The organism is Salipiger sp. PrR003 (genome assembly GCF_010500785.1).
GTDB classification, from domain to species: Bacteria; Pseudomonadota; Alphaproteobacteria; order Rhodobacterales; family Rhodobacteraceae; genus Salipiger; species Salipiger pacificus_A.
In genome coordinates this window covers 53,954-165,203 of the sequence record NZ_JAAGOV010000065.1, presented here as the reverse complement: position 1 = coordinate 165,203, position 111,250 = coordinate 53,954, and the positions used below count along the sequence as shown (strand labels likewise).

General features: G+C 66.8%; 108 protein-coding genes and 1 other RNA gene (2 of these 109 cut by a window edge). 45 read left to right on the top strand and 64 right to left on the bottom strand.

Annotated elements, in window-relative coordinates; genetic code table 11:
* Nucleotides 1–835 carry the 3' portion of a type I glyceraldehyde-3-phosphate dehydrogenase gene (gap, locus tag G0D83_RS23260; RefSeq protein ID WP_164196985.1) on the top strand. Its footprint begins 167 nt before the window's first position, so only the last 835 of its 1,002 coding nucleotides appear in the window; its start codon lies off the left edge, out of view; it ends in the stop codon at nt 833–835.
* Nucleotides 836–945: 110 nt separating this feature from the next.
* On the opposite strand, the gene G0D83_RS23255 is transcribed toward gap, so the two are convergent.
* The gene (locus tag G0D83_RS23255; protein WP_164196984.1) at nt 946–1,188 is read right to left on the bottom strand and encodes a hypothetical protein; all 243 of its coding nucleotides are present in this window, start codon (nt 1,186–1,188) and stop codon (nt 946–948) included.
* A 316-nt stretch (nt 1,189–1,504) separates the two neighbouring features.
* Between G0D83_RS23255 and G0D83_RS23250 the strand changes: the two genes are divergently transcribed.
* Complete coding sequence (locus G0D83_RS23250) at nt 1,505–1,666, top strand: glyceraldehyde-3-phosphate dehydrogenase (protein ID WP_108965682.1); 162 nt, start codon at nt 1,505–1,507, stop codon at nt 1,664–1,666.
* A 10-nt stretch (nt 1,667–1,676) separates the two neighbouring features.
* Here the strand turns inward: G0D83_RS23250 and coaD are convergent, their stop codons facing one another.
* The 3 genes from coaD to G0D83_RS23235 form a co-directional block, all read right to left on the bottom strand.
* On the bottom strand, nt 1,677–2,174 hold the full coding sequence (gene coaD, locus G0D83_RS23245; RefSeq protein ID WP_108965684.1) for a pantetheine-phosphate adenylyltransferase: 498 nt from the start codon (nt 2,172–2,174) through the stop codon (nt 1,677–1,679).
* 103 nt (nt 2,175–2,277) lie between these two features.
* Complete coding sequence (locus G0D83_RS23240; protein ID WP_108965686.1) at nt 2,278–2,712, bottom strand: CBS domain-containing protein; 435 nt, start codon at nt 2,710–2,712, stop codon at nt 2,278–2,280.
* 124 nt (nt 2,713–2,836) lie between these two features.
* Complete coding sequence (locus G0D83_RS23235; RefSeq protein ID WP_164196983.1) at nt 2,837–3,733, bottom strand: LysR family transcriptional regulator; 897 nt, start codon at nt 3,731–3,733, stop codon at nt 2,837–2,839.
* Nucleotides 3,734–3,830: 97 nt separating this feature from the next.
* Here G0D83_RS23235 and G0D83_RS23230 point away from each other — a divergent pair, with 97 nt between their 5' ends.
* From G0D83_RS23230 to G0D83_RS23160, 15 genes are all read left to right on the top strand, one after another.
* A complete protein-coding gene (locus G0D83_RS23230; RefSeq protein WP_164196982.1) occupies nt 3,831–5,330 on the top strand; it encodes a CoA-acylating methylmalonate-semialdehyde dehydrogenase in 1,500 nt (499 codons plus the stop codon).
* Between the two features lie 260 nt (nt 5,331–5,590).
* Nucleotides 5,591–5,941: a hypothetical protein gene (locus G0D83_RS23225; protein WP_235939434.1), complete on the top strand. Its 351-nt coding sequence runs from the start codon at nt 5,591–5,593 to the stop codon at nt 5,939–5,941.
* Between the two features lie 127 nt (nt 5,942–6,068).
* Nucleotides 6,069–6,485 carry a hypothetical protein gene (locus G0D83_RS23220; RefSeq protein WP_164196980.1) on the top strand — a complete coding sequence of 139 codons (417 nt, stop codon included), beginning with the start codon at nt 6,069–6,071 and terminating at the stop codon, nt 6,483–6,485.
* 50 nt (nt 6,486–6,535) lie between these two features.
* Nucleotides 6,536–6,885: a transfer-messenger RNA gene (gene ssrA / locus G0D83_RS23215) on the top strand.
* A gap of 84 nt (nt 6,886–6,969) precedes the next feature.
* Nucleotides 6,970–7,635 (top strand): DUF1194 domain-containing protein, encoded by a 666-nt coding sequence (locus G0D83_RS23210; RefSeq protein WP_164196979.1) that lies wholly within the window; start codon nt 6,970–6,972, stop codon nt 7,633–7,635.
* Between the two features lie 7 nt (nt 7,636–7,642).
* Complete coding sequence (gene chrA, locus G0D83_RS23205; RefSeq protein ID WP_235939436.1) at nt 7,643–8,929, top strand: chromate efflux transporter; 1,287 nt, start codon at nt 7,643–7,645, stop codon at nt 8,927–8,929.
* Nucleotides 8,930–9,036: 107 nt separating this feature from the next.
* Nucleotides 9,037–9,507, top strand: a complete 471-nt coding sequence (locus G0D83_RS23200; RefSeq protein WP_095883724.1) for an SspB family protein — start codon at nt 9,037–9,039, stop codon at nt 9,505–9,507.
* 226 nt (nt 9,508–9,733) lie between these two features.
* Nucleotides 9,734–11,128 carry a class II fumarate hydratase gene (gene fumC / locus G0D83_RS23195; RefSeq protein ID WP_164196978.1) on the top strand — a complete coding sequence of 465 codons (1,395 nt, stop codon included), beginning with the start codon at nt 9,734–9,736 and terminating at the stop codon, nt 11,126–11,128.
* Between the two features lie 136 nt (nt 11,129–11,264).
* Complete coding sequence (locus G0D83_RS23190) at nt 11,265–11,465, top strand: DUF4169 family protein (protein ID WP_164196977.1); 201 nt, start codon at nt 11,265–11,267, stop codon at nt 11,463–11,465.
* Entirely contained in the window at nt 11,462–11,695 is a 234-nt protein-coding gene (locus G0D83_RS23185) for a ribbon-helix-helix domain-containing protein (RefSeq protein ID WP_108965703.1), read from the top strand. Before G0D83_RS23190 ends, G0D83_RS23185 begins: the two co-directional genes overlap by 4 nt.
* A gap of 223 nt (nt 11,696–11,918) precedes the next feature.
* Nucleotides 11,919–13,226 carry an adenylosuccinate lyase gene (gene purB / locus G0D83_RS23180; protein WP_164196976.1) on the top strand — a complete coding sequence of 436 codons (1,308 nt, stop codon included), beginning with the start codon at nt 11,919–11,921 and terminating at the stop codon, nt 13,224–13,226.
* Nucleotides 13,227–13,394: 168 nt separating this feature from the next.
* The gene (locus G0D83_RS23175) at nt 13,395–13,550 is read left to right on the top strand and encodes an adenylosuccinate lyase (RefSeq protein WP_164196975.1); all 156 of its coding nucleotides are present in this window, start codon (nt 13,395–13,397) and stop codon (nt 13,548–13,550) included.
* A 131-nt stretch (nt 13,551–13,681) separates the two neighbouring features.
* A complete protein-coding gene (locus G0D83_RS23170; protein WP_164196974.1) occupies nt 13,682–14,731 on the top strand; it encodes a flagellar motor switch protein FliG in 1,050 nt (349 codons plus the stop codon).
* A gap of 145 nt (nt 14,732–14,876) precedes the next feature.
* Nucleotides 14,877–15,776, top strand: a complete 900-nt coding sequence (locus G0D83_RS23165) for a lysophospholipid acyltransferase family protein (protein ID WP_164197051.1) — start codon at nt 14,877–14,879, stop codon at nt 15,774–15,776.
* Nucleotides 15,777–15,863: 87 nt separating this feature from the next.
* Complete coding sequence (locus G0D83_RS23160) at nt 15,864–16,211, top strand: hypothetical protein (RefSeq protein WP_108965712.1); 348 nt, start codon at nt 15,864–15,866, stop codon at nt 16,209–16,211.
* A 30-nt stretch (nt 16,212–16,241) separates the two neighbouring features.
* Here G0D83_RS23160 and G0D83_RS23155 read toward each other — a convergent pair whose 3' ends face one another.
* Nucleotides 16,242–16,949, bottom strand: coding sequence for a thioredoxin family protein (locus G0D83_RS23155; protein WP_164196973.1), 708 nt, complete (start codon nt 16,947–16,949; stop codon nt 16,242–16,244).
* Between the two features lie 217 nt (nt 16,950–17,166).
* Here G0D83_RS23155 and acnA point away from each other — a divergent pair, with 217 nt between their 5' ends.
* Nucleotides 17,167–19,938 carry an aconitate hydratase AcnA gene (gene acnA, locus G0D83_RS23150; RefSeq protein WP_164196972.1) on the top strand — a complete coding sequence of 924 codons (2,772 nt, stop codon included), beginning with the start codon at nt 17,167–17,169 and terminating at the stop codon, nt 19,936–19,938.
* 312 nt (nt 19,939–20,250) lie between these two features.
* Nucleotides 20,251–20,391: a hypothetical protein gene (locus G0D83_RS23145; protein ID WP_164196971.1), complete on the top strand. Its 141-nt coding sequence runs from the start codon at nt 20,251–20,253 to the stop codon at nt 20,389–20,391.
* Nucleotides 20,392–20,506: 115 nt separating this feature from the next.
* Here the strand turns inward: G0D83_RS23145 and G0D83_RS23140 are convergent, their stop codons facing one another.
* From G0D83_RS23140 to G0D83_RS23125, 4 genes are all read right to left on the bottom strand, one after another.
* Entirely contained in the window at nt 20,507–20,941 is a 435-nt protein-coding gene (locus G0D83_RS23140) for a PACE efflux transporter (RefSeq protein WP_164196970.1), read from the bottom strand.
* A 169-nt stretch (nt 20,942–21,110) separates the two neighbouring features.
* Nucleotides 21,111–22,139: an LLM class flavin-dependent oxidoreductase gene (locus tag G0D83_RS23135; protein WP_164196969.1), complete on the bottom strand. Its 1,029-nt coding sequence runs from the start codon at nt 22,137–22,139 to the stop codon at nt 21,111–21,113.
* Nucleotides 22,140–22,230: 91 nt separating this feature from the next.
* Nucleotides 22,231–23,559 carry an ATP-binding protein gene (locus G0D83_RS23130; protein WP_164196968.1) on the bottom strand — a complete coding sequence of 443 codons (1,329 nt, stop codon included), beginning with the start codon at nt 23,557–23,559 and terminating at the stop codon, nt 22,231–22,233.
* 5 nt (nt 23,560–23,564) lie between these two features.
* Nucleotides 23,565–24,227: a response regulator transcription factor gene (locus tag G0D83_RS23125; RefSeq protein WP_164196967.1), complete on the bottom strand. Its 663-nt coding sequence runs from the start codon at nt 24,225–24,227 to the stop codon at nt 23,565–23,567.
* 286 nt (nt 24,228–24,513) lie between these two features.
* Between G0D83_RS23125 and G0D83_RS23120 the strand changes: the two genes are divergently transcribed.
* Together G0D83_RS23120 and G0D83_RS23115 are read left to right on the top strand one after the other, a co-directional pair.
* The gene (locus G0D83_RS23120) at nt 24,514–25,269 is read left to right on the top strand and encodes a L,D-transpeptidase (protein WP_164196966.1); all 756 of its coding nucleotides are present in this window, start codon (nt 24,514–24,516) and stop codon (nt 25,267–25,269) included.
* 139 nt (nt 25,270–25,408) lie between these two features.
* Nucleotides 25,409–25,966: a L,D-transpeptidase gene (locus G0D83_RS23115; RefSeq protein ID WP_108965725.1), complete on the top strand. Its 558-nt coding sequence runs from the start codon at nt 25,409–25,411 to the stop codon at nt 25,964–25,966.
* A 94-nt stretch (nt 25,967–26,060) separates the two neighbouring features.
* Here the strand turns inward: G0D83_RS23115 and xylB are convergent, their stop codons facing one another.
* The 13 genes from xylB to G0D83_RS23050 all read right to left on the bottom strand — a co-directional run bounded on the left by xylB (nt 26,061) and on the right by G0D83_RS23050 (nt 38,593).
* Nucleotides 26,061–27,509, bottom strand: coding sequence for a xylulokinase (xylB, locus tag G0D83_RS23110; protein WP_164196965.1), 1,449 nt, complete (start codon nt 27,507–27,509; stop codon nt 26,061–26,063).
* Between the two features lie 4 nt (nt 27,510–27,513).
* Nucleotides 27,514–28,980 carry a mannitol dehydrogenase family protein gene (locus tag G0D83_RS23105; RefSeq protein WP_164196964.1) on the bottom strand — a complete coding sequence of 489 codons (1,467 nt, stop codon included), beginning with the start codon at nt 28,978–28,980 and terminating at the stop codon, nt 27,514–27,516.
* An 11-nt stretch (nt 28,981–28,991) separates the two neighbouring features.
* Complete coding sequence (locus G0D83_RS23100; RefSeq protein WP_164196963.1) at nt 28,992–29,768, bottom strand: L-iditol 2-dehydrogenase; 777 nt, start codon at nt 29,766–29,768, stop codon at nt 28,992–28,994.
* A complete protein-coding gene (locus G0D83_RS23095) occupies nt 29,765–30,769 on the bottom strand; it encodes an ABC transporter ATP-binding protein (protein ID WP_164196962.1) in 1,005 nt (334 codons plus the stop codon). The genes G0D83_RS23100 and G0D83_RS23095 overlap by 4 nt, the downstream gene beginning before the upstream one ends.
* A 14-nt stretch (nt 30,770–30,783) precedes the next feature.
* Entirely contained in the window at nt 30,784–31,614 is an 831-nt protein-coding gene (locus tag G0D83_RS23090) for a carbohydrate ABC transporter permease (protein WP_164196961.1), read from the bottom strand.
* Nucleotides 31,615–31,699: 85 nt separating this feature from the next.
* A complete protein-coding gene (locus tag G0D83_RS23085; RefSeq protein ID WP_108965735.1) occupies nt 31,700–32,572 on the bottom strand; it encodes a carbohydrate ABC transporter permease in 873 nt (290 codons plus the stop codon).
* Between the two features lie 287 nt (nt 32,573–32,859).
* The gene (locus G0D83_RS23080) at nt 32,860–34,176 is read right to left on the bottom strand and encodes a sugar ABC transporter substrate-binding protein (protein ID WP_164196960.1); all 1,317 of its coding nucleotides are present in this window, start codon (nt 34,174–34,176) and stop codon (nt 32,860–32,862) included.
* A gap of 130 nt (nt 34,177–34,306) precedes the next feature.
* A complete protein-coding gene (locus G0D83_RS23075; RefSeq protein WP_164196959.1) occupies nt 34,307–35,269 on the bottom strand; it encodes a sugar-binding transcriptional regulator in 963 nt (320 codons plus the stop codon).
* A gap of 2 nt (nt 35,270–35,271) precedes the next feature.
* On the bottom strand, nt 35,272–35,955 hold the full coding sequence (locus G0D83_RS23070) for an HAD family phosphatase (protein WP_164196958.1): 684 nt from the start codon (nt 35,953–35,955) through the stop codon (nt 35,272–35,274).
* A 173-nt stretch (nt 35,956–36,128) separates the two neighbouring features.
* Nucleotides 36,129–36,926 (bottom strand): ATP-binding protein, encoded by a 798-nt coding sequence (locus tag G0D83_RS23065; RefSeq protein ID WP_108967637.1) that lies wholly within the window; start codon nt 36,924–36,926, stop codon nt 36,129–36,131.
* 41 nt (nt 36,927–36,967) lie between these two features.
* Nucleotides 36,968–37,894 carry a twin-arginine translocase subunit TatC gene (locus tag G0D83_RS23060; RefSeq protein WP_164196957.1) on the bottom strand — a complete coding sequence of 309 codons (927 nt, stop codon included), beginning with the start codon at nt 37,892–37,894 and terminating at the stop codon, nt 36,968–36,970.
* The gene (gene tatB / locus G0D83_RS23055; RefSeq protein WP_164196956.1) at nt 37,891–38,373 is read right to left on the bottom strand and encodes a Sec-independent protein translocase protein TatB; all 483 of its coding nucleotides are present in this window, start codon (nt 38,371–38,373) and stop codon (nt 37,891–37,893) included. Before tatB ends, G0D83_RS23060 begins: the two co-directional genes overlap by 4 nt.
* A gap of 4 nt (nt 38,374–38,377) precedes the next feature.
* Nucleotides 38,378–38,593: a twin-arginine translocase TatA/TatE family subunit gene (locus G0D83_RS23050; RefSeq protein ID WP_108965744.1), complete on the bottom strand. Its 216-nt coding sequence runs from the start codon at nt 38,591–38,593 to the stop codon at nt 38,378–38,380.
* A 263-nt stretch (nt 38,594–38,856) separates the two neighbouring features.
* Between G0D83_RS23050 and G0D83_RS23045 the strand changes: the two genes are divergently transcribed.
* Complete coding sequence (locus G0D83_RS23045) at nt 38,857–39,519, top strand: YafY family protein (RefSeq protein ID WP_164196955.1); 663 nt, start codon at nt 38,857–38,859, stop codon at nt 39,517–39,519.
* A 6-nt stretch (nt 39,520–39,525) separates the two neighbouring features.
* On the opposite strand, the gene G0D83_RS23040 is transcribed toward G0D83_RS23045, so the two are convergent.
* The 3 genes from G0D83_RS23040 to G0D83_RS23030 all read right to left on the bottom strand — a co-directional run bounded on the left by G0D83_RS23040 (nt 39,526) and on the right by G0D83_RS23030 (nt 41,339).
* Nucleotides 39,526–39,993 carry an SRPBCC family protein gene (locus G0D83_RS23040; RefSeq protein WP_164196954.1) on the bottom strand — a complete coding sequence of 156 codons (468 nt, stop codon included), beginning with the start codon at nt 39,991–39,993 and terminating at the stop codon, nt 39,526–39,528.
* Between the two features lie 249 nt (nt 39,994–40,242).
* On the bottom strand, nt 40,243–40,815 hold the full coding sequence (locus G0D83_RS23035; RefSeq protein ID WP_108967640.1) for a YceI family protein: 573 nt from the start codon (nt 40,813–40,815) through the stop codon (nt 40,243–40,245).
* A gap of 305 nt (nt 40,816–41,120) precedes the next feature.
* The gene (locus G0D83_RS23030) at nt 41,121–41,339 is read right to left on the bottom strand and encodes a hypothetical protein (protein ID WP_108965750.1); all 219 of its coding nucleotides are present in this window, start codon (nt 41,337–41,339) and stop codon (nt 41,121–41,123) included.
* A gap of 305 nt (nt 41,340–41,644) precedes the next feature.
* Here G0D83_RS23030 and rpsF point away from each other — a divergent pair, with 305 nt between their 5' ends.
* Genes rpsF through rplI form a run of 3 tightly spaced genes read left to right on the top strand, consistent with a single transcriptional unit; the run spans nt 41,645 to nt 42,876 of the window.
* Nucleotides 41,645–42,007, top strand: a complete 363-nt coding sequence (rpsF, locus tag G0D83_RS23025) for a 30S ribosomal protein S6 (protein WP_108965751.1) — start codon at nt 41,645–41,647, stop codon at nt 42,005–42,007.
* Nucleotides 42,008–42,030: 23 nt separating this feature from the next.
* Nucleotides 42,031–42,258 (top strand): 30S ribosomal protein S18, encoded by a 228-nt coding sequence (gene rpsR / locus G0D83_RS23020; RefSeq protein WP_089844216.1) that lies wholly within the window; start codon nt 42,031–42,033, stop codon nt 42,256–42,258.
* Between the two features lie 12 nt (nt 42,259–42,270).
* Entirely contained in the window at nt 42,271–42,876 is a 606-nt protein-coding gene (gene rplI, locus G0D83_RS23015) for a 50S ribosomal protein L9 (RefSeq protein WP_108965753.1), read from the top strand.
* Nucleotides 42,877–42,960: 84 nt separating this feature from the next.
* On the opposite strand, the gene G0D83_RS23010 is transcribed toward rplI, so the two are convergent.
* From G0D83_RS23010 to G0D83_RS22990, 5 genes are all read right to left on the bottom strand, one after another.
* On the bottom strand, nt 42,961–43,644 hold the full coding sequence (locus tag G0D83_RS23010; RefSeq protein WP_164196953.1) for a DUF2270 domain-containing protein: 684 nt from the start codon (nt 43,642–43,644) through the stop codon (nt 42,961–42,963).
* Nucleotides 43,645–43,799: 155 nt separating this feature from the next.
* On the bottom strand, nt 43,800–45,131 hold the full coding sequence (gene tig, locus G0D83_RS23005) for a trigger factor (RefSeq protein WP_164196952.1): 1,332 nt from the start codon (nt 45,129–45,131) through the stop codon (nt 43,800–43,802).
* A gap of 268 nt (nt 45,132–45,399) precedes the next feature.
* Nucleotides 45,400–46,833: an NAD(P)(+) transhydrogenase (Re/Si-specific) subunit beta gene (locus G0D83_RS23000; RefSeq protein ID WP_164196951.1), complete on the bottom strand. Its 1,434-nt coding sequence runs from the start codon at nt 46,831–46,833 to the stop codon at nt 45,400–45,402.
* Nucleotides 46,834–46,848: 15 nt separating this feature from the next.
* Nucleotides 46,849–48,426: a Re/Si-specific NAD(P)(+) transhydrogenase subunit alpha gene (locus G0D83_RS22995; protein ID WP_164196950.1), complete on the bottom strand. Its 1,578-nt coding sequence runs from the start codon at nt 48,424–48,426 to the stop codon at nt 46,849–46,851.
* Between the two features lie 136 nt (nt 48,427–48,562).
* On the bottom strand, nt 48,563–49,015 hold the full coding sequence (locus tag G0D83_RS22990; RefSeq protein ID WP_164196949.1) for an isoprenylcysteine carboxylmethyltransferase family protein: 453 nt from the start codon (nt 49,013–49,015) through the stop codon (nt 48,563–48,565).
* A 253-nt stretch (nt 49,016–49,268) separates the two neighbouring features.
* Between G0D83_RS22990 and kynU the strand changes: the two genes are divergently transcribed.
* The gene (kynU, locus tag G0D83_RS22985; protein ID WP_255455519.1) at nt 49,269–50,477 is read left to right on the top strand and encodes a kynureninase; all 1,209 of its coding nucleotides are present in this window, start codon (nt 49,269–49,271) and stop codon (nt 50,475–50,477) included.
* Here kynU and G0D83_RS22980 read toward each other — a convergent pair whose 3' ends face one another.
* From G0D83_RS22980 to G0D83_RS22960, 5 genes are all read right to left on the bottom strand, one after another.
* Entirely contained in the window at nt 50,478–51,263 is a 786-nt protein-coding gene (locus G0D83_RS22980; RefSeq protein WP_164196948.1) for a gamma-glutamyl-gamma-aminobutyrate hydrolase family protein, read from the bottom strand.
* Nucleotides 51,264–51,328: 65 nt separating this feature from the next.
* Nucleotides 51,329–51,757, bottom strand: coding sequence for a heme-binding protein (locus tag G0D83_RS22975; RefSeq protein ID WP_108965765.1), 429 nt, complete (start codon nt 51,755–51,757; stop codon nt 51,329–51,331).
* Nucleotides 51,758–51,887: 130 nt separating this feature from the next.
* A complete protein-coding gene (locus G0D83_RS22970; protein WP_164196947.1) occupies nt 51,888–54,041 on the bottom strand; it encodes a malate synthase G in 2,154 nt (717 codons plus the stop codon).
* A 290-nt stretch (nt 54,042–54,331) separates the two neighbouring features.
* Nucleotides 54,332–56,143, bottom strand: a complete 1,812-nt coding sequence (locus G0D83_RS22965) for an ABC transporter ATP-binding protein/permease (RefSeq protein WP_164196946.1) — start codon at nt 56,141–56,143, stop codon at nt 54,332–54,334.
* Between the two features lie 177 nt (nt 56,144–56,320).
* On the bottom strand, nt 56,321–57,631 hold the full coding sequence (locus G0D83_RS22960) for a LysM peptidoglycan-binding domain-containing protein (protein ID WP_164196945.1): 1,311 nt from the start codon (nt 57,629–57,631) through the stop codon (nt 56,321–56,323).
* Nucleotides 57,632–57,737: 106 nt separating this feature from the next.
* Between G0D83_RS22960 and G0D83_RS22955 the strand changes: the two genes are divergently transcribed.
* Entirely contained in the window at nt 57,738–58,289 is a 552-nt protein-coding gene (locus G0D83_RS22955) for a TIGR00730 family Rossman fold protein (RefSeq protein WP_164196944.1), read from the top strand.
* A 92-nt stretch (nt 58,290–58,381) separates the two neighbouring features.
* Here the strand turns inward: G0D83_RS22955 and G0D83_RS22950 are convergent, their stop codons facing one another.
* The 7 genes from G0D83_RS22950 to G0D83_RS22920 all read right to left on the bottom strand — a co-directional run bounded on the left by G0D83_RS22950 (nt 58,382) and on the right by G0D83_RS22920 (nt 66,784).
* Nucleotides 58,382–58,837 carry a host attachment protein gene (locus G0D83_RS22950; protein ID WP_164196943.1) on the bottom strand — a complete coding sequence of 152 codons (456 nt, stop codon included), beginning with the start codon at nt 58,835–58,837 and terminating at the stop codon, nt 58,382–58,384.
* A 23-nt stretch (nt 58,838–58,860) separates the two neighbouring features.
* The gene (locus G0D83_RS22945; protein WP_164196942.1) at nt 58,861–59,088 is read right to left on the bottom strand and encodes a hypothetical protein; all 228 of its coding nucleotides are present in this window, start codon (nt 59,086–59,088) and stop codon (nt 58,861–58,863) included.
* A 183-nt stretch (nt 59,089–59,271) separates the two neighbouring features.
* Complete coding sequence (locus tag G0D83_RS22940) at nt 59,272–60,177, bottom strand: fructose bisphosphate aldolase (RefSeq protein WP_164196941.1); 906 nt, start codon at nt 60,175–60,177, stop codon at nt 59,272–59,274.
* A 102-nt stretch (nt 60,178–60,279) separates the two neighbouring features.
* A complete protein-coding gene (locus G0D83_RS22935) occupies nt 60,280–61,638 on the bottom strand; it encodes a cytochrome P450 (protein WP_164196940.1) in 1,359 nt (452 codons plus the stop codon).
* Nucleotides 61,635–62,885, bottom strand: a complete 1,251-nt coding sequence (locus G0D83_RS22930) for a hypothetical protein (protein ID WP_164196939.1) — start codon at nt 62,883–62,885, stop codon at nt 61,635–61,637. Before G0D83_RS22930 ends, G0D83_RS22935 begins: the two co-directional genes overlap by 4 nt.
* A gap of 94 nt (nt 62,886–62,979) precedes the next feature.
* On the bottom strand, nt 62,980–63,732 hold the full coding sequence (locus tag G0D83_RS22925) for a cytochrome c biogenesis CcdA family protein (protein ID WP_164196938.1): 753 nt from the start codon (nt 63,730–63,732) through the stop codon (nt 62,980–62,982).
* Nucleotides 63,733–63,919: 187 nt separating this feature from the next.
* Complete coding sequence (locus G0D83_RS22920) at nt 63,920–66,784, bottom strand: ribonuclease E/G (protein WP_164196937.1); 2,865 nt, start codon at nt 66,782–66,784, stop codon at nt 63,920–63,922.
* Nucleotides 66,785–67,388: 604 nt separating this feature from the next.
* Here G0D83_RS22920 and G0D83_RS22915 point away from each other — a divergent pair.
* Nucleotides 67,389–68,207: an HpcH/HpaI aldolase/citrate lyase family protein gene (locus G0D83_RS22915; RefSeq protein ID WP_164196936.1), complete on the top strand. Its 819-nt coding sequence runs from the start codon at nt 67,389–67,391 to the stop codon at nt 68,205–68,207.
* 3 nt (nt 68,208–68,210) lie between these two features.
* Here G0D83_RS22915 and G0D83_RS22910 read toward each other — a convergent pair whose 3' ends face one another.
* Nucleotides 68,211–69,083, bottom strand: coding sequence for an NAD(P)-dependent oxidoreductase (locus tag G0D83_RS22910; RefSeq protein ID WP_164196935.1), 873 nt, complete (start codon nt 69,081–69,083; stop codon nt 68,211–68,213).
* Between the two features lie 128 nt (nt 69,084–69,211).
* Here G0D83_RS22910 and G0D83_RS22905 point away from each other — a divergent pair, with 128 nt between their 5' ends.
* The gene (locus G0D83_RS22905; RefSeq protein WP_164196934.1) at nt 69,212–71,677 is read left to right on the top strand and encodes a penicillin acylase family protein; all 2,466 of its coding nucleotides are present in this window, start codon (nt 69,212–69,214) and stop codon (nt 71,675–71,677) included.
* Nucleotides 71,674–72,612, top strand: a complete 939-nt coding sequence (locus G0D83_RS22900; RefSeq protein WP_164196933.1) for a phosphotransferase — start codon at nt 71,674–71,676, stop codon at nt 72,610–72,612. The genes G0D83_RS22905 and G0D83_RS22900 overlap by 4 nt, the downstream gene beginning before the upstream one ends.
* Before the next feature lie 27 nt (nt 72,613–72,639).
* Here G0D83_RS22900 and hflX read toward each other — a convergent pair whose 3' ends face one another.
* The 9 genes from hflX to dusB all read right to left on the bottom strand — a co-directional run bounded on the left by hflX (nt 72,640) and on the right by dusB (nt 84,610).
* Entirely contained in the window at nt 72,640–73,893 is a 1,254-nt protein-coding gene (gene hflX / locus G0D83_RS22895; protein ID WP_164197049.1) for a GTPase HflX, read from the bottom strand.
* 17 nt (nt 73,894–73,910) lie between these two features.
* A complete protein-coding gene (hfq, locus tag G0D83_RS22890; RefSeq protein ID WP_092420842.1) occupies nt 73,911–74,150 on the bottom strand; it encodes an RNA chaperone Hfq in 240 nt (79 codons plus the stop codon).
* Between the two features lie 152 nt (nt 74,151–74,302).
* Complete coding sequence (locus G0D83_RS22885; protein WP_164196932.1) at nt 74,303–75,817, bottom strand: TrkH family potassium uptake protein; 1,515 nt, start codon at nt 75,815–75,817, stop codon at nt 74,303–74,305.
* 3 nt (nt 75,818–75,820) lie between these two features.
* On the bottom strand, nt 75,821–77,197 hold the full coding sequence (gene trkA, locus G0D83_RS22880; protein WP_108965798.1) for a Trk system potassium transporter TrkA: 1,377 nt from the start codon (nt 77,195–77,197) through the stop codon (nt 75,821–75,823).
* 154 nt (nt 77,198–77,351) lie between these two features.
* Nucleotides 77,352–78,770, bottom strand: a complete 1,419-nt coding sequence (locus G0D83_RS22875) for a sigma-54 dependent transcriptional regulator (protein ID WP_164196931.1) — start codon at nt 78,768–78,770, stop codon at nt 77,352–77,354.
* The gene (locus G0D83_RS22870; protein WP_164196930.1) at nt 78,767–81,016 is read right to left on the bottom strand and encodes a PAS domain-containing sensor histidine kinase; all 2,250 of its coding nucleotides are present in this window, start codon (nt 81,014–81,016) and stop codon (nt 78,767–78,769) included. The genes G0D83_RS22875 and G0D83_RS22870 overlap by 4 nt, the downstream gene beginning before the upstream one ends.
* Nucleotides 81,017–81,164: 148 nt before the next feature.
* The gene (locus G0D83_RS22865; protein WP_108965804.1) at nt 81,165–82,538 is read right to left on the bottom strand and encodes a sigma-54 dependent transcriptional regulator; all 1,374 of its coding nucleotides are present in this window, start codon (nt 82,536–82,538) and stop codon (nt 81,165–81,167) included.
* Nucleotides 82,539–83,630 carry a nitrogen regulation protein NR(II) gene (locus G0D83_RS22860; protein ID WP_108965806.1) on the bottom strand — a complete coding sequence of 364 codons (1,092 nt, stop codon included), beginning with the start codon at nt 83,628–83,630 and terminating at the stop codon, nt 82,539–82,541. It lies immediately after the preceding gene.
* On the bottom strand, nt 83,627–84,610 hold the full coding sequence (gene dusB / locus G0D83_RS22855) for a tRNA dihydrouridine synthase DusB (protein ID WP_108965808.1): 984 nt from the start codon (nt 84,608–84,610) through the stop codon (nt 83,627–83,629). The genes G0D83_RS22860 and dusB overlap by 4 nt, the downstream gene beginning before the upstream one ends.
* 175 nt (nt 84,611–84,785) lie before the next feature.
* On the opposite strand from dusB, the gene G0D83_RS22850 reads away from it, so the two are divergent.
* The 3 genes from G0D83_RS22850 to G0D83_RS22840 are packed head-to-tail and all read left to right on the top strand — an operon-like array spanning nt 84,786 to nt 86,907.
* On the top strand, nt 84,786–85,943 hold the full coding sequence (locus G0D83_RS22850; RefSeq protein WP_164196929.1) for a bifunctional 2-C-methyl-D-erythritol 4-phosphate cytidylyltransferase/2-C-methyl-D-erythritol 2,4-cyclodiphosphate synthase: 1,158 nt from the start codon (nt 84,786–84,788) through the stop codon (nt 85,941–85,943).
* The gene (locus tag G0D83_RS22845; protein ID WP_164196928.1) at nt 85,940–86,425 is read left to right on the top strand and encodes a phosphatidylglycerophosphatase A; all 486 of its coding nucleotides are present in this window, start codon (nt 85,940–85,942) and stop codon (nt 86,423–86,425) included. Before G0D83_RS22850 ends, G0D83_RS22845 begins: the two co-directional genes overlap by 4 nt.
* An 8-nt stretch (nt 86,426–86,433) precedes the next feature.
* Nucleotides 86,434–86,907 carry a CinA family protein gene (locus G0D83_RS22840; RefSeq protein WP_164196927.1) on the top strand — a complete coding sequence of 158 codons (474 nt, stop codon included), beginning with the start codon at nt 86,434–86,436 and terminating at the stop codon, nt 86,905–86,907.
* Nucleotides 86,908–86,930: 23 nt separating this feature from the next.
* Here G0D83_RS22840 and G0D83_RS22835 read toward each other — a convergent pair whose 3' ends face one another.
* Complete coding sequence (locus tag G0D83_RS22835) at nt 86,931–87,377, bottom strand: type II toxin-antitoxin system RatA family toxin (protein ID WP_108965815.1); 447 nt, start codon at nt 87,375–87,377, stop codon at nt 86,931–86,933.
* Nucleotides 87,378–87,447: 70 nt separating this feature from the next.
* On the opposite strand from G0D83_RS22835, the gene hpt reads away from it, so the two are divergent.
* From hpt to gluQRS, 6 genes are all read left to right on the top strand, one after another.
* Nucleotides 87,448–88,002 (top strand): hypoxanthine phosphoribosyltransferase, encoded by a 555-nt coding sequence (gene hpt, locus G0D83_RS22830; protein ID WP_164196926.1) that lies wholly within the window; start codon nt 87,448–87,450, stop codon nt 88,000–88,002.
* Nucleotides 88,003–88,380: 378 nt separating this feature from the next.
* Nucleotides 88,381–88,842: a cytochrome c gene (locus G0D83_RS22825; protein WP_164196925.1), complete on the top strand. Its 462-nt coding sequence runs from the start codon at nt 88,381–88,383 to the stop codon at nt 88,840–88,842.
* Between the two features lie 3 nt (nt 88,843–88,845).
* Nucleotides 88,846–89,739, top strand: coding sequence for a cytochrome c (locus G0D83_RS22820; protein WP_164196924.1), 894 nt, complete (start codon nt 88,846–88,848; stop codon nt 89,737–89,739).
* A gap of 195 nt (nt 89,740–89,934) precedes the next feature.
* Nucleotides 89,935–91,287 carry a methylenetetrahydrofolate--tRNA-(uracil(54)-C(5))-methyltransferase (FADH(2)-oxidizing) TrmFO gene (trmFO, locus tag G0D83_RS22815; RefSeq protein WP_164196923.1) on the top strand — a complete coding sequence of 451 codons (1,353 nt, stop codon included), beginning with the start codon at nt 89,935–89,937 and terminating at the stop codon, nt 91,285–91,287.
* On the top strand, nt 91,284–91,505 hold the full coding sequence (locus G0D83_RS22810) for a hypothetical protein (protein ID WP_092420792.1): 222 nt from the start codon (nt 91,284–91,286) through the stop codon (nt 91,503–91,505). Before trmFO ends, G0D83_RS22810 begins: the two co-directional genes overlap by 4 nt.
* Nucleotide 91,506: 1 nt before the next feature.
* Nucleotides 91,507–92,382: a tRNA glutamyl-Q(34) synthetase GluQRS gene (gluQRS, locus tag G0D83_RS22805; protein ID WP_164196922.1), complete on the top strand. Its 876-nt coding sequence runs from the start codon at nt 91,507–91,509 to the stop codon at nt 92,380–92,382.
* Between the two features lie 74 nt (nt 92,383–92,456).
* On the opposite strand, the gene hisI is transcribed toward gluQRS, so the two are convergent.
* A complete protein-coding gene (hisI, locus tag G0D83_RS22800; RefSeq protein WP_164196921.1) occupies nt 92,457–92,819 on the bottom strand; it encodes a phosphoribosyl-AMP cyclohydrolase in 363 nt (120 codons plus the stop codon).
* Between the two features lie 69 nt (nt 92,820–92,888).
* Between hisI and G0D83_RS22795 the strand changes: the two genes are divergently transcribed.
* A complete protein-coding gene (locus tag G0D83_RS22795; RefSeq protein WP_164196920.1) occupies nt 92,889–93,353 on the top strand; it encodes an iron-sulfur cluster assembly scaffold protein in 465 nt (154 codons plus the stop codon).
* A 223-nt stretch (nt 93,354–93,576) separates the two neighbouring features.
* Here G0D83_RS22795 and G0D83_RS32565 read toward each other — a convergent pair whose 3' ends face one another.
* From G0D83_RS32565 to G0D83_RS22775, 5 genes are all read right to left on the bottom strand, one after another.
* Nucleotides 93,577–93,699: a hypothetical protein gene (locus tag G0D83_RS32565; RefSeq protein WP_255455521.1), complete on the bottom strand. Its 123-nt coding sequence runs from the start codon at nt 93,697–93,699 to the stop codon at nt 93,577–93,579.
* A 207-nt stretch (nt 93,700–93,906) separates the two neighbouring features.
* A complete protein-coding gene (recG, locus tag G0D83_RS22790; RefSeq protein WP_164196919.1) occupies nt 93,907–95,997 on the bottom strand; it encodes an ATP-dependent DNA helicase RecG in 2,091 nt (696 codons plus the stop codon).
* 7 nt (nt 95,998–96,004) lie between these two features.
* Nucleotides 96,005–98,278 carry an NAD-dependent DNA ligase LigA gene (gene ligA, locus G0D83_RS22785; RefSeq protein ID WP_164196918.1) on the bottom strand — a complete coding sequence of 758 codons (2,274 nt, stop codon included), beginning with the start codon at nt 98,276–98,278 and terminating at the stop codon, nt 96,005–96,007.
* A 65-nt stretch (nt 98,279–98,343) separates the two neighbouring features.
* On the bottom strand, nt 98,344–99,051 hold the full coding sequence (gene ctrA / locus G0D83_RS22780; protein WP_108965835.1) for a response regulator transcription factor CtrA: 708 nt from the start codon (nt 99,049–99,051) through the stop codon (nt 98,344–98,346).
* A 282-nt stretch (nt 99,052–99,333) separates the two neighbouring features.
* A complete protein-coding gene (locus tag G0D83_RS22775; protein ID WP_164196917.1) occupies nt 99,334–99,606 on the bottom strand; it encodes a DUF1153 domain-containing protein in 273 nt (90 codons plus the stop codon).
* A 455-nt stretch (nt 99,607–100,061) separates the two neighbouring features.
* On the opposite strand from G0D83_RS22775, the gene mnmA reads away from it, so the two are divergent.
* The gene (gene mnmA, locus G0D83_RS22770; protein ID WP_164196916.1) at nt 100,062–101,204 is read left to right on the top strand and encodes a tRNA 2-thiouridine(34) synthase MnmA; all 1,143 of its coding nucleotides are present in this window, start codon (nt 100,062–100,064) and stop codon (nt 101,202–101,204) included.
* A gap of 68 nt (nt 101,205–101,272) precedes the next feature.
* Nucleotides 101,273–101,605 carry a DUF1992 domain-containing protein gene (locus G0D83_RS22765; RefSeq protein ID WP_108965840.1) on the top strand — a complete coding sequence of 111 codons (333 nt, stop codon included), beginning with the start codon at nt 101,273–101,275 and terminating at the stop codon, nt 101,603–101,605.
* On the opposite strand, the gene G0D83_RS22760 is transcribed toward G0D83_RS22765, so the two are convergent.
* The 5 genes from G0D83_RS22760 to G0D83_RS22740 all read right to left on the bottom strand — a co-directional run bounded on the left by G0D83_RS22760 (nt 101,602) and on the right by G0D83_RS22740 (nt 108,679).
* Complete coding sequence (locus G0D83_RS22760; protein WP_164196915.1) at nt 101,602–103,440, bottom strand: bifunctional diguanylate cyclase/phosphodiesterase; 1,839 nt, start codon at nt 103,438–103,440, stop codon at nt 101,602–101,604. The genes G0D83_RS22765 and G0D83_RS22760 overlap by 4 nt on opposite strands.
* Nucleotides 103,441–103,707: 267 nt before the next feature.
* The gene (locus G0D83_RS22755) at nt 103,708–105,042 is read right to left on the bottom strand and encodes a sigma-54 dependent transcriptional regulator (RefSeq protein WP_095883317.1); all 1,335 of its coding nucleotides are present in this window, start codon (nt 105,040–105,042) and stop codon (nt 103,708–103,710) included.
* Between the two features lie 72 nt (nt 105,043–105,114).
* Nucleotides 105,115–106,878 (bottom strand): ATP-binding protein, encoded by a 1,764-nt coding sequence (locus G0D83_RS22750; RefSeq protein ID WP_108965844.1) that lies wholly within the window; start codon nt 106,876–106,878, stop codon nt 105,115–105,117.
* Between the two features lie 46 nt (nt 106,879–106,924).
* Complete coding sequence (gene purQ, locus G0D83_RS22745) at nt 106,925–107,593, bottom strand: phosphoribosylformylglycinamidine synthase subunit PurQ (protein ID WP_108965846.1); 669 nt, start codon at nt 107,591–107,593, stop codon at nt 106,925–106,927.
* 48 nt (nt 107,594–107,641) lie between these two features.
* Nucleotides 107,642–108,679 carry a zinc-binding dehydrogenase gene (locus G0D83_RS22740; protein WP_164196914.1) on the bottom strand — a complete coding sequence of 346 codons (1,038 nt, stop codon included), beginning with the start codon at nt 108,677–108,679 and terminating at the stop codon, nt 107,642–107,644.
* 278 nt (nt 108,680–108,957) lie between these two features.
* Between G0D83_RS22740 and metA the strand changes: the two genes are divergently transcribed.
* The 3 genes in view from metA to ppk2 are tightly spaced (at most 54 nt apart) and all read left to right on the top strand, a layout consistent with a single transcriptional unit that may run on beyond the window.
* Nucleotides 108,958–109,917 carry a homoserine O-succinyltransferase gene (metA, locus tag G0D83_RS22735; RefSeq protein ID WP_108965851.1) on the top strand — a complete coding sequence of 320 codons (960 nt, stop codon included), beginning with the start codon at nt 108,958–108,960 and terminating at the stop codon, nt 109,915–109,917.
* Between the two features lie 3 nt (nt 109,918–109,920).
* Nucleotides 109,921–110,865, top strand: coding sequence for an alpha/beta fold hydrolase (locus G0D83_RS22730; RefSeq protein WP_164196913.1), 945 nt, complete (start codon nt 109,921–109,923; stop codon nt 110,863–110,865).
* Nucleotides 110,866–110,919: 54 nt separating this feature from the next.
* A protein-coding gene (gene ppk2, locus G0D83_RS22725) for a polyphosphate kinase 2 (protein WP_164196912.1) crosses the window boundary here: on the top strand, nt 110,920–111,250 show its 5' end (the start). The gene runs 539 nt beyond the window's last position; only the first 331 of its 870 coding nucleotides appear in the window; it begins with the start codon at nt 110,920–110,922; its stop codon lies beyond the right edge, outside the window.

The window sequence follows — 111,250 nt, the reverse complement described above, 5'->3', positions numbered from 1 at the left end:
CCCGCACCCGGTCAGCGTCTCCGGCGACACGATCGACGTTGGCCGCGGCCCGATCAAGGTGAGCGCCGAGCGCAACCCCGCCGACCTGCCCTGGGCGCATGTGGACGTGGTGATGGAATGCACCGGCATCTTCACCGACCGCGAGAAGGCCGCCGCGCACCTCGCGAACGGCGCCAGCCGCGTGCTGGTCTCTGCCCCCTCGGCCGGGGCCGACAAGACCATCGTCTACGGGGTGAACGATGACACGCTGACCAAGGATGACCTCGTCGTCTCGAACGCGTCCTGCACCACCAACTGCCTGTCGCCCGTCGCCAAGGTTCTGAACGACACCGTTGGCATCAAGAAGGGCTTCATGACCACGATCCACAGCTACACCGGCGACCAGCCGACGCTGGACACGATGCACAAGGATCTCTACCGCGCGCGCGCCGCGGCCATGTCGATGATCCCGACCTCGACCGGCGCGGCCAAGGCCGTGGGGCTGGTTCTGCCCGAGCTCAACGGCAAGCTCGACGGCGTGGCGATCCGCGTGCCGACGCCCAATGTCTCGGTTGTCGATCTGGTGTTCGAAGCCGAGCGCGAGACCACCGTCGAAGAGATCAACGACGCGATCCGCGTCGCCGCCAATGGCAAGCTCAGCGGTATCCTGGGATACACCGACAAGAAGAACGTCTCGATCGACTTCAACCACGACCCGCACAGCTCGATCTTCCACACCGATCAGACCAAGGTCATGGAGGGCACGATGGTGCGCATCCTGTCGTGGTACGACAACGAATGGGGTTTCTCGAACCGCATGTCCGACACTGCCGTGGCGATGGGCAAGCTCATCTGACCACGCGACGCGGCCCGGAGCCGACAGAAATATCCCAGACTGCAGGGCGGGGCTTTCGGGCCCCGCCCTTTTGCTTGCGCAGCGGTGGCGCGCCGACGCGCCGGTGGACGTCATTCCCGGACGATTCCCAACGCCGCGCCGTATCCGCGTTCCGCAAGCAGCCCCGCCGGCCGGCCGCGGGGCCGGACCTCAGACAGCATCGAGAGCGGCAACACCTGCGTGGTCACCGGGACCGGCGGCGGCAGCGGGCGGTGCGCCGCCGCCGCCGAGCCGGTCGAGGGCGCGGCCCGTGCGGAGGATTTTCTTGGAAAATTGGGCCGGGCATAGCCGGCGCTGTCACGCGGGATTTCCATCGCCTGTTTCCCTTCTGGCACAGCTTGCGCCGGGCTTTTCCAGCGCTGCGTCGGGGCGCGGCACGCCCCTTTCATCTGGGGGTAAGGTTAATCGGCAATCCTTTACAAAGGCTTGCCCTGCACCTTCCGTGGCGCTGCATGTCGCCATGCACAAAGCGCAAGGCGGGTGTGGGAAACCGACAATTGTTCTGCAGCGCGGCAAGACCTAGGTTAGCGCCAACGCAGACGGAAACGTCCGCCAGAGTTTTCAACCAGTGCCAACCGCAAACGCAGCGCCTTCCCGATGGAGGTGCCCCCGATGAGATGGAACAGAGCCATGACCAAAGCCATCAATGCCGTCCGTGACAGCTTCGCCCGCCGCTTCGCCTATCGCCGCACCCATCAGGCGCTGATGTCGCTGCCGATGCGCACCCGCATCGACTGTGACCTGCTCGGCCGCGAAGAAGAAACCGCACGCGCCGCCGTCTACGGCCGCTGATCCGCCCGGATCAGCCCTTCGCGAAGCGCATCTTAAGCGCTTCGTTGACGGTGGGCGTGACGAATTTGCTCACGTCACCGTCAAGCCGCGCGATCTCCTTCACCAACTTGGAAGCAATCGCCTGGTGCTTGGCCTCGGCCATCAGGAAGACCGTCTCGATGCTGGTGTCGAGCGCGCGGTTCATTCCCACCATCTGGAACTCGTATTCGAAATCCGCCACGGCGCGCAGCCCGCGGATGATGATCTGAGCCCCCACGTCGCGGGCGCAATCGATCAGCAGGTTCTCGAAAGGATGCGGGACGATTTCGGTCCCCGTCTCCTTCGAGAGTTCCGCGCATTCCATCTCGATCATCGCCACGCGCTCTTCGAGGGTGAAGAGCGGCCCCTTGTCGCGGTTGATCGCGACCCCGATCACCAGCCTGTCGACCAAGGCCGCTGCGCGGCGAATGATGTCCATATGGCCCAGCGTGATCGGATCAAAGGTGCCGGGATAAAGGCCGATGCGCATGAGGGTCCTCCAGGAGTGCCAGCCGGGGCGGTCCGGCGCACGCAACGATATTGCGTGCCGGAATGCAACCCCGAAACCGGCAGTTCCCGAGCGCAGCCCCCGCTCAGAACCCCATGATCATGCCCTGCAGGGCGTCCTTCTCCATGGCGAGTTCGGCGATCTGCGCCTTGACCACGTCGCCGATCGAAATGATGCCGACCAGCATGCCATCTTCAACCACGGGCATGTGGCGGAACCGGCCCTCGGTCATCCGGGCGAGCACGACGTTGGTATCCTCGTCGCGGGTGCAGACCTGCAGCTTGCGGGTCATCAGATCCTCGCAGGTCAGCGACAGAACGCTTGCGCCCTGCGCGGCCAGCGCGCGCACGATGTCGCGCTCTGAAAGGATCCCCAGCGGAGTTTGCCCGTCTTCCGAGATCACCACCCCGCCGATCCGGCGTTCGGCCAGCACCTGCGCGGCGTCACCAACGCTGCTGCCGGGGGTGACGGTGACCACGCCGTCGTCGGACTTGTCCTTGAGAATCTGTTGTACCTGCATGCGGCTTTCCTCCTAAGCGCTGCTCACATTCCCTAGCGTCCGCCCCGCGCGAACTTCTGTCAACACCGACATCCGGTCGATCCCGCACCCCGCCGTTTGACGCCCAACCGAAGACTGCCCGGCATCAGGCCGCCGCTTCGAGCGCCGCGAGTTCGCGCCGGACAGAGTCGGCGAGAAGCGCTGCGAGTCCGTTAAGCCGCGCGTGACGCCGGTCGTCGGCATGGCGTACCAGGTAGAAACTGCGGGTGAGCGAGACCTCTTCGGGCAGCACCCGGCACAGGCCCCGCGCCGCGGGCAACGCGAAATCGTGCACGATCCCCAGCCCCGCGCCGAGCCGCAGCCAGTGGAACTGCACGGCCACCGAGTTAGAGGCGAGACGCACACGGTCGAGGCCGAGATCGGCAAGATAGTCGAGCTCGCGGTCGAAAATCATGTCGGGGATGTAGCCGACGATGCGGTGCCGCTGCAGGTCAGCGCGGGAGCGGATCGGCGGGTGCTGCGCGAGATACTGCTCCGAGGCCGCGAGATGCAGACGGTAGTCCGAGATCTTCTGCACCACCAGCCGCCCCGCCGTGGGCGCCGAAACGGCGATCGCCATGTCCGCCTCGCGCCGCGACAGGTTCACCACGCGCGGCAGCGAGACGATCTGCAGGTCGAGCCCGGGGTTGGCCTCGGCGATCTTGGCGCAGACCTGTGGCAGCAGGAAGTTGGCGCAGCCGTCGGGCGCACCAATACGAATCTGCCCGGCAAACCCCTCGGACGAGCCCATGAGCGCCTGCGCGCCCTGCCCCAGCGCCTGCTCGGCGCTCTCGGCGTGGACCAGCAGCCGAGCGCCTGCCTCGGAGAGCGTGTAGCCCTGCGGCGACTTGGCGAAGAGCGGATGCCCCAGCGCCTGCTCGAGCCGTGCGACGCGCCGCCCGACCGTGGCCGGGTCCATGCGCAGCACCCGCCCCGCCGCCGAGAGGCTCTCGCCCCGCGCCACGGCAAGAAAAATCCGCAGGTCGTCCCAGTTCTCGCGCATCGCGCACCTATATTTTTGCAAAACCTCTTTGTTGAATTACCCCTGTCGCCTGCATTTCCGCAAGGCTACTGTGCTGCTCAACATATAGGAGGCTGCAATGCAGGAACTGACCCATTTCATCAACGGCACGCATGTGAAGGGCACCTCGGGCCGCTTCACCGACATCTTCAACCCCGCCACCGGCGAGGTTCAGGCCAAGGTGCCGCTGGCGACCGTCGAAGAGCTGAACGCCGCGGTGGCCAAGGCCGCCGAGGCGCAGAAGGCCTGGGGCGCGACCAACCCGCAGCGCCGCGCCCGCGTCATGATGAAGTTCGGCCAGCTGATCAACGAGCACATGGACGAGCTCGCCGAGCTGGTTTCGCGCGAACACGGCAAGACCCTGCCCGACGGGCGCGGCGACGTGCAGCGCGGTCTCGAGGTGGTCGAGGTCTGCATGGGCGCGCCGCACATGCTCAAGGGTGAGTTCACCGATGATGGTGGCCCGGGCATCGACCTCTACTCCATGCGCCAGCCGCTCGGCGTGGTCGCGGGCATCACCCCGTTCAACTTCCCGGCGATGATCCCGCTGTGGAAGATGGCCCCGGCGTTGGCCTCCGGCAACGCGATGATCCTCAAGCCCTCCGAGCGCTGCCCTTCGACCTCGCTGCGTCTGGCCGAGCTGATCACCGAGGCCGGCCTGCCCGAGGGCGTGCTGCAGGTGATCAACGGCGACAAGGAAGTGGTCGACGCAATCCTCGACAACGAGACCGTGCAGGCCGTGGGCTTTGTCGGCTCGACCCCGATCGCACAGTACATCTACGGCCGCGCCGCCACCAACGGCAAGCGCGCGCAGTGCTTCGGCGGCGCAAAGAACCACATGATCATCATGCCCGACGCCGACCTCGACAAGGCCGCCGACGCGCTGGTGGGTGCCGGTTACGGCGCCGCGGGCGAGCGCTGCATGGCGATCTCGGTGGCCGTGCCGGTCGGCGCGGAAACCGCCGATGCGCTGATCGAGAAGCTGGTGCCGCGCGTGGAGAAACTGAAGGTCGGCCCCTACACCGCCGGCGAAGACGTGGACTACGGCCCGGTCATCACCGCCGCCGCGAAGGAGCGGATCAACGGCCTCGTGACGTCGGGTGTCGAACAGGGCGCCAAGCTAGTCATCGACGGCCGCGACTTCTCGCTGCAGGGATACGAGGACGGTTTCTTCGTCGGCCCGTCGCTCTTTGACAACGTCACGCCCGACATGGACATCTATCGCGAAGAGATCTTCGGCCCGGTGCTGAGCACGGTCCGCGCGGACTCCTACGAGGAAGCGCTCGAGCTGGTGATCGACAACCCCTATGGCAACGGCACGGCGATCTACACCGCCGATGGTGACACCGCGCGCGACTTCGCGCACCGGGTCAACGTCGGCATGGTCGGCATCAACTTCCCGATCCCGGTGCCGCTGAGCTACCACACCTTCGGCGGCTGGAAGAAATCGGCCTTCGGCGATCTCAACCAGTACGGCCCCGACGCCTTCCGCTTCTACACCAAGACCAAGACCGTCACGGCGCGCTGGTTCTCGGGCATCAAGGAAGGCGGCGAGTTCAACTTCAAGGCCATGGACTGACCCCGGCGCCTGGTCCGGCCTAAAAGAGCGAGACCTTTGGTTGAAACGCGGGCCGTCCGGACTCTTCCGGGCGGCCCATCTGCACGCGCGGGCGGAGGGTTCACCGCTAAAATATACATTCAAAATTTACCATTGACGTTAACGAAACCTCACCGCAACCATCCCCCAAGCCTCATGTCTATCGGTGGGAAATGTCCGTCAGCTTCCGCATTCTTAGGACTCACGGTCTTGTCTATGTGCGATATGAAGGTCGCGCCAGCTTGACCGACACGACCCGGGCTCTCGGAGACTACCTGTCGCATCCCGATTACCGCCGCGGACAAAAGCAGCTCGTGGACCTGTCCCGGCTGACCGGCTGGGACAGCGACTATCTCGAGCTGATGAAAGTGCAAGCCCTGAAGGCCGAGGCATTCTTTGGAGGCGAGAATGCCACGCTCCTGCTCTATTTCGCCCCCACTCCGCTGAGTTTCCAACTCAGCAAGCTGGCCATCAATTCGTGGGACGGGCTCGACAGCGTCGTGGCGCGGGTGCAGCAGAGCGAAATCGGCTGCCTGACGCTTTTGGGCCTGGCCGAACGCAGCTTCGCTCAATTGCTGGAAAACACGGAGTGATTCCGCTTCCGTTGGGTCATGCTGCCGCAAGTGTCGCATAGGCGACATACCATTTGACACCGGCTTCCGGACATAGGAAACGACTCAAAGGCTCACCCCCTTTTTCCTCGTCTTCGGGAGAGACAATATGCCAGGACATTTCAAGGTTTATGCCGAGCACCGCTTGGCATTTTTGAAATTTTCCGGCGCCGCCCACATCGACGACTGCTTCGAAATAGTATCGGCGCTCATTGCTTCGCCCGAGTGGTGCTCCGAATATGCGATACTCGTCGACAATTCCGGGGTCACGACCTACACGGGCGATTTCGAGGACCTGCAGCGCTTTAGCGGTTACCTCTCGGAAACCGGCGCCTTCGAGAACCCGCGCATGGATATCGTGTACTACGCCCCCTCCGATCTCTCCTTCGGCATCGCCCGGATGGCCCAGCAGGTGCTCGGCCCGCGCTTTCCCTTCCGGATCCATGTCTATCGCGATGCGGGCCCGGCGCTGGCCAAGCTCGGCCTAGAAGGGACGGACCTCGCCAAGTGTTCCACCTTCGCCTGACCCGGCCCCTGCGCCCGCCGGAGCCAACCTAGGCACCGCTGCGCAGATCCCCCATTGAAAGCCGCGCGGCCCCGTCCTATATCAGTCTTGTTCCGCAAGGGACTATGGGCATAAACGCGCATGTAATAAACGGATCGGACCCGGGGGCGGTACCCGGCGGCTCCACCAATAAACCCTTGTTGGGGGTTCATGGGGCCGAAATAGGATCGACGAACGCGTAAAGATGTAGCTTTGTCCCGGTGAGATACCACCGTTATCGGTTCATAAAGCATAGTTGCCAACAACAATCGTGCTCCGGTTGCTCTGGCTGCGTAAGCAGTCCGAAAAACCGAAAATTAAGCCCTTGGGCCTAGCAGCTTAAGGCGGGGTTCGCAGGTACCTGGCAACAGAAACCTGCACTTCTCTCCCCCCTCTATCCGCGACATTCGGCCAGCGCATTTCGGCGTGATTGACCGAAGGGTGACCGCCTGTCAGCATGACCGGCATGGCCCCGGTGTCCGTTGTCAGTATCGCCCTGCTCGCAGCGCTTTGCGCGCCGAGGCTCCACGCCTGCGAGACCGCGCTGCTGCTGGCCATGGATGTCTCCAACTCCATCGATCCTTCCGAATACGCCATCCAGACCGAGGGTCTTGCCCTTGCCCTGGCCGACCCAGAGATCGCCGCGATCATGGTCGAGGACCGCGTCGCCCTCGCCGTCCTGCAATGGTCCGGCCCCGGCGACCAGGCGCTCATGCTGGGCTGGACCGAGATTGCCGAGCCCGCCGATCTTGCGGGATTCGCCGCTGCCGCCGGCGCCATGGAGCGCGCTTTTGTCTTGTCGGACACCGCGCCCGGCGCGGCCCTCGGCGCGGCGCTCGACGCCATCGAGCGCGCCCCGCCCTGCAAGCGGCGGGTGATCGACGTGTCGGGCGACGGCACTCCGAATTCCGGCCCCCCGGCGTCGGCGGCGCGGGTGCGGGCCGAGCGCATGGGGGTGACGATCAACGGGCTGGCCATCGAGGGTCCGGGCAGCGGCCTGCCAGTCAGCAACTACTACCGGCAAGTGCTGATCACCCGCGACGGCTTCGTGATGACCGCGCGCAGCCACCGCGCATATGCCGAGACCCTGCGCCGAAAAATCCTGCGCGAGATCGCGCAGATCCTCGGCTGAGCGCGTCATGAAAACGTCACGGGTGCCGGTGCACATGCCTGCTATGGCAACTTTTTCCCAGATATTCATGACCTTCCTGCGGATCGGGCTGCTCAGCTTCGGCGGCCCCGCCGCGCAGATCGCCCTGCTGCACCGCGAAATCGTCGAGGAGCGTCAGTGGCTCAACGAGCGGCAATACCTGCAGGCCCTCTCGTTCTGCATGCTGCTGCCCGGCCCCGAGGCCATGCAGCTTGCCACCTGGATCGGCTGGCGGCTGCGCGGCACCCTCGGCGGGCTGATGGCGGGCGGGCTCTTCGTGCTGCCCGGCGCGGTGCTGATCGCGGTTCTGGCGCTGGCCTATTCCAGCTACGGCACCCGCCCCGAGGTCGCCGGGCTGATGCTCGGCGTCAAGGCCACGGTGATCGCGCTTGTCGCACAGGCGCTGCTCAAGCTCGGGCGCAAGGTGCTGCGGCGTCGCGGCGCGCTGCTGATCTCGCTCGCCGCCTTTGCTGCGCTCTACGTGCTGCACCTGCCCTTTCCGGTGGTGATCGCCTGCGCCGCGCTGACAGGCTGGTTCGGCCAGCCCGCCGGACCGGCCCTAGAGGTGCAGCCCGTTCCCGCCCCGGTGACCGACCGGCTCTGGGTCTGGCCGCTCTGGGTGACGCTCTGGTTCGCGCCGATGATCGCCGCGGCGCTGGCCGGGCAGACGCTCCTCTATGACATCGGCATGCTCTTTTCCAAGCTGGCGGTCTTCTCTTTCGGCGGCGCCTACGCGGTGCTGGCTTGGCTGGCGCAGGAGGCGGTGACCGCCCGCGGCTGGCTCGAGGCCGCGCAGATGGCCGATGCGCTGGGTCTGGCCGAGACCACCCCCGGTCCGCTGATCCTGGTGACGCAGTTCGTCGGCATGATCACCGGCTTCGCCGCGGGGGGCTGGCCCATGGCACTGGCGGCGGGCGGCATGGTGCTTTGGGTCACCTTCATCCCCTGCTTCCTGTGGATCTTCGCCTTTGCCCCGCATCTCGAGCGGCTGCTCGCACGCCCCCGGCTCCAGGCGGCGCTTGAGGCGATCACCGCCGCGGTGCTCGGCGTGGTGGCGAATCTGGCGCTGTGGTTCGCGCTGCACGTGCTCTTTGCCGAGACCCGGATCCCGCACCTCGGCCCGCTCGCCCCGGAGCTGCCCGTGCTGCAAAGCCTGCAACCCGCCGCGCTCGGCCTGACGCTTCTGGCGGCGCTGCTGCTAGGCCCGCTGCGCCGCTCGGTGCCGCTGACCCTTGCCCTCACGGCAACCGCATCCTACGCGCTAACCAATTATTAAAATTACAATTTTCATGAAATAGCGCACCCATGGTATTTTTCCATCATGTCCCCTTTTCCTCGCCGCCAAATCTAATATGGTGAAAAGAAAGCGACGAGGAGCAGCCAATGCCCGGCGGCATCGACTATGGCAATCTCATGCACCGCGCCATGCGCGGGCTCATCAACGACGTGCTCGCAGGGGTCCAGGAGACCGGTCTTCCGGGCGATCACCACTTCTTCATCACCTTCGACACCCAGCACCCCGACGTGGAACTGGCCGACTGGCTCTCGGACCGCTACCCGGGCGAGATGACCGTGGTCATGCAGCATTGGTACGAAGACCTCGAGGTCACCGAGGACGGCTTTACCGTCACGCTGAACTTCGGCGATGCGCCCGAGCGGCTCTATATCCCCTATGACGCGATCAAGACCTTTGTCGATCCGTCGGTGGAATTCGGTCTGCGCTTCGAGACCCACGAGGAAGAGGATGACGACGACGACGAGCCGACCCCGCCCGAGGGTGGCCCGGACGACGGACCGCGCGAAACGGTCAAGCAGGATGCCGAGGTCGTGCGCCTCGATTCTTTCCGCAAGTGAGCCGGCGGGGCCCTCTGCGCCCCTGCCGCTGCCCCTGCCTAGGTCCAAGTCCAGCGCGCCGGTGCCCACGGGTCCCGGCGCGTTGGCATTTCTGCCTCCAGGTCCGGGAGGCCCCAAACCCGCGTTTTCGTGGCGCTAACAGCCGGATTGCCCGCCGCTTGCCCGTTGCCCCCGGACCGGGAGGCGGCTAAACGGCACACAATGGTATGCTTTGCAGGAGGCACAGATGGCCAACACCCGCACCGAGACCGACAGCTTCGGCCCGCTCGAGGTTCCCGCCGACAAGTACTGGGGCGCACAGACCCAGCGGTCGATCATGAACTTTCCCATCGGCTGGGAGAAGCAGCCGGTTCCGATCATCCGCGCGCTCGGCGTGGTGAAAAAGGCCTGCGCCATGGCCAACAAGGAACTGGGGACCATGGAGGCCGAGGTCGCCGACGCGATCATTGCCGCCGCCGGTGAGGTCATCGAGGGCAAGTTCGACGACAACTTCCCGCTGGTGGTCTGGCAGACCGGCTCGGGCACCCAGTCGAACATGAACGCCAACGAGGTGATCAGCAACCGCGCCATCGAGATGCTGGGCGGCGAGATGGGCTCTAAAAAGCCTGTGCACCCGAACGATCACTGCAACATGGGCCAGTCGTCCAACGACACCTTCCCGACCGCAATGCACGTGGGCATCGCCATGCAGGCACGTGACGTGCTTCTGCCCGGCCTGCGCAAGCTGCACGCCGCGCTCGAGGCGAAGTCCGAAGAGTTCAAGGACATCATCAAGATCGGCCGCACCCACACGCAGGATGCCACCCCGCTGACGCTGGGCCAGGAATTCGGCGGCTATGCGCATCAGGTGAAAAAGGGCATCGAGCGGGTCGAGGCCTGCCTCGGCGACATCTACGAGCTGGCGCAGGGCGGCACCGCCGTGGGCACCGGGCTCAACACCCAGAAGGGCTGGGCCGAGATGGTCGCGAAGAACATGGCCGAGATCACCGACCTGCCCTTCGTCACCGCCCCCAACAAGTTCGAGGCGCTCGCCGCGCATGACGCGATGGTGATGTTCTCGGGCGCGCTGAAGACCGTGGCGGCCTCGCTGTTCAAGATCGCCAACGACATGCGCCTGCTGGGCTCCGGCCCGCGCTCGGGTCTGGGCGAGCTGATCCTGCCGGAAAACGAGCCCGGCTCGTCGATCATGCCCGGTAAGGTCAACCCGACCCAGGCAGAAGCGCTGACCATGGTCTGCGCCCATGTCATGGGCAATGACGCCGCCGTCGGCTTCGCCGGCAGCCAGGGTCACTTCGAGCTCAACGTCTACAACCCGATGATGAGCTACAACGTGCTGCAGTCCATGCAGCTGCTCGGCGACAGCGCCTCGGCCTTCACCGACAACATGGTGGTCGGCACGCAGGCCAACACCGCGCGCATCGAAAAGCTGATGAAGGAATCGCTGATGCTGGTGACGGCGCTGGCGCCGACCATTGGCTACGACAATGCCACCAAGGTCGCCAAGACCGCGCATAAGAACGGCACCACGCTGAAGGAAGAGGCGATCGCCCTCGGCTTCGTCGACGAGGAAACCTTCGACCGCATCGTGCGCCCCGAGGACATGATCGGCCCGAAGGGCTGATCCCTCCCTGAACGAGATCGAGAACGGGGCCCGCGTGGCCCCGTTTTTCTGCGCGCCGCGCCAAGCCGCTCCACCCTGCCCGGCTTTTCCGCCTTGGCCATTGCCGCTCTGCGGCGCCACGCTATTCTTCCCAGCCATGACCAACGTGATCAACCTCAACCGCTTCCGCAAGGACCGCGCCCGCGCCGAGAAACGCGCGCAGGCCGACGAGAATTCCGCGCGCCACGGACGCAGCAAGGCCGAGAAGCAGCACGAGGCCGCCGAGGCCGCGAAATCCGCGCGCGCGCTCGAGGGTCACCGGCTGGACGCTCCGGGCGACGAGAAGCCCGAGACATGACGGGCCGCCCGGTCAAGCACTCTCTCACCATCCGTGGTCACCGCACATCTGTGTCGCTGGAGACGCCGTTCTGGGACGAGTTCCGACGCCTTGCCGAGGCCGAGGGCAAGACCCTGAACGCGCTCGCCACCGAGATAGACGCCGGACGTGGTGTCGAGGCGGGCCTTGCCTCGGCGATCCGCGTGCATGTGCTCGAACACCTGCGCGCGCGCCTAGACCAGCTGAGTTGACCCCCGTCGCGGCCCGCACGCCCGCGCTTCTTCCAGACGAGAAATACCCTCGGGGAGTTTGCGCTGCCGAGGGGGCAGAGCCCGCCGGGGCGCCATCACCCGACAGTCCCGAAGGGCACCGGCGCCACGCCCCGACCCCGCGGCGCCGTCACCGGTCTTGCCGCCGCGCGACTTCCGCCCTATGACGCCCGCGTCTGCCCTGCACAAGACGGAAGGTTAGCCGATGATCCCCCGCTACGCCCGCCCCGAGATGACCGCCATCTGGGAACCTGCCACCAAGTTCCGCATCTGGTACGAGATCGAGGCGCATGCCTGCGACGCCATGGCCGAGCTGGGGGTGATCCCCAAGGAAAACGCCGAGGCCGTCTGGAAGGCCAAGGACGTGGAATTCGACGTCGCCCGCATCGACGAGATCGAGGCCGTCACCAAGCATGACGTCATCGCCTTCCTGACCCACCTCGCCGAGCATGTCGGCAGTGAAGAAGCGCGCTTCGTACACCAGGGCATGACCTCCTCGGACGTGCTCGACACCTGCCTCAACGTGCAGCTGGTGCGCGCCGCCGACATCCTGCTGACCGGCATGGACAAGGTGCTGGCCGCGCTCAAGAAGCGTGCCTTCGAGCACAAGATGACCGTCCGCGTCGGCCGCAGCCACGGCATCCATGCCGAACCGACCACCATGGGCCTGACCTTCGCGCGCTTCTACGCCGAGATGGACCGCAACAAGAACCGCCTCGAGAAAGCCCGGTACGAGATCGCCACCGGAGCGATCTCGGGCGCAGTCGGCACCTTCGCCAACATCGACCCGGCGGTTGAAGAGCACGTCTGCGAAAAGCTGGGCCTGCGCCCCGAGCCGATCTCGACCCAGGTGATCCCCCGCGACCGCCACGCCATGTTCTTCGCCACGCTCGGCGTCATCGCCAGCTCGATCGAGAACGTCGCCATCGAGATCCGCCACATGCAGCGCACCGAGGTGCTCGAAGGCGCAGAGTTCTTCTCGATGGGCCAAAAGGGCTCCTCGGCGATGCCGCACAAGAAGAACCCGGTGCTGACCGAGAACCTGACCGGCCTCGCCCGTCTCGTGCGGATGACCGTCATCCCGGCGATGGAGAATGTTGCCCTCTGGCACGAGCGCGACATCTCGCACAGCTCGGTCGAGCGCGGCATTGGCCCGGATGCGACCATCACCCTCGACTTCGCGCTGAACCGCCTCGCGGGCGTGGTCGACAAGATGATCATCTACCCGCAGAACATGCTCGACAACATGAACAAGTTCCCCGGCCTCGTGATGAGCCAGCGCGTGCTGCTGGCGCTGACACAGGCAGGCGTGAGCCGCGAGGATGCCTATTCCATGGTCCAGCGCAACGCGCTGAAGGTCTGGGAAGAGCGCGTCGATTTCCGCGAGCAACTGCTGGCGGACGAGGATGTGGTCAAGGCGCTCGGCGTCGAGCAGATCAACGAGAAATTCGACATGGGCTATCACACCAAGCACGTGGACACGATCTTCCGCCGGGTCTTCGGCGAGAGCTGATCCTGCCAAGGCGTGCGGGGCTTCTGCCCCGGACCGGGATATCTGGACCTGAACGCAAGGGCCGGCGCCACGCTCGCGGAAACGTGAGCAAAGGCGCCGGCCCGTTTCGTTTTGGCCGATGAGGCAAGCCGTGGTAGCCTTCTGCCCAGTCACCACGGAGGACGACGCATGACGATCAAGACCCTGCTGACTGCCGCGGCTCTCGTCGCCGCCCCGCTCGTTGCCTGGGCGGACTGCAGCTATCACAACGAGGCCAAGATGACCTGCGCAGCCGGATCGGAATACGATTCCGCCACCGGCACCTGCAAGGTCGTCTCGGGCTGACCGCAGAGCCCGCACATCCGATCCCACGTCGAAGGGCAGCCCGCCGAGGTTGCCCTTTTCCGTGTGGGAATGAGGGATCATTAACCTCGCTGCGCTAGCTCTGGCAGCAGCAAGAGCCCGGATGTCCCGCCATGTCGCAGCTGCCTTCCCCGTCCGATCTCGCGCCTGCCGGCGGGCGGCGTCCGCTGTCGCGACGCGCCAAGGCGGCGATCATCGTGCAGTTCCTGCTCAACGAGGGGGCGGATGTGCCGCTCTCCGCCCTGCCCGAGGATCTGCAGGCCGAGCTGACGCTGCAGCTCGGGCGCATGCGCTACATCGACCGCGCCACGCTCAACGCCGTGGTCGAGGAGTTCTCCGAGGAACTCGACGGCGTTGGCCTCTCCTTTCCCGGCGACATGGCGGGGGCGCTTTCCGCGCTCGAGGGCAAGATCAGCGCCCGCACCGCCGCACGGCTGCGCAAGGAAGCGGGCGTGCGCCAGAGCGGCGATCCCTGGGAGCGCATCGGTGCCCTGCCAGAGGAGCGCATCGCCGCCATCGCCGGCGCCGAGGCGATCGAGGTGGCCGCGGTCATGCTCTCGAAGATCAACACCGCCAAGGCCGCCGCCGTGCTTGCGCAGATGCCCGGCGACCGCGCCCGGCGCATCACCTATGCCGTATCGATGACCGCGGGCATCTCGCCCGAGGCGGTGGACCGCATTGGCCTGAGCCTCGCCGCCCAGCTCGACGCCGAGCCACCCCGGGCCTTCGCCAAGCGCGCCGACGAGCGGGTGGGCGCGATCCTCAACTACGCCGCCTCGGCCAAGCGTGACGAGGTGCTCGAGGGGCTGGAAGAGACCGACAGGGATTTCGCCGAAGCGGTGCGCCGCGCGATCTTTACTTTCGCCGACATCCCCTCGCGGCTGCGCAAGCAGGACGTGCCGAAGATCACTCGCGACGTGGCCCCCGAAGATCTCACCGTCGCCATCGCCGCCGCCAGCTCCGAGGCCGATCTGCCCGCCGCCGAATACCTGCTTGAAAACATGTCAAAACGCATGGCTTCCGCGCTCCGCGAGGACGCGGCTGGCATGAGCGTCAAGGGCAAGAAGGGAGAGGCCGCGATGAACGCCGTGGTCAGCGCCATCCGCGAGCTGGTCAGCGTCGGAGAGATCGAGCTGAAGTCGGACGAGGACGACGAGGACTAGTCCCGGAACTTGTGCCGCGCGCATCCTCGGCTTAAGTCTGCCGCTCAGACCAGCGGAGCGGGATGTGACCAAGGGCACGACACATAGGCCAGCAAAAGACGATGGCGCGACCCCGGCCAAGGCGACCGTGCAGGACCGCGGCGGCATGGGCGATTTCCTGTCCGACAAGGCGCTGCGGGCGATGATCCGGCTCGCGCTGCTGCTGCCCGCCACGCTCCGCGGCCGGATGATGGCAACATTGGTCTCGCGCGTGCTCGCCCCGCTGACCGGCTACCGGGACCGCGCCATGGCAAACCTCGCCCACGTCTGGCCCGAGATGCCCGAGGACGAGCGCCGCCGCATCGCCCGCGAGGTGGCGCAGAACGCCGGGCGCACGATGATCGAGAATTACGACGTTGCGGGGCTGCTCGAGCGCATGAAGCACACGCCGGTCACCGGCGAGGGCGTTGCAGCCATCGAGGCCGCGCAAGCCGAGGGCAAGCCGATCCTCTTCGTCACCGGCCACTACGGCAACTTCGAGGCGCCGCGCGCCGCGCTGGTCGCCCGCGGCTGGCGCATCGGCGGGCTCTACCGGCCCATGGCCAATCCTTTTTTCAACGAGCATTACGCCGCCAACATGCACGCGCTCAGCGATCCGGTCTTCGAGCAGGGCCGGCGCGGCACCATGGGGCTGCTCAAACACATCCGCGGCGGCGGCATGGGCGTGCTGCTCTTCGACGTCTACGACAGCGCGGGCGTGCCCATCGATTTCCTCGGCCAGCCCGCCCCCACGCTGACCTCTGCCGCCGAAATCGCGGTGAAGACCGGCGCGCTTTTCGTGCCGTTTTTCGGCATCCGCAAACCCGACGGGGTGAACTTCGAAGCGGTCTTCGAGGCACCGATCCCGCATGGAGATCCGGTCGAGATGATGCGCGAGGTCACCCGGAGGCTCGAGGCGCGGATCGAGGCGGACCCCGGTCAATGGTTCTGGATTCACCGCCGCTGGAAGCCGAAGCGCCAGCGCAAGCGAGCGGAAAAACGCGCGCGACAGCAGGACGGCAGGTGAAGCTCCCAGCGGCCTCTTGATCGCCGAACAAGGCAAGCCCTAAGCTTCGGCACTGCCATTGTTCAGAAAATTTCGAGGACCCCTTACATGCCATTCATCAGGTCAGCAGCCGTGCTTGCCGCGATCACGCTCGTCGCCGCCTGCGACGGTACCGCCACCCCCTCTGCCAGCGCGCCGATGCCCGCCGCTCCGGGCGGACCGCCCTTCATCGAAACCATGGCCCCCGAGGTGACCAACGCCGCGGTGTCGTCATGCCAGTCCGCGCTCGAGGCGCAGACCGAGGGCGGTGTCATGGTCGTGGGCAGCGAAACCTCCGAGGCGGCCACCGCGATCTACATGCGGGTCGGCACAAACGGCGCCCCCTGGCGCTGCCTCGTCGCGCCGGACGGCAGCGGACCGGACCTGATGTTCATGGGAAGTGAAGGCGCGGCCTGAGGTCGCGGACGGTGCCTTTGCTGGCGCGGCTCAGTCGCGCCAGCGCGCGGCGGCCAGCACCGGGCCGAAGGGCGGCTCCTGCACCAGCACCACCGCCGGATCGTCGCCCTCCAGCGGCACCGAGGTCTCGTAGGCGCCTTGCCCGTCCCAGCTGCCGATCACCTGCCAGCCATGCGCGATATTGGTGTAGGTCATCTCGAGCCCGGCGTTCTCGCCATCCTCGATGTCCACCGTCTTTTCCGGCGCGTAGCGCACCAGATGCACCACCGTCTCGGGCGGCAAGGGAGCCAGCGGCTCGGCGCGGATCACCAGCGTGTCACCGTCGCGCGCCAGCAGCAGCTTCACCGGAGGCGGGGTCTTGGCGGCGGCGCGGATCGCATCCACCACCTTCATCGGGCGCGAGCCGACGACGTCGTAGCGGCCCGCCACGATCATCTGCGGCGTGTAGAGCGAGCGGCGGCCGGCGGCGCGGGCATATCCCTTCTGGCGCTTGGTAAAGGCCGGATCGGCGAAATCGTCCTTCCAGCCGATGTAATCCCAGTAGTCCACATGCAGCGCGAGCGGGATGACATCGTCGCGCCCGCTCAGCTCCGAGAGCACGGCATCGGCGGGCGGACAGGCGGCGCAGCCCTGCGAAGTGAAGAGCTCGACGAGGACCGGCGTGTCCTGCTGCGCCTGCGCCACGCTGACGGAAAGCAGCATGGCTATGGGCGCCATCCAAGTCGTGAGTCGGATCATCTGGCCAGCTTTCCCCGTAGCTTTTCCCCAATTGGGGTACAAAACCCTCATTGAAATAACCAATCAAGGTTTTGCGAGAGCGGGTGATGGTGGTTTTTCGGCAGATGTATACCATCGAATACAATTTATATCCCTACGGACTTGATCCAACATGGTCTCTGCGCCATCTACCCGGTAGCGACCCAGTTTTTCTCCACCCAAGAAGAGGGAGCCACACATGCCCATCACGGTTGGTCAGGATACATCCAAGACGCGCAAGACGCTCGAGGTGAATGGCAAGACCATCGCCTATTACTCGATCCCCGCGGCAGAGGCTGCCGGGCTCGGCGACTTCGCAAATCTTCCCGCAGCGCTCAAGGTGGTGCTCGAAAACATGCTCCGCTTCGAAGACGGCAAGACCGTCTCGGTGGACGACATCAAGGCCTTTTCCGAATGGGGCAAGCAGGGCGGCAAGAACCCCCGCGAGATCGCCTACCGTCCGGCCCGCGTGCTGATGCAGGATTTCACCGGCGTTCCGGCGGTGGTCGATCTGGCCGCCATGCGCGATGGCATCAAGGCGCTGGGGGGCGATCCGCAGAAGATCAACCCGCTGAACCCGGTGGATCTGGTCATCGACCACTCGGTGATGATCGACGAGTTCGGCAATCCGCGCGCCTTCCAGATGAACGTCGACCGCGAGTATGAGCGCAACATCGAGCGCTACGAGTTTCTCAAGTGGGGGCAATCCGCCTTCAACAACTTCCGCGTGGTGCCGCCGGGCACGGGCATCTGCCACCAGGTGAACCTCGAGTACCTTGCGCAGACCGTCTGGACCGATGAAGACCAGACCGGCACCGAGGTCGCCTACCCCGACACGCTGGTCGGCACCGACAGCCACACCACCATGGTCAACGGCGCCGCCGTTCTGGGCTGGGGCGTTGGCGGCATCGAGGCCGAGGCCGCGATGCTGGGTCAGCCCATTTCCATGCTCATCCCCGAGGTCGTCGGCTTCAAGCTGACCGGCGAGATGATGGAAGGCACCACCGGCACCGACCTCGTGCTTAAGGTCGTCGAGATGCTGCGCGCCAAGGGCGTGGTCAGCAAGTTCGTGGAATTCTACGGCGACGGGCTCGACAACTTGCCGCTGGCGCAGCGCGCCACCATCGCCAACATGGCGCCCGAATACGGCGCCACCTGCGGCTTCTTCCCGATCGACGCCGAGACCCTGCGCTACCTCGAGCAGACCGGCCGCGACAAGGACCGCATCGCGCTGGTCGAAGCCTATGCCAAGGAGAACGGCTTCTGGCGCGGCGCGGACTACGATCCGATCTACACCGACACGCTCGAGCTCGACATGGGCACCATCGTGCCCGCCATCTCCGGGCCGAAACGCCCGCAGGATTACATTGCGCTCGACAGCGCGGCGACCGCCTTCGGCGAGTATGTGAAGGGCGTGCGCGACGGCAAGGATGCCTCGGCCAATGCCGAAGTGCGCTGGGAAGGCGAAGGCGGCGCTCCCGAGCCGCGCGACGTCCCCGGTGACGAGGGCCACCATAAGAAAGGCTGGTACAAGTCCGACGACAATGCCTACCAGCTGCACGACGGCTCGATCGTGATCGCCTCGATCACCTCCTGCACCAACACTTCGAACCCCTACGTGATGATCGGCGCCGGTCTCGTCGCGCGCAAGGCACGAGAACTGGGGCTCAATCGCAAGCCCTGGGTGAAAACCTCGCTGGCCCCGGGCTCGCAGGTCGTCTCGGAATACCTCGAGGCCGCGGGGCTGCAGGAAGATCTCGACGCCGTGGGCTTCAACCTTGTCGGCTACGGCTGCACGACCTGTATCGGCAACTCCGGTCCGCTCGATGCGCCGATCTCCAAGGCGATCAACGACTACGACCTGATCGCCACCTCGGTGCTCTCGGGCAACCGCAACTTCGAGGGCCGCATTTCGCCCGACGTGCGCGCCAACTACCTCGCCTCGCCGCCGCTGGTCGTGGCCTACGCGCTGGTGGGCGACATGAACGTCAACATCGCGACCGATGTGATCGGCCAGGACAAGGACGGCAACGACGTCTACCTCAAAGACATCTGGCCCTCGAATGCCGAGATCGCCGAACTGGTCGAGAAAACCGTGACCCGCAAGGCGTTCCAGGAGAAATACGCCGACGTCTTCAAGGGCGACGAAAGGTGGCAAGGCGTGGAGGTGAAGGGCGGCGAGACCTATGACTGGCCGCCGACCTCGACCTACGTGCAGAACCCGCCCTACTTCCAGGGCATGTCCAAGGATCCGGGCGTGATCACCAACATCGAGGGCGCGCGCATCCTTGCCGTGCTTGGCGACATGATCACCACCGACCACATCTCGCCCGCCGGTTCGTTCAAGGAAAGCACCCCGGCCGGCCAGTACCTTGTCGAGCACCAGGTGCCCGTGCGCGAGTTCAACTCCTATGGCTCGCGCCGCGGCAACCACGAGGTGATGATGCGCGGCACCTTCGCCAACATCCGCATCAAGAACGAGATGCTCGACGGCGTCGAAGGCGGCTACACCAAGGGCCCCGATGGCCAGCAGACCTCGATCTACGAGGCGGCCATGGCCTATCAGGATCAGGGCACGCCGCTGGTGATCTTCGGCGGCGAGCTCTACGGCGCCGGCTCCTCGCGGGACTGGGCAGCCAAGGGCACGGCCCTTCTGGGCGTCAAGGCAGTGATCGCCGAGAGCTTCGAGCGTATCCATCGCTCCAACCTCGTCGGCATGGGGGTCATCCCCTTCGAGTTCACCGGCGGCGACACCCGCAAGTCGCTGGGCCTGACCGGCGAGGAAACGGTGAGCATCGAGGGGCTCGACACGGTGACCCCGCTGGCCGAGGTGCCCTGCACCATCACCTTCAAGGACGGCTCGACCAAGACCATCCAGCTCAAGTGCCGCATCGATACGGCGATCGAGAAGGAATACGTCGAGCACGGCGGCGTGCTGCACTACGTGCTGCGCGACCTCGCCGCCTCCTGATATCGTCGCGGCGGCCCGCCCCCGGGCCACGCCGCTTGGACAACCTGTCGCAAATTGACCGCCCGGAGCTCCGCGCTCCGGGCGGTTTTTGGTGTTCTGGCGCAACGTCAGGCGCAAATACGTGACATCAAAGCCACACTCTGCCGGATTTTCGCGCAAATACTCAGGATTTGAGCAAAACTCTGCGCTCACGTCGCAATCGCGACACCGGCCTGTCCGCACCCTGCTGTATTCTGGCGGAAAGCTCTCCATCTGAGGGAGCAACAAAGGGACTGGGGCAACGACCCCGACTTTCCCGGACGAGGCAGAAAAATGAAACGAACAACCCTTATCCAGTTGGGGGCGCTGGTGGCCCTTGCCGTCTTTGGTGCCTACCAGGGCGCCCGCGCGCAAAACCCCGCACCCGCGCCCGCGCCGCTTTGTACCGAAGCAGAGGACAGCTGCGCGCTGTAGGTCGAAGTAGCGTCCTCCCCGCCGGGTCGAGGCGGGCCGCCCCGCCGCGTGATGCGCGGCGCTCTAGAGTAGTCTTGCGGAGAGGAAGGCTTGGAGCGGCACGACGGCGACCGCCTCAGCCGCGCGCCTCGGCCCGGGCCTGCGGGATCGGGAAGACGAGATCGTAGAGCCAGTTGAAGACGAAGGCATAGACCAGGTAAAAGCCAGCAAAGCCCATGTCCATGACCAGGGCATGGCCAAGGCTCACCCCCAGTTCCCAGGCGATATAGGGCGCCAGCGCCACCAGCAGGCCAAGCTCGAACAGCACCGCGTGCCCGACGCGCAGAAGAACGCTCTTCCGCGTGTGGCCATAACGGCGGCTCATCCACAGATCAAAGAGCAGGTTGTAGACGTAGTTCCACCCCGTCGCCACGGTGGCGCAGACCAGCGCGACGAGACCGATCTCGTGCATGTCGCGATCAAAGGCCCAGGCTCCAAGCGGGGTGACGAGGGCAAGGCCGAGCAGCTCGAAGCTGAGGGCGTGACGAATACGATCGGACCGGCTGCGCATGACACTCTCCATGGCGTCGGGCCGTCCCGTCTGCTGTCCCGGTATGGGGGAGGTCGTCCTCTCTCGGGCAAGTTACCTAGAGGCCCCGGCGCGGCAAATCAAGCGCGCCGAAGGCAGGGCGGTGTTGCACCGGCAGCAAATCACGCCACCGGTGCCGGGGTCGCAGCGGTCAGCCCGCCTTGCGCAACTCGGGGGCGACCTTCGTGCCCAGCACCTCGATCGCCTTCAGCATCTCGGCGTGTTCGATGACACCGATGGCCATCTGGATGGTCACCCGGTCGAACCCGAGGTCCTCGCGCAGCCCGAGGATCTTGTCGACCAGCTGCGCCGGGCTGCCGACGAACATCGACCCCTCTGCGCTCATGCTCTCGTCGTATTGCGCGCGGCTCTGCGGCGGCCATCCGCGCTCGCGGCCGAGTTGGTCCATCACCTGCTTCTGCGCCGGGAAGAACAGGTCGGCGGCCTTCTTGCTGTCCTCGCCAACGAAGCCATGCACGTTGAGCGAGACACGCGCCTGCTCGGCGTGACCGGTCTGCGCGGCGGCCTTGCGATAGAGGTCGGCCAGCGGCTTGAAGCGGCGCGGCTGACCGCCGATGATCGCCAGGGCCAGCGGCGCCCCCAGCGCGCCGGCGCGCACCATGCTCTGCGGTGTGCCCCCCGCCGCAATCCAGATCGGCAGCTTGTCCTGCGCGGAACGCGGGTAGACCCCGAGCCCCTCGACCTTGGGCGTATGCGCGGTGCCCGGCCAGGCCAGCCGTTCCTGCTCGTTGATGGCGAGCAGCATCTGCAGCTTTTCCTCGAACAGCTCGTTGTAGTCGTCGAGATCATAGCCAAAGAGCGGGAAGCTCTCGATGAAACTGCCCCGTCCGACCATGATCTCGGCCCGCCCGCCGGTCAGGTTGTCGAGCGTCGCATACTGCTGGTAGACGCGGATCGGATCGTCCGAACTGAGCACCGTGACCGCCGAGCTGAGCTTGATGGTCTTCGTGGTGCGCGCCGCGCCGGCCAGCACCGTGGCGGGCGACGAGATGGCGTAATTCGGGCGGTGATGCTCGCCGAGGCCGAAGACATCGAGCCCGACCTGGTCGGCGAGCTCGATCTCTTCCATCAGGTTCTGCAGCCGTTTTGCCGCGTCCACCGTCTCGCCGGTGACCGGATTCTTGCCCACGTCGCCGAATGTGTAAAGTCCGAGTTCCATTGCACTCTCCTTGTCTTGGAGCGCAATCTAGGGCGCCCGGCGGCGGCGCGACAGCCCCCTGCCGCGCACATGCCATGTGCGGCAAGGAAGATCAGGCGCTCGGCAGGTGCAGCTCGGCCCGCTGGCCCTGCCCGGCGCTCGGCGGCAGCTCGAGCCCTCCGCCGAGCCGCTCCATCGCCGCGCGGGCAATGGCGAGCCCCAGGCCGCTGCCGTCGCCGCCCTGGGTGCCGCGCACGAAGCGCTCGCAGGCGCGGGCGCGCAGGGTCTCGGGGATGCCCGGACCGTCGTCCTCGACCAAGAGCACCGCGCCGCGCCGCGATATCCGAACCTTGCCGCCCTCGGACGACGCCTGCAGGGCGTTCTCCACAAGGTTGCGCAGGGCGGTGTGCAGCAGGAAGCCGCTGGCAGGCAGCGTCTGCTCGCTGCCTTGGGGAATGTCACAGATCAGCGCAACGCCGCGCGTCTCGGCCAGGGGGGCAAGATCGGCGCAGATCTCGGCGCTGAGCTGCCCGAGATCCACTCGCTCCGCCGCCGCGCCCTCGCGCTCGACCGCCGAGAGTTCCAGCAGCTGCCGCACCAGCCGGTCGGTGCGGTCCACCGAGCGCTCGATGCTCCGCAGCGCGCGGCTGCGCGTGGCCTCGTCGGGGGCAATGCGGGCGATCTGCGCCTGCGTCCGCAGGCCCGCCAGAGGCGTCTTCAGCTCGTGCGCGGCAAAGGCGGTGAAGTCGCGCTCGGCCTCGCGCGCCTTGGCGAGCCGGGCGAAGAGATCGTCGAGCGCGCCGCGCATCGGGCGCATCTCGGCGGGCACCGGTCCGGCTGGCAACGGCGAAAGATCGGAAGGGCTGCGCAGACGCAGCGCCTCGGCCAGCCGGTGCATCGGCGCCAGCCCGCGCCCCAGGCTCACCCAGAGCGCCGCCGCCAGCAGCGGCAGGATCAGCGCCATGGGCAGCAGCAGTCCCTCGATCACCCCCGAGACCAGACGATCGCGCACCCCGAGGCTGTCGCCCACCATGACCCGAACCCCGAGCGCGGGGTTCTCGACGGTGTAGACGCGCCAGGTCTCGCCGCCGACGGTGCTCTGCGAATAGCCCGTGCCCTGCGCCCCGGTGAGCTGGACCTGCGGCGCGCCCTCGGACTGGCCGACCAGCGTGCCCTGCAGCGACCAGATCTGGCACGACAGCTGATGGGCGTAATCACCGTGCGGATCGAGCGGAATCGCCACCGGCGCGCCGTCTCCGGCCATGGCAATGCGCCGATCCTCGAGCAGCGACGAGACCATCCGCGCCGCCTCGGCCAGCCGCGCGTCGAGCACGCGGGTCACCTGCGCGCGGGTGGAATGCTCGATCCAGATCACCGCCGAGAACCAGATCGCGCCGGTCGCCAGGGCGAGGATCAGGAAAAGGCGAAGGCGCAGCGACATGCGGCTCATCCCTCGGCGGCGACGCGGTAGCCAAGGCCCCGCACCGTCTCGATGAACCTGCGCCCGAGCTTGGCGCGCAGGTGGTGGACATGGACCTCGACGGTGTTGCTTTCGATCTCCTCCTGCCAGCCGTAGAGCCGCTCTTCCAGTGCCGACTTCGACAGGATCTGCCCAGGGCGTTCCATCAGCGCGTGCAGCACGGCGAACTCGCGGCGCGAGAAGCTGAGCGGCGCGCCGTTGAACTCACCGCGCATCCGCGAGGGGTCGAGCTCGAGCCCGTTCCAGCGCAGAACCGACGCCGCGCGACCCTCGGCGCGGCGCAGGATGGCGCGCAGCCGCGCCGCCAGCTCGTGCAGGTCGAAGGGCTTTCCGAGGTAGTCGTCGGCCCCGGCATCCAGCCCCTCGATCCGGTCGCGCACCTGGTCGCGGGCGGTGAGCAGCAGCACCGGCAACTCCGAGCCGCCCCGGCGGATCTCCGAGAGCAGCTCCAGACCCGAGCCATCGGGCAGCATCAGGTCGAGCACCAGACCGGCGAAGTCCGAGTCCGCTAGCGCCGCGCGCGCGTCGCCCAGCGTGGCCACGGCGTCGGCGGTGAAACCGGACAGGCCGAGGCCGACCGAGAGTCCCTCGGAAAGCACAGGGTCATCCTCGACGATCAAGATGCGCATGAAACCTCCTTGCGCGGGCGGGCTCGCTGGTCAACCTTAAGACTTACTTAAGCACCAATTCCTAGTTGCCTCCGATGTGTCCCAGAGCCTTTCCCCAGCAGCGCGCCGCGCGCGCAGACGCTTTTCCTGTTGCCCGCCCGCCACAGGCTGGCACCGGCCAGCGGACAACCGCCGAATTCACCCTACTTCCGTCCCATCGACGTGACGCCGCGCCCCTCGCTGCGCCACACGCACCCCGGCGCGCAGCCGCCCTGCGCCCCAATTCCAAGAGCAACGGACCCGCCAGATGACAGACACCCTCTCCGGCCGCCTTACACGACGCCTCCCCCTCGCCGCCCTTTCGCTGAGCCTCTTCGGCCTGCTGTCGGCCTGCGCCACCACCTCTGCCCTGCCGCCCAACACGCCCGGCGCGATCACCGACGAGACCCGGATGATGTATGCCGAAGTCCAGGACGGCGACATCACCATCCCGGCGATCGAAGACAAGTACCTGACCGAGGAGAAGAAGCGCCAGGTGGTCGACTACTGGTCCGACGAGAAGCCCGGCACGATCATCGTCGATCCCGGCGCGCGCTGGCTGTACCAGGTCCAGGAGGGCAACACGGCCATGCGCTACTCGGTCGCCGTGGGCGCCGAGGGCCTGGCCTTTTCCGGCAATGCCAATGTGGCGCTGAAACGTCACTGGCCCAACTGGACGCCGACCGCCAACATGATCCGACGTGAGCCCGAGACCTACAAGCCGCTGGCAAACGGGCTTCCGGGCGGGCTCGAGAACCCGCTCGGCGCGCGCGCGCTCTACCTTTACAAGGGCGGCCGCGACACGCTCTACCGGATCCACGGCACCCCCTCGCCCTGGACCGTCGGCCATGCCACCTCCTCGGGCTGTATCCGCATGTTCAACCAGGATTCGCTCCACCTCTACGAGAACACCCCCAAGGGCACCAAGGTCGTGGTCCTGCCCGCGGAGCGCTCCGGCGAAGGGACCGTGCCGCCCTCTGACATGCTGTCGATGAGCGGCGATGTCGTGGACAGCGGCGCCTGATCCGCGACAAGTGCCCACGCGGGATCGCATTCGCGTGAGGCGCGGCAGGCGGCGGTGAAAGCTTAAGCTTCGGTTAAGCAGGGGCCGGTCTCACGCGGCAAGGACGGGGCATACCCCCGCCACAAGACAGGAGACCAAGATGAGCCCCTCGCTGACCCGCCGCGCCGCCCTGCGCGGCTCCTTCGCCGCCGCCTCGCTGCTGGCCACCCCCGCGCTGCTGCACGCGCAGGGCGCCTCGCGCCGCAACGCCTCGAGCTGGGTGCGGCAGGACTGGCGCGACCATTTCGACACGCTGGGCAAGGCCACGCTCGTTGCCGATACCGCCTCGCGCACCCTGCACTACTGGAATTCGGACGGCGGCGATTACCGCGCCTACCCAACCTCGGTGCCCCTGACCGAGGAGCTGACCAAGCGCGGCTACACATCGATCGTGCGCAAGAAGGTCGGCCCGTCCTGGACCCCGACCGCCTCGCAGATGGAACGCTACCCGGATTGGAAGCCGATCGGCCCCGGCCCCGAGAACCCGCTCGGCACGCATGCCATGTACCTCAGCTGGCCCGCCTACATCATCCACGGCACCCATGACACCCGCAAGATCGGCCGCCCCTCGTCGGACGGCTGCATCGGGCTCTACAACGAGAAGATCGCCGAGCTGTTCCAGCTCTGCCCGGTGGGCACACAGGTGCGGGTGATCTGAGGCTCCGCTTCCAGAGGTGCAGTACCCGTCCCCGCCGCCCCTTGCGGCTCCGGCGGGGATCGTCTTGCGCGGAAGGAAACGCCTGACCGGGCGGTCACTGGATCTCGCGGATCACCCGATAGGCCGGGCCGAAGCGACGGTATGCGGCCTCATAGGCGTCCACCAGCTCGGCCACGGGCTCGATCACCTCGGCGGTGGCGGGCGGGGTGATCACCTCTTCGGGCGCGGCGCCGGTGGCGGCGAGCTGGCCGAGCCGGGCGGCGCCGAGTGCGGCGCCGAACTCTCCCGAAGCCGGCAGGTGCAGCGGCATGTTCAGAACCGTCGCGATGAGTCGCAGCCAGTACCGAGAGCGGCTGCCGCCGCCGATCGCCAGCAGGTGGCCGAGCTCCGCCTTGGCACCGCGCAACGCCTCGGCGCTGTCGCGCAATCCGAAGGCGACGCCCTCGAGCACCGCACGGGTCATGTCGTCTCGCCCGGTCTCGGCGCCGAGCCCGGTAAAGGCGCCGCGGATCATGGCATCGTTGTGCGGCGTGCGCTCCCCCGACAGATACGGCAGGAAGCGCACCCGGCCCGGCGGCTGCAGCGCCTCGCCCAGGGGCGCGGTCAACTCGGCGGGCCGCATCCCCGCAATGCGGGCGAGCCAGTTGAGGCTGTCGGTGCAGGAGAGCATCACCCCCATCTGGTACCAGCGCCCCGGCACCGCATGGCAGAAGGTGTGCAGCGCACTGCCGGGCAGCGGGTGGTAGCCGCTGCGCGCCGCGAGCAGCACGCCCGAGGTGCCCAGCGAAACGAACCCCTGCCCCTCGTCGAGCGCGCCGGTGCCGCAGGCCGCGGCCGCATTGTCGCCTGCCCCGCCAGCGACGGTGACCTGCGGGCCGAGCCCCCAGGCCTGCGCCAGCGCCGGGCGCAGGCGGCCGGCCGCCGCGCACCCCTCGACCAGCCGGGGCATCTGCGCGCGTGCCATGTGCCCGGCCTCGAGCAACGTCTCGGACCAGTCGCGCGCGCCGGTGTCGAGCCAGGCACTGCCGGCGCTGTCGGACATGTCGGCCACGTGATCGCCGGTCAGGTAGAGGTTGAGATAGGCCGCCGGCAGCAGCACCTTGGCGACCTGCGAAAAGATCTCGGGCTCATGCGCGCGCACCCATTCGAGCTTGGGCGCGGTGAAGCCGGGAAAGACGATATTGCCCGAGAGCGCGCGGAACGCCGGGATGGCATCGAGCTGCGCGGCCTCGGCAAAGGCGCGGGTGTCGTTCCAGAGGATGCAGGGGCGCAGCACCGCGTCATCTGGCCCCAACAGGACCGCGCCGTGCATGTGCCCCGCGACGCCGATGCCGCGCAGCCCTGCCCAGGCCGGGTGATCGCGCAGCTCGCTCAACGCCCCCTCGAGCGCGGCAATCCAGTCGGAAGGGTCTTGCTCGGACCAGCCGGGATGCGGGTGGCGCGCCTCATAATGGCGCTCGGCGCTGGCGACGGGCACCCCGGCCGCGTCGCAGAGCAGCGCCCGGAGGCCGGAGGTCCCGAGGTCGATGCCGAGATAGGACATGAGATCAGCCGTTCAAATAGGTTTCGATGCTGCGCCGAGCGCCATCGGACCAGAGCAGATGCAGCCACTTCGAGAAACTCTCTTCGAAGCGCGCATCCCCCTGGACCTCGCCGTAGACCGCGCGCTGCGTCAGCCAGACCGCGGGGGTCTCGCGGGCCTGCGCCGCCAGGGCGGTCAGGGACTCCCAGTTGGGATCGTTCGGCGCGATCTCGGTGCCGTCCTCGAAGCTGCCCGCGCAGTAGCGGCACCAGAGCGCGCTTTCCAGCGCCAGCCCCTCGATCGGCGTGCCCTTGCGCAGCCCGTCGGCAATCGAGGGCACGATGAACTTCGGCTGGCGGTTCGACCCGTCGAGGCAAAGCCTGCGGATCGTGTCCTTGACCGCCGGGTTGGCAAAGCGCCCCTCGATCAGTTCAAGGTAGGCTGGCGGCGCGAACTCGGGCACCGGCGCAACATGCGGCAGGATTTCCTCGGTCTCGACCTTCCGCAAGTAGGCGCTGACCAGCGGGTGCGCCATGGCGTCATCGGCGAATTCGCAGCCGAGCAGCGCGCCGGCATAGGCGATGATCGCATGCCCGCCGTTGAGGATGCGGATCTTCATCCGCTCGTAGTCATGCACATCCGCGGTGAAGGTCACCCCCACCTCCTCGAGCCGCGGGCGGCCTTGCGGGAAATGGTCCTCGAGCACCCATTGCCGGAAGGGCTCGCAGGTCACCGGCACCGGATCGTCGAGGTCGAAGTCACGCGCCAGCGCGCGCTCGCCTTCGCCGGTCGCGGGTGTGATGCGGTCGACCATGGAGTTCGGAAAGGCGACATTGGTCTCGATCCACAGCGCGAAGTCGGGGTCCGACAGCCGCGCCGTGCCCGCCACCGCGTCGCGGGTCACCTCGCCATTGCCGGGGATATTGTCGCAGCTCATCACGGTAAAGGGTGGCAGTCCCGCCGTGCGGCGCGCCTTGAGCGCGGCGACGATGGCGCCGAAGACGGTCTTCGGGCGTTCGGGCGCGGCGCCATCGGCAAGGATGTCGGGATGGCTGGGATCGAAGGTGCCGGTGGTGGCATCGACGTAGTAGCCGCCCTCGGTCACCGTCAGCGAGACGATCCGGGTCGCGGGATCAGCCATGCGGTCGATGAGCGGGCCGTTCTCGGGGTCGACCGGGCAGAAGTCCACCATGGCGCCGATGATCCGCGGGCGCGGACCCGAGGGGTCGAGTTCGATCACCGTCGAGAGGTAGTCCTGCGCCGCCAGCGCATCGCGCATCTTGCCATCTGGCGCGCGCACGCCGGCGCCGCAGATCGCCCAGTCATGGTCCAGCCCCTTGGCGAAGAGGTCGTCGAGGTAGACGGCCTGATGCGCGCGGTGGAAATTTCCAAGGCCGACGTGCACGATGCCCGGCGTCAGGGAGGACCGGTCGTAAGCCGGGCGGGAGATGCGGGGATCAAGCGCGTCAAGCGCGCCGGTGTGGAGTTTCATGAGACTCTCCGTCAGCTCATCCATTGGCCGCCGTCGACGTTGTAGGTCTGGGCGACGATGTAGTCGGCCTCGTCCGAGGCAAGAAAGACGGCCATGCCGGTGAGATCCTCGGCACGGCCCATGCGGCCGTAGGGCACGGCCGCGCCGACCTCGCGCTTCTTCTGGCCGAGCGGCTTGTTCTCGTACTTGGCGAAAAAGGCATCGACACCGTCCCAATGCTCGCCATCGACCACGCCGGGGGCGATGGCGTTGACGTTGATGCCGTGCTCGATGAGGTTCAGCGCCGCCGATTGCGTCAGGCTGATCACCGCCGCCTTGGACGCGCAGTAGACCGCTACCAAGGGCTCGCCACGGCGTCCGGCCTGGCTTGCCATGTTGATGATCCGCCCCCCGCCGCCGCGCTCAATCATGTGTTTCGCCACGGCCTGCATGGTGAAAAGCACGCCGGCGACGTTGATGTCGAAGACCCGGGCGTACTCGGCGCGGGTGATCTCGACCAGCGGAGCGGCGCTAAAGAGCGCGGCGTTGTTGACCAGGATGTCGATGCGACCAAGCCGGGCGACGGTCTCGGCGACCGCGCTGTCGATGCTGGCCTGATCGGTGACATCCATGTGCACCGCGACCACCCCCTCGCCGAGCGCTGCCGCCGTGGCCTCGGCCCGCGCAAGGTCGATGTCGGCAATCGCCACCTTCGCCCCCTCGCGCAGGTAAGCCTCGGCGAAGGCCGCGCCGATGCCGCGGGCCGCGCCGGTGATCAAGGCGCATTTGCCCTGCAGGCGCGTTGTCATGCCCGCAGCCCCTGCTTGTCGAAGCGGTGCAGCTTGCTTTCGTCCGGGGTCAGGAAGATGCGGTCGCCATGACGCACGGGCATTTCGCCGTCCACCCGCACGGTCAGCGGCTCGTCGCCCAGCCCGTGGTCATGCACATGCAGGAAGGTGTCGGACCCGAGATGCTCGGCCACGCCCACGGTGCCCTGCCAGAGGCCACCCTCGGTCGACGCCGCAAGATGCTCGGGGCGGATGCCGATGGTCGCGACGCCGTGCTTCTCGGCCTCCGCGCCGCGGATCAGGTTCATCTTCGGCGAGCCGATGAAGCCCGCGACGAACTCGTTCTGCGGCCTGTGGTAGAGGTCCAGCGGCGAGCCGACCTGCTCGATGTTGCCGGCGCGCAGCACGACGATCTTGTCGGCCATGGTCATGGCTTCGACCTGGTCGTGGGTCACGTAGATCATCGTTGTCTTGAGCGCGTTGTGCAGCTCCGAGATCTCGAGCCGCATGTTCACCCGCAGCGCCGCGTCGAGGTTCGACAGCGGCTCGTCGAAGAGAAAGGCCGAAGGCTCGCGCACGATGGCCCGCCCGATGGCAACGCGCTGACGCTGACCGCCCGAGAGCTGGCCGGGGCGCCGGTCGAGGTAGTCGGTCAGGTTGAGCGATTTCGCCGCCGCGTCGATACGGCGGTTCTGCTCGTCCTGCGGCATCCCGGCCATCTTCATCGGAAAGGCGATGTTCTTGCGCACCGACATGTGCGGGTAGAGCGCGTAGCTCTGGAACACCATGGCCAGTCCGCGCTTCGCGGGGGGCATGTTGGTGGCGTCCGCGCCGTCGATGCGGATCTGGCCCGAGGTCACGTCTTCGAGCCCGGCGATCAGCCGCAGCAGCGTGGACTTGCCGCAGCCCGAGGGGCCGACGAAGACCACGAATTCGCCGTCGTCGATGGTCAGATCCAGAGGCGGGATGACGTTCACGTCACCGAAGCTCTTGGTCACCTTGTCGAGGGTGATGCGTCCCATGTCTGGCTCCTATCTTATTTCACCGCGCCGAAGGTCAGGCCGCGGACAAGTTGCTTCTGGCTGAACCAGCCCATGATGAGGATCGGCGCGATGGCCATGGTCGAGGCCGCCGAGAGCTTGGCGTAGAACAGGCCCTCGGGGGACGAGTAGCTGGCGATGAAGGCGGTGAGCGGCGCCGCCCTGGCCGCTGTCAGGTTCAGCGTCCAGAAGGCCTCGTTCCACGCCAGGATGATGTTGAGCAGCAGGGTCGAGGCGATCCCGGGCACCGCCATCGGCGTCAGAACGTGGATCAGCTCGTTCTTCAGCGAAGCGCCGTCCATCCGCGCGGCCTCGAGGATCTCGCCGGGGATCTCCTTGAAGTAGGTGTAGAGCATCCACACGATGATCGGCAGGTTGATCAGCGTCAGCACGATGACCAGACCAAGGCGTGTGTCGAGCAGCCCGAGGTTGCGGAAGATCAGGTAGATCGGCACCAGCACACCGACGGGGGGCAGCATCTTGGTGCTCAGCATCCACATCAGCACGTCCTTGGTGCGCTTGCCGGGCACGAAGGCCATGGCCCAGGCCGCCGGGATGGCGATGGCGAGGCCGATCAACGTCGAGCCCAGAGAGATCACCACCGAGTTCCAGAAGTGCCGGAAGTAGTTCGACCGCTCCTGCACCGTGGCGTAGCTCTCGAAGGTCCAGGCCGAGCTCAGCACCTCGAAGGGCGTCTTGATCGCGTCACCCTCGGATTTGAACGAGAGGATGAATATCCACAGGATCGGGAAGAAGATCGCGAGCCCCACGAGCCAGGCCAGCACGGTCACCACGGCCTTGCGCCGGTTTGTCACTTTGCGTGCCATGTCATCCCCTCCCACTCAGTTTGTCGATAATTTGCAGGGCCTTGGCGGCACTGCCCGCGCGCGGATTTGCAGGTACCGGCATCGCTCAGGTCTCCAGGTTCTTGCCGATCATCCGCATCAGGAAGATCGCCACGATATTGGCGAGAATGATCGCCACCACGCCCCCGGCCGAGCCGCCGCCCACGTCGAACTGCAGCAGCGACTGCATGTAGATGAGGTAGGTGAGGTTGGTGGAGGCCACGCCCGGCCCACCGTTGGTGGTCACGAGGATTTCGGCGAAGACCGACAGCAGGAAGATGGTCTGGATCAGGATGACCACGGTGATCGCCCGCGCCAGGTGCGGCAGCATGATGTAGAAGAAGCGCGACAGCGGTCCCGCCCCGTCCATCTCGGCGGCCTCGAGCTGTTCCTGGTCGAGCGACTGCAGCGCGGTCAGCAGGATCAGCGTCGCGAAGGGCAGCCATTGCCAGCTGACAATAAAGATGATCGAGCCAAGCGGCGCCTGCGCGAGGAAGTCATAGGGCTGCAGGCCGAAGAATTTCGCCAGATGGGCGAAGAGCCCGTTCACCGGGTTCATGAACATGTTCTTCCACACCAGCGCCGAGACGGTAGGCATGACGAAGAAGGGCGCGATCACCAGGATGCGCACGATGCCCTGCCCCCAGAACGGCTGGTCCATCAGCAGCGCCAGCAGCGTGCCGCCGATCGTGGTGATCAGCAGCACCCCGCCGACCAGCAGCAGCGTGTTCCACAGCGCCGCGGTGAAGGCGGGATCGGTCAGGAAGAACTTGTAGTTGGTCCAACCGGTGAACTCTTCCATCCCCGGCATCAGCAGGTTGTAGCGCAGGAAGGAGAAATAGAGCGTCATCGACAGCGGCACGATCATCCAGCCGAGCAGCAGCAGGACCGCGGGCGAGATCATGAGCCGGGCAGCGGCGCGGGAAGCTTTGGTGGCCATGGCCTGTCTCCCTGGGACTTGGGGCTTGGGTATCGGGTCTTTGGGGTGGGGAATGGGTGCTTCCGGGGCGCCCGCGCTGGGGTGGGCCTGCGCGCGTTGCCCCGGAAGCAGTGGACACCGACCGACCGCCGCCGCCCGGGTGAGCACGGGAGGCGCGGAGCCCCAGGGCGCGGTCTTGCGCCGCGTTTCCGGGGTCGGCCGGGCCGGGTGTGCCATCGGACCTGGAGGAGGCGGGCCCGTCGATCCCCGGAGGGCCCGCCGGTCCGTGGCTGTCCGCGAGGCGCGGCTTACTTGATGTAGCCGGCCTTCATCATCTCACGCTCGGTGAGCATCTGCGCCGACTGCAGCGCCTGTTCGGCCGTCACCTGCCCCGCGAGCGCGGCAGAGAACTGCTGGCCGACCGCGGTGCCGAGCCCCTGGAATTCGGGGATGGCGACGAACTGGACACCCACGTAGGGCACTTCGTCGACGGTCGGGTTCTGCGGATCGGCCGCGTTGATCGACTCCAGCGTCATCTCGGCGAAAGGCGCGGCTTCGAGATACTCGGGGTTCTCGTAGAGCGAGGTGCGGGTGCCCGGCGGCACGTTCGCCCAGCCCTCTTTCTCGGCCACGAGCGCGAGGTACTCTTTCGAGGTCGCCCATTCGACGAAGGCCTTGGCCGCGTCTTCCTTCTGGGTGCCGGCGGGGATGCCGAGGTTCCAGGCCCAGAGCCAGTTGCCGCGCTTGCCGAGACCGTTGTCGGGCGCCAGAGCGAAACCGACCTGGTCGGCCACCGAGGAATCCTCGGCATTGGTCACGAAGGAGGCCGCCACGGTGGCGTCGATCCACATGCCGCATTTGCCCGACTGGAACAGCGCGAGGTTTTCGTTGAAGCCGTTAGACGAGGCACCCGGCGGGCCGTAGTTGTTCATCAGGTCGAGATAGTCGGTCAGCGTCGCCTTCCACTCGGGGCTGTCGAACTGCGGCTTCCAGTCCATGTCGAACCAGCGCGCGCCATAGGAGTTGGACATGGCGGTCAGGAAGGCCATGTTCTCGCCCCAGCCGGCCTTGCCGCGCAGGCAGATGCCATAGACTTCGCCTTCCTTGTCGGTCATCGCCGCCGCGGCTTCCTTGATGAAGTCCCAGGTCGGCGCCTCGGGCATCTCGAGCCCGGCAGCCTCCATCAGGTCCTTGCGGTACATGACCATCGAGCTTTCGCCGTAGAAGGGCGCGGCATAGAGATTGCCGTCAACCGTCAGACCGCCGCGGATGGCGGGCAGGATGTCATCGGCATCGTAGCTTTCGGGCAGGTCATCGAGGCTGACCAGCCAGCCGCGCTCGCCCCAGATCGGAACCTCGTAGGTGCCGATGGTCATCACGTCGAACTGACCGCCCTTGGTGGCCACGTCCTGGGTCACGCGCTGGCGCAGCACGTTCTCTTCCAGCGTCACCCATTCGACTTTGATGTCGGGGTGCGCCTCGTAGAAGGCGTCCATCAGACCCTGCATGCGGATCATATCGCCGTTGTTCACCGTCGCGACGGTGATCGTGGTCTCTGCAAGCGCCGCAGTGCCGAGGGCACCCAAAGCGCACGCGCCCATGAGAGCGCGGATGGTAACTGACATGAGAAATCCTCCCTGAATTCCGACACTGGGCTTGCGCTCGCTCTCCCTTTGGTGAGCAACTGCCCGCGTGATGGGCAAATGCTCACTCAAAGCCATGAGTCGAGTCAAGCCCATTTTGGACGCAGAGCCTTTAAGAAGTGCTGAGGATTTCCGCGGCGGTGAGTTCGTCGGTGATCAGGCCCTGGATCAAATGCCCCTTAAGAGCGGCCCGCAAGGCCTTGATCTTGCTGACACCTCCGGCAACGCAGATCACCGGATTCTGGTTCTGCGGCACGCGCACGCCAACCATGAATTCATTGACAGGATGATCGAGGTAACGCCCTTCGGCGTCAAAGACATGCCCCCCAAGTTCCCCGGCGGCCCCTGCCGCGAGCAGGCTAGAGAGCTCTTCGGCGGTGATAAACCCGTCGACGAGGAGCGGTGCATCATCCGCCATCTGGCCGATTCCGACGATCGTCACATCCGCCTCCTTGGCCAGCGCGCGCGAGCTCACCACATGCGGCAAGCTGCGGTAGGTCGCGAATTCCTCGGCGTCGCGGGCCATCACCGGCACCGACATCGGGTAGTGCGGCGCGCCGGTCTTGTCGGCGATGCGCATGATGACCTCGTAGAAGGAGGCCGAGCCGTCGGGCGCCACGTTGCCGATCAGCGAGACCATGCGGTGGTGCCCGGCCGAAATGGTCTGCATCTGGTCGATCATCGCCCGCAGCGTCCGCCCGGTGCCGAGCGCGATGAGCTGCGGCGTCTCCTGCGCGAAGATCCGTTCCATCTCGGCGGCGGCAAAGGGCGCGATGGCGCGCAGCGCGTCCTGCCCCGAATCCGCCCGCGGTGCGACGCGCGCGCGCGACAGCCCGAAGCGCTGGCGCAGCCCGCGTTCGAGCTCGAGACAGTCGGCGATCGGATGGTCGATGCGGACCTTCACCAGACCCTCGGCCACGGCCCGGGCCACCAGGCGCTGCGCGCGCTGGCGCGAGATGCCAAGCTCATCGGCGATCTGGTCTTGCCGCAGCCCCCCCACGTAGTAGAGCCAGGCCGCGCGCGCCGCCAGATCGTCGGGAGAGGCGTCATCGCTGTCGAGGGTGCGCAGGGCCATGGTCACGTGCCTGTGAGAAAGAGATCAGGGGCAAGATGCGGGAGTTCCGCGAAACTTGCAAATTGACGGTGCGGCAGCGTCTGGGGGTCCTGCGGCACCGCCCCGTTCGCAAGGTGGCTGCCGCCGGTGAACTGCCAGACCGCCATGCCCGCCGCCAGCCCCGCGCCGATGCCGGCCAAGGAATCCTCGATCAGCAGGCAGCGCTCCGGGGGCACGCCTGCCTTTTCGGCGGCGCGCAGCGGCAGGTCGGGCGCGGGCTTGCCGCGTTTGACCTCAGAGGCCGTGGTGATCCGCCCCTCGAAGGCCGCCGTCAGCCCGGTCATCGCAAGGCTCGCGGCAACCCGCGCCGGGCTCGAACTGGTGGCAAGGCAATAGGGCACCGCGAGCGCCCCGAGGACCTCGCGCAGGTGCGGCATGACTTTCAGCCCCTCGGCCTCGAAGGCGGCGATGAGCCGGGCGCGGTAGTCGGCCTCGAAGCCAGCGGGCAGCGTGATGCCGAATTCCTCGCGGATCTGCGCGATCACCGTGGGGTAGCTGCGGCCAAGGAAATGCCGCGCGACATAGGGGATGTCTACCGTGACGCCCTGCTGCGCCAGTTCGGTCACCAGCATGCGCAGCGAGATGATCTCGCTGTCCACGACGACACCGTCGAAATCAAACAGCACCAGCTCTATCGGCTGCGACATGCCTAGGCCCCCAAAAAGTCTTGCGCATTTCGCCCAAAGGCGCACCCGGCTGCAACCTCGGAGTCGCGCATTTCCGAAAAGACGAGAGGGCGCGCGATGGCAAAGAGGGCCGGAAAAAAGGCCGGGGAAGATCCCCGGCCCTTTGCTTTCTCGTCGAATACCCGATCCCGGCCTCAGCCGATCGTCACGCCCTTGCGCCCCGCGAGATCGAGGAAATACTGCCAGGCCACCCGGCCCGAGCGGGCGCCGCGCGTCGCCTGCCATTCGATCGCCTCGGCGCGCAGCGTCTCGTCGTCGATCTCGACGCCGTGCTCGGTGCAGTAGCCACGGATCATCGCCAGGTACTCGTCCTGCGTGCAGGGATGGAAGCCCAGCCAGAGCCCGAAACGGTCCGACAGCGAGACCTTCTCCTCGACCGCCTCGGAGGGGTTGATCGAGGTGCTGCGCTCGTTCTCGATCATGTCGCGCGGCATCAGGTGCCTGCGGTTCGAGGTGGCGTAGAAGAGCACGTTCTCGGGCCGCCCCTCGATGCCGCCGTCCAGCACCGCCTTGAGGCTCTTGTAATGCTGGTCGTCATGGCTGAAAGACAGGTCATCGCAGAAGAGCACGAAGCGGTACGGCGCGCCGCGCAGAAGGTTCAGCAACCGGCCCACCGAGGGCAGGTCCTCGCGCTGCAGCTCGACCAGTTTCAGCGGCTGCCCCTTCGCACGAACCTCGGCGTGCACTGCCTTGACAATGCTCGATTTTCCCATCCCGCGCGCGCCCCACAGAAGGGCGTTGTTGGCGGGCAGCCCGCGGGCGAACTGCAGCGTGTTGGACAGCAGCGTGTCGCGCGAGCGGTCGATGCCGACAAGCAGTTTGAGGTCGATCCGGTTCACCTGCGGAACCGGCTCGAGCCGGTCCGGCTCGGTGTGCCAGACAAAGGCATCCGCCGCACCGAACTCCGGTGCGGCAAGAGGCGCCGGAGCCATTCGCTCCAGCGCCTCCGCGATGCGTTTCAACGCGTTCTTCTTCACGTGGTGCGGTCCTCCTCGACCTCTTCCTCGTCATCTTCGAACCACAGGCCCTGGGCACGCAGCTCCTTCTCGCGCTTCTTCTCGACCAGTCGGACGAGGAAGATCGAGATCTCGTAAAGCCCGTAGACCACCACGAAGAGGATCACCTGCGTGGTCACATCCGGCGGGGTGACCAGCGCGGCCAGCACGAGGATCGCGACCACGGCGTATTTGCGCACCGAGCCCAGGCCCGCGGCCGAAACCAGCCCGGCCTTGCCCATCAGCGTCAGCAGCACCGGCAACTGGAAGCACAGGCCAAAGGCGACGATGAACTTCAGCGTGATGTCGAGGCTTTCATTCACCTTGCCGAAGAAGGTGATCTTCATGCCCTCGGCGGTCTCGGGCACGACGGCGGTGTCCGCAGGCAGATCGGCGGGCATGCCGTCGGTCGCGCGCTGCAGCAGGTCGGCGAAGATCGAGCTCACGTCGGCAAAACCGAGGAAGAACTGCATCGCCAGCGGCGTCACGATGAAATGGGCAAAGCTCGCGCCAAGCAGGAACATGATCGGCGAGGCGATCATGAACGGCAGGAAGGCGTTCTTCTCGGATTTGTAGAGCCCCGGCGCGACGAAGCGCCAGAGCTGGAACGAGATCACCGGGAAGGCCAGGCCGAAGCCGAAGACCATCGAGATGCGGAACAGCGTGAACAGGTATTCCTGCGGCGAGGTGTACTGCATGGTGGGCGACGGATCGCCAAGCGCGCGCAGCGTCTCCTCGATCGGGCCCAGCAGAAATTGCAGCAGCGGCTCGGCCACGGTGAAGGCCAGCACGATGCCCACGATGAACGCCAGAACAGCCCGGATGAGCCGCGTGCGCAGCTCAGCCAGGTGCTCGATCAGCGGCGCCGAGCTGTCGTCGATTTCGTCATGGTCCAGCTGGCTCATGCGTCACCGTCTTTCTTAAGGTGCGATTCCAGCTCCTCGGCCTTCTTCGCGGACTCTTCTGCGCGCTTCATCGCCGCTTCCGCCTCGCGCTTCTGGCGCTCGGCGGCGGCGCGGGCGGCGCCAGCCTCGATCTTCTGCTTGTTCGCGGCCCGCTCGGTCTCGAGCGCGCCGGGATCCTCTTTCAGCCCCTCGGTCTTCTTCGGGGGCGTGGGGTCGGTCATCGACTTGGCGGCATCGCGCACCCCGTCCATGGCCGAGCTCATTGGGTTGGTCGCCGTCTTGAGGGTCTTGGCCACGTCGCGCACGCCCGCCTCGTCCGCCGCGTCGTTCATCGCGCGGCTGAACTCGCGCGCCATGCCGCGCGCCTTGCCCATGAAGCGACCTACATTGCGGAACAGCACCGGCAGATCCTTGGGGCCCACGACAATGAGCGCCACGATCCCGATGACCATGAGTTCCGACCAGCCAAGATCGAACATGGGATCAGACCTTGTCCTTCTCGCTCTCCGGGGTCACGTCCTTGGCCCCGTCGGCTTTTTCGTCCTCGAGTTCCTTCGAGCCCTCGCTCACGCCCTTCTTGAAGGCGGTGATGCCCTTGCCGACCTCGCCCATGAGGTTCGAAATCTTGCCGCGGCCGAAAAGAACCAGCACCACGACGGCGATGAGCAGAAGGCCCGGAAGGCCGATGTTGTTGAGCATGTCCTTAGTCTCCCTTAGGCCGCTCCAACCCTGTGCGGGCGTCCCCGAAGCGGCGCGTCGAAATCTGTTCCCGGGTTGTAGGATCCTTCCCGGCGGCGCGGAAGGCGCAAAGCCCGGCTGCCTCCCCCGTCGGAGGGGGTTTTCTTTCCGCTTTATGACAGTATTCTGTCAGGTGACAATAATATGTCAGTTGGGGCGCTGCCGCGCTCCGCCGCTTGCGCGAATCGACCCGCCCTGGATGCCCTGCCCCCGGAACGCCACAGATGAAGAAGTCCGACCGCCTCTACACGCTGATGACCCGCCTCAAGGATGGAGCGCTGCACACTGCCGAGGCGCTGGCCGAGGAACTGGGCGTCTCGGTGCGCACCATTTACCGCGACATGGACACGCTGGCGGCCTCTGGCGTGCCGATCGAGGGCGAGCGCGGGCGCGGCTACACCGCCCGCGCCGCCTTCACCCTGGCGCCGCTGAACCTGAGCGAGCTGGAACTGGAGGCGCTGCACCTTGGCCTCGCCGCCGTCGGACAGGGCGGCATGGCCGACCTCGCCGAAGCCGCCGAGGCGCTCTCGGCCCGGATCGACGCTCTGCTGCCCGAGGATGGCACCACGGGCGGCGCCTTCGGTTTTGCCACCTACCCCTTTCGCGAGGCCGCCGAGGGATTCCGCTTCATGCCCGACTTCCGCGCCGCCATCCGCGCCCGGCAGAAGCTGCGGGTCACGCTCAAGGATCGCGCCGGCCCGCAGGACCTGCGCCCATTGCACATGGATTACTGGGGCCGCATCTGGACCTGCATCACCTGGAACGAGACCGCGCGCGGCTTTGAAACGCTCCGCATCGACCAGGTGACCGGCGTGACACCCCTGCCCGGGCTTTTCGTCGATGAGCCGGGCAAGAGCCTTGCCGACTTCCGCGCCGGACGCGGCTGAGCGCGCTCAGCGCAGGGTCTTGGCGTAGGCCTCGAGCTGGGTCGCCACGGCGCCCCAGCCGTCGTGGAAGCCCATCTGCTCATGCGTCTGGCGCGACTCCGCGCTGCGATGGCGGGCGGTCGCGGTGTAGAGCGTGCCGCCCTTGCCGTTGTCCTCGAAGTCGATGATGGCGGTCATGAAAGGATCGGGCGCCGGCTTCCAGCCCTCGGAATAGCTGTCGGTGAAGACCAGGCGGCGGTTCGGCACCACCTCGAGCCAGACCCCGGTGTTCTGCATCTCATTCCCCTCGACCTCGAAGGTCGTGTTGAAGCGCCCGCCGACCTTTAGGTCGATATCGCAGAAGGTGACCTTATGTGGTTTCGGCACGAAGAAGTGCTTGATGTGCTCGGGGGTGGTCCAGCACGCGAAGAGCACCTCGGGGCGCGCGTCAATGTCGCGGCTGAAGGTCAGGTCTGTCTCGGGGTCGAGGGTCATCGGGGTCGCTCCTTTCTGCCCGGTTCTCCGGGCGTGGCGTCGAAGGGCGGTTGGCACCGCCCACCCCGAGTAGAGCGCAGGCCGCGCCGCTTTGACAATCACCCGTTCGCGCGCCTGCAGCTTTGCAGGGCTGCCCATAGAAAAACCAACCCCCGAAGCCATGGGCTCCGGGGGGCACTGGTAAAGCTCTTGACGCGTCTACTCGTTACCAAAGACACCCTGTCCCCGCGGGGACAGGGTCAAACGGCCTTACTCGGCCTTCATCGCCTCGATCGAGATCTCCACCTCGACCTCGTCGCTGACGTAGGGCGCGAACATGCCGAGGTTGTAGTCCGAGCGGATCAGCGTGGTGGTGGCGTGGAAGCCGAGCCAGGGCTTGCCTTCCATCGGGTGTTCGCCCGCCTGGGTCAGGACCGCGTCGAGCACGACCTCCTTGGTCACGCCGTTGAGGGTCAGATCGCCGGTGATCAGGCCGGTGTCATCGCCGGTCACTTCGATGGACTTCGAGGTGAAGGAGACGGTCTTGTCGTCCGAGGCGCCGAAGAAATCGTCGCTCATGAAGTGCTCGTAGCGGCCTTCCCAGCCGGTAAGCATGGTGGTCACGTCCCATGAGGTGGTGACGCTGGACGCGGCCGGGTCTTCGGCGTCGTACTGGATCTCACCCTCGAAGCCGCCGAACATGCCATAGCCGGTCGAGAAGCCGAGGTGGTTGTAGGAGAAGACAATCTGCGTGTGGCTTGCGTCGAAGACATAGGTCTCGGGGGCGGCAAAGGCTGCGATCGGGGCGAGCGCGACGGCGCCGGCGAGAAGTAGGGATTTCATATCGGATATCTCCGGGAGGATTGCGTTGCGATGCCCGACCATGTCGTCATTCGCCGCGCCGCGGCAATCCGGCCTGCGTCCACAGGGTCTGTGGAAAATCGAACAGTTGTCGGCGCGCCCCCGCGCACAGGTCGGACCGGGGCTCGAGCCGGCACCCTCTCCGGCCACACGAGAACAGCCCCGCGAGAGCCAAGCCGCGAAACCCCAAGAAGGCCCGGGATACCCCGAGCCCTTCCCGTCCGCCGATCCTCGCTTTTGATCTATCCGCCTATCGGTCCAGATACCGGCCCGACGAAATCCGCGTCCTAGCGCCGGTCGGCACAGAGCAGAACGGCACTCACCCCGGTGAGCAGCAACGTCAGCGAGAGCAGCAGCCGCCCAAGGGAGAGCCCCTGCTCCGCCTCGGGCACCAGCCACAGCGCGAAGGCCGAAAGCGCCAGGGCAAATCCCACGAACTGGCCGCCGAGGCGAAGCAGATGGGCCGTGGCCTCCCGTTCGGGGTTATGAAAACTGCCAAGGGACATCCTGCCCGCCTCCTTCACTCGTCACGCCGTACGCCCCCAGAACTGACGCCCAATCGCGACAGCATTGGGGCAATTCCGCGAAGCTATGCCGGCGTTTTTCAGCACTGCCGCAAGGTTATCCGGCCGAACTCTTGAGAAACCATTAATCAACCTGTCCGCCCCCGATGGAGGCTTGTATCCCCGGGCTGAGCGTGTATAGAGCACCATCCCTCTGCAAGATGATGTGAACCGCGCAGACTCTCGTGGGCAGGAGCGGAGTGGATTGCCTGCCCTATGAAATGCGCCCGGATAGAAATGGAGCACACATGCCGCTTTATGAGCATGTTTTCATTGCGCGTCAGGACCTTTCCAACGCGCAGGCTGAAGGTCTCGTCGAACATTTCGGCACCGTCCTCTCGGACAACGGCGGCAAGGTCGTCGAATCCGAGTACTGGGGCGTGAAGACCATGGCCTACAAGATCAACAAGAACCGCAAAGGCCACTACGCCTTCCTCAAGACCGATGCCCCCGCATCGGCCGTGCAGGAAATGGAGCGTCTGATGCGCCTGCATGACGACGTCATGCGCGTTCTGACCATCAAGGTCGATGAGCATGCCGAGGGCCCCTCGGTGCAGATGCAGAAGCGCGACGAGCGCGAGGGCCGCGGCGACCGCCGTCCCCGTAACTGATCTGAACGAGAGGAGCTAAAACCATGGCTGCAAAACCGTTTTTCCGCCGCCGCAAGGTCTGCCCCTTCTCGGGCGACAATGCACCCAAGATCGACTACAAGGACACCCGTCTGCTGCAGCGCTACATCTCTGAGCGCGGCAAGATCGTCCCGTCCCGCATCACCGCAGTGTCGGCAAAGAAGCAGCGTGAACTGGCCCGTGCCATCAAGCGCGCCCGCTTCCTCGCCCTGCTGCCCTACGTCGTGAAATAAGGAGAGAGACCCATGCAAGTCATTCTTCTGGAGCGCGTGGCCAAGCTCGGCCAGATGGGCGATGTCGTCGACGTCAAACCCGGCTATGCACGCAACTACCTGCTGCTGCAGGGCAAGGCGCTGACCGCCTCGAAAGAGAACATCGCCTCCTTCGAAGCGCAGAAAGCCCAGCTCGAGGCGCGCAACCTCGAGACCAAGCAAGAAGCCGAAGCGCTTGGCGCGAAGCTCGACGGCCAGCAGTTCGTCGTGATTCGCCAGGCGTCGGACGGCGGCAACCTCTACGGCTCGGTCACCACCCGTGACGCCGCAGACGTCGCCACCGCCGAAGGCTTCTCGCTGGACCGCAAGCAGGTGGTCATCCGCCAGCCGATCAAGGAACTCGGCGTGCACGAAGTCGAGGTGCACCTGCACCCCGAGGTGATGGTCACCATAAACCTCAACGTCGCACGTTCGCCCGAAGAGGCAGAGCTCCAGGCATCGGGCAAGTCGATCCAGGAACTGGCCGCCGAGGAAGAGGCCCAGGCCGAATTCGAGATCTCGGAACTCTTCGACGAACTCGGCAGCGCCGCGTCGGACGAGGACGAAGCCGCTCCGGCGTCGGACGACGAAGAGGCCTGATCCGCTTTCGGATCGCCGCTTGAAACATGGAAAGCCGCGCCGGTCCCCCCGGCGCGGCTTTTTCTTTGCCCGGAATTGGCGCGCTCAGCCCATGCTGGTCTTGTCGTGACGCATTCCGGCGCGGCGCATGTCGTCGCGCCAGCTCCAGAGCGCCGCAGCGCCCCAGACCAGACAGTAGAGCAGCCTCGCAGCCAGTACGAAGCCACCGTGGATGGGCCCCACCGAGGCACGCGCCACGAAGTCCCCGGCCGAGGTCAGCGGCTCGGGATGGACCAGCAGCTTGCCGATGTAGGCGATGCTCTGGATCAGCAGAATCCACACGTAGTTGCGCCTTATCCGTCGGCCGATCGCAACGCTGACCGAGACATGGTAGCGCGGCTTCCAGTAGTCCTGCGCCAGCACCTCCTGCCATCCCTCCTCCATGTGCAGATCGCCATCGTGCAGCATGGGCGCGAAGAAGTGGGTCTCCATCCAGCGGCAGCGGGCGCGCCAGACGTTGAAGTAGCGGTAGCGCCGCGCCTCGAGCATCAGGAAAAAGAGGATCAGGATGCCGACGAGGATCAGTGGCAGCGGCGAGGCGGCGGGCGAGCTGTAGGAGATCGAGAGCGCGATGCCGAGCGTGACCACCGCCCAGTTCGTCGTTGTGTCAAGCCGGGTGCGCCAGATCGTCGAGCGGTAAACCTCGCCGCGATAGAGATGCGCCAGCGCGCCGATCTCCGCCGCATCCAGCACCTTGCGGCGCGCATCACCAGCGTGCGTTGACTTCATCGGGCGCCCTCCCTGACCGCAGGATCACATGCAAGCGCGCGATCCGGCAAGGAAATTCCCCGCCGCAGATGCAGCCTGTTCGCCCGGCGGCATGCCGCGCATGCAAAAGGGCCGCCCCGGAGGGCGGCCCTTCGTTCCGGCGCTGAGGCGCGGAATTACTCTTCGTCGAGCGCTTCGACGGCCTTCATGAGGTCGTCCTTGGAGACCTCTTTCTCGGTCACGGTCGCGCCTTCGGCAATGTGGTCGATGACCTTGTCTTCGAAGATCGGCGCGCGCAGCTGCTGCTGCATCTGGGCGTTCTGGCGCACGAAGTCGAAGAAGGCACGTTCTTGGCCCGGGTACTGACGCGCCTGCATCATGATCGCCTGGGTCATTTCCTGATCGGTCACCTCGATCTCGGCTTTCTGGCCGATCTCGGCGAGCAGCAGGCCAAGGCGCACACGGCGCTCGGCGAGCTTGTTGTGCTCGTCGGTGGGTTCGATCTCGCCGTGGTCGTGGCCGTGATCGTCCGGGTGCTCTTCGTGGTAGAGCTGGTGCGCGATCTGCTTGGCTTCGGCTTCAACGAGGCTCGGCGGCAGGTCGAAGGAGACCTGCTCGTCCAGGGCGTCGAGCATGGCGCGCTTCAGCACCTGGCGCGAGGCACCGGCGTATTCGGCTTCGAGACGCTCGCGGATCTGGCCCTTCAGCGCTTCGAGGTCCTCGGCACCGAACTTCTTGGCCAGCTCGTCATCGATCTCGGCGGCAACCGGCTCTTTCACGGCCTTAACGGTCACGTCGAAGACGGCAGCCTTGCCGGCGAGGTGCTCTGCACCGTACTCCTCGGGGAAGGAAACCTCGACGGCCTTCTCTTCCTCGGCTTTCAGGCCGACCAGCTGCTCTTCGAAGCCGGGGATGAAGGAGTTCGAGCCCAGCACCAGCGGGTAGTCCTCGGCGGAACCGCCTTCGAAGGCCTCACCGTCGACCTTGCCGACGAAGTCGATGACCACCTGGTCGCCGTCTTTCGCCTTGGAGCCCTTGCGGCGGTCCTTGAAGTCCTGCGCGTTCTCGGCGAGCTGCGCCAGCGCCTCGTCGACGGCGGCGTCATCTGCCTTCACCACGAGCCTCTCGAGCGACAGTTTCGACGCGTCGATTTCCGGAACTTCCGGCAGCTTCTCGTAGCTCATCTCGACGGTGACGTCGTCGCCTTCTTTCCAGTCGTCGTTGGTCATCTTGACCTGCGGCTGGAGCGCCGGACGGTCGCCGGTCTTCTCGAAGTGCTCGTTCATCGCACCGTCGATGGCTTCCTGCATGCTTTCGCCCAGCACGCGCTGACCGAACTGCTTCTTCAGCAGCGGCATGGGGACCTTGCCCTTGCGGAAGCCCTTCATCTCGATTTCCGGCTGCGCCTCGACGAGCTTTTCGTTCACCTTCGCATCGAGCTCTTCCGCGGTGAGGATGAGTTCGTAGGCGCGCTTCAGACCTTCGTTCAGCGTCTCGTTGACCTGCATGCCAATTCCCTTGTGGTCGTGATACGGGGGCACGGACTCCGGCCCACCGCGAAATTCGAATTTGCGGTCTTCTATGCGTCCCGGAGGGTCCATGCAAGGCGGAAACGCTCTGTATGACAGGCCAAGGCGCCGCGAAGCGGGTAAACCTTCGATTTCGCGAAAAAGCCGCGGGCCGGCGGCGCGGCGCCCTGCCCCGATGCCGCGCCGCGGCAACGCAAAGGGCCCCGCCATCGCTGACGGGGCCCCCTGTCTCAGGCGATCAAACGGGTCAGCTGATCTTGTTCAGCAGCTCGCCGATCGACTGTTTCGCGTCACCGTAGTACATCCGCGTGTTGTCCTTGTAGAACAGCGGGTTCTCGATGCCCGAGTAGCCGGTGCCCTGACCGCGCTTCGACACGAAGACCTGCTTGGCCTTCCACACTTCCAGCACCGGCATGCCGGCGATGGGCGAGTTCGGGTCTTCCTGCGCCGCGGGGTTCACGATGTCGTTCGAGCCGATGACGATGACAACGTCGGTCTCGGGGAAGTCCTCGTTGATCTCGTCCATTTCGAGAACGATGTCATAAGGCACCTTCGCCTCGGCCAGCAGAACGTTCATGTGGCCCGGCAGGCGGCCTGCAACGGGGTGGATGGCGAAACGCACCTCCTTGCCCTTGGCACGCAGCTTGCGGGTGAGTTCCGCGACGTTCTGCTGCGCCTGCGCCACGGCCATGCCGTAGCCCGGCACGATGATGACGCTGTCGGCTTCCTCGAGCGCCGAGGCCACGCCGTCGACGTCGATCGACACCTGCTCGCCCTCGACCTCCATCGCGGGCCCCGAGGTGCCGCCGAAGCCGCCCAGGATCACCGACACGAAGGAGCGGTTCATCGCCTTGCACATGATGTACGACAGGATCGCACCCGAGGAGCCCACCAGCGCGCCGACGACGATCAGCAGATCGTTCGACAGCGAGAAGCCGATGGCCGCCGCGGCCCAGCCCGAGTAGCTGTTCAGCATCGAGACCACCACCGGCATGTCGGCGCCGCCGATGCCCATGATCAGGTGGTAGCCGATGAAGAGCGCGCAGAGCGTCATGATCAGCACGGGGAAGAGCCCGCCGGTGTTCATGTACCAGATCAGGCAGATCACCGAGAGCGCCGCGGCGCCCGCGTTGAGCAGATGCCCGCCCGGCAGCTTCTCGGCCTTGGAGGTCACCTTGCCGGCCAGCTTGCCATAGGCGATCACCGAGCCGGTGAAGGTCACCGCACCGATGAAGATGCCGAGGAACAGCTCGACCTGCAGGATGCTCAACTCGACCGGCGTCTTGTGTGCGACCAGTTCGGCGAAGGTGCCGTGCACCGCCTCACCGGCGGCACGCGCCTTTTCGACCGTGCGCATGGTGAGATGCGCGTTGAAGCCGACGAAGACCGCCGCGAGGCCGACGAGCGAGTGCATTGCGGCCACCAACTGCGGCATCTCGGTCATCTCGACCTTCTTGGCCACATAGGTGCCGATGATGCCACCCGCCGCGATCAGGATGACCGACAGCAGCCACAGGCCCGAGCCCGGGCCGATCAGCGTGGCAAAGACCGCAAGGCCCATGCCGACGATGCCGTACCACACGGCGCGCTTGGCGCTTTCCTGCCCCGAGAGGCCACCCAGCGACAGGATGAACAGAACGGCCGCGACCACATAGGCCGCCGTCGTGAATCCGAATTCCATAGTCCCCACCTCTCCTTACGATTTCTGGAACATGGCGAGCATGCGCCGTGTCACGAGGAAGCCGCCGAAGATGTTGATCCCGGCCATGAAGACCGAGAGCGCGGCAAGGATAATCACCAGCCAGTTGCCCGAGCCGATCTGCATCAGGGCACCAAGAATGATGATCGAGGAGATGGCGTTGGTGACGGCCATCAGCGGGGTGTGCAGCGAATGCGAGACGTTCCAGATCACCTGGAAGCCGACGAAGACCGAGAGCACGAAAACGATGAAGTGCTGCATGAAGCTGGCGGGAGCAACGAGGCCCACGGCGAGCAGCAGCACCGCACCGACGGTCAGCAGGGTGACCTGCTGCTTGGTCTGCGCCTTGAAGGCGGCCACTTCCTGCGCGCGCTTCTGTTCCGGCGTCAGCTCGGGCGCCTTTTCCTTCGGCTTCTGCGCCGCGATCGCCTTGGTCTTCGGCGGCGGCGGCGGGAAGGTGACGTCCTTGGCGTGCGCGATGGTCGCGCCGCGGATCACGTCGTCTTCCATGTTGTGCACGACGGTGCCGTCGGTCTTGCCGGGCGTCAGGTCGGACATCATGTGCCGGATGTTGGTGGCGTAGAGCGTCGAGCTCTGCGTCGCCATGCGGCTGGGGAAGTCGGTGTAGCCGATGATGGTCACGCCGTTGTCGGTGACGATCTTCTCGTCCATCACCGTCAGCTTGCAGTTGCCACCGCGTTCGGCCGCGAGGTCAACGATCACCGAGCCGGGCTTCATCGCCTTGACCATGTCCTCTGTCCACAGTTCCGGGGCTTCCCGGTTGGGGATCAGGGCGGTGGTGATGACGATGTCCATCTCAGGCGCAAGTTCACGGAACTTGGCGAGCTGGGCTTCGCGGAACTCGGGGCTGGAGACCGAGGCATAGCCGCCCGACGCAGAGCCGTCGGCCTGCTCTTCCTCGAAGTCGAGGTAGACGAATTCGGCGCCCATGCTCTCGACCTGCTCGGCCACTTCGGGCCGCACGTCGAAGGCGTAGGTGATCGCGCCGAGCGAGGTCGAGGTGCCGATGGCCGCAAGACCGGCCACGCCTGCGCCGACGATCAGCACCTTGGCGGGCGGCACCTTGCCGGCGGCGGTCACCTGACCGGTGAAGAAGCGGCCGAAGTTGTTGCCCGCCTCGATCACCGCGCGGTAGCCGGCGATATTGGCCATGGACGACAGGGCGTCCATCTTCTGCGCGCGGCTGATGCGCGGGACCATGTCCATCGCGATCACGCTGGCGCCCACATCGGCGGCCTGCTTCATCAGTGCCTCGTTCGAGGCAGGATAGAAGAACGAGATCAGCAGTTTCTCGGGCGTCAGATGCGCCACTTCCTCTTCGCTCGGCGGGCGGACCTTGGCGACGATATCCGCCTGCGCCCAAAGGGCGGCGGCATCCTGAACCACGGTCACGCCAGCGGCCTCATAGGCCGCGTCGGCAAAGCCTGCCTTCGCGCCGGCGCCTGACTGGATCAGGCAATCATATCCCAGCTTCTGCAGTTGCAGCGCCGAGTCCGGGGTCATGGCGACGCGCGCCTCTCCCTCGAAAATCTCTGTCGGCGTTCCGATCTTCACTTAGTTCGTCCCCCTTTTAGGCCGAGTGTCCGACCCTTCCTGGTGTCTTGGTTGCTGTTCGGTTGACGTATGGTCTACCCGCGCGGTGCCATGCTCACAACCGGAACGATCCGGTTAAACACATGGCGAAGAAAATTCAAAGCCACCTTCTGGTTTGTGTCTCATACTTGTGGAATTCCGCAACAAAATTTCGTCGCAAACGCGCCTCCTCGGGCTCGATGAAGCGCTTTTCGAGCAGCCAGACGTAAATCGGCAGCAGCACAAGCGATGGCACCGCGTCCCAGAAGAGGAGGAAGCCGGCCAGAATCATCACGTCTCCCAGATAGATAGGATTGCGCGACAGGCGGAACACGCCCGAGGTGACAAGCCGCTCCGGCTCCTGGTGCGGCATGAAGGTAGTTCGGGCGCGCCGCAGGTCCAGCAGCGCCAGCAGCGACAGCAGCACGCCGCCCCCGACCAGCAGCCCGCCCAGCAGGTCGGCCCAAACCGGGCCGAAGCCAAGCCCCAACGGCAGCAGGCTCTTTTGCACCCAGGCGAGGCAGAGGCAGCCCAGAAGCCAGAGCGGCGGCAGATCGACTTTCCTGAGCATCCCGTCTCGCCTCCTGTGCCCGCGCTGGTGTGTCTGCGCTTGTCCAACGCGCGGTTCCAATAGAGCTTTTCGATGTCTAGCGCGGTGTTGCCGCGACGTCGCGCAGGCGATATGCCGCAGCCCGATCTTGCCTCCCCGGCAAATCCCGGCCACTTTCCCCGCCAACACTCAAGGGGCCGCAGGAGGCACCGCGCGGACACCCGGGGCTCCGGGCCCGCTGCGCAGACCGGCCCCGCATTGCAGGAGGCGCATCTTGACCACCCCCACAGGCTCCATCTTCGACTGGACCAAGGAGCAGTTCCACCTACCGCTCGGGATGATCTATCTCGACGGCAATTCGCTGGGGCCGCTGCCCAAGGCGACCCCGGCCCGCATCCAGAAGATGCTCACCGAGGAATGGGGCGAGCACCTCATCACCGGATGGAACGCCTGCAGCTGGATGGAGATGCCGACCCGGCTTGGCGACCGAATCGGCCGACTGATCGGGGCGGAGACCGGCCACACGGTGGTCGGCGACACGCTCTCGATCAAGGTCTTCCAGGCGCTGGCCGCCGCCGTTGCGCTGAACCCCGGGCGCAAGGTGATCCTGTCCGACACCGGCAACTTCCCGTCGGACCTCTACATGGCCGAGGGGCTGATCGAGCTGCTGGGCGAGGACTACGAGCTGCGCCTCGCCGAGCCACATCGGCTGGAAGAGGAAATCACCGAGGAGGTCGCCGTGCTCTTGGTGACCGAGGTCGACTACCGCACCGGCCGCCGCCACGATGTCGCCGCGCTCACCGCCAAGGCACACGAGATGGGCGCGCTGGCGATCTGGGATCTGGCGCATTCGGCCGGCGCCGTGCCGGTCGACGTGGCGGGCGGCAAGGCTGACTTCGCCGTCGGCTGCACCTACAAGTACCTCAACGCCGGCCCTGGTGCGCCCGCCTTCATCTACGTCGCCCCGCGCCACGCCGAACACGCCGAGCCGGCGCTCTCGGGCTGGCTCGGCCATGACACGCCCTTCGCCTTCGAGCGCAGCTACCGCCCCGCCCCCGGCATCGAGCGGATGCGCGTCGGCACCCCGCCGGTGATGCAGATGGCGGCGCTCGACGCGGCGCTCGACGTCTGGGACAGGCTCGACATGGACGAGGTCCGCAAGCGCTCGCTGGCGCTGACCGGGCTGATGATCGAGGAGGTTGAAACCCACTGCCCGGGCCTGAAACTGGCCACCCCGCGCGACAACGACATGCGCGGAAGCCAGGTCAGCTTCCGCTTCGAGCATGGCTACGCGGCGATGCAGGCGCTGATCGACCAGGGCGTGATCGGCGACTTCCGCGCCCCCGACATCATGCGCTTCGGCATCACCCCGCTCTACATCGGCGAGGACGAGGTGCGCGAGGCGGTCGAAATCCTCGCCCGCATCCTGCGCGGCGCGCTCTGGGACCAGCCCAAGTACCAGCAGCGCAAGCGGGTCACCTGATCAGGCAGACGCCACCCGGGGGGCCTGGTGCCCCTCGGCCCGGCCGGCCCAGGCGCGCACCGCATCGCCGAAGGCGGTGAACAGCGGCCGCGAGACCGGATCGTTGGCGGCATCCCACTCGGGGTGCCATTGCACCGCCATGGTGAAGCCCGGCGCGCCCTTCACGTAGAGCGCCTCGGGGGTGCCGTCGGGGGCGTGTCCCTCGATCTCGATGCGCGCGCCGGGGCGGTTGATGCCCTGCCCGTGCAGCGTGTTGGTCATCACCTCGGTGGCACCGAAGAGCTTGTGGAACCGCCCGCCCTCGCTCAAACTCACCTTGTGGCGCAGGGCGAACTTCTCCTCGAGCGTGCCATCGGGGGGCATCCGGTGGTTCATCCGCCCCGGCAGGTCGCGGATCTCGGGGTAGAGCGTTCCGCCCATCGCCACGTTGACCTCCTGAAAGCCGCGGCAGATGCCGAGGAACGGCTGGCCCCGCTCGACACAGGCGCGCACCAGCGGCAGCACGATGGCGTCGCGGGCGCGGTCGAAGGCGCCATGCGCCTCGGTCGCCTCCTCGCCGTATTCCTCGGGGTGCACGTTGGGCCGCCCGCCGGTGAGCAGGAAGCCGTCGCAGGTCTCCATCAACTCCTCGACCGAGACGAACCGCGGATCCGCCGCGACCAGCAATGGCAGGCAGCCCGAGACGCAGGACACCGCTTCGGTGTTCATCACCCCGCCCGCATGGGCGGGATAGGTCTCGTTGATCAGGTGCTGATTGCCGATGATACCGACGACGGGGCGGGTCATCTCCATGCCTCTCCTTGCCTGTTTCGGTCAAACATAAGGCACGGAGAGGCGCTTAGAAAGATGGCTCAGATGAGTGCCGTCAGCCCCACCGCCTCGATGCCCGCTTTTGCGGCAGCCGCATCATTGTCCGAGCTGTCGCCGGTGACACCCACCGCGCCCAGAGTGCGGCCCTTGGAATCCTTGACCAATACGCCGCCCGGCACCGGGATCAGCTTGCCGCCGAACGCGCCGTTGGCGGCGGCGATGAAATAGGCCTGGCTTTCGGCCCGCGCCATCTGCGCCGAACCGGGCATCCCCAGCATCACCGCGCCATAGGCCTTGCCGAAGGCGATCTCGAAGCGCCCCGGCGAGGCGCCGTCCTGCCGCTCGAAGGCCTGCACGTGGCCGCCCTCGTCCAATACAACCACCGACAGCGGCGCCATGCCCGCCTCTTTCCCGGCCTCGAGCGCCTTGCGGATGATCGTCCGCGCCCGGCTCAGCGAAATTCCAGCCATCTTCTCTCTCCCTGTCTTCCGGCAGACGTGCCGCGTCCGCCCTGTCTTCTAGGTGACGATATCCTCGGGGACCCGCGAGAGGGCAGACCGCCCCCTCGCGCTGGCGCACATCACAGGCGCCATGCCCTGATCAGCCCGCCTTCAGCTCCAGCCGGCGCTTGTGCAGCACCGGCTCGGTGTAGCCCGAGGGCTGTACCCGGCCTTCGAAGACCAGGTCGCAGGCGGCCTTGTAGGCCACGGAGTCGAACCCCGGCGCCATCGGGATATAGGCCGCATCCCCGGCGTTCTGACGGTCCACCACGGCGGCCATCTTCTCCATAACGCCGCGCACTTCGTCGGTGGAAACCACGCCGTGGTGCAGCCAGTTCGCCAGATGCTGCGAGGAGATGCGGCAGGTGGCGCGGTCCTCCATCAGCCCGACGTCGTGGATGTCCGGTACCTTGGAGCAGCCGACACCCTGGTCGACCCAACGCACCACGTAGCCAAGGATGCCCTGCGCGTTGTTCTCGATCTCCTCGCGGATCTCCTCGTCCGACCAGTTCGCCCCGGCGGCGACCGGGATGGTCAGCAGGTCCTCGAGCGTGCCGCGCGGACCGCCCGCGGCGATCTCGGCCTGGCGGGCAAGCACGTCGACCTGATGGTAGTGCAGCGCGTGCAGCGTGGCGGCGGTGGGCGACGGCACCCAGGCGCAATTGGCCCCCGCCTTGGGATGGCCGATCTTCGCCTCGAGCATGGCCTCCATCAGGTCGGGCATGGCCCACATGCCCTTGCCGATCTGGGCCTTTCCGCGCAGCCCGCAGGCGAGACCGATATCGACATTGCGATCCTCGTAGGCGGCGATCCACTTGGTGCCCTTGATGTCGCCCTTGCGCAGCATCGGGCCCGCTTCCATCGCGGTGTGCATCTCGTCGCCGGTGCGGTCGAGGAAGCCGGTGTTGATGAAGGCGACGCGGTTCTTCGCGGCGCGGATGCACTCCTTGAGGTTGGCCGAGGTGCGGCGCTCCTCGTCCATGATCCCGAGCTTCACGGTGTATTGCGGCAGGCCGAGCGATGTTTCGACGAAGCTGAAGATCTCATCGGCGAAAGCCACTTCTTCCGGCCCGTGCATCTTCGGCTTCACCACGTAGACCGAGCCTTCGATCGAGTTGCGCGGACCGCTGTCCTTGGCCAGATCGTGCTTGGCGATGAGCGTGGTGATCATCGCGTCCATCAGCCCCTCGAAGATCTCCGAACCGTCCTTGAGCAGGATCGCCGGGTTGGTCATCAGGTGACCGACGTTGCGCACCAGCATGAGGGCGCGGCCCTTCAGCACCAGCTCCGAGCCGTCCGGCGCGGTGTAGCTGCGGTCTGCGTTGAGCGTGCGGGTGACCTGTTTGCCGCCCTTCTCGAAGGTGTCCGACAGGTCGCCCTTCATCAGGCCGAGCCAGTTGGTATAGGCCAGCGTCTTGTCTTCACCATCGACGCAGGCGACCGAGTCCTCGCAGTCCATGATCGCCGAGACCGCGGATTCCATCAGCACGTCCGCCAGCCCCGCGGCGTCGTCCTTGCCGATGAAATGGGTGCGGTCGATGATCAGTTCGACGTGCAGCGCGTTGTTGACCAGCAGCACTGCTTCCGGGGAGGCCACCTCGCCACGGTAGCCGGCGAATTGCTCGGGCTTGGCAAGCGGCTTGCCCCCCACCAGCAGCGCGCCGCCCTCGACGGCGTAGCCCGCCGCCTCGGCGTGGCTGCCGCCCGCGACCGGGAAGTTCTCGTCGAGGAAGGCCTTGGCCTTGGCGACGACCTCCTTGCCCCGCGCCGCATCGAAACCACCCTTCGGCGGCAGCGAGCCCATGGCGTCGGTGCCGTAGAAGGCATCATAGAGCGAGCCCCAGCGCGCGTTGGCGGCGTTGAGCGCATAGCGCGCGTTGGTGATCGGCACCACCAGCTGCGGGCCGGGCACTGAGGCGAACTCGGGATCGGTGTTCTCGGTCTCGATATCGAAGTCCGGCCCCTCGGGCAGCAGGTAGCCGATCTCCTCGAGGAAGGCGGTGTAGCTCGGCAGGTCGGGCACCCCGGGGTTGGCCTTGTGCCAGGCGTCGATCTGCGACTGCAGATCGTCGCGCTTTGCCAGCAGCGCCGCGTTGCGCGGGCCAAAATCATGCGCCAGCTGCGACAGCGCCGCCCAGAAGGCATCCGCCTCGACGCCGGAGCCCGGCAGGGCCTTTTCCTCGACGAATGTGCAGAGCACCGGGTCGATCTGCAGGCCCTGGCGATCGATGCGGGCGGACGTGCTGGCAGTCATGGGAACTCCTCCTTCGGAATCTTGGTCATGTCACGTTTAGGAAACAAGTTTCCGATAGGCAACAAGGGTGGTCAAAAATTCTAACCAAAATACGCAGCTCACCCTTCGGTGGGCCAGACCTCGGCCCCCCACCATGCCTCCGGTGCCCATTTCTCTGGGTGCAAAGGATAGGCAAGGGCCGGCGCAACCGCCAAGTCCAATACGGAAATCACCGGGCGCCAGAAAATGAAAAGGGGCGTATGCTTGCCGCATACGCCCCTTGTTTGATCCGTCCGGCAGGCCCGCTGCGCTCAGGCCGCGCGCTCCTCGGCCTGCTGCAGTGCCCAGAGTTGCGCGTAGCGCCCGGCGCGGGCGAGCAGCGCCTCGTGGGTGCCCTCCTCGACCACCTCGCCCTTTTCCAGCACGACGATGCGGTCGGCATCGGCGATGGTCGACAGGCGGTGCGCGATGGTCAGCACCGTCCGCCCCTCGCCTGCCCGGCGCAGCGCGGTCTGGATCGAGGCCTCGGTCTCGGTGTCGAGCGCCGAGGTCGCCTCGTCGAGCAGCAGGATCGGCGGGTCCTTGAGCAGCGTGCGGGCAATGCCGACGCGCTGCTTCTCGCCGCCCGAGAGCTTCAGGCCGCGTTCCCCGACCATCGTGTCGTAGCCCTCGGGGAGCGAGCTGATGAACTCGTGGATCTGCGCCGACTTCGCCGCGGCGATGACCTCGGCCTCGGTGGCGTTGTCCTTGCCGTAGGCAATGTTGTAGCGGATCGTGTCGTTGAACAGCACCGTGTCCTGCGGCACCACGCCGATCGAGGCGTGCAGGCTGTCCTGCGTCACGTCGCGCAGGTCCTGCCCGTCGATGCGGATCGCCCCGCCCGAGACGTCGTAGAAGCGGAACATGAGCCGCCCGATGGTGGACTTGCCCGAGCCCGAGGGTCCGACCAGCGCCACGCTCTCGCCCGCGCCGACGCTGAGCGAGATGCCCTTGAGGATTTCCCGCTCGCGGTCGTAGCCGAAACGCACCTTGTCGAACTGCACCGCGCCGCCGCCAACGTGAAGTGCCGCGGCACCGGGCTTGTCCGAGACCTCGGCGGGCTGGTCGAGCAGGTCGAACATCTGGCCCATGTCGACGAGGCTCTGGCGGATCTCGCGGTAGACCGTGCCGAGGAAGTTGAGCGGCATGGTGATCTGGATCATGTAGGCGTTGACCATGACGAAATCGCCCACAGTCAGGCTGCCGTTCTGCACCCCCATCGCCGCCATCACCATGACCGCCACCAGCCCGAGGTTGATGATCAGCGCCTGGCCGAAGTTCAGCATTGCGAGCGAGGTCGCGGTCTTCACCGCGGCATCCTCGTAGCCCTCCATGGCATGGTCATAGCGCGCCGCCTCGCGATGCTCGGCGTTGAAGTACTTCACCGTCTCGAAGTTGAGCAGGCTGTCGATCGCCTTCTGGTTGGCGTCGGTGTCCTGCGCGTTCATCTTGCGGCGCAGGCGCACGCGCCATTCGGTCACCGCGAAGGTGAACCAGACGTAGAGCGCGATGGTCACCGCCACCACCGCTAGATACCACACGTCGAAGAGCCAGAAGAGCACGATGCCGACAAGCAGAAGCTCGAGCACCAGAGGGCCGACCGAGAAGAGCATGAAGCGCAGCAGGAAGTCGACGCCCTTGACCCCGCGCTCGATGATCCGGCTCAGCCCGCCGGTCTTGCGGGTGATGTGATAGCGCAGCGAGAGCTTGTGGATGTGGGTGAAGGTTTCGAGCGCCAGCTTGCGCAGCGCGCGCTGGCCGACCTTGGCGAAAACCCCGTCCCGCGCTTGCTGGAACGCGGCGTTGAGGATGCGGGCCATGCCATAGGCGAGCGTCAGCCCGACCGCGCCCAGAAGCAGCGTCGGGGCCTCGCCGCCCAGCCGGTCCACCGCCTGCTTATAGAGCATCGGCGTGCCCACGGCGATCAGCTTGGCGGCGACCAGCATCAGCAGCGCGATCACCACCCGGCGCTTTACCCAAGGTTCGCCCTCGGGCCAGAGATAGGGCGCGACGCGGCGCATGGTCCGCAACGCGGAACGGCGTTCGGCGTCTTCGACGGCGGTCTGATCAGTCTCGGGAGGCATGGCTCGGCTCTCTTGGCTTGGCGGATCATGCCCTTATCGCGGCCACCGGCCGAAGGCCATAGGACCGGAGCGCACAGGCTCCTGTGCGCGCCCGGCTGTGGTTTCGAGGGCAGCGTCGGAACCCCTTTGAGGAAACCCGGCTGCCGCGCTTTCCACAACCGAGCTCAGCGGCCGCGATCACTCGGGAAAGGCAAAGACCTGCCCCGGGTAAATCAGGTCGGGGTCGCGTATCTGCGTCTTGTTGGCCTCGAAGAGCCGCACGTAGGCCGTGCCGTCGCCGTAGCGTTCGCGCGCGATGGCCCAGAGCGTGTTGCCGGGCTGGACGGTCACCGCGGTGACCTCCTCGGCTCCCGGCAGCTCGGCGGCGGCTGCGGCAAGCTTCTCGGGCGGTTCGCGGCGGAACGGGCTCTCGGCGCGGGCCGAGACCTTGCCGCCCGCGTCGATCTGGTCCACGCGCAGCGTGTAGGTGCCCGCCGCGATCTGCGGCAGCGCCACCTGCCAGCGTCCGTCCGCGGCAACCTGCAGCGTGGTGACCTCGCTGTTGTCGAGGTAAACCCGCAGGAAGGCCTCGCCGCTGCCGCGGCCCGAGAGCGCGACGCCGCCCTCGTCGTCGTAGGTGATCGCGTCTATGGCCACGCCGCCCGGCGCCATGGCCTGGGCGCTCTGCATCACCTCGACACCGCCCGCATCCTGAAGCAGCACGGTAGGCGCAGCCTGCTCCTGACGGCCGCCGGTTTCAACCGAGGCAAGCTCGGTGCCCTCACCGGCCTCGGTGCCCTCCTCCGCCACAAGCGGCGGTGCGGGCGGGGTGAGGATCACTTCCTGCCCCGACTCTATCTCCTGGCCATTGAGGCGCATGAGCAGACGCAGCACCTGCGGCTCGGTCGCGGCGGGAAGATCGAAGAAGGCGGCGAAACGCCCGTCGCTTCCGACGGGGCTCGTGAGCTCCTCCTTGCCGTCGAGCAGCAGGACGACCTCGCTGCCCGGCTCGGCGCGGCCCGCCACGGTCACCAGCCCGCCGGGCTCGGCGCGGACGAGGTCGAAGCTGGGCACGGCCGGTCCGGCTGGCGCATCGGCGCTGCCAGCGGTGACCTCGGTGCTCGGCGGCTCCGTCACGCGCGTCTCGCCCTCGGCAGGCGCGACCATCGCGATCTCTGGCTCAACCCCCGGCTCAAGAGCAGTGGGCTCTGCGCCATCGGCATTTGGGTCCGCGGGCTTGCCCTGTTCGGTAACGGAGGGTGCGGCGGCCTCGGCGACCTCCTCCGGACCGGATGCAGGAGCCTCTGCGGTTTGCTCCGGCGCTCCGGCTGGTGCGCCAGTTGCCGGGGCGGTATCCTTGGTTTGAGACACGGCGGGCTGTTCGGTCACCGGCATCACGGCCGGAAGGCTCCATTTGGTGGGTTTCGGTCCGATCACCCCGCTTAGGTAGAGCGCACCGGCAACAGCCGCCGCACCCACGCCGATCCAGACCCAGAGTTTCTCGTTCATCTCGTTATCCCACACACGGCGCTCCACCCATCCACATGAGCGCGGTTGAGAACCTATAACAATCCCGTTATCACCCGTCAAAACAGCATTTTTTTGGATTATCCACATGACCGCCAGATCTGTCTGCATTTATTGCGGCTCGCGCCACGGTACTGCATCCAGCTACGCCGCCGATGCCAAATTGCTCGGCACATCCATTGCACAACAAGGATGGCGACTTGTCTATGGCGCCGGCGACGTCGGGCTGATGGGAGAGGTCGCGCGCGCCGCGCAGGAGGCTAACGGGGACACGTTCGGGGTCATCCCGACGCACCTTCTGTCGCGCGAGGTGGGCAAGACCGACCTCACCCGCTTCGTGATCACCGAGACCATGCACGAGCGCAAGAAGGTCATGCTGATGAACGCCGACGCGGTGGTGCTGATGCCCGGCGGCGCGGGCAGCCTCGACGAGTTCTTCGAGGCGCTGACATGGCGCCAGCTCGGGTTGCACGACAAGCCGATCGTGATGCTCGACACCGAGGGTTTCTGGCGGCCGCTGAAGGCGCTGCTCGACCACGTCGTCGCGCAGGGCTTCGCCGATGCCTCGCTTCTGGACTTCGTGCACTGCGCGGAGAGCCCAGAGGGGGTGATGGAGATCCTCGCGCGCGAGCTGGCCTGAGGCGGCACGTGAGAAAAGGCGCTTAAAGCTCTGACAAAAAAGGAAACGCCGCCCCATTGGAGCAGCGTTTCGCAGTCGATCTAGCGGCGCGATCAGGCCGGCGCAAATTCATCGCGGAGCAATTTCTCGATCTTGTCGAGCGGATGGTTGGTCAACGTCTTGTCGACTTCGGCCACGACCTTGTCGGCGACTTCCTTGTGCAGCTTGGCACGCAACTCGCCCAGCGTGGCGGGCGGAGCGACCACAACGATGCGCTCGAAACGGCCTTTGTGGGCCAGCTTATAGAGGATGTCCGCCAATTCGTCGGCGAAGCGTTCCTTGGCCAGTTCGTGCCAGTCGGTGTCATCCAGCGCCGACTTCTGGCCCGGCCCGCCGTCGTTCATCCTGCCGGGCCGATTGGCCGATTGCTCTCGATCCGAGGGGTTCTCCTGGGTCTCGATGCGCACGACGTTCAGGTCGGGATCCTGCTCGTCCACGTCGTTGCGCAAGAACAGCGCTTTTTCGCCGTCCGCGACCAGAACCCAGGTGCCATTGGTGAGAATCGCCATCGTGTTTCCTCCTTGGGGTCTCTTCAGACCTTTTCCTTGTCGCCGCTTTTGTCCTGATCCTGCGCCAGTGCGCGCGTTGCGCCGGCAGAGGTCTCATCCACGCGCTTTTCCTCGTCGCGCGTGCCGACCTTGCGGGCGATCTCGCCGCCCTTGCGGCCCTGCTGCGCGGTGGCGCCCGGCGTGACCGGCTGGCCGTCGAGGAGTTCTGCGGTTTCGCTGCGCCCGTCCTGCGATCTCTTGCGTTCAGACATGGGGTTCTCCTTTGCATCTGTATCCACAACGCAAGGATGTGCGTCCGCGTTCCACCCGCAGCACCCGGCAGGGCTCACACCCGGTCACGCCCGCGGGGGGCCAAACGACAACACCCGGCCCCTCTGGAAGAGGCCGGGTGTGCTTGGCCCGTCCGGGCCGCTCGCGATCGGGCGCTCAGCAGCTCAGAGCGACGCCTGGTAGATCTTGTCGATGTTGCTGCCCAGAAGCGCGTTGAACTCATCGTCCGACTGCTTCTTCGACAGGCCCTCGGCGAGCGCGCGGCTGAAGGAGGCGATCATCTTGCTGTTCTTCGACAGGCGCTCGCAGGCATCGTCGGTGGTGTAGCCGCCCGAGAGCGCCACCACGCGCACCACGCGCGGATGATCGGCGAGACCGTCGTAGAGACCGGCGATCGAAGGGATGGTCAGCTTGATCATCACGTCCTCACCCTCGTCCAGCGTGTCGAGGTGCACCTTGAGCGCCGCCTCGAGCATCTTCTCTGCCTCTTCCTTGCTTTCGGAGTGAATGTTCACCTCCGGCTCGAGGATCGGCACCATGCCCGCGGCGATGACCGCGCGGCCGACTTCGAACTGCTGCGCAACCACGGCCTCGATCCCTTCGGCATTCGCCTCGTGGATCACCGAGCGCTCCTTGGTGCCGAAGATGCCGAAGTTTTGCGCCGCGTCGCTCAGCAGCTCTTCAAGCCCGGGCATCGGCTTCATCACCTGCACGCCGTTTTCCTGATCCGCCAGACCCTTGTCGATCTTCAGGAAGGGCACGACGCCGCGCTTTTCCCAAAGGTACTGGGCGGTCGGGAGCCCCTCGATCTCGCCGCGCATGGTGCGCTCGAAGAGGATCGCGCCGAGCACCTTGTCATTGGTAAAGTCGGGGGCAGTGATGATGCGCGTGCGCATCTTGTGGATCTCGCCGTACATCTCGGCTTCGCCGTTGTATTCGCTCTCCTCGACGCCGTACTGAAGCAGCGCTTTGGGGGTCGAGCCGCCGGACTGGTCGAGCGCGGCGATGAAGCCTTTGCCGTGCGCCATCTGGTCTTTTTGCTTTGCAAAAACGGCCTTGTCCTGTGCCATGGAGGATCCTCTGTAAGATCGTTAAAATCGGGTTACCAAAGGCTTAGCCCAAGCCGCGGACGTTGGATAGATCGAAGCCGAGCTTTAACGCTACCATTAGCGCTAGCGGGGCGAGATGCGCAGCCATATGCCGTCGCGCGCCCGCACCGTGAGAAAGGCGACCGGCTCCGGGGTCTTCCCGGGCACGATCTCCAGCTTCAGGTCGCGCAGGATCAGCGAGAGCAGCAGCACCCCCTCGACCATGGCAAATCCCGCCCCGGTGCAGACCCGCGGCCCCGCGGAAAACGGCATGTAGGCCTCGCGCGCGCAGTGCTTGCCATTGGCGGTGCCCCAGCGGGCCGGGTCGAAGCCGTGGGGATTGTCCCAGAGCCTTTCGTGCCGGTGCTGGTGCCAGGGGCTGAGCACCACCTGCGCGCCCGTTGGCAAATCGCGATCTCGAAATCGCTCGGGACAGGTGGTTTCGCGCACCATCATCGGCACCGGCGGGTAGAGCCGCAGTGCCTCGCGGAAGACGTCGCGCGAGAGGCGGAGCTTGGCGATATCGGCAAAGTCCGGCGTGTCGCCGAGCGCCTGCGCCTCCGAAGCGAGCCGCTCCTGCCAGTCGGGATGCGCCGCCACCAGCCAGAGCGCCCAGGCCAGCGCCGAGGCCGAGGTCTCGTGCCCGGCAAGAAAGAAGATCGCCACCTGGTCGACCATCTCCGAGGTGTTGAAGCGCGCGCCGGTCTGCGGGTCGGCGGTGGTCATGATCTTGGTCGCAAGATCATCTGGCGCGCGGCCCGCGGCGATCTCGGCCTGCCGCGCGGCGGTCAACCCGGTGATCAGCCCCCGGATGCGCCGCGCCGCCGATCGCGTCGAGCGGCGATGATACCGCGGCATCCAGCGCGGCAGCGGCAGGAAGGCGGCAAGGTTCAGGATCGGCTGCGTGCGCTGGTAGGCGCGAAACTCGTGGAAAACCTCCTGCGCCACCGCGTGCTCGATCGGCAGCGAGAAAAGCGTGCGGAAGATCACGTCGGCGGCGGCGTGGCTGGTGTGTTCCTCGATCTCGACCTCGGCCCCCGCGCCGACCTCTGTCTTGAGCCGCGCCAGCGCCGCCTGCGCCGCCTGCCACATGGCCGGATAGGTCTCCTTCAGCCGTCCGCCCTCGAAGGCCGGGTCGATGATCCGGCGCTGCCGCTGCCAGGTCTCGCCGTTGGTGAGGAACACTGAATTGCCGAGCAGCGGCTTCAGCCCCTCGGCGATGCGCCCGGACTTGGGGAAGTCCATGGGCCGGTCCCTCAGCACGGTCCTCACCAGCTCGGGCTGGTTGATCATGTAGGAGCGGAAGAAGGGCGTGCGGAACTCGGCCATCCATGCCCGGTAGAGTCGGGCGGGCTGCGCCGACAGAAGGTCGGCCCGAAAGAGTTTCAGATAGCGCAGCAGCGAGACCTTGTCGGGACGGGACTTTGGCTTGGGGGGGATCATGAGGCGCGGGTTCCGGAGCCGGCGGGCTCGGTGGACGCAAACCGATTGACCGGTGTCTCCAGTCGGCTCGCCGAGGGCGGGCGCTGCGCGTAGCGCGCCGCCAGCGTCATCGGCCCGGCGGTGACGCGGAAATAGTCGTAGTCCAGCGGCGCGTCGAAGGCGCAGAGATACTGGAAGTGCAGCCGGAAGAAGCGCCAGCGCAACTCCTTCCAGCGCGCCGGGCTGAGCGAGCGGGTGAACTGCGCCGAGAAGACCAGCGGCCAGTGCTTGCCCTCGGGCGCCACACCCGAGACCGCCACCGGATCGCAGAGCGCAAAGGCGCAGCCATCTCCGGGCGCGGTGACATCGACCCATGTCAGTTCGGCCCGGGTCGAAAGATAGGCAAGGTCCGCCCGCAGCCGCCACGCCCCGCGCAGGAAGGAGACCATCGGCACCACCTGCCCGAGGCTGAGGAAGGCCAGCTTCGGCCCCTCGTCGGACACCCTGCCCGATCGGATCAGATCGGCAAGGACCGACACCGCCAGATGCGCGCCCGAGCTGTGGCCGACCACCAGAACCTCATCGACATTCTCGCGCAGCGCCATGGCGATGGTCTTGCCGAACTGCGCCATGCGGGCTTCGAGCTCGGGCGGGATCGCCCCCCGGTGACGGGCGGAATAGGCATAATCGTGCATGAGGTAATAGGCGAAGAGCTTGCCGTCCTTGCGCTGGAACCAGCGCAGCAGCCCCCAGATCGCCGCCAGCGCCAAGCCGCCACCGAGCGGCCGCGCCGCAGGACCGATCCAGGGCGCGCCGCGCACCGCCAGCGCGTATACCGCCCATCCCGCGCAGAGCGCCAATGCCAGTTGCAGCAGCAGCATCCCCACCGGGTAGAGCGCCGCGATCACCGGCCCCTTGCGCAGCCGCATCAACCGGAAGAGCGCACCGGTAGAGATATACTCCCACGCCGTGAACAGAAGTTGCAGGTAAGTCGCGGGCACGGAATTCGACATGCTCGACCGGACGATGTCGGACCAGACGAGCACCTCGACATCCGCCGCGACCTGCGCCCCGTCCATCTCGGCCTCGACGTGCCAGCCATAGGCGCCGCCGCCGGTCTTGGGGCTCAGGGACAGCGCATAGCCCGAGATCGCTGCCTGCGCCGCGCCCTCCTTGCGGTAGAGCTCGCGGTAGCGGCGCGGGTGAATGGGATCGTAGCCGGGGATGTAGAACACCCGCCTGCGCGCAACCCTGTCGCTGTCCCTCATACCGGTGCCCTCGTTCCCCTGCCCGGACGATGCCCGCGGCGGGCGCCAAGGGCAAGATGGTGGTGAAACGAGGCGGGGCGGGTGTGGCTCGGGATCAGCCGAGCTGGCCGAGCGCCGGGAAGGTCTCGAGAAGCCAGAAGGAGAAGGCCGAGAAGGCGCCGGTCAGCAGCGCGAGGCCGACAACGATGAGCAGCACGCCCATGACCCGCTCGATGGTCTTCATGTGGCGCTTGAGCCGGTTCATCAGCCCCATGGCACGGCTCAGGAAAATCGCCGCCAGCAGGAACGGCAGCCCCAGACCGAGCGCGTAGACACCCAGCAGCAGCGTGCCCCGGGCGACCGAGGCCTCGGTCGCGGCGAGCGACAGGATCGCGCCGAGCTGCGGGCCGATGCAGGGCGTCCAGCCGAAGGCGAAGGCGAGGCCCAGCAGGTAGGCGCCAAAAGCCGAGCCGCCCGCCTCGCCCGCGTCCAGCCGCGCCTCGCGGTCGAGGAAGGGAATGCGGAAGACATGCAGGAAATGCAGTCCGAAGACGATCACCACCACACCCGAGATCCGCGCCAGAAGGATCTGGTTCTGCAAGAAGAAGGTGCCGAGCCAGGAGGCGGTGAAGCCCAGCAGGATAAAGACCGTCGACAGCCCCAGCACGAAAAAGAGCGCCGCTATGAAGGCGCGCCAGCGGGCGCTGCCTCCGGCCTGCATCTCCTGCAGCGACACGCCCGACATGAAGGCGAGATAGGGCGGCACGATGGGCAGAACGCAGGGGCTCAGGAACGAGATAACCCCCCCGAAAAGCGCCACGATCATGGCAGGGAGCAGGCTTGCGTCGATGATCTCGATTCCGAACATGCCCTCCGAATAGGCGATCAGGCGCGCCTCGTCACCCGGCAGCGCCTCACGTCTGCGTTCCCCGTCTGAAATGATGTGCGCGGGCCACGCCCCGCCCGCGCCGCCTGCCCCGCGAGCGACGGTTCCGAAACGCAAAACGCCCCGGCGCTCGGGCCGGGGCGTTTTCTCTAGCTCTGTCGGCGCGGCCTCAGCGGCTCCACCAGCCCCTGCGCTTGGGCTTGGACGCGTCGTCCGCCTCGGCGGCGACGGGCTCCGGGGTGCGCTCGGGCTCGGGCTCGGCCTTGGCCTCCTCGGCGACGGGCACTTCAGCGACCTCTTCAGCCACCTCGTCGGCAACCGGGGCTTCGACCTCGGTTTCGACCGGGGTGTCCTTGGACGTTTCCCCGGCGGCCTCTGCAGGCGCCTCAGCGACCGGTGCATTGACGGCGGTTTCGGTCACCTCTGCGGGCGCAGCCGCTTCTTCGGCAACCGGCTGTTCCACCGGTGTCTCTGCGGGGGCCTCGGCTTCGACCGGCGCTTCACCCGCAGCTTCGACCACACCCGGTTCGGGCTGGGCTTCGACCGGGGTTTCAGCCGGCGCTTCCTCGGTGGCGACCTCGGTCACCTCGGGCTCGGCCTTCTTTCGGCTGCGCGAGCGGCGGGTGCGCTTGGGCTTCTCGGCGGGCGCCTCCTCGGCGGCGGGAGAATCCGCGGCTTCGGCTTGAGCCGGAGCCTCTGCCGGAGCTTCTGCCGGAGTTTCTGCCGCAGCCTCGGCGATCTCCGCGGCGGCCACTTGGCGCACCGCTTCGCCGTCCGCCTCGGGCTTGGCCTCGCCGTTGCCCTCGTCGTCAGCACCGGTCTCGTCGCCGTTCTGGCCATCCCGGTTCTTCGACCGCGAGCGGCGGCGGCGGCGGCGGCGCTTCTTGGGCTTGCCGTCGGAATCCTCGTCGCTGGACCCATTGTCGCCGGACCCATTGTCGCTGTCGGCCTCGGACTGTGCCTTGGCCTCTGCCTCCGCTTCGATCAGTTCCTCGTCCTCGTCTTCCTCGCCGGGGTAATCCTCGTCGACTTGGTCCATGAGCGAGGCGGTCGCCGAGACGACCGGCGCAACCACTTCGGGCACGTTGCGCGTCGCGGTCTTGAACTTCTCCATGGAGAAGTCGGGGCTGACAAGATGCGTGTCCCCCTCGATGCGCACGGCCATGCCGTAGCGCGCCTCGATCTGGGCGACGTGTTCGCGCTTCTGGTTCATCAGGTAGTTGGCAATGCCCACCGGGCATTTCACCAGCACCTCCCGGGAGCGGCGGCGCACGCCCTCTTCCTCGATCTGGCGCAGGATGTTCAGCGCCATGTTGTCATCCGAGCGGATCAGGCCGGTGCCGTGGCAAGCCGCGCAGGGCTGCGTGGTGGCCTCGATCATGCCCGGGCGCAGGCGCTGGCGCGACATCTCGAGAAGGCCGAAGCCCGAGATGCGGCCGACCTGGATGCGGGCGCGGTCGGTCTTGAGCTTGTCCTTCAGCTTCTTCTCGACGGCGGCGTTGTTCTTGCGCTCTTCCATGTCGATGAAGTCGATGACGATGAGCCCGGCAAGGTCACGCAGACGCAGCTGGCGCGCCACTTCTTCGGCGGCCTCCAGGTTGGTCTTCAGCGCGGTCTCCTCGATCGAGCCTTCCTTGGTGGCCCGGCCCGAGTTCACGTCGATCGCCACCAGCGCCTCGGTGACGCCGATCACGATGTAGCCGCCGGACTTCAGCTGCACGGTCGGGTTGAACATGCCGCCGAGGTAGGTCTCGACCTGGTAGCGCGCGAAGAGCGGCATCGGGTCGAGGTAGTGCTTCACGTTCTTCGCGTGGGACGGCATGATCATCTTCATGAAGTCCTTGGCGTTGCGGTACCCGCGCTCGCCTTCCACGTGCACCTCGTCGATCTCGCGGTTGTAGAGGTCGCGGATCGAGCGCTTGATGAGATCGCCCTCTTCGTAGATCTTCGCGGGCGCCACCGATTGCAGCGTCAGCTCGCGGATCTGCTCCCAGAGGCGTTGCAGGTATTCGTAGTCGCGCTTGATCTCGGTCTTGGTGCGCTTGGCGCCAGCGGTCCGGATGATCAGCCCCGCGCCTTTCGGCACGTCGATGCTCTGCGCGATCTCCTTCAGCTTCGAGCGGTCGGCAGCATTGGTGATCTTGCGCGAGATGCCACCGCCACGGGCGGTGTTCGGCATCAGCACGCAGTAGCGACCGGCGAGCGACAGATAGGTGGTCAGCGCCGCGCCCTTGTTGCCGCGCTCTTCCTTGACGACCTGCACCAGCAGGATCTGGCGGACCTTGATGACTTCCTGGATCTTGTACTTCCGCGCCCGCGGCTTGCGCGCCGGGCGGATGTCTTCCTCGGTGTCGTCATCGGCGACGGACTCGATGCTGTCATCCGACTTCGCCGCGTCGAGCTCGTGGTCATCGTCCTGATCGTCGGCCTCGGGGGCTTCGTCCGGCGCCTTCAGATCGGTCTCTTCGGCGACGGGCTCCTCGACCGGTGTTTCGGCTACGGTTTCCATCGGCGACAGACCTTCGTCGTCGCGCGTGTCGAGAACATCATCCCCGAGGTCGATGGTTTCCATGCCCGAGATGCCCTCGGACACGTCGCCCGTGACCTCTTCCGAGACTTCGCCGGTGACCAGCTTGTCGCCGGTGCTCGCCTGCTCCGCCTTGCTGCGCGAGCGCGAGCGGCGGGTGCGGGACCGCGCGTTCTTCGAGCGCGACTTTTCCTTGTCGTCCTCGTCCTCTTCGGCCGCCAGCGCAGCCTCTTCCTCCATCAGCGCTTGACGGTCGGCAACGGGGATCTGGTAATAATCGGGATGGATTTCCGAGAAGGCGAGGAAGCCGTGGCGGTTTCCGCCGTAATCCACGAAGGCTGCCTGCAGCGAGGGCTCGACCCTGGTGACTTTCGCCAGGTAGATATTGCCTGCTAGCTGGCGCTTGTTTTCCGATTCAAAATCGAATTCCTCGACCTTGTTTCCGTCGACCACCACAACGCGGGTCTCTTCCGCGTGGGTGGCATCGATGAGCATTTTCTTTGCCATGTTTTCCGTGTGCACGGCACATGCGCCAGACACCCGGGCGGAGCCGGGCTGCGAGGTGATGTGGCGTGGCTTGTCTGGGCGGTGAGCGGCGCGCAGGCACGGGAAGACAATCTGTCTTCGCCCAGGTGCCTGATCTGCGTCGCGCGCTTCATCGCGGTTCTTCTCCGACACCGTCAGGGCGAAACGCCTCGCGGTGCCTTGTTGCGGCCCGTCGCCTTGGGCGGTCCGGGCAATGTGCTTGGCCTTGCGGCCTGATCGGTCTGCCCGGGGTCCTGTGGCGGACGGCTCCGAAGCAGCGAAACTCTTTGGCACAGTGTCACGCGGAGGGCGCAAAACCCACTGGCCTAATGGGTACCATAGGGGCATCGCCGCCCCAATGACAATATGGAATGTGACGGCTGCATGATTTCATCCACAGGGCTGCCGCCATCTCGCGCGGTCGCGGCGCCCCGCGTTAGACACCCGCCGTGCCCGCCGCGGACCCCGGTGATCCCGCCCGCGCATTTTTGGTATACCACATCTATTGACCTTGCGTCGCGCTGCGTATTCAACTCGGCCCGACCTGCCCCGGACACATCGCCGCGGCACAGACGAGGAGAACTTCATGACCGGAAGAAACAGGCTCAAGGCGCGGCTCAGGGCCGGAGAAACGGTCACCGCGGCCTGGTTCGAGCTGGGCTCGCCCGAGGTGGCCGAGCTGCTGGTCTACAGCGGCTGGGACGTGCTGGTGATCGATTGCGAGCATGGCTCGGCGGGGCTCGAGGCGGGGTTGAACCTGCTGCGCGCGGTCGAGGGGGCCGGCGGCGAGGCGGTGATCCGCGTGCCCGACGCATCCGAGGCGACGCTGAAGCGCGCGCTCGACCGCGGCGCCCGCTCGATCATGGTGCCGATGGTGCATACCGCCGAGATGGCGCGCGAGATCGCGTCCTACTGCCTCTACGCGCCGCGCGGACGGCGGGGCTACGCCGCCCCCATCGTACGGGCCACCAACTGGGGCAACCTGCCCGGCTATGGCGCCAACGCGCATGAAGAGCTGCTTCTGATGGCGCAGGTCGAGCATGTGGACACGGTCGCGGAAGTCGCCGAGATCGCCAAGGTCGAGGGCATCGACATGGCCTTCGTCGGCCCGAACGATTTTGCCGCCTCCATGGGCCTGCTCGAGCAGACCGAGCACCCCGACGTCCGCGCCAAGATCGCCGAGGCGGAAAAGGCGGCGCTCGACGGCGGGCTTCTGCTCGGCACGATCACCGGCGTCGCTGGTCCGGGCCGAGGCTACGGCGAGCTGCGCGAGGCGGGGTATCGCTTCATCGTCGGCCCCAACGACGTTGGCCTTCTGGCCGGGGCTGCCCGTGCCGCAAAGGCGCAGGCCGCCGACGCGCTTGGCGAGGCGGCACCAGAGACCGCCCCGCACGCGAGCTACTGAGGCTCAGTCGAAGGCCTTGAGACGCTTGATCAGCGAGGACGTGTCCCAGCGGCCGCCGCCCATGGACTGCACGTCCTTGTAGAACTGGTCCACCAGCGCCGTCACCGGCAGCGAGGCGCCGATCTCGTTGCCGGTGGCAAGGCAGATGCCAAGGTCCTTGCGCATCCAGTCCACCGCGAAGCCATGCTCGAACTTGTCGTCGAGCATCGTCTCGAACCGGTTCACCATCTGCCACGAGCCCGCCGCGCCGCCGCCGATCACCTCGACCACCGCGCGCCCGTCGATCCCCGCCTTCTCGGCGAAGGCCAGGCCCTCCGAGAGCCCCTGCACCAGCCCGGCGATGCAGATCTGGTTGACCATCTTGCACAGCTGGCCCGCGCCGCTGTCGCCGAGGCGCTTGCACATCTTGGCATAGGCGTCGATCACCGGCTCGGCGGCGTCATAGTCGCCCTGGTCGCCCCCGCACATCACCACCAGCTGGCCGTTTTCGGCGCCCGCCTGGCCACCTGAGACCGGCGCGTCGACGAAACCGAAGCCGTTGTCCTTGGCCACGTGCCAGAGCTCGCGGGTGACCATCGACGACACCGTAGTGTGATCCACAAAGACCGCGCCCTCGTCCATGCCGGCAAAGGCCCCGTCCTTGCCGAGGCAGACCCCGCGCAGGTCGTCGTCATTGCCGACGCAGGCCATGACAAAATCGGCGCCCTCCGCCGCCTCGCGCGGCGTCGGGGCCATATTGCCCCCGAATTCGGTGACCCATTTGTCGGCTTTCGCGGCGGTGCGGTTGTAGACGGTCACCTCGTGACCGGCCTTGGCCATATGCCCCGCCATGGGGTACCCCATCACGCCAAGCCCCAGAAATGCGCATTTCGCCATGGATCAACCTCCTGTTACGTTTGTCGTTGCGGGAGTTGTCGCGCCTCGCCCGCCCCTTGGCAAGGGGGCGGGTCTTGGGTAAGCCCGTCAAGAGCGGGCAATCCAAGCGGGCAAACTCGGGGCAGAACATGGCAACACTCTTCCGCTGGCTTCTCAGGCTCGTCAGCGTGGCGATCCTGCTGGCCGTCGTCGGCGTCTCGCTGGCCTATTACCTGGCCTCGCGCTCGCTGCCCGACTACGACAAGACGCTTGAGGTCTCGGGCACCGCCGGCGACATCGAGATCGTCCGCGACAACGCCGGGGTGCCGCATATCTTCGCGCCAGTCGACCGCGACGTCTTCTTCGGCCTTGGTTACGTGCACGCGCAGGACCGCCTGTGGCAGATGACCCTGCTGCGTCGCACCGCGCAGGGCCGCCTGTCCGAGCTCTTTGGCCGCCGCACCGTCGACACCGACACGCTGATGCGCCGGCTCGACCTCTACACCCAGGCGCGCCTCTCGGTGGAAGCGCAGGACGGTGAGACACGCGACGCGCTCGAAGCCTATGCCGCCGGGGTCAACGCGCGTATCGACGAGATCAACTCCGACAGCCTTGGCCGTGGCGCGCCCGAGTTCTTCCTCTTCAACGCCCCGATCGCGCCCTGGCAGCCAGCGGATTCACTGGCCATCGTCAAGCTGATGGCCCTGCAGCTCTCGGGGCAGTTCCGCGACGAAATTCTGCGCGCCCGCACCTCGCTTGCCCTGCCCGAGCCCGAGATGATCCAGGACATCCTGCCCGACATCCCCGGCCCGGCCATCGCCGAGCTGCCGGAATACGCCGCGCTCTTTCCGGAGAAGCGGCTGCCGCGCTTCGCCGAGGCAAGCCGCCCCTCCCCCGCGATGATGCCCGTCGCGCCGCGCGGCATGGCCGGCGCCTCCAACGCCTGGGCCGCGGCGCCGGACCGCTCCGCGGGAGGCGGTACGCTGCTGGCCAACGATCCGCATCTCGGCTTCACCGCGCCATCGACCTGGTATCTCGCACGCCTGCAGCTTTCGACCGGCGGCGTCATTGGCGGCACCATCCCCGGCGTGCCCGCGGTCATGCTCGGCCGCTCCGAGCATATCGCCTGGGGCCTCACCTCGTCCTACCTCGACGACCAGGACCTCTATATCGAGGAGCTGGACCCCGAGAACCCCGAGCGCTACCGCACGCCCGACGGGTTCAAGAATTTCCGCACCCGGCGCTCGATCGTCGACATCAAGGGCGCGCCGCCGGTCACGCTCACCTTGCGCTGGACCGACAATGGCCCGGTGCTGCCGCGCAAGGCGTTCGACCTTGACCGGATCACCCCGCAGGGCGACGTGGTTTCGCTTGCCTGGACCGCGCTCAGCGACCGCGACAGCTCGATGACCGCCGCCATCGGCCTGATGAAGGCGCAGAACGTCGATGAGGCGCTCGAGGCCAGCAAGGCCTTCGTCGCCCCCTCGCAAATGCTGACCCTGGTCGACGATGCGCATATCGCGATGAAGCTGATCGGCGCCATGCCAGAGCGCGACCCGCAGAGCCAGACGCAGGGCCGCATGCCGAGCCCCGGCTGGATCGCCGCCAACCGCTGGCAGGGCATTCTGCCGGACAGCGACAACCCGGTGTTCAAGGACCCCAAGGGCGGCATTCTGGGCAATACCAACAACAAGATCGTCGACCGCCCCTTCCCCCATCACGTCAGCTTCGACTGGGGCGACAGCCAGCGGATCATGCGCTGGAGCGCGCTGATGCAGGGCCGCGAGGTGCACACCCGCGACAGCTTCATCGAGGCACAGCTCGACACCGTCTCGCCCGCCGCGCGCACGCTGCTGCCGCTCATCGGCCGCGACCTTTGGTTCACCGGCGAGGCCGCCCCCGAGGGCACCCCGCTGCGCCAGCGCGAGCGGGCGCTCGACCTGCTGGCCGAGTGGAACGGCGAAATGAACGAGCACATGCCCGAGCCACTGATCTACGCCGCCTGGCTGCGCGCCCTGCAGGACCGGCTGATCCGCGACGAGATCGGCCCGCTGGCGGATGAATACACCCATGTCGACCCGCTTTTCATCGAGCGCGTCTTCCGCAACATCGGCGGTGCCGGAAAATGGTGCGACGTGCTGCGCTCGGCCCCCAAGGAGACCTGCACCGACATCGCCCGCATGGCGCTGGACGACGCGCTGGTCTGGGTCGGCGAGCGCTACGGCACGCAGCTCGAGAGCCTGCGCTGGGGCGATGCGCACCAGGTCACGCACAAGCACAGCGTGCTGGGCGACGTGCCGCTGCTGAACTATTTCGTCAACATCCGCCAGACCACCTCGGGCGGCGATTTCACCCTGCAGCGCGGCGTGACCGCAGGGAGCGGCCCCGACCCCTTTGCCAACGTGCATGGCGCCACCTACCGCGGGGTCTATGATTTCGCCGATCCCGACAGCTCGGTCTTCGTCATCTCGACCGGCGAGTCGGGCCACCTGCTGTCGCGCCATTACGACGACATGGGCACGCTCTGGCGCCGCGGCGAATACATCCCCATGTCGCTGGACGAGAACCTCGCCCGCGCCGCCTCGGTCGGCGTGACGCATCTGGTGAAACCGTGACCGACCCCGCGCGCCTGACCCGGCTTGAGGCTAAGGTGCTGGCGCGCGAGGTCCTGGCACACCACCGTCCCGGCCGCGCCTATGGACTTGGCTGCCTTAAGAACCTCGACCGTCCGATGCGCGCGCAGGTCTTCTGCGCCGCCCACCCCGGCGAACACCTGGTGGTCAAGGTCTTCGCCCCTGCCTCTGCCGAGAAGGCCCGCGCGCAGGCCGCGCGGCAGCGCGCCGTTGCCGCACAGATGCACGAAGGACCGTGGCGCGCACCCGAGGTGCTGTTCTTCGACGACGTGCGGCTGGTGCTGGGCATGGCCTATGCGCCGGGCCCGAGCTTCGCCGAGCTCTGGCCGCAACTGCCTGCCGAAAAGTGCGAGCTGCATCTGGAGGCCGCGGGCAGTTGGCTCGCCGCGCTGCACCGCCCGACGCTGGAGCCGGGCAAGCTGCGCCCGCGCGGACAGCTTGACTGGCTCGCCGGACGGCTGCGGCGGGCACAAAGGGGCGGTGACGCCTTTCCCGACATCGAGAATTTTTCCCACGCCCTTGCAGGGCTCGAAGCGCTCTTTTCAGAAGCCCGTGGCCTGCCCGCCCCCCGCGCCGTCACCCACCGCGACCTGCACCTTGCCAATCTGGTCAGCGCCGAGGGCGCGCTCTGGGGCCTCGATTTCGAGAACGATGCGCCCGACGCCCCCTATCGCGATCTGGTTGCCCTGCTGATCGACGCGCTGGCCTCTGCGCCCGAGCCCGATGCCCCGCGCTTCGCCGCCGCTCTCGCGCGCGGCTACGGCGACGAGATCACCGCTCCCGCCGCCCGGCTCTTCGCGCAGCGCGCCTATGCGCTCGGCACCTGGGCGCGCACGCCGGCCGATCCGTCGCTGCGCCAGCGCGCACGGCTGAAGGCGGCGAAGATGATCCTCGCCGCCGACAAACCCCTGTTCTAGGGGCACGTCTTTCCTGAGGGAGAGGCGTCACACCGTCTCGAACTGAGCGCGGTCCTTTGCGGTCCAGCGCAGGTGCAGGAGGTAGCCCTCCTCGTCCTGCTCCTCGGACAGCACCAGCCCTTTCTGGAAGAGCCACGCCCGGCGCTTGCCCTCGCCGAAGCCGAGCCGCACGTCCTCGTCGATCGAGGCCCCCTGCAGCCGTTCGGTCACCGCCTCGAGCAGCCCGTCGAGCCCCTCGCCGGTGATCGCGCTGACCGCGAAGATGCCTTCGTCGCGCGCTGCACGGGCGAGCGCCGCCTCGCGATCCTCCGGATCAAGCTGGTCGATCTTGTTCCAGACCTCGATCTGCGACACGTCCTCGTTGACACCCAGAGAGCGCAGGATGGCATAGACGTCTTCGGCCTGTTCCATCGTGCCCGGGTGCGAGATGTCGCGCACGTGCAGCACGAGGTCGGCGGCCAGCACCTCTTCGAGCGTGGCGCGGAAGGCAGCAACCAGCTCGGTCGGCAGATCGGAGATGAAGCCCACCGTGTCGGACAGGATCACATCCATGCCCGTCGGCAGTTGCACCGCCCGCATCGTCGGGTCGAGCGTGGCAAAGAGCATGTCCTTTGCCAGCACCTCGGCCCCGGTCAGCCGGTTGAAGATGGTCGACTTGCCGGCGTTGGTGTAGCCGACCAGCGCGACGATCGGATAGGGCACCTTGGCGCGCGCCTTGCGGTGCAGGGCGCGGGTCTTGACCACCTTGTCGAGCTGACGGCGCAGCCGCACGAGTTGCTCGTCGATGGCACGGCGGTCGGCCTCGATCTGGGTCTCGCCGGGGCCGCCGACGAAGCCGAGCCCGCCCCTCTGGCGTTCGAGGTGGGTCCAGGCCCGCACAAGGCGCGTGCGCTGGTAGCTCAGTGCCGCCATCTCGACCTGCAGCACACCCTCGCGGGTCGCGGCGCGGTCCGAGAAGATCTCGAGGATCAGCCCGGTCCGGTCGAGAAGTTTCACCTTCCACTCTTTTTCGAGGTTGCGCTGCTGCACCGGCGTCACCGGGCCATCGACGAGCACCAGCTCGACCTCGGCCTCCTTGAGACGCTCCTTCAGCTCGGCAATCTTGCCGGAGCCGAAGAGCGTGCCGGGATGCGGGTCGCGCAGCGGCACAACCTCGCTCCCCACGACCTCGAGGTCGGGGAGAGCGGCGGCCAGGGCCACGCCTTCTTCAAGCGCCATCTCCGCATCGCGGCGATCACGGTCTGCCTTGATATCGGGGTGCAGGACCCAGGCGCGGGTCACATGCGGATCATGTTCGTTCAAGCGGTATCGTCGCCGTCATAAAGGTTGATCGGCTGCGACGGCATGATGGTCGAGATCGCGTGTTTGTACACGAGCTGCGACTGACCGTCGCGGCGGAGGAGAACGCAAAAATTGTCGAACCAGGTGATGACACCCTGCAATTTTACACCGTTGATCAGGAAAACCGTAACCGGAACCTTGGTTTTCCGAACATGGTTAAGAAATGCGTCCTGTAGATTTTGTCTGTCTGAAGCCATTAATTTAGCCTTTTTTTCTTGCTGCAGCCGTTCTCAGGCGCTCCCTCGTTCTTGGCGAGTATGTATCGCAAGTTGCGGAACTTCCAGAGCAAAAATACCGATCCCGCGGCGGGTCGGCCGGGGCTCAGCGCAAAGGCGCCGCAAGCCCCTGCTCAATCGCGCCAAATGTCAGGCGTTAGCAGCACGATGATGCCCAGCACCTCGAGCCGTCCGAGCACCATGGCCGCCACGAAAAGCCCCTTTGCCGCGTCGCCCATCTCGCTCAGCGGGATCGGCTGCTCGGCGGCTGCGCGGATCAGCGGGCCGCAGTTGGTAAGCGCCGCGACGGTGGTGACCATGGCGTTCTCGAAATCCAGCCCCGAGAGGGCGAAGAGCAGCGAGAAAACCGCGATCGTCATGGCAAAGAGCATGAAGAACACCCAGGCGACAAAGGCCCCCTGGCGGCGGATGCGCCGCGCCATGACGCCGGAGCGGCCCAGCGAATGCGGGTGCACCAGGCGTTCCATCTCGCGCACGCCGGCAAGGTAAAGCGCGTAGATCCGCAGCAGCTTCACGCCGCCGGCCGTGGTTGCCACCCCGCCCCCCATGATCGCCAGCCCAAGCAGAATCACCCCCGGCGTCTGCAACCCCGACCAGCCGCGCACCGCGCCCCAGTCGGCGCTCTGGAATCCGGTGGTCGACAGGAATGAAAGCGCCGTGAAAAGCCCACCCCAGAGCGAGCGCAGACCGGCTGCGAGATTGGTCTCTGTGCCGATCTCGAAAGAGGCAATCCAGTGCCGCAGGAAAAGCGCGGCGGGCAGAACAAGCACGATCAGCAGCCCCAGGCGGAACTCGGGATCATGGCTCAGCTTCGACCCCGCAAGACCCTTCGTGTCACCAGAGAAGGTCAGCCGCGAGAGCGCGAAGAACAGGAAGAGGAAGATGATCATCTCGCCCCCCATGCCGCTCTGCGCCGTCTGCGGCCCGCCGATGGGAGAAATTCCCGAAGTCGAGAGCGTCGACATGGCATGGCTGAGCGCCACCAGCGGTTGGTCGCCCGCCATCAGCAGCATCACCCAGAGCGCCACCGTCAGGCCGACGTAGATCGGCGCCAGCACCCGCGCCGAGGCGGCAAGCCGCAGCGCCGGGTCGGTCACGTCGCGCCGCGCTGCGCCCGCGTCAACGCTCTGGCCGGGCTCACCCGAGGCGGTGACCTCGAAGCCCCCCAGCGTCAGCGGCGCCAGCAGCGCCGCCGAGCTGACCCAGATCAGCAGCCCGCCCATCCAGCCCACCTGCGCGCGCCAAAGGTGCTCGGCCGCCGAAAGGCGCTCGGGGGCAAAGAGCGTGGCCCCGGTGGTCGTCAGGCTCGAGACCATCTCGACATAGGCGTTGAGAAAACTGGTGGTCCGCACCGCCTCGTGGAATGGCACGGCGAGCATGGCAGGCAGCAGCAGGAAGGTCGCGAGCAGTGCCAGCAGCTGCCGCGGCGCCGAGCGGTAATGGGTCCGGGTCGCTTGGGCGATGCCGATCAGCGTGGTCAGCACCAGCCCGACGATGCCCGCGTAGAAGAAGCTGCGGGCGTCGTGGAACTCCTCATGCGCCAGCGCCACGGCGGCGGGGGCGATCATCGAAGCACTGGCGATGCCCGCGAGCAGGATCAGAAGGGGCGTGCGGCTGAGCGTGCGCATCGTTCAGAAGAAGTCGATCGAGACCTGCAGGAGCCGCTCGACCTCCGGCACGTCCTTGGCCAGCGCGAACATGACGATGCGGTCGCCCTCTTCGATGCGCAGCTCGCCGGTGATCTTGATCACCTCGCCGTCCTTCATCACCGCGCCGACCAGCACGCCTTCGGGGAATTCGATCTCGCGGATCATCCGCCCGGCGATGGACGAGGTCGAAAGCACCTCGGCCTCGATCACCTCGGCCTCGGCGTCACCGATCGAGTAGACCGAACGCACGCGGCCGTGGCGGATGTGGCGCAGGATCGAGCTGACGGTGGTGGCGCGCGGGTTGATGTGGGCGTCGACCCCCATCGGCTCCATCAGCGGCACCAGCGTGGGGTCGTTGATCAGCGCGATGGCCATGGGGCAGCCCTCGGCCTTGGCGCGCACGGCGGCCAGCAGATTGGTCTTTTCGTCGTCGGTCACGCACAGCACGGCGTCGGCGCGGCTGATGCCTGCCTCGCGCAGAAGCGCGGTGTCGAGCGCGTCGCCATGCAGCACGATGGTGCGCTCCAGCGCGTCGGCAGCGCGTTCGGCGGCGGCGCGGTCCTTCTCGATCACCTTGGCGCGGATGCGCTCGGCACGGCTTTCCAGCGCGCGCGCCACCGCAAGGCCGACGTTGCCCCCGCCCAGCACCACGATCCGCTCTTGCTTGCGCTGCGCCTTGCCGAAGATCTCGAGCGTGCGCTGGATGTCGTCGGCGTGGACCAGCACGTAGCAGGCATCCCCGACGAAAATCTGGTCGCGCGGCTCGGGGGCAAACAGCGTGCCCTCGCGGCGGACGCCCACCACCACCGAACGCAGCGTCGAGAAGAGGTCCGAGAGCTGCCGCAGCGGCGTGTTGATGATCGGGCAATGCTCGTCGATGGTCAGGCCGAGAAGCTGCGCCCCGCCCTCGAGAAAGCGCTCGGTGTCAAAGGCCGCAGGGGCCGAGAGGCGCTGCAGCGCGGCCTCGGCGACCTCCTTTTCGGGCGAGATCACCACGTCGATCGGCAGGTGGTCGCGGCGATAGAGGTCCGAGTAGATCGCCGTCAGGTAGCTCTGCGAGCGCAGGCGGGCAATCTTGCGCGGAATGGCAAAGATCGAATGGGCCACCTGGCAGGTGACCATGTTGACCTCGTCCGAATAAGTGGCGGCGATGATCATGTCGGCGTCGCGCGCGCCGGCCTTGTCGAGCACATCGGGATAGGAGGCGAAGCCTGCGATCCCCTGCACATCGAGCGTGTCGGTCGCCCGCCGCACCAGGTCGGGGTTGCTGTCCACCACGGTGACGTCGTTGCGCTCGCCCGAGAGATGACGGGCGATCTGCCAGCCGACCTGGCCCGCGCCGCAAATGATGACTTTCATGTCGTCTGCCCAAATTGCTGGCCCGAGGCCCCGAGTGTGCCCGGCATGACATGCCCGGTGCGAGCGGTCAATGCACGGGCGCCCCCAGGGCGTTTCCAGCCCCGCCCACGAGGCGGAACTGTCCCGGAATTAAACCCTTTATCCGGCGCCGCTCTCAGGAGGCGGGGGTCACCTGGTCTTCCTCGATATAGGCGATGCGCCCGCCGGATTTCGCCCCGGTGACCACGCCCAGCGACTTCAGCTTGCGGTGCAGCGCCGAACGCTCCATGCCAACGAAAGCCGCGGTGCGCGAGATGTTCCCGCCGAAGCGATTGATCTGCGTCAGCAGGTACTCCCGCTCGAAAGCCTCGCGCGCCTCGCGCAGCGGCAGGGTCGCCAGCGTGCCCGAAAGCACGACGCGGCCCTCCTCGTCCTCGCCCGCCGGGCCATCCTGCGGCAGCTCGCGCGCCTCGATCGGGCCACTTCCGTCGCCGAGGATCAGCACGCGCTCGATCAGGTTCTTGAGCTGGCGCACGTTGCCCGGCCAGATCATCGTCTGCAAGAGCGCCACCGCGTCGTCCGAAAGCTCGCGCAGCGGCAGGCCCTGGGTGCGGTTGAAGCTCTCGATGAAGTGGCGCGCCAGCAGCGGGATGTCCTCGCGCCGGTCCTCGAGCGAGGGCACGGCGATCGGCACCACGTTGAGCCGGTGGTAGAGCTCCTGCCGGAAGGTGCCCGCGGCGATCTCGGCTTCGAGGTCACGGTTGGTCGAGGAGATCACCCGCAGGTCCACCCGCACCTTGTCGGCGCCGCCGACGCGGGTGAAGCTCTGGTCGACCAGCACCCGCAGGATTTTCGACTGGGTGCCGAGCGGCATGTCGGCGACCTCGTCGAAGTAGACCACCCCGCCGTGCGCTTGCTCGAGCAAACCCGGCTCGACGCCGCGTTCGGCGCTCTCGCGGCCGAACAGCATCTGCTCCATGTTGTCCGGTGCCACCCCGGCGCAATTGACGGTGACGAAGGGCGCCGAGGCACGGCCGGAATTGGCGTGGATGAAGCGCGCCGCCACTTCCTTGCCGCAGCCCGCGGGGCCGGTGAGCATCACCCGGCCGTTGGACTTGGTGACCTTGTCGATCTGGCTGACAAGACCGCGGAACATGGCGCTTTCACCGATCATCTGCGCGACCTCGGTCTCGCGGCGGCGCAGCTGGCTGTTCTCGCGGCGCAGGCGCGAGGTTTCCATCGCGCGGCGGATCACCACCAGCAGCTGATCGATGTTGAAGGGCTTCTCGATGAAGTCATAGGCGCCCTGCTTGATCGCGGCGACGGCGATCTCGATGTTGCCGTGGCCCGAGATGATGATGATCGGGATGTCGGGATTGTCGCGCTTGACGGTCTTGAGGATGTCGATCCCGTCCATCTTGCTGTCCTTCAGCCAGATATCGAGGATCATCAGCGCGGGCGGTTCGGAGTTGACCTCGTTCATCGCCTCGGAGGAGTTGCCGGCCAATCGGGTGGTGTAGCCTTCATCCTCGAGAATATCCCCGATCAGCTCGCGGATGTCGCGCTCGTCGTCGACGATCAGGATGTCGCTCATGTCTGCCTCTCCAGTTCCGAAATGCTCTTGTCAGACGTCTCCGGCACGTCGCCGGTTGTGCCGAGCGGCAGGCGGATGACCGCCATCGCCCCGGCATGGTCCGCGCCGCCAAACGGCGGTGCGTCCTCGAGCGCCAGCGTTCCGCCGTGCTCCTCGATGATCTTCTTGACGATGGGCAGGCCAAGGCCGGTGCCCTTGTCGCGGGTGGTGACATAGGGCTCGAAGAGCCGCGCGCGATCCTCGGGCAGGCCGATGCCATTGTCCATGATGCGGATCACCGCGCGCCCGTCCTCTTCGGTCAGGCTGACGCGGATCTCGGGGCTGTGACCCTCGGGGGCACCCTGCTCGCCGAGGCTCTCGATCGCCTCGCCGGCGTTCTTGATCAGGTTGGTCAGCGCCTGGCCGACCATGGTGGCGTCGAGTTCGGCAGCCATGGCGTGCGCCGGCAGGTCGCTGACGAAACGGATCGCCGGCTGGCCTGTCTCCTGCAAAAGCACTGCGCCGCGCAGCAGCGCCACCACGTCCTCGGGCTTGCGCTGCGGCTCCGGCATGCGGGCGAACTTGCTGAACTCGTCGACGATGCGGCGCAAATCCTCGGTCTGGCGCACGATGACCTCGGTCATCTGCGCCAGCTTCTCGGCGTCCGCCGCCTCGAGCTGGCGCGAGAACTTGCGGGTGATGCGTTCGGCCGAGAGCCGGATCGGGGTCAGCGGGTTCTTGATCTCATGCGCGATGCGCCGCGCCACGTCGCCCCAGGCGGCCATGCGTTGCGCGCTGACCAGATCGGTCACATCGTCGAAAGCCACAACGTACCCCTCGAGCGCGCCGTCCTGCCGCCGCCGCACCGAAAACCGCACCAGAAGATGCTCGAGCCGCCCCTCGCGGCTGACCTTCACCTCTTCCTGCGCGGTCTCGAGCCCGCTGTCGCGCAGCCGCTCGTAGAGCGGGCCGAACTCGGGCACAGCCACGGTCAGCGGCACGTCGGCGCGGGGTTCGCGCCAGCCGAGCAGCCGCTCGGCGGGGCGGTTGACGAAGGTCACCCTGCCCTCGGCATCCAGCCCAACCACCCCGGAGGTGATCGACGACAGCACGGAATCGAACAGCCGCTGGCGACGCTCGATCTGGCGAGTGTTCTCGAGCAGGGTCTCGCGCTGGCCCTTGAGCTGGCGGGTCATCTGGTTGAAATAGCGACCGAGCATGGCGATCTCGTCGTCGCCATCGCCCTCGATCACCTGCACGTCGAGGTCCCCCGCCCCGACCCGCTGCGCGGCGCCGGTGAGCCGCCCCACGGGCTGCGCCATGCGCTCGGCGAACCAAAGACCCAACCAGACCGCCGCGAGGATCAGCAGCAGCGCAAAGCCAAGATAGAGCAGCGCGAAATCAAAGAGCCTCCGGCCGCGCTCGGTCTCCTGCTGCTGGTAGAAACGCGCGGTCTCCTGCGTCTCGTCGAGCAGGTTCAGCAGGTTGCCGTCGACGACGCGGCTGACGTAGAGGAAGCGGTCCGCGAAGGCCGAGAGCGGCACCAGCGCGCGCAGCTCGTGGTTGTCCCAGTCCGGGATCAGCACCAGCCCCTCGGCCCGGGCGCGGTCGAACTGCGCGACCGTGGGCTGCTCGTAGTAGAACAGATAGGAGCGCTCGCCGCGGGCGCGGATCTCGCCCCCACCATCGATCACGTAGGCCTCGCGCAGGCCGCGCTGGATTTGCGCCTGTCCCTGCCCCAGAACCTGCCGCACGTCACCGTCATCGAGCGCGAAATTTGCCCGGCGCGCACCGTCGACGAAACGCGCCAGCGCCTGCACATCCTCGATCAGCCCGACGCGCTGCTCTTCTTCATAGGCCTCGGCGGCGGCCATCGAGGCTCCCACCACGTTCTGCACGCGGCTGGAGAACCATGTCTCGAGGCCGATGTTGATGGTGAGAACGGCAAAGACCGCGACGGTAACCGTGGGCAACAGCGCCATAAGCGCAAAAAGCCCGGTCAGGCGCAGGTGCAGCCGCGAGCCTGCCGATTGCGCCCGGCGCTCCGAGATCATCCGCACCAGCCGCGCCAGCACCAACGTGGCGATCAGCAGCACGTAGACCATGTCGGCCAGCAGCACGAGCCGCAGGCTCAGCTGCGTCGCACGCTCGCCGCTGCCGAGCGGGCCAAGCACCAGAAACGTCAACACCGCCAGAACCGGCCCGAGCAGAACCAGCCCGAGCGTCGCCACGTTCTGAACGCGCCGTTGTCGGCGCAGCCTGTTCATGCGCGCCCAAGTCGTGCTCCGTGCCCGGGTGGCCACAGATTCACCTCATACTGATTGGCTGCTCGAGGCAGCGTCGCCATGTGCTGTGGCTTCTAATGAATGCGCCGCCCCGAGGGCGGCGCATCGCGGCCACATGCCTGTGACGGTTTTACATCAGTTTGCGGCGCCGTGTCACGCGAATATCAAGATCGGTGATCTTCTTGCGCAAGGTATTGCGGTTGATGCCAAGCAGGTCGGCACATTTCGCCTGATTCCCGCCGGTGGCTTCCAGCGCGATCTCGATGAGCGGCGCTTCCACTTCCTTGAGGATGCGGGTGTAGAGCCCCGGTGCCGGCAGCATGTTGCCATGCAGGTCGAAATAGCGGCGCAGGTGGCGGGCCACCGAGGTGCTGAGTTTCTCGCTGTCGCCGCCGCGCAGGATCGGGCCGGTGTCGGGCTGATTGCCCAGAACCGCCTCGACTTCGGCGCGGCTGATTTCCTCGGCCCGAGAGGTCAGGCTCAGGCGGCGCACGGCGTTTTCCAGCTGCCGCACGTTGCCGGGCCAGCTGTAGGCGCGGAAGAGCTCGGCGGCATCCTTCGACAGCCACCGCTTGGAGGCCCCCTCGCGCTCGGCACGCTGCAGGAAATGCTCGGTCAGCAGGGCGATGTCCTCGACCCGCTCGCGCAGGCTCGGCACATTGATGGTCGCGCCCGACAGGCGGTAGTAGAGGTCCTGACGCACCGCGCCCTCCTCCATCGCCTGCGCCAGATCGCCCTGGCTGGTGGCCATGAAGCGGGGCACGTGCTCGCCGGGGATGTCCATCATGCGCACGACGCGCGCCTGGATCTCGTCGGGGATGTCGGTGATCTCGTCGATCAGCAGCGTGCCGCCCTTGACCCGCGCCAGCACCCGCGCCGGGCCTTCGAGATCCGACAGGTCGGCGCCGGTCACCGTGATGAAGGGCAGCGTGCGACGGTCCGAGAAATCGTGGATGGCGCGCGCGATCAGCGATTTGCCCGTGCCGCTCTCGCCCGAGATCAGCACCGGCAGGTCGGTGTTCATCACCTTGGCGACAAGGCGGTAGAGCGCCTGCATCGCCGGGGTCTTGCCGACCAGCGGCAGCTCGTCCGGCCCGTCGGCGCCGATCGTGGAGACTTCCTCGCGCTTGGCCGAGCGGTTGCGGTTGTCGAGCGCCTTGGCGGTGCGCTTCATCAGGTCCGGCAGGTCGAAGGGCTTGGGCAGGTAGTCGTAGGCCTCGGCCTCGGCGGCCTGGATCGCGGTCATGATGGTGTTCTGCGCCGAGATCACGATGACCGGCAGGTCGGGCCTGTCCTGGTGGATCTTCGGCAGCATTTCCAGCCCGTTGCCATCGGGCATGACGACGTCGGAGATCACCACGTCGCCCTTGCCCTCGCCGACCCAGCGCATCAGCGTGGTCAGCGAAGAGGTGGCGTGCACCTTGCAGCCAGCGCGGGTCAGCGCCTGGGTCAGCACGGTGCGGATGGTGCGGTCGTCGTCGGCGACAAGTACGGTGCCGTCCATTTACCTGTTCTCCTCAATCTCGCGCGGGGCGCGTGGCAACGAAATGCGGAAGACCGTGCGGCCGGGGACGGAATCCACCGAGATCCAGCCGTCGTGGTCGGAGATGATCTTTGACACCAGCGCAAGCCCCAGCCCGGTGCCGTTCTCGCGGCCCGACACGAAGGGGTCGAAGACGTCGCCCTTGATGTCCTCGGGCAGGCCGGGGCCGTCGTCGATGACCTCGATCTGCAGCGGCAGCTTCTGGGTCGAGCCGTCCGGGCGGCGCATGCGGAAGCTGTGCTCGAAGAAGGTGTGCAGACGGATCGTGCCGCCCTCCTTGGGGTCGGCCGCCTCTGCGGCGTTCTTCAGCAGGTTCAGCACCACCTGCAGCAGCTGGTCCGGATCGCCATAGGCCAGCGGCAGAGAGGGGTCGTAATCCTCGATGAACTTCATGTGCGCGCCAGCGCCGAGCTGGGTCGAGCGGCGCGCGCGGTCCAGCACGTCGTGCAGGTTCACCGGCTTGCGCTCGGGCGCCGAGAGATTGCCGAACTGCTCGACCTGCTCCAGCAGCTTCACGATGCGGCGGGTCTCGGCGACGATGAGATCGGTCAGCTCGAGATCGTCCTTGGTCAGGTTCATCGACAGAAGCTGGGCCGCGCCGGTGATCCCTGCAAGCGGGTTCTTGATCTCATGCGCCAGCATCTCGGCCATGCCGATGGCGGATTTCGCGGCGGATTTCACCGAATGGCTCTGGGTCATCCGCCCGGCCAGCTCGCGCGGGCTGATCAGCATGATAAACCAGCCCGGGTAGTTCTGTACCGGCGCGAGCTGCAGGTTGCACACCAGCGGCGGGCGGTTGCCGGTACCCACATCGACGTCGTTGACGAAGAGCGGCGTGCCATGCTCACGCGCCCGGGCGAGGCTTTCCTCGATCGGCGCATCCACCGCGAGACGGTCCCAGATCGGCTGGCCGACGAGCCATTTCGCCGAGTTGTTCATGAAGCCCTCGGCGGCGGGGTTCATGTCGGCGATACGTTCCTCTGCATCGAGCAGGACGGCGGGCACCGGCAGCGACGACCACAGCTGGGTCAGGAGCTCGGTGTTGGTGCTCATGCGGCGACCTTCAGATCGCAGGCCAGCGCGGCGTCGAGAAGGTGCAGCGTCTCGGCCGGTTCGCGGGCGGTCAGCACGCGCTTGCGCAGATCCGCCGAGGGCGCGGCGTGATCCATGTACCACCCCAGGTGCTTGCGCGAGACACGGCCACCCAGCTCCTTGCCATAAAACGAAAGCATTGCCTCGTAATGCTCTGCGACCATTTGATAAAACGCCTTTCCTGTCGGCACGTCAGGTGCCGGTGTTCCGTAAAGCTCGGCCGCGATCTGGGCCAACCTCCAGGGCGCGCCCTGTGCCCCCCGGCCCACCATGATCCCCGCCGCACCAGAGGCCCCGAGGGCCGCCCGCGCGCTGGCCGCATCCACGATGTCGCCATTGGCGACCACCGGGATCGACACGGCCTCGACCACCTCGCGGATCGCCGCCCAATCGGCGGCCCCCTTGTAGAACTGGCAGCGGGTGCGTCCGTGGATGACAATCATTCGCACCCCGGCCGCCTCCGCCCGTTTGGCGATCTGCGCGGCGTTGAGGCAGTCACTGTCCCAGCCGAGCCGCGTCTTCAGTGTCACCGGCAGATCGACCGCCTCGACAACCGCCTCGATCAGCCGCAGCGCATGATCCGGCTCGCGCATCAGCGCCGAGCCCGACCAGCCGCCGGTGACCTTCTTGGCCGGGCAGCCCATGTTGATATCGATGACCTTCGCGCCCATGCCCGCCACATGCCGCGCCGTCTCGGCCATGGGCTCGGGCGCGCGGCCCGCCAGTTGCACCGAGGTGTTCTCGATTCCGGCGCCCAACTCCGCCTTCTCGCGCGTGCCGGGCCGCGCGGTGAGAAACTCTCCACTGGCGATCATCTCGGACACCACCAGCCCCGCACCAAAGCGCGACACAAGGCTGCGGAAGGGCAAATCCGTGATTCCCGCGAGCGGGGCCAGCAAGACCGGAGGGTCGATGAGTCTGTCGCCCAGCGAGAAGTTCAAGCGCCTATTCCTTGTGCAGATGCTTGGGAGTTAACGTGCGCGCGGCGCGTGTTCAATCATTTGGGAGCGCTACAGGCGCACGCCATACGCGAGTGATGAAAAATTGAGCACAATGCCCCCGGTGATTGCACCGCCCCGCGGCAGCGCCTAGAGAGGGGCGCCGGAGGTCAACACCATGGAAACAGCCGCGGAAACAGCCGCCATCATCGTCGCCGCGGGGCGCGGCACCCGCGCGGGTGGCGGGCTCCCGAAACAATGGCGCGACATCGCGGCGCGGCCTGTGGCGCGCTGGACGCTCGAAGCCTTCGCCCCGCACTGCCCCATCGTGCTGGTGATTCACCCCGAGGATCGCGCCATCGCCGAGTCGGTGGCCGAGGGCCTGCCGGTGACGCTGGTGACCGGCGCCGCTGACCGCGCCGGCTCGGTCCGCGCCGGGCTCGACGCTCTGGCTGGCGCTCCGCCCGCCAAGGTGCTGATCCACGATGTCGCCCGGCCCTGCGTCACGCGCCGCACCATCGAGGCGGTGATCGCCGCGCTCGACGCCGCCCCCGGCGCCGCGCCCGCGCTGGCGGTGACCGATGCGCTTTGGACCGGAGCCGAGGCACAGGTGACCGGCACGCAGGACCGCACCGGCCTCTACCGCGCGCAGACGCCGCAGGGCTTCCGCTACGCAGACATCCGCGCCGCCCATGCCGCCCACCCCGGCGGCGCCGCCGATGACGTCGAGGTCGCCCGCGCCGCGGGGCTTGCCGTCACCATCGTTCCCGGCGACGAGCGCAATCTCAAGATCACCGGCCCCGAGGATTTCGAACGGGCCGCCAGCTACCTGACCAACCCCATGCAGGAGACCGCCATGGATATCCGCCTCGGCAATGGCTACGACGTGCACCGTTTCGGCCCCGGAGACCACGTGGTGCTCTGCGGCGTGAAGGTGCCGCACGGACGCGCCCTCCAAGGCCATTCCGACGCCGACGTCGGCATGCACGCCGTCACCGACGCGCTCTACGGCGCGCTGGCGGAAGGCGACATCGGCCGCCACTTCCCGCCGAGCGATCCACAGTGGAAGGGCGCCGCCTCGGAGATCTTCCTGCGCCACGCGGTCGAGCTTGCCACCTCGAAGGGCTACACCATCTCCAATGTCGACGTGACGCTGGTCTGCGAGCAGCCCAAGATCGGCCCCCATGCCGAGGCGATGATGGCCGAGCTGGGCCGGATCATGGGGCTGGCGAGCGACCGCGTCTCGGTCAAGGCGACCACCTCGGAACGGCTCGGCTTCACCGGCCGCGAAGAGGGCATCGCCGCCATCGCAACCGCAACGCTGGTGAAGCCATGAGACTGATCGCGACCTTCTTCTACGTGGGGCTGCTGCGCCCCGCGCCGGGCACCTGGGGCTCTCTGGCTGCCCTGCCCGCCGCCTACCTGCTGCTGGTGCTGGGCGGTTTCTGGCTGCTGCTGGCCGCCAGCATCGTCGCCTTCGTGCTGGGCTATATCGCCACCAAGGCCCTGACCGCGAGCGGCGAAGACGAGGATCCGTCATGGATCGTCATCGACGAGGTGGTGGGCATGTGGATCGCGCTCTTCCCAGTCGGCTACGGCGCCATGATGATGGGCGTAGACGTCTGGCGGCTCTGGCCGGGCTGGGTCTCGGGCTTCGTGCTGTTCCGGCTCTTCGACATCTGGAAGCCCTGGCTGGTGGGCTGGGCCGACCGCCGCGGCGACGCGATGGGCGTGATGCTCGACGACGTCATCGCGGGTGTCTTCGCGGCGCTGGTGAGCATCGTGCTCGCCGGGATCGCGCATGGCTTCCTGATGTGAGGCACGAGATGACTGAAGAGCTTGCGCAAGACATCCTGACCCGCGCCATGGCGGCGGGCGTCACCGTCACCACCGCCGAGAGCTGCACCGGGGGCATGGTCGCCGCCGCGATCACCGACATCGCCGGCTCGTCGACCATCTTCGAGCGCGGCGTGGTCACCTACTCCAACGCCGCAAAGGTCGACCTGCTGGGCGTGCGCCCCGCCACGCTGGAGGCGCATGGGGCGGTCTCGGAAGAGGTCGCCGCCGAGATGGCCGAGGGGGCGCGGGCGCGCGCCGGGGCCGATCTGGCGGTGTCGGTCTCGGGCATCGCCGGGCCAGGCGGTTCCGAGCACAAGCCCGAGGGCCGCGTCTGCTTCGGCCTTGCCACGGTCGGTGGCACGCGGACCGAAACCGTGGAATTCGGCGCGCTCGGCCGCGCAGAGGTCCGCACGGCGGCAACCCGCCACGCGCTCACGCTGCTGCGCGACGCCCTGGGCTGAAACGCGCCTCGAGGCCCGGCGGCTCAGCCGTAGAGCTCTGCCGCCCGCCGCTCGAAGGCGCGCACGATGCGCTGCATCGCCTCGTAGAAGAACATCCCCGCCGCGCTCTGCAGCAGGCGGTTCTTGAACTCGAAATCCACGAAGAAATGCACGTCGACGCCGCCCTCGGGCGCATCTTCGAAGTGCCATTTCGAGATCATGTGCTTGAACGGGCCGTCGAGATACTCGGTGTCGATCTTCTTCTCTTCGGGCCAGAGCGTCACGCGGCTGCCGAAGCGCTCGCGGAACACCTTGAAGCTGATCACCAGGTCGGCCAGCATCACCTCGTGATCGCCCATGTCGTCGCGCGAACGAATCCGCGCCGCTGCCGTCCACGGCAGGAACTTCGGGTAATTCGCGACATCCGCCACGAGGTCATACATCTGCTGCGCCGTGTACGGCAGGCGCTTCGTCTCGGAGTGGGTCGGCATGTCGCCCCTTTATCGCGTGACAATGCCGGGACATTTCCTATGCTGCGCGCGGATTTTCAAGGGGAGAACCATGGCAGAAAAGCCATATGTGGTAGACCAGATGATTTCGGCCAAGGCGATCGCCGCCCGGATCGAGGACCTCGCGCACGCGATCGAGCAAGAATTCGCCGACACCGAGAAGCTGGTGGTGGTGGGCCTGCTGCGCGGCAGCTTCGTCTTCATCGCCGATCTGGTGCGCGAACTCGACCTCGCGGTGGAAGTGGATTTCCTCGAGGCCTCCTCCTACGGCGACGGCATGGAATCGAGCCGCGAGGTGCGCATCCTCAAGGACCTGCGCTCGCCGATCGAGGGCCGCGACGTGCTGCTGGTGGAAGACATCGTCGACACCGGCTTCACCCTCAGCCACGTCATCCACCTGCTGGAGAGCCGCAAGCCGCGTAAGCTGCGTACCATCGCGCTGCTCGACAAGCCCGTGCGGCGCGAAGTCCCGCTCAAGGCAGACTGGATCGGATTCGAAATTCCGGACGAGTTTGTCGTGGGTTACGGTATCGACTTCGCGCAGCGCAACAGGAACCTGCCATTCATCGGCAAGGTGCGCTTCCCGGAGGACGCCGCGGCCGGCTGAGCCGCGCACCTGCGAGGCGGATGGCGTGGAGCTTGCGCCATCCGCAGCCGAAAATGCTGGCGCTCGCGACAAGGGATGCGCGTCCGCAGGACCGGGCACAGGGGTCTACGACGCGCGAGAGGCCCTTCCCATCTCCGTCAGGCTGCGTGAGATTTTCCGTGATGCCCCGCGTTGGGCAGCGTGATCCATCGCCTCACGTTTACCTCGTAATTCACTGATCAAAATTACGTATTCTTGAGGATCCCTGCCAGGGGGCGCACGGCGGCGGTCCGCAAACCCGTACCAATAGCCCTCTTGATCGAAATCCGACCTCGGGTACCCTCCGCCCCGGGATACGGTTTTCGAAAACCCCGATTTCGGGAGGAAAGGGAGTTTCTTATGAAGTTCACCGCAACCAGTTTCGCGATGGCCACCGCCGTCGCCGCTCTTGGCACTGCCGCCTTCGCGCAAGACCTGCCCGCACCGGTCAAGGCACGGCAGGGCCAGTTCAACATCCTTGCCATCAACCTCGGCATTCTCGGCGACATGGCCCGTGGCAAGGCCCCCTATGACGCCGAGGCCGCGCAGGGCGCCGCCGACACGATCGTCGCCGTCTCGATGATCAACGAGGCGCCGCTCTTCCCAGAGGGCACTTCGGAAATGGACATCGACGGCACCCGCGCCAAAGCCGAGATCTGGGACGATTGGGACGGCTTTGCCGAGAAGTGGTCCGGTCTCGGCCAGGCCGCCGCCAGCCTGCAGCAGGTCGCGGCCACCGGGCAGGAGGCACTTGGTCCGGCGGTCGGCCAGCTTGGCGGCGCCTGCAAGGCCTGCCACGACACCTATCGGGCACCCGAGTAACCCATGCGCCGCCTGCTCGGCTTCCTGGCCCTGGTGGCGCTGTTCGCTGCCGGGGCGCTGTGGATGATCAGCGCCCCGGATCCGCTGCCTGCAGGTGAATTCGCCGATGACACGGGGGGCGATCCCGTCCGCGGCCAGGCGGTCTTCACCGCCGCGGGCTGCGCCTCCTGCCACCATGCCCCGGAAAGCGAGGACAAGCTGGTGCTGGCCGGCGGGCAACGGTTTCCCTCCGACTTCGGCACGTTCATTGCTCCCAATATCTCGCCCGACCCGCAGGACGGCATCGGCGCCTGGAGCCTGCACGACTTTGCCAATGCCCTGCTGCGTGGCGTTTCGCCCGAGGGCCGGCATTATTACCCCGCCTTCCCCTATACCTCCTACATCCGCATGGAGCCGCAGGACGTGGTGGACCTCTGGAGCTACCTGCGCACCCTGCCCGCCGCCAGCACGCCGAGCCAGCCGCATGAGGTCAGCTTTCCCTTCAACCTGCGGCGCGGCCTCGGCCTTTGGAAGCAGGTCTACCTCGACCCCGCCTGGATCGTGCCCGGCGCGGAACCTGGCGAGATGCGCCGCGGCCGCTACCTGGTCGAGGCGCTGGCCCATTGCGGCGAATGCCATACCCCGCGCGACGGCTTCGGCGGGCTCGAGCGGACCGCGTGGCTCGCCGGCGCCCCTGCACAGGGCGGCAATGGCAGCATCCCCGCCCTCACCCCGGACAAGCTGAGCTGGAGCGCCGAGGATGTGGCCTATTACCTCGAGACCGGCTTCACCCCCGAGTATGACAGCGCTGGTGGCCACATGGTCGAGGTGATCGCCAATTTCGCGCAGCTTTCGCCCGAGGACCGCCTCGCCGTCGCCACCTACGTCAAGGCGCTGCCTGCACCCGCCGCCGACTGATCCGGCGCCGCGCCGCGGGCAACGGCGGGATTTGCCTGTTTGAAAAGAGAAGAAGTTGCCAGCTCCGTGGCTGATGTCTCGGAACAAGGCTCCTGCAGGACTCCGCCATGGGCAAGCGGGTCAGCCGCCCGCTTTTCGACCGCTCCAGCCCCGCGCCCCCTTAACACCGGCGCACGGATCGCCTATCTGCCCGACATGGACAAAACTCTTCATATCGTGGGCGGCGGCATGGCCGGGTCCGAGGCTGCCTGGCAGGCGGCGCGGCTGGGTGTCGACGTGGTGATCCACGAGATGCGGCCCAAGGTGGAAACCTTCGCCCATCGCACCGGCAACCTCGCCGAGATGGTCTGCTCGAACTCCTTCCGCTCGGACGATCACGAGCAGAATGCCGTTGGTCTCCTGCATTGGGAGATGCGGCAGGCGGGCTCGCTGATCATGCAGACGGCGGGCGAACACCGGCTGCCCGCGGGCGGCGCGCTGGCGGTTGACCGCGATCCCTTCTCCGAGGCAGTGACCGCCAAGCTCCTCGCGCTGCCGAACGTGTCGGTGAGCGCCGAGGAGATTTGCGAGTTGCCCTCGGACGGGCATTGGATCTTTGCCACCGGTCCGCTGACCTCGGGCACGCTCGGCAAGGCGCTGCAAGCCGAGACCGGCGCCGAGGCGCTGGCCTTCTTCGACGCTATCGCCCCCATCGTCTATTTCGACACGATCGACATGGACACGGCCTGGCTGCAGAGCCGCTACGACAAGGGCGAGACCGAGGAAGAGCAGAAGGCCTACATCAACTGCCCGATGACCAAGGAGCAGTACGAGGGTTTCATCGACGCGCTGCTGGCCGCCGAGAAGACCGAGTTCCACGAGGGCGAGACAGCGGGCTATTTCGACGGCTGCCTGCCGATCGAGGTGATGGCCGAGCGTGGCCGCGAGACGCTGCGCCACGGGCCGATGAAGCCGATCGGCCTGACCAACCCGCACAAGCCCGAGGAAAAGGCCTACGCCGTGGTGCAGCTGCGCCGCGACAACGCGCTCGGCACGCTCTACAACATCGTGGGCTTCCAGACGAAGATGAAATACGGCGCGCAGACCGAGGTCTTCCGCCGCATCCCGGGGCTGCAGAACGCCAGCTTCGCACGCCTCGGCGGCATCCACCGCAACACCTTCCTCAACTCGCCCACCCTGCTCGATGCGCAGATGCGCCTGCGCTCGCGGCCCAACCTGCGCTTTGCGGGGCAGATCACCGGCGTCGAGGGCTATGTCGAGAGCGCCTCGATGGGTCTGCTGGCGGGCCGGATGGCGGCGGCGGAGATCCTCGGGCATGAGCTGCCGCAGGTGCCGCAGGACACTGCCCATGGCGCGCTCATCCACCACATCACCGGCGGCGCCGAGGCCAAGACCTTCCAGCCGATGAACGTGAACTTCGGCCTCTTCCGCCCGCTCGAAGGGCTGCGCGGCGGCCGCCGCGGTCGCAAGGACCGCTACAAGGGCTACACCGACCGCGCCAAGACCGTCTGGCAGGAGTGGCTCGCCGCACAGGAGGTGCCCGCGTGAACTACGTCCTCGCCCTGCTGCTGCCGCCGCTCTCGATCCTGCTGACCGGCAGGCCGATCCTTGGCATCGTGGTCTTCGTGATCTGGGTGCCGGCGATCATCTTCTCGGGCGGGCTCACCCATCCGATGTTCATCCTTCTGGCCTGGGTGCTGATCTACCAGTCCGGCGAGGAGCGGCGCACCCGGCGGATCGAGAAAGCCTATCGCCGCGAGGACTGAGGTGCGCACGCGCTTTGCCCCTTCGCCCACCGGCCCGCTGCACCTGGGCCATGCCTATTCAGCGCTGCTGGCCGAGGGCATGGCACGGGCGGCGGGCGGCGCGTTCCTGTTGCGCATCGAGGACATCGACAGCACCCGCTCGCGCGCCCATTGGGAGGCGCAGATCTACGACGATCTGCGCTGGCTCGGCCTCAAATGGGACGAGACGCCGATGCGCCAGTCGGACCGGCTGCCCGCCTATGAGGCGGCGCTCGACGCGCTCTGGGCCCGAGAGCTGATCTACCCCTGCCACTGCACCCGCCGCGATATCCAGGCCGCCGCCTCGGCGCCGCAGGAAGGCACCGAGCCCGCCTATGGCCCCGACGGGCTGGTCTATCCCGGCACCTGCCGGCACCTGCTCGCCCCCGGCTACGGCGCGACGCCGCGACCGCGCGGCGCCGCGCTGCGCCTCGACATGGCGCGGGCGCTGGACGAGGCCGGGCCGGAGCTGTGCTTTGAAGAAAGCGGCGCGGGTCCGGACGGCGACACCGGGCGCATCGCGCTCTCCCACGATCAACTGCTCCGCCAAGTGGGCGACGTGGTTCTGTCACGCCGCGACTTCCCCGGCTCGTACCACCTATCGGTGGTTTTGGACGATGCGGCGCAGGCGATCACCCACGTGGTGCGGGGGCGCGATCTTTTCGAGGCGACGGCGATCCATGTGGTGCTGCAGCGCGTCTTGGGGCTGGCGACGCCGGTCTACCACCACCATGAGTTGATCCGCGACGAGGAAGGCAAGCGGCTCGCCAAGCGCGACGACGCGCGGGCCATCGTGACTTACCGCGCAGAAGGGGCCAGCCCCGAGGACATAAGGCGGATAGTCGGCATCCAGAGATAAGGGGTTCCGCCCCTCGGCGCCGCACGCCTCAACCCGGCATATTGGAAGAGAGAAGACGGCGCCGTACGGCGGCGTCAGCCCGCCATGGGCTGCAGGATTTCGACTTCCTCGCCATCGCGCAGCGCGGTGTAGAAGCAGCTGCGGCGGTTGGTGTGGCAGGCCGGGCCGGTTTGGCGCACGAGGGCCAGCAGGCAGTCACGGTCACAGTCGACGCGCAGCTCGACCAGTTCCTGCACGTGGCCCGAGCTTTCACCCTTCACCCAAAAGCTCTGACGCGAGCGCGACCAGTAGGTGACACGGCCGGTCTCGAGCGTGCGGGCCACCGACTCGGCGTTCATCCAGGCCATCATCAGCACCTCGCCCGTCGCCTCCTCCTGCGCGATGCAGGGGATCAGGCCGTTTGCGTCATAGACCAAGGTGGCGGGATCGAAGCTCATGGTGAAATTCCCTTTTGCAGGTGCCGGGCGCGCACCCTATCTATGGGGGGCGAGCCGAAAGGGAAACCCATGTCCGCCACCACCTCTGCCGAAACCGACCTGATCAAGCTCTACTCCTCGCGCATTCTTGCGCTGGCGGCGGATATTCCCCGGACCGAGCGGCTGGAGCATCCCGATGCGACGGTGAAGAAGCGCTCGCCGCTCTGCGGCTCGACGGTGACCGTCGATCTCGCGCTGCAGGACGGGCGGGTCAGCGACTTCGGCCAGGACGTGAAGGCCTGCGCGCTTGGCCAGGCGGCGGCCTCGGTCGTCGGCGAGGCGATCATCGGCTGCACCCCCGAGCAATTGGCACAGGCGCGCGATGCGCTGCGCGCCATGCTCAAGGAGGACGGGCCGACCCCGCCTGCCCCCTTCGACGGGCTCGAGGTGCTGCGCCCGGCGGCGGCCTACAAGAACCGCCACGCCTCGATCATGCTGGCGCTGGAGGCGGCGACCGAAGCCGCCGAGGAAATCGTCGCGGCGCGCCGCGCCTGACGGCACCCCGGCCCCGGTCGAGCCCAGAGATCAGAACACCCGACAAAAAAACCGCCGCACTCCGGGGATGGGAGGCGGCGGCAGTGGCGTGTCTTGTGGACTCCGGAAGAGCCGCTTTGCGTATCCGGGGATCAGGCGACCCGGAGTTGGGGAAACAATGCAGCGCATCGGGACAGTGATGCGGCGGCACCCGGAGCAAGACCGCAGGCAGAAATTCGAAGGCTCAGAGAAGTGGCAAATGCAGCGCCCCGACAAGGATCACGATCAGCGAGACGGCCCCGATCATGTCGGTGACCAGCGAGCTGTTGTCGGCGCGGCTCATGGTGGTGCGGATGGTCTCAATCATCTTGGCGTTCCCTGTGTGCGTGCTGTGCGTGTTCTCTTGTTGCCCTTTTGTTCTCACGTGATGCGAGTCGAGTAAAGAACTTTTTAAGAACATTTGCGAACACCTGAGAACATAAGGCAGGAACACAAAGACCCCGCGCGTGCCGCTGCGCGCCGGGTCTTTTATATTTTCTCTAATTTACAGAGAGTTACACGGTTGACGCATCGATTACCCGACGCTGATCAGCTTGATCGCCTCGTCCTGCCGCATCAGCCAGAGCAGCATGCGCGCCGCCTTGCCCCGGTCGCTCTGCAGCTCCGGATCCTCGGCCAGCAGCCGCCGGGCATCGCTCTGCGCCATCGCCATCAGCGAGGCCTGGCTTTCGAGGTCCGCCACCTTGAAACGTGGCAGGCCCGATTGCGCGGTGCCGATGAGGTCCCCCGCGCCGCGCATCTGCAGGTCGACCTCGGAGATGCGGAAGCCGTCCTCGGTCTCGCGCAGCGTCGTGAGCCGCTTCGAGCCGCTCTCGCCGAGCGGCGGCTGGTACATCAGCAGGCAGGTGGAGGCCGCCTCGCCGCGCCCGACCCTCCCGCGCAGCTGGTGCAGCTGCGCCAGCCCGAAGATCTCGGCCCGCTCGATCACCATGATCGAAGCATTGGGCACGTTCACCCCGACCTCGATCACCGTGGTGGCGACCAGCACCTTTGTCTCGCCGGCGACGAAGCGCGCCATGGCGGCGTCCTTCTCGGCGGGCGGCATCTGGCCGTGCACCAGCCCCACCACCCCCTCGCCAAGCTCAGCGCGCAAGCGCTTGAAGCGTTCCTCGGCGGCGGTGAGGTCCGAGACCTCGCTCTCTTCGACCAGCGGGCAGACCCAATAGGCCTGCCGCCCCTCGGCAACGGCCTTGCGCAGATGCTCCAAGACCTCGCCCATGCGCTCGGTCGAAACCAGCGCGGTCTGCACCGGCTTGCGCCCCGGCGGCTTTTCGTCGAGCACCGAGACGTCCATGTCGCCGTATTGCGCCAGCGCGAGGCTGCGCGGGATCGGAGTGGCCGTCATCACCAGCACGTCGGCGCCCTGCCCCTTGCGGCCCAGCTCGAGCCGCTGGCGCACGCCGAAGCGGTGCTGCTCGTCGACGATGGCAAGGCGCAGCGCCTTGAACACTACATCATCCTGAAACACCGCGTGGGTGCCGACGAGGATGTGGATATTCCCCTCCGCCAGCGCCGCGAGCTTGGCCTTGCGTTCGGCGCCCTTGTCGCGGCCGGTAAGGATTTCCACCACCACCCCGGCGCTCTCGGCCAGTGGCTGCAGCCCCTCAAGGTGCTGGCGTGCAAGAATCTCGGTCGGCGCCATCATCACGCCCTGCCCCCCGGATTCCACCGCGACGAGCAGCGCCATGAAAGCGACCAGCGTCTTGCCCGCCCCCACGTCGCCCTGCAGCAGACGGTTCATCCGGGTCTCGGCGGCCATGTCCTCGGCGATCTCGTCCATCGCCCTCAGCTGCGCGCCGGTGGGCCGGTAGGGCAGCGCCGAGAGCACGCGGCGGCGCAGGCGCCCGTCGCCCATGGTGGGATACCCCTTGCCCTTGCGGCGGTTGATCCGCGCGAGGCCCAGGGTCAGCTGATGCGCCAGCAGCTCGTCATAGGCAAGCCGGGCGCGGGCCGGCGCGCTGGGGCTGAGCGCAGACATACCGTCGGGGGCATGGGCCGCCTCGAGCGCGGCGTGCCAATCGGGCCAGCCCTCACGGTCCTTCAACGGCCCGTCGATCCATTCCGCCAGCTCGGGCGCGCGGCTGAGCGCCCCGGCCACGGCGCGGGCCATGAGTTTCTGCGTGACCCCGGCTGTCAGCGGGTAGACCGGTTCGAAGAGCGGCAGCATGTGCGCCTCCTCGGGCGGCAGCATGTGGTCGGGGTGGACCATCTGCGCCAAGCCGTCGAAAAACTCGACCTTGCCAGAGACCAGTCGCCGCGATCCCTCGGGCAGCACGCGGGTCAGGTAGTCGGCGCGACCGTGGAAGAACACCAGCTGAAACGTCGTCTCGGCGTCCTCGACCTGGATGCGGTAGGGCCGCCCCTTCACCGCGGGCGGCATGTGACGCAGCACCTGCACCTCGACCGTCACCGTGCCGGGAAGGTCGGCCCCCTGCACCGAAGGCCGCGGGCGGCGGTCGATCACCGAATGCGGCAGCGTCAGCAGCAGGTCGCGCGGCGCGACAACCTCCAGCCCCTCCATCGCCTGCGCGGTCTTGGGACCGACGCCGTCCAGCGTCTTGAGCTCGGCAAAGAGCGGCCAGAGGGCCTCGGGGCGCTGGCTCATGCCGCGCTCATCCGCCGATCAGCGCAAGCCATGCGTCCTCATCCATGAGCCGCACGCCGAGTTCCTTGGCCTTGGCCTCCTTGCTGCCCGCGCCGGGCCCGGCGACGACGATGTCGGTCTTCTTGGACACCGAGCCCGAGACCTTGGCCCCCAGCGCCTCGGCGCGGGCCTTGGCCTCGGCCCGGGTCATCTTTTCCAGCGACCCGGTGAACACCACGGTGAGCCCGGCGACCGGGCTGCCCTCCGTCGCCGGGCGCTCGGCGTCCTGGATGTCGAGATGCGCAACCAGCCGGTTGACCGAGGCGCGCTCGGCCTCCTGGTGCAGCGAGGTCACCAGCGAGACCGCGACAATGGCACCGATGCCGTCGATACCGACGAGGTCATCCCAGGCGGCGCGCGCCTCCTGCGGCACCTTCGGCTCCTCGGCCCAGACCGCGTCCTGCGTCTCCTTGATGCGGGCGCGGCGGCCTTCTGCGGCGGCGGCCTTGCGCTCGGCCTCGACGGCGGCCTCGGCCTTGCGGTAGCGCTCGACCGCCGGGACCGCCTCGTCGACGGCAGAGATCATCGCGGCCCAGCCGAGGTAGTGTTTCGCCAGGTCCTTGGCGACCACCTCGCCGACGTGGCGCATGCCAAGCGCAAAGATCACCCGGTTGAGCTCGATCTTCCGCTTCTCGTCGATGGCGTCGAAAAGGTTCGAGGCGCTTTTCTCGCCCCAGCCCTCGCGGTTCTTGAGCTGCTGCATGCCCGAGCCGTAGCGTGTCTTCAGCTCGAAGATGTCCGCCGGCTCCTTGATCCAGCCGTCGCGATAGAACTGCTCGACCTGCTTGGCGCCGAGCCCTTCGATGTCGAAGGCAGCGCGCGAGACGAAGTGCTTGAGCTTCTCCACCGCCTGCGCCGGGCAGACGAGCCCGCCCGTGCAGCGGCGCACGGCGTCGCCCTCTTCTCGGATCGCCTCGGAGCCGCATTCCGGGCAAGTCGCGGGGAAGACGTAGGGCTGCGCGCCCTCGGGGCGTTTGCCGAGGTCGACGTCCGCCACCTTGGGGATCACGTCGCCGGCGCGGTAGACCTGCACCCAGTCGCCGACGCGGATATCCTTGGCGCCCCCGTCGGGGTCGGGGCGGATCACCTCGCCCTTGGCGTCGCGCCCGGCGATGTAATCCTCATTGTGCAGCGTGGCGTTCGACACCACGACACCGCCCACGGTGACCGGGGTCAGCCGCGCCACCGGGCTGAGCGCGCCGGTGCGGCCGACCTGGATGTCGATCGCCTCGAGCCGGGTCCAGGCCAGCTCGGCCGGAAACTTATGCGCGATCGCCCAACGCGGGGTTGTCGAGCGGAAGCCCAGCCGCCCCTGCAGAGCCAGATCGTTGACCTTGTAGACCACGCCGTCGATGTCATAGCCGAGCGTGGCGCGCTGTTCCTCGATCCTGCGGTAGTGCGCGATCATCTCGCGCGGGCCGTCGCAAAGCCGCGTGAGCGGGTTGGTCTGGAAGCCCAGCGCCTGCAGCCGTTCAATGGAGCCCATTTGTGTTTCAGCCAGCGGTCCCGAAAGCTCGCCCCAGGCATAGGCGAAGAAGCGCAGCGGGCGGGCGCGGGTGATCTCGGCGTCGAGCTGGCGCAGCGAGCCGGCGGCGGCGTTGCGCGGGTTGGCGAAGAGCTTTCCGCCGCGAGCCTCCTGCCGTTCGTTCAGAGCGGCGAAATCCTCGTGGCTCATGTAGACCTCGCCGCGCACCTCCAGAACGTCGGGCGCGCCGGTCAAGCTCTGCGGGATATCGGCGATGGTGCGGGCGTTGGCGGTGACGTTCTCCCCCACGGTGCCGTCGCCGCGGGTGGCGGCCTGCACCAGTTCGCCCTGTTCATAGCGCAGGGAGAGCGAGAGCCCGTCGATTTTCGGCTCGGCGGTATAGGCCAGCCCAGCGCCGCCCTCGAGAGCAAGGTAGCGGCGGATGCGGGCGTCGAACTCCTCGACCTCCTCCGGCTCGAAGGCATTTCCGAGCGACAGCATGGCAACCGCATGGCGAACCTTGGAGAATCCCTCGGCCAGCGGAGCGCCGACCTGTTCGCTGGGACTGTCTTTGCGCTTGAGCTCGGGAAACCGCTCTTCGATCTCGAAGTTGCGGCGCTTCAGCGCGTCATAGTCGGCGTCCGAGATCTCGGGCGCGTCCTCGGTGTGGTAGGCGACGTTGGCCTGTGCGAGCAGATCGGCGAGCCGGGCAAGCTCGTCCCGTGCCTCCGTTTCGGTCAGTGCCTCTACCGGTTTCTCCGCCACGTTCTGGGCCATTGCCGCATTCCTTGCTCACGCCTTTTAGCAGACGTGATAGGGCGCGCGGCGGAGCACGTCCAGAGTCAGGCGTTCACCGCCAAGGCGCCAACCGGCGGCTCGGGATCGCGCAGCACGTATCCGCGCCCCCAGACGGTCTCGATGTAATTCTCGTCCCCCGTGGCTTCCGAGAGCTTCTTGCGCAGCTTGCAGATGAAGACATCGATGATCTTGAGCTCGGGCTCATCCATCCCGCCGTAGAGATGGTTGAGAAACATCTCCTTGGTCAGCGTCGTGCCCTTGCGCAGCGAGAGCAGCTCGAGCATCTGGTATTCCTTTCCGGTCAGATGCACGGAGCGCTCGCCGACAGTGACGGTCTTGGCGTCGAGGTTCACCGACACCTTGCCGGTACGGATGATCGACTGCGAGTGTCCCTTGGAGCGGCGGATGATCGCATGGATGCGTGCTACCAGCTCGTCGCGGTGGAAGGGCTTGGTGAGGTAGTCGTCGGCGCCAAAGCCGAATCCCTTGATCTTGTTCTCGGTGTCGTCAGCTCCGGACAGAATCAGAATCGGCGTATTGATTCGCGCCATGCGCAGCTGGCGCAGCACCTCGTGCCCGTGAATATCCGGCAGATTCAGGTCGAGCAGGATCAGATCATAGTCGTAGAGCTTCGCAAGATCGATGCCCTCTTCCCCGAGATCTGTGGCGTAGACGTTCAGGTTCGCGTGGTTAAGCATCAGCTCGATGCTCTTCGACGTGGTCGGATCGTCTTCAACCAAAAGGATGCGCATGGCCGTCTCCGCTAATCTCTACCCCTGCGCCGAGCCTGTCCCAATTTAGTTAATGGTTCTTTACCCCAGCCGAGATCAGTCTAGAGAACTTGAGTGGGCAATCAACTTTCGAAAGAATCTCATAAGGATAGGTCGCGCCTATTTCCGCCCCGAGGTGATCCTGACCTTGCGTGCCAGGCAGGACGTCCACCGTCCCCAAGGTAAAGCCAGCGATGCCGGGCGTTTCGCGAGCCCCCCAAAGCCCCATGAGCTCCATGAGCCCCATGGGTCGCCATTCGCCCCTCAGCGGAACCGCTGCACCTGCGTGGCCTTGAGCGCCTCCTCTCCGTGGCTGGAGACGGCCTTAACCCATTCGGCCAGTTCCTCGGCGCTGAGCGCATAGCGCTCCATCGCCTGCTGGTCCGTCAGGAGCCCGTGACGCACGGCGCGCACCACGGCGGCCTTGCGGGAGGCCACCCAGCGCCGCGTCTCTGGCGGTGGGAGATCGGCCCGTGTCATGATCGAACCATCAGGCAACGTCACCGCGCGCGGGCCATCGATCTTCTTGAGGTACATGGTCGTCGTCCCGTGTGCTCGTCCGGTATGATCGCACCGTGAGGTCGTCTCCTCGGGTGGTCCTCGCCCCTCGTCGTCATCGCTCCGGCTGGTGGCCCCCCATTCGGTCGCCACCCTCGTGCGAGTGTCCCCTGTTCTCACGTCCCATGCCTGCGTCCATGGCCCTCTATCGTGGCCCTTCATCGTGGGCTTTCCCATGGCCCGGCCATTGCCGCACCAGTTTCATCGGGGCGGCGCTTCGGCCATACTGCTGTCGCGCAGGATGCCGGGTTTTTGCGGGTCTCTTCGGCGCCTCCCGTCGGGAGGATTCCAGCACCTCCACCGCCCCCCTTCGCAGCGCGACCCAGCTATGGGGGTGACGCATAATGGCCTTGCGCGATTTAACGCTGTCTAAAACGCGCCCTTGTTAGTATGACGCATTTTCCTATATTCCCCCGGACTCCCGGAGATTGATGATGGCCCTCGATACCCAGACCTTGAACTCGCTTGGCTTTGCGAAATCCCCCGCCGACACGCGGGTGGTCGTCGCCATGTCTGGCGGCGTGGACAGCTCCGTCGTCGCCGCCATGCTGGCCGAGGAAGGCTACGACGTGGTCGGCGTGACGCTGCAGCTCTACGATCACGGCGCGGCGCTGGCCAAGAAGGGCGCCTGCTGCGCCGGCGTCGACATCCACGACGCGCGCCGGGTGGCCGAGCAGATGGGTTTCCCGCACTACGTGCTGGACTACGAGAACATCTTCAAGGACGCGGTGATCGACGAGTTTGCCGAGAGCTACCTTGGCGGGGCCACCCCAGTGCCCTGCATCCGCTGCAACGAGCGGGTGAAGTTCAAGGACCTGCTGGAGACCGCCAAGGATCTCGATGCAGACTGCATGGCCACTGGTCACTACATTCAGCGCATGGATGGTGCGAACGGTGCCGAGCTGCACTCGGCTGCCGATGCGAACCGGGACCAGAGCTATTTTCTCTTCTCGACCACCCCCGAGCAGCTCTCTTACCTGCGCTTCCCGCTGGGGCACCTCAAGAGCAAGGCCGAGACCCGTGCGCTGGCCGCCAAGTACGGGCTTTCGGTGGCCGACAAGCCCGACAGCCAGGACATCTGCTTCGTGCCCGACGGCAACTACGCCTCGGTGATCGAGAAGCTCCGCCCCGGTGCCGCGGAGGCGGGCGAGATCGTGCATGCAGACGGGCGCAAGCTCGGCACCCACAAGGGCGTCATCCACTACACCATCGGCCAGCGCCGCGGCCTCGGCATCGGCGGGCTCGACGAGCCGCTCTACGTGGTGAAACTTGACGTCGACGCCAAACAGGTCGTGGTCGGCCCTAAGGAGATGCTGGCAACCCGCGTCATCCCGGTCCGCGAGATCAACTGGCTCGGCGATGAGCTCTTCACCAGCCGCGACGAATGGCACCTGAAGGTCAAGGTCCGCTCCACCCGCCCGCCGCGCGACGCGATCATCCGCCCGCTCAGCGACACCACGGCCGAGGTCGAACTTCTGACCCCCGAGGAAGGCGTCAGCCCGGGCCAGGCCTGCGTGTTCTATGCTCCCGAAGGCAGCCGCATCTTCGGTGGCGGCTGGATCTGGCGCGGCTACTGATCGCCGCACCCCTCTTGCTTCAGGCAATCCAAGGGCCCATCCTTTTTTATGAAAGGGTGGGCCTTGTCATGTCCTGGCTGAACCGGCTCACGGAACGCCGGATCCTGAAATCGCTGGTCGAGGGCAAGCTGCAGGGCTTGGAGGGTGAGGGGCGTCCCCTGCCCGATCGCAGCGGCGAGGCGCATCTCGACCCCGGCGAGGCCATGGGGTTCCGACTGATGGCCGAGGCCGGCGCCCTGCCCGAGGAAATCACCCTCAAGAAGCAGGTCGCCGCGCAGCAGCAGCGTCTGGCCCGACTGACCGACCCCGAGGCGCGCAAAGCGGCCATGGCCGAGCTTGCCGTTCTGCAGATGAAGCAATCCATGGCCGAGGAGGCCCGGCGCCGGTTCTTGCGCGACTAGCCCTCGTCCGGAGCCCATTCGCCGATCGGGTAGATCAGCGGCGCCTGCGCCAGCACTTCGCCGCAGAGCGGGGGAGAAATCATATGCCCCTGCCCGGCGTCGCAGCCCATGGCCCTGAGGTAGCTGAGCTGGCCGGGCGTCTCGATCCCCTCGGCCACGACGCGGAAGCCGAAGCGGCGCGCCATGCCGAGGATCGCCTCGACCACGGCGCGGTCGCGCGGATGCGCGCTGAGGCCCTGTACGAACTGACGGTCTATTTTCAGCATGTCGATCGGCCAAGCGCCGAGATGGCGCAGACTGCCGTAGCCCGTGCCGAAGTCGTCGAGCGCGATTTTTGCCCCGCAGGCGCGCAACTCACTCAATGACTCGAAGACGCGCCCCCCTGTCTCTCCCAGGATCACCGTCTCGGGCACCTCGATCACGATCGCCTGCCAAGGCAGCCCGAGGTCCGAGAGCAGCCTTCCGAAATCGCCCGTGAAACGCGGGTTGTGCAGGTCGAAGCCGGTGACGTTGAGGCCGATGCGCAGGGGGGCGCCAGCGACCGCCGTGCGCACTGGCAGCCCGCGCAGAATCTCGGTGGACTGCACGATCATGCTGCGGGTCAACTGTTCGGCCAGAACCGGGTTCTCGAAGATCGGGTAAAAGAGCTCGGGGCCGATGATCTCGCCATTCTCACCGCGCCAGCGGGCCAGAACCTCGTAGCCGGTACACTGCCCTGTGGCGAGGTCGACCACCGGGTGAAAGGCCGGCCCTATCTCTCCTGCGGCCAACGCCCCGGCGAAATTCCGCATGAGCTCGCGCAGGCTGAAACGCAGGTGGCGATGCGGATCGAAGATCACCGCGGCGCCGCGCCCGGCCTCCTTGGCCGCATAGAGCGCCGTGTCGGCCTGTTCGAACAGGGTGTCGTAGCTTTCGCCGTGGCGCGGGTAAAGCGCGGCGCCCATGCTGATCCCGCCCAGCTCGGACTTTCCCATGGTCTCGGCCAAGCGGGCGCTCGCCGCGCTGCAGGCCCGCATCACTTGCAGCAGCGCCACCTCCGCATCCGCGGGCAGGCGCAGCAGCAGCGCAAACTCATCCCCACCGATCCGCCCGAGCCGGGAGTCGGACGGGACGCTGCCCTGCAGCGCCCCGGCGATGGCACGCAGGTAGACGTCGCCGAACTGATGCCCGTGCAGATCATTGATCTGCTTGAAATTATCCAGGTCCATGAGCACCAGCGCATACGGCCCGCGCCCCGCGCCCAGGGTCTCGCGCGCCTGCGCCCGGAAGGCGTCGGCATTGTCGAGCCCGGAGAGCGCATCCTTCTGCACCCGTCGCTGCAGTTCTGCCGCCTGACGCCCGAGCGCGGCCATGTCCTGCGCCATCGCGATCTTCCCGCGGCGCTCGACAAGCAGCGCGGCGAGCATGGCGATGAAAGGCCGCGAGGCCTTCTCTGCCGCGGCTATGCTGACCTCGTCGGCATTGAATCCGAGCACGATGGTGCCCAGCGGCAACGCCGGATGCGAACTCCGGCCGCTGCCGATCCGCTCGATCAGGAAACACAGGCGCCGGCCCTTCACGACGGCTTCGACGGTCCCTCTGCGCTGTTGCAGCGCCAGCGCTTCGGGGCGATTGTCCACGAGGTTGCGCAGGCTTTCGGCAACGGGCCCCTCGAGCGGCGCCGCCATGCGTACCGCGCGCGGTCCAACGACCTCGGGCGGAAGGTCCACAAGACAGGCGACGGCCCCGGTCAATGGCAGGGCCGAGGCGCCGATCCTGTCCAGAAAGGCGTCGAGTTCGGAAACCGGCAGGTCATCCTGGCCGAAGGCATCGTGGTCCGGCAAATCGCTAATCATGGAGCCGGCACCTCCGTTACGTGAAATCCCAAGTCGAAAACCCGGGGCGCAGACGCGGATGCCGGCCCCCAACACAATTCCCGCCACGCGCAGAGGCACGCCGGTTACATCAAGCTTTATGGAAAACCTTAAGGAGTTGTTAATAAGTGCCCCGGCCGAAGAGATATACGCCGCGCCTTGGCACAAGGCGGGCAAAGCGAAACGCCGCCCGGGAGCCGGGCGGCGTCGATCCTTGGTTCCGTGACCTCATCTACGCGCGCGCGGCGCTCAGAGGTAGTCCGACCGCTGCAGGCCGTATTTGGCCATCTTCTCGTTCAGCGTCCGGCGCGGCAGGCAGAGCTCGTCCATCACCGAGGAGATCGACCCCTTGTGGCGGCGCATGGTGTTGTCGATCAGCATCCGCTCGAAGGCTTCCACGTATTCCTTCAGTGGCTTGCCCTCGGTGGTCATCACCGGCTGCATGTCCTCGTGGTCATTCATCAGCAGCGAGGCGATGGTGCCCGTCCCGCGACGCGACTGCAGCACCGCGCGCTCGGCAAGGTTGATCAGCTGGCGCACGTTTCCGGGCCAGGGCGCCTGCAGCAGCTGCGCCGCCTCCTGAGCCGAGACCTGCGGCGCGTCGCAGCCATATTCATCAGAGAACTGCTCGGAGAAGCGGGTGAAGAGCGTCAGGATGTCCTCGCCGCGCTGGCGCAGCGGCGGCACGGTGATCTTCAGCGCGGCAAGACGGTAGTAAAGGTCGGGGCGCAGCGCGGTCTCGCAGGTGCGGCCCTCGTCCTGCAGGTTGCAGATGGCGATGATGCGGGTTTCGGGCGGGGTGCCCTGATCGTTGATCACCGACAGAAGCCGCGCCTGCGAGGCGTCCGAGAGGCTTTCGATGTCCTCGAGCACCAGCGTGCCGCCGCGCGCCTCCTCGATCGCCGGAAGCCGGGTGTCCTCGGGCTGCATCGGGCCGAAGAGGCGGCGCATCAGCGCGTCCTCGTCCATCGCCGCGCAGGAGATCAGCACGAACTTCTTGCCGGCGCGCGAGCCCACCGCGTGCAGCGCGTGGGCGATCAGCGTCTTGCCGGTGCCGGTCTCGCCGTCAATCAGCACGTGGCCATCGGCCTGGCCCAGATCAAGCACATCCTCGCGCAGCCGCTCCATCGCCGGGCTCTGGCCGATGAGCTTGCTCATCAGCTGGCCGCCGTCCGAAAGCTCGCGGCGCAGCACCCGGTTGTCGAGCGTCAGGCGACGGGCATTGGTGGCTTTCTTCGCCAGCTCCGACATGCGGTCGGGGTTGAAGGGCTTCTCGAGGAAGTCATAGGCCCCGATCCGCATCGCCTCGACGGCCATGGGCACGTCGCCGTGGCCGGTGATCATGATGACGGGCAGCGCCGAGTCGTTGCCCATCAGCTTGCGCAGGAACTGGATGCCATCCATCCCCGGCATTCGGATGTCCGAGATCACGATGCCCGGGTAATCCGCGCCCACCGCGCCAAGCGCCTCTTCGGCGCTGGAGTAGGTCTCGGTGTCATAGCCAGACAGGGCCAGCCACTGGCTGATCGACTGGCGCATGTCCTTTTCATCGTCGACGATGGCGATCTTCATGGCTTTGGTCATTCGGTCTGGTCGCCTTTTGTTGTGGTCTTGGCGCGCGTCTCGCGCGGTAACTTACTCGTCATCGCACGCGGCTCACTCTGCCGCGGCGGGGCTTTCGTTCAAGATAGGCAATTGCATCTCGAAAACAGCCCCCCCTTCGGTCCCGTTGCGTGCCGAGAGGCGTCCACCGAGGTCGGTGACGATCCCCGAGGAGATCGCGAGGCCGAGACCGGTGCCGTCGCCGGGCTGCTTGGTGGTGTAGAAGGGCTCGAACAGCGCATCGAGATCCTCGATGCCGTGGCCGTTGTCACGCACGCTGAGCGTCGCCGTCTCGCCGCTGGCGAGGATGATCTCGATCTCGGGGTTGGCAACGGATTTGGTCGCGTCGATGGCGTTGCGCAGCAGGTTCACCAGGACCTGCTCGATGCGCATCCGGTCGCCCATCACCATCACTGGCAGGTCGGGAAGAATCTTGGAGATCCGCACCCGCCGCGCCTTCAGCTGCGGTTCCATCATCGACAGCGAGGAGGCCAATGCCTCGCCCATGTCGACCGGCACGAAATTGGCCTGCCCCTTGCGCGCGTAGCTCTTGAGCTGGCGGGTGATCGCCCCCATGCGCTCGATCAGGTCATCGATGCGGGAAAAGGCGGTCATCGCCTCCTCGGGGCGGTTGCGCTTGAGCAGCAGCCGCGCCCCCGCGAGGTAGGTCTTCATCGCCGCCAGCGGCTGGTTCAGCTCATGGCTGACGGCGGCGGACATCTCTCCGAGAGCGGCCAGCTTCGAGCTCTGCTCGAGCGTCTGCTCGGCGCTGGCCAGATCCTTCTGCACCTTTTCGCGCTCGGCGATCTCGCGCTGCAGCCGCGCGTTCAGCGCGCGCAGCTCGACGCTCTCGCGCTGGAAGAGAGCCATGCGCAGCGCGGTCTTGCGCGACAGCGCGTAGAAGGCCAGCGCGGTCAGCAGGGCAAAGGCCATGATCTCGAGCGCCAGCACGGCGTTCACCTTCTCGCGCACCGAGGCATAGGTGGTGAAGGTCGCCATGGTCCAGCCGCGGAAGGGAATGCGCCCGTCGATGCGCATCACCGCCTCGCCGCGCAGGTAGGCATCGGCGGGCAGCGCGGTCCAGTCGGCGGTGGCCTTGATGGCGCGCTCGATGGCATTCTCGGCGGGCTGCTTTGCCAGCGCCTCGTCCATGGTGAGCCCGCGCCAGCGCGGCTCGGTGGCAAGGATGATCCGCCCCTCGGAATCGAGCACGGCGACGGCATCGGTGATCCCTGCCCAGGCCCGTTCAAACTTCGCCAGATCGACCTCGACCATGATCACGCCGATGGAGGAGTTCTGGCTCTCCATGCGCCGCGAATAGGTGAAGGCGTAGCCCCCCGCCTCGCGCTCCTGCACGGTAAAGACGGTGGTATTGGCACGCAGCGCGTCGACGTAATAGGCCTCGGAGCGGTGGTTCGAGCCAAGCCGGTTGCGGTCGGTGGCTGCCACGGTGCGCCCGTCGCGGTCGAGCAGCATCAGCGAGGCCGCCCCGATTTCGTCGACATAGGAAATCAGCCGCTGCGTCGACTGGCTGAAGTCGCCCGAGTTCAGCGCCCCGATCAGGGCCGGATCGCGCGCCAGCAGCTGCGGCACGATGGCATTGCGGCGCAACTCGGACAGGATATTGCCCGAGTAGAGCGCCAGCCGCAGCTCGGCGCGGTTGCGCGTCGAGGCGGTGGAACGGTCGGTGAGCAGGACGTTGGTGATCCACACCGTGCTGACCGCCAGCACCAGCAAAAGGATAAGCGCCGCCCGCACCCGCCAACTCAGCGGGCCCGAACGCCGTCTGTCTTTCTTGTCACGCGTGGTCTCCGACATGGCGCCCAACTTACGCCGGGCGCCGGGCCGGCTCAAGCGGTGCCGGTCAAGCCTCGGCGAGCGCCGCCGTCAGATTGGCGAAAAGGCGCGCACCGTCCTCGTTGCCCTGCGACGGATCGCAGGCCCGCTCGGGGTGCGGCATCATGCCGAGAACACGGCGGTTTTCCGAAAGGATGCCGGCGATGTCGCGGTCCGCGCCATTGGGGTTGTCGGTGTAGCGGAAGGCCACGCGGCCCTCGCCCTCGAGCATGTCCAGCGTCGCAGCGTCGGCGGTGTAATTGCCGTCGTGATGCGCGATCGGGATGCCGATCTTCTCGCCCATCTCGTAGCCGCGAGTGAAGACGGACTGGCTCTCGGCCACCTCGAGCCCCACCGTGCGGCAGATGTACTTGAGGTTCGCGTTGCGCAGCAGCGCCCCCGGCAGCAGCCCGGTCTCGGTGAGGATCTGGAAGCCGTTGCAGACGCCGAAGACGTAGCCGCCGCGCTCGGCATGGGCCTTCACGCCCTGGCAGATCGGCGAGTTGGCGGCGATGGCACCGCAGCGCAGGTAATCGCCATAGGAGAAGCCGCCCGGCAGGCCGACGATGTCGACGCCCGCGGGCAGCGTGGTGTCCTTGTGCCAGACCATCTCGACCTCGAGCCCGGCCTGTTCGAAGGCCATCTTCAGATCACGATCGCAGTTCGATCCGGGGAAGACGATGACGGCGGCTTTCATGGGCACTCTCCTGAACGGCCTTGCGACGCGCTGCGGCGCCGCCCCGCCTCAGCGGGTGAAATCGGTGATCACGGCCACGCCCGGAGGCGTCGGCCCATTGAACGCCGCCAGCTCCGCCCCGGCCTGGCTGAGGGGAATCTCGCGCGCGATGAGAGGGCTCATATCCACCTTTCCCCGCGTGATCAATCCAAGCAGCGACGGATAGCGGTGCGAGGGCATCCCGCGCGTGCCGTAAAGCGCGAGATTGGCCATGTAGACGGCGTTCATGTCCACCTCCTGCACGGCGTGATGCCCGACCGGCATGCCGACCTGCACGTGTCGCCCGAGCGGCCGCAGGCAGCGGATCGAGGCGTTGACCGTCTGCGGAATACCCAGCGCCTCGACGCTGACATGGGCCCCGCCGCCGGTGATCTCCTTGATGCGCGCCGCGGCATCCTCCTCGGCGGCGTTCACCGCCGCGTCCATGCCGAGCGAGAGCGCGTGCTCGAGCTTTTCGGGCACCACGTCGACGACCACCACATGCGCGCCCAGAGCCCGGCCGAGGATCGCCGCGGAAAGCCCGATGCCGCCCGTGCCGTGCACCGCCAGCCACTCGCCGCCCTGCAGCGCCGCGCGCCCGGTGAGCGCGTGCCAGGCGGTGGTCACCCGGCAGCCGAGACCCGCCGCCAAAGTCGGCGACATGCCCTTGGGCAGCCGGGCGAGGTTGAAATCGCGCGGCACGGCGACGTATTCGGCAAAGGCGCCCGGCTCGATGAAGCCCGGGAGGCGCTGGTCGAAGCAGGTATGCTGCTGCCCCTCGCGGCACTGCGGGCAGGTGCCGCAGGCGAGGATGAAGGGCGCAACCAGCTTGTCGCCCACCTGCCATTGCGAGCCCGGCCCGGCCTCGACCACCTCGCCGCAATACTCGTGGCCCTGAATCTGTCCCGGCTTGACCCGAGGATGCTCGCCCGACCAGCCGTGCCAGTCCGAGCGGCAGACCCCGCAGGCCAGCACCTTCAGCACCACCCCGTCGTCGGGACAGGCGGGCATCTCCACCTCCTCGATCGACAAATCGGCGTTGTATTCTCTCAGGACGGCGGCGCGCATGAATGATCTCCTCCAGAATCTGGGATCACAGAACGACAGGCCACGGCAAAACACAAGCCCCGCGCGGGCGGGGAATCCCGGCCTGCCTGCGTCGGGATATTTGGGCCCCGAAGACACCCCGCGCCCTTATCCTAGAGGAGAGACTTCCGCGGCAGCGCGGGTAGCGGACTGGCGCGTCGCCCTTCCTTCCGCCCCCTCTCCTGCGCCATCCCGGCGTGCCTCTTGAGCAATGGCCACTGCAGGGATACATCTACGCAACTGACAAGAGGACGATTTCCATGCCCATCAAGCTGCCCGAAGACCTTCCCGCCTACGACGTGCTCTCGCGCGAGGGCGTGATGGTCATGTCCGAGGACAGCGCCTCTCGGCAGGATATCCGCCCCTTGCGCATCGCGCTGCTCAATCTCATGCCCAAGAAGATCCAGACCGAGAACCAGTTCGCGCGCCTCATCGGGGCGACGCCGCTGCAGATCGAGCTGTCGCTGATCCGCATGACCGAGCACCAGACCAAGAACACCGCCGCCGAGCACATGGAGGCCTTTTACCGGCCCTTCTCCGAGGTCGAGGCCAGCGGCGAGAAATTCGACGGGCTGATCATCACCGGCGCGCCGATCGAGCATCTGGAGTTCTCCGAGGTCACCTACTGGGACGAGCTCCGCAGGGTCTTCGACTGGAGCCAGACCCATGTGCACGCCACTTTCGGCGTCTGCTGGGGCGGCATGGCGATGATCAACTATTTCCACGGGGTGAAGAAGCACAGCCTGGATCACAAGGCCTTCGGCTGCGTGCGCCACCAGAACCTCGCCCCCGCCTCGCCCTTCCTGCGCGGCTTCTCGGACGACATGGTGATGCCGGTGTCGCGCTGGACCGAAATGCGCCGGGACGAGATCGAGGCCGCCGGCCTGCCTGTGCTGATCGACTCTCCCGAAACCGGCCCGGCGCTGGTCGAGGACAAGGCGCACCGCGCGCTCTACATCTTCAACCACCTCGAGTACGACAGCACCACGCTGAAGGACGAGTACGACCGCGACGTCGAGGCCGGCAAGCCGATCAACGTGCCGGCGAACTACTACCCGAACGACGATCCCAGCAAGAAGCCGCAAAACCGCTGGCGCAGCCACGCGCATCTGCTTTTCACCAACTGGATCTCGGAGATCTACATGACCACCCCCTTCGACCTCTCCCGCATCGGCAGCGAGTCCACCGACTGGCGTGCCGCGGCGAAGGTCGGGGCCTGAGCCATGTGGCAGGCGCTGCTTCCCGTTGTCGCGCTGCTGCTGGCAGGCTGCGGGCTGACCAGCAGCAAGGCCGTCAGGGAAGAGGCCGCCGCCGAAGCCGCCTTCCCGCCAGAGGGCCGTTTCCTGCAGGTGGATGGCCGCCGCGTGCACTACGTCGAGGCGGGCTCCGGCCCTGCACTGGTGCTGATCCATGGTGCCAGCGGCAACCTGCGCGACTGGACCTTCGACGCCGTCTCGCGGCTGAGCCCCGATTACCGAGTCATCGCATTCGACCGCCCGGGGCTCGGCTATACCGAGGCCGAGGCGGATGGTGACAGCATTTTCGAGCAGGCCGCGCTGCTCTCTGCCGCGGCCACGCAGCTCGGCGCGACGCGCCCCATCGTGCTCGGCCAGTCCTACGGCGGCGCAGTGGCGCTGGCCTGGGCGGCGAACCACCCCGAGCGGGTCTCGGCGCTGGTGCTGCTGGGCGCCGCCTCGCAACCCTGGGAGGGCGGGCTGCCGTTCTTCTACAAGCTGACCGCCGGGCCGCTCGCGCCGCTGGCCAATCCCGCCATCGCCGCCTTCGCCCCGGATGACAGGGTGCAGGAGGCGATCACCGAGGTCTTCGCGCCCAACCCGGTGCCCGCGGGCTATGCCGCCCATATCGGCGCACCGCTGACGCTCCGACGCGAGAGCCTCGACGCCAACGCCCGCCAGCGCGCCAGCCTCAAGGCCGAGATCCGCGCGCTCGCGCCCCGCTACCCGGCGCTCGATCTGCCGGTCGAACTGATCCATGGCGAGGCCGACACCACCGTGGGGCTGCAGATCCACTCGGTGCCCACGGCGGCGCAGATCCCCGGCGCCAACCTCGTCACCCTGCCCCGCGTCGGCCATATGCCGCAGCACGTCAGCCCGGCGCAGATGGATGCCGCCATCGCCCGGGCCGCCGCGCGCGCGGGTTTGCGCTAGACGCGCCGAAGCGTCATATTGAGCGTGAGATTTCAACACGAAGGACCCAAGCCCGTGTCCAAGCCCTTCGACGGCGCGATCAGCGCCTATTTCGAGAAGAAGGCCCCCAAGGAAATCCGCGAGGCCATCCGCCGCGCCGACAAGGATGACATCCTCTCGGCCAGCTACCCCTACTCCGAGGAGATGAAGGGCAAGGCCTACGACAAGCAGATGGCGGCGCTGCAGATCGAGCTTATGAAGCTGCAGCGCCACGTCAAAGAAAGCGGCGAGCGCGTCGCCATCCTCTTCGAAGGGCGCGACGCCGCCGGCAAGGGCGGCACGATCAAGCGCTTTCGCGAGAACCTCAACCCGCGCGGCGCGCGGGTCGTGGCGCTCGGCAAGCCCT

Bases quoted from the DNA above. Each gene is read 5' to 3' on its own strand.
- G0D83_RS23255 (WP_164196984.1), bottom strand. From the start codon at position 1,188: ATGGAAATCCCGCGTGACAGCGCCGGCTATGCCCGGCCCAATTTTCCA.
- G0D83_RS23250 (WP_108965682.1), top strand. From the start codon at position 1,505: ATGACCAAAGCCATCAATGCCGTCCGTGACAGCTTCGCCCGCCGCTTC.
- coaD (WP_108965684.1), bottom strand. From the start codon at position 2,174: ATGCGCATCGGCCTTTATCCCGGCACCTTTGATCCGATCACGCTGGGC.
- G0D83_RS23240 (WP_108965686.1), bottom strand. From the start codon at position 2,712: ATGCAGGTACAACAGATTCTCAAGGACAAGTCCGACGACGGCGTGGTC.
- G0D83_RS23235 (WP_164196983.1), bottom strand. From the start codon at position 3,733: ATGCGCGAGAACTGGGACGACCTGCGGATTTTTCTTGCCGTGGCGCGG.
- G0D83_RS23230 (WP_164196982.1), top strand. From the start codon at position 3,831: ATGCAGGAACTGACCCATTTCATCAACGGCACGCATGTGAAGGGCACC.
- G0D83_RS23220 (WP_164196980.1), top strand. From the start codon at position 6,069: ATGCCAGGACATTTCAAGGTTTATGCCGAGCACCGCTTGGCATTTTTG.
- G0D83_RS23210 (WP_164196979.1), top strand. From the start codon at position 6,970: ATGGCCCCGGTGTCCGTTGTCAGTATCGCCCTGCTCGCAGCGCTTTGC.
- chrA (WP_235939436.1), top strand. From the start codon at position 7,643: ATGAAAACGTCACGGGTGCCGGTGCACATGCCTGCTATGGCAACTTTT.
- G0D83_RS23200 (WP_095883724.1), top strand. From the start codon at position 9,037: ATGCCCGGCGGCATCGACTATGGCAATCTCATGCACCGCGCCATGCGC.
- fumC (WP_164196978.1), top strand. From the start codon at position 9,734: ATGGCCAACACCCGCACCGAGACCGACAGCTTCGGCCCGCTCGAGGTT.
- G0D83_RS23190 (WP_164196977.1), top strand. From the start codon at position 11,265: ATGACCAACGTGATCAACCTCAACCGCTTCCGCAAGGACCGCGCCCGC.
- G0D83_RS23185 (WP_108965703.1), top strand. From the start codon at position 11,462: ATGACGGGCCGCCCGGTCAAGCACTCTCTCACCATCCGTGGTCACCGC.
- purB (WP_164196976.1), top strand. From the start codon at position 11,919: ATGATCCCCCGCTACGCCCGCCCCGAGATGACCGCCATCTGGGAACCT.
- G0D83_RS23175 (WP_164196975.1), top strand. From the start codon at position 13,395: ATGACGATCAAGACCCTGCTGACTGCCGCGGCTCTCGTCGCCGCCCCG.
- G0D83_RS23170 (WP_164196974.1), top strand. From the start codon at position 13,682: ATGTCGCAGCTGCCTTCCCCGTCCGATCTCGCGCCTGCCGGCGGGCGG.
- G0D83_RS23165 (WP_164197051.1), top strand. From the start codon at position 14,877: ATGGGCGATTTCCTGTCCGACAAGGCGCTGCGGGCGATGATCCGGCTC.
- G0D83_RS23160 (WP_108965712.1), top strand. From the start codon at position 15,864: ATGCCATTCATCAGGTCAGCAGCCGTGCTTGCCGCGATCACGCTCGTC.
- G0D83_RS23155 (WP_164196973.1), bottom strand. From the start codon at position 16,949: ATGATCCGACTCACGACTTGGATGGCGCCCATAGCCATGCTGCTTTCC.
- acnA (WP_164196972.1), top strand. From the start codon at position 17,167: ATGCCCATCACGGTTGGTCAGGATACATCCAAGACGCGCAAGACGCTC.
- G0D83_RS23145 (WP_164196971.1), top strand. From the start codon at position 20,251: ATGAAACGAACAACCCTTATCCAGTTGGGGGCGCTGGTGGCCCTTGCC.
- G0D83_RS23140 (WP_164196970.1), bottom strand. From the start codon at position 20,941: ATGCGCAGCCGGTCCGATCGTATTCGTCACGCCCTCAGCTTCGAGCTG.
- G0D83_RS23135 (WP_164196969.1), bottom strand. From the start codon at position 22,139: ATGGAACTCGGACTTTACACATTCGGCGACGTGGGCAAGAATCCGGTC.
- G0D83_RS23130 (WP_164196968.1), bottom strand. From the start codon at position 23,559: ATGTCGCTGCGCCTTCGCCTTTTCCTGATCCTCGCCCTGGCGACCGGC.
- G0D83_RS23125 (WP_164196967.1), bottom strand. From the start codon at position 24,227: ATGCGCATCTTGATCGTCGAGGATGACCCTGTGCTTTCCGAGGGACTC.
- G0D83_RS23120 (WP_164196966.1), top strand. From the start codon at position 24,514: ATGACAGACACCCTCTCCGGCCGCCTTACACGACGCCTCCCCCTCGCC.
- G0D83_RS23115 (WP_108965725.1), top strand. From the start codon at position 25,409: ATGAGCCCCTCGCTGACCCGCCGCGCCGCCCTGCGCGGCTCCTTCGCC.
- xylB (WP_164196965.1), bottom strand. From the start codon at position 27,509: ATGTCCTATCTCGGCATCGACCTCGGGACCTCCGGCCTCCGGGCGCTG.
- G0D83_RS23105 (WP_164196964.1), bottom strand. From the start codon at position 28,980: ATGAAACTCCACACCGGCGCGCTTGACGCGCTTGATCCCCGCATCTCC.
- G0D83_RS23100 (WP_164196963.1), bottom strand. From the start codon at position 29,768: ATGACAACGCGCCTGCAGGGCAAATGCGCCTTGATCACCGGCGCGGCC.
- G0D83_RS23095 (WP_164196962.1), bottom strand. From the start codon at position 30,769: ATGGGACGCATCACCCTCGACAAGGTGACCAAGAGCTTCGGTGACGTG.
- G0D83_RS23090 (WP_164196961.1), bottom strand. From the start codon at position 31,614: ATGGCACGCAAAGTGACAAACCGGCGCAAGGCCGTGGTGACCGTGCTG.
- G0D83_RS23085 (WP_108965735.1), bottom strand. From the start codon at position 32,572: ATGGCCACCAAAGCTTCCCGCGCCGCTGCCCGGCTCATGATCTCGCCC.
- G0D83_RS23080 (WP_164196960.1), bottom strand. From the start codon at position 34,176: ATGTCAGTTACCATCCGCGCTCTCATGGGCGCGTGCGCTTTGGGTGCC.
- G0D83_RS23075 (WP_164196959.1), bottom strand. From the start codon at position 35,269: ATGGCCCTGCGCACCCTCGACAGCGATGACGCCTCTCCCGACGATCTG.
- G0D83_RS23070 (WP_164196958.1), bottom strand. From the start codon at position 35,955: ATGTCGCAGCCGATAGAGCTGGTGCTGTTTGATTTCGACGGTGTCGTC.
- G0D83_RS23065 (WP_108967637.1), bottom strand. From the start codon at position 36,926: ATGGCTCCGGCGCCTCTTGCCGCACCGGAGTTCGGTGCGGCGGATGCC.
- G0D83_RS23060 (WP_164196957.1), bottom strand. From the start codon at position 37,894: ATGAGCCAGCTGGACCATGACGAAATCGACGACAGCTCGGCGCCGCTG.
- tatB (WP_164196956.1), bottom strand. From the start codon at position 38,373: ATGTTCGATCTTGGCTGGTCGGAACTCATGGTCATCGGGATCGTGGCG.
- G0D83_RS23050 (WP_108965744.1), bottom strand. From the start codon at position 38,593: ATGCTCAACAACATCGGCCTTCCGGGCCTTCTGCTCATCGCCGTCGTG.
- G0D83_RS23045 (WP_164196955.1), top strand. From the start codon at position 38,857: ATGAAGAAGTCCGACCGCCTCTACACGCTGATGACCCGCCTCAAGGAT.
- G0D83_RS23040 (WP_164196954.1), bottom strand. From the start codon at position 39,993: ATGACCCTCGACCCCGAGACAGACCTGACCTTCAGCCGCGACATTGAC.
- G0D83_RS23035 (WP_108967640.1), bottom strand. From the start codon at position 40,815: ATGAAATCCCTACTTCTCGCCGGCGCCGTCGCGCTCGCCCCGATCGCA.
- G0D83_RS23030 (WP_108965750.1), bottom strand. From the start codon at position 41,339: ATGTCCCTTGGCAGTTTTCATAACCCCGAACGGGAGGCCACGGCCCAT.
- rpsF (WP_108965751.1), top strand. From the start codon at position 41,645: ATGCCGCTTTATGAGCATGTTTTCATTGCGCGTCAGGACCTTTCCAAC.
- rpsR (WP_089844216.1), top strand. From the start codon at position 42,031: ATGGCTGCAAAACCGTTTTTCCGCCGCCGCAAGGTCTGCCCCTTCTCG.
- rplI (WP_108965753.1), top strand. From the start codon at position 42,271: ATGCAAGTCATTCTTCTGGAGCGCGTGGCCAAGCTCGGCCAGATGGGC.
- G0D83_RS23010 (WP_164196953.1), bottom strand. From the start codon at position 43,644: ATGAAGTCAACGCACGCTGGTGATGCGCGCCGCAAGGTGCTGGATGCG.
- tig (WP_164196952.1), bottom strand. From the start codon at position 45,131: ATGCAGGTCAACGAGACGCTGAACGAAGGTCTGAAGCGCGCCTACGAA.
- G0D83_RS23000 (WP_164196951.1), bottom strand. From the start codon at position 46,833: ATGGAATTCGGATTCACGACGGCGGCCTATGTGGTCGCGGCCGTTCTG.
- G0D83_RS22990 (WP_164196949.1), bottom strand. From the start codon at position 49,015: ATGCTCAGGAAAGTCGATCTGCCGCCGCTCTGGCTTCTGGGCTGCCTC.
- G0D83_RS22980 (WP_164196948.1), bottom strand. From the start codon at position 51,263: ATGACCCGCCCCGTCGTCGGTATCATCGGCAATCAGCACCTGATCAAC.
- G0D83_RS22975 (WP_108965765.1), bottom strand. From the start codon at position 51,757: ATGGCTGGAATTTCGCTGAGCCGGGCGCGGACGATCATCCGCAAGGCG.
- G0D83_RS22970 (WP_164196947.1), bottom strand. From the start codon at position 54,041: ATGACTGCCAGCACGTCCGCCCGCATCGATCGCCAGGGCCTGCAGATC.
- G0D83_RS22965 (WP_164196946.1), bottom strand. From the start codon at position 56,143: ATGCCTCCCGAGACTGATCAGACCGCCGTCGAAGACGCCGAACGCCGT.
- G0D83_RS22960 (WP_164196945.1), bottom strand. From the start codon at position 57,631: ATGAACGAGAAACTCTGGGTCTGGATCGGCGTGGGTGCGGCGGCTGTT.
- G0D83_RS22955 (WP_164196944.1), top strand. From the start codon at position 57,738: ATGACCGCCAGATCTGTCTGCATTTATTGCGGCTCGCGCCACGGTACT.
- G0D83_RS22950 (WP_164196943.1), bottom strand. From the start codon at position 58,837: ATGGCGATTCTCACCAATGGCACCTGGGTTCTGGTCGCGGACGGCGAA.
- G0D83_RS22945 (WP_164196942.1), bottom strand. From the start codon at position 59,088: ATGTCTGAACGCAAGAGATCGCAGGACGGGCGCAGCGAAACCGCAGAA.
- G0D83_RS22940 (WP_164196941.1), bottom strand. From the start codon at position 60,177: ATGGCACAGGACAAGGCCGTTTTTGCAAAGCAAAAAGACCAGATGGCG.
- G0D83_RS22935 (WP_164196940.1), bottom strand. From the start codon at position 61,638: ATGATCCCCCCCAAGCCAAAGTCCCGTCCCGACAAGGTCTCGCTGCTG.
- G0D83_RS22930 (WP_164196939.1), bottom strand. From the start codon at position 62,885: ATGAGGGACAGCGACAGGGTTGCGCGCAGGCGGGTGTTCTACATCCCC.
- G0D83_RS22925 (WP_164196938.1), bottom strand. From the start codon at position 63,732: ATGTTCGGAATCGAGATCATCGACGCAAGCCTGCTCCCTGCCATGATC.
- G0D83_RS22920 (WP_164196937.1), bottom strand. From the start codon at position 66,784: ATGGCAAAGAAAATGCTCATCGATGCCACCCACGCGGAAGAGACCCGC.
- G0D83_RS22915 (WP_164196936.1), top strand. From the start codon at position 67,389: ATGACCGGAAGAAACAGGCTCAAGGCGCGGCTCAGGGCCGGAGAAACG.
- G0D83_RS22910 (WP_164196935.1), bottom strand. From the start codon at position 69,083: ATGGCGAAATGCGCATTTCTGGGGCTTGGCGTGATGGGGTACCCCATG.
- G0D83_RS22905 (WP_164196934.1), top strand. From the start codon at position 69,212: ATGGCAACACTCTTCCGCTGGCTTCTCAGGCTCGTCAGCGTGGCGATC.
- hfq (WP_092420842.1), bottom strand. From the start codon at position 74,150: ATGGCTTCAGACAGACAAAATCTACAGGACGCATTTCTTAACCATGTT.
- G0D83_RS22885 (WP_164196932.1), bottom strand. From the start codon at position 75,817: ATGCGCACGCTCAGCCGCACGCCCCTTCTGATCCTGCTCGCGGGCATC.
- trkA (WP_108965798.1), bottom strand. From the start codon at position 77,197: ATGAAAGTCATCATTTGCGGCGCGGGCCAGGTCGGCTGGCAGATCGCC.
- G0D83_RS22875 (WP_164196931.1), bottom strand. From the start codon at position 78,770: ATGAGCGACATCCTGATCGTCGACGACGAGCGCGACATCCGCGAGCTG.
- G0D83_RS22870 (WP_164196930.1), bottom strand. From the start codon at position 81,016: ATGAACAGGCTGCGCCGACAACGGCGCGTTCAGAACGTGGCGACGCTC.
- G0D83_RS22865 (WP_108965804.1), bottom strand. From the start codon at position 82,538: ATGGACGGCACCGTACTTGTCGCCGACGACGACCGCACCATCCGCACC.
- G0D83_RS22860 (WP_108965806.1), bottom strand. From the start codon at position 83,630: ATGAGCACCAACACCGAGCTCCTGACCCAGCTGTGGTCGTCGCTGCCG.
- G0D83_RS22850 (WP_164196929.1), top strand. From the start codon at position 84,786: ATGGAAACAGCCGCGGAAACAGCCGCCATCATCGTCGCCGCGGGGCGC.
- G0D83_RS22845 (WP_164196928.1), top strand. From the start codon at position 85,940: ATGAGACTGATCGCGACCTTCTTCTACGTGGGGCTGCTGCGCCCCGCG.
- G0D83_RS22840 (WP_164196927.1), top strand. From the start codon at position 86,434: ATGACTGAAGAGCTTGCGCAAGACATCCTGACCCGCGCCATGGCGGCG.
- G0D83_RS22835 (WP_108965815.1), bottom strand. From the start codon at position 87,377: ATGCCGACCCACTCCGAGACGAAGCGCCTGCCGTACACGGCGCAGCAG.
- hpt (WP_164196926.1), top strand. From the start codon at position 87,448: ATGGCAGAAAAGCCATATGTGGTAGACCAGATGATTTCGGCCAAGGCG.
- G0D83_RS22825 (WP_164196925.1), top strand. From the start codon at position 88,381: ATGAAGTTCACCGCAACCAGTTTCGCGATGGCCACCGCCGTCGCCGCT.
- G0D83_RS22820 (WP_164196924.1), top strand. From the start codon at position 88,846: ATGCGCCGCCTGCTCGGCTTCCTGGCCCTGGTGGCGCTGTTCGCTGCC.
- trmFO (WP_164196923.1), top strand. From the start codon at position 89,935: ATGGACAAAACTCTTCATATCGTGGGCGGCGGCATGGCCGGGTCCGAG.
- hisI (WP_164196921.1), bottom strand. From the start codon at position 92,819: ATGAGCTTCGATCCCGCCACCTTGGTCTATGACGCAAACGGCCTGATC.
- G0D83_RS22795 (WP_164196920.1), top strand. From the start codon at position 92,889: ATGTCCGCCACCACCTCTGCCGAAACCGACCTGATCAAGCTCTACTCC.
- G0D83_RS32565 (WP_255455521.1), bottom strand. From the start codon at position 93,699: ATGATTGAGACCATCCGCACCACCATGAGCCGCGCCGACAACAGCTCG.
- recG (WP_164196919.1), bottom strand. From the start codon at position 95,997: ATGAGCCAGCGCCCCGAGGCCCTCTGGCCGCTCTTTGCCGAGCTCAAG.
- ligA (WP_164196918.1), bottom strand. From the start codon at position 98,278: ATGGCCCAGAACGTGGCGGAGAAACCGGTAGAGGCACTGACCGAAACG.
- ctrA (WP_108965835.1), bottom strand. From the start codon at position 99,051: ATGCGCATCCTTTTGGTTGAAGACGATCCGACCACGTCGAAGAGCATC.
- G0D83_RS22775 (WP_164196917.1), bottom strand. From the start codon at position 99,606: ATGTACCTCAAGAAGATCGATGGCCCGCGCGCGGTGACGTTGCCTGAT.
- mnmA (WP_164196916.1), top strand. From the start codon at position 100,062: ATGGCCCTCGATACCCAGACCTTGAACTCGCTTGGCTTTGCGAAATCC.
- G0D83_RS22765 (WP_108965840.1), top strand. From the start codon at position 101,273: ATGTCCTGGCTGAACCGGCTCACGGAACGCCGGATCCTGAAATCGCTG.
- G0D83_RS22760 (WP_164196915.1), bottom strand. From the start codon at position 103,440: ATGATTAGCGATTTGCCGGACCACGATGCCTTCGGCCAGGATGACCTG.
- G0D83_RS22755 (WP_095883317.1), bottom strand. From the start codon at position 105,042: ATGACCAAAGCCATGAAGATCGCCATCGTCGACGATGAAAAGGACATG.
- G0D83_RS22750 (WP_108965844.1), bottom strand. From the start codon at position 106,878: ATGTCGGAGACCACGCGTGACAAGAAAGACAGACGGCGTTCGGGCCCG.
- purQ (WP_108965846.1), bottom strand. From the start codon at position 107,593: ATGAAAGCCGCCGTCATCGTCTTCCCCGGATCGAACTGCGATCGTGAT.
- G0D83_RS22740 (WP_164196914.1), bottom strand. From the start codon at position 108,679: ATGCGCGCCGCCGTCCTGAGAGAATACAACGCCGATTTGTCGATCGAG.
- metA (WP_108965851.1), top strand. From the start codon at position 108,958: ATGCCCATCAAGCTGCCCGAAGACCTTCCCGCCTACGACGTGCTCTCG.
- G0D83_RS22730 (WP_164196913.1), top strand. From the start codon at position 109,921: ATGTGGCAGGCGCTGCTTCCCGTTGTCGCGCTGCTGCTGGCAGGCTGC.